The following is a 115,343-nucleotide window of genomic DNA, read 5'->3' on the forward strand; positions in this document are numbered from 1 at the left end:
AATATGGAATATCTTCTTTTGTTTATAATCGAAGAAAACCATTTCATCCAGAAAGATTTATGAAATGGCTTGAAGCTTGGCCTGTTGATGTTGTCCGGGCAAAAGGTTTCTTTTGGTTAGCTTCCAGGAATGAAACAACAGGTCTTCTATCACAAGCAGGTCCATCTATTATTATTCAAGCTGCAGGTGAATGGGTGGCAACTTATCCACAACAAGAGCAAAAACAAATTTTACAAGAGGAACCAGAGTTACTTGAAAAGTGGGATTCTATATACGGTGATCGGATGACTGAGCTTGTGATGATTGGTATTGATATGAACAGAAGTGCTATAGAGGAATCACTAGATCATTGCTTATTAACTGAGGAAGAAATGGAACATGATTGGTCAAGATTCACTGATCCGTTGCCACTATTTACAGTAGCAGGATAAATTTATTTTAAAAATGGAGGAATCATAAATGAGAGTAAACATTACATTAGCATGCACAGAAACTGGAGATCGCAACTATATAACAACCAAAAATAAACGCAATAACCCAGATCGAATTGAATTAAAGAAATATTGTCCAAGATTAAAGAAGCACACATTGCACAGAGAAACAAAATAATGTTTAGTAAAATTCATTAACAGAGTTTTTGTGTTAATGAATTTTTTTAGTTGCGACAAATATTGACACTCTTCAAGACCTAGACTATGATTAAGTAATTGAATTGAATAACTAAAAAATAGGTTGATAGATGTATAATCTATCATGAAAAGGGAAGATCGGTGCAAATCCGACGCGGTCCCGCCACTGTAAATGGGAGCTTTTTTACGATGAACCACTGTCGCAAGATGGGAAGGTGTAAAAGGTGATGATCATGAGCCAGGAGACCTGCCTATTTTGTTTATACCTTATTACTACGCGGATAGAAGGGTGTTATTATAGATGAAATATGTCTAATTAAGCCATATGTAATTCTAAACAACACTTATCTCCTTCGTAGGGGATTTTTTTATGCCCAATTTTATCAAATAGATGGGGAGAGATTTTCGTATGTTAAACAAATTAAGATTGTCTTTATTATCATTTCTGTTAGTATTTACTGTGTTTTTTGGGACTTTGCAGCCATCTGCTCAAGCAGAGGAAGTTGTAAAAGATGAAACAATTAGTGTAGTTGGTAATAGTGAAACATTACTAGAAGAGACAACGTTTAGTTATGAAGAAAATATGACAGCATTAGATGTGCTTATAGATGCTGTTGGTGAAGAGAATATCGAATTCGAAGATACAGATTTTGGAAAAATGATAATTGGTATTAATGGAGTAAAGCCTGCTGAAGATGAAAGTTTTTATTGGGCGATTTTTATTAATGGAATTGCATCGCCAGTTGGTGCTGAATCGTATATTGTTCAACCAGGAGATTCGATTAGTTATAGATATATAGATTATATGGAAGCAGCTGATTCGGCAACATTAAATGTGATCAATGGAGATGATATACAGGAATTTTATCCATCCACGTTTATTGATAACCCAACAGCATTAGATCTTTTAAACCTATTAGTAGGAAAAGACAATGTAGGTGTTACTTACTATGGAGAAGATGCTTTTGTTAACAGTATTAATGGTGTAGCAACAGAAGGTAATAGTTATTGGGCTTTTTATATCAATGATGAAATGGCAAGTACAGGATTAAATGGACACACTCTAAAAAATGGTGATAAGATCACGTTAAACTACGAAACATGGGAAGAAGAATCACCTGAAAATCCAGAAGAGCAACCGGAAACAGAGGAACCAACAAAGGCCTTTGATTCAGTTGAATTTAACAAAGCTGTTAACTCTGCAAGTCAATATATTCTTTCTAATAAAGTAGAAGATTGGCAAGCTGTTGCACTTAATAAAGCAGGAAAATCACTACCAGCTTCCTATTCATCAAACTTAAAATCACTAATTCTTGAGAAAGATGGCATGTTCTCAAAAATCACAGATTATGAGCGCTTAACATTAGGGATATTAGCTGCTGGTAAAGATCCAAGAAATTTTGAAGGGCATAATTTAGTAGAGTCAATATATAATGGAAACGTAACGAAGCAAGGACTAAATGGTGTTGCTTACGCACTGATTGCGTTAGATAGTGCGAACTTCCAAGTTCCTAAAACGGCAAAATGGACAAGAGAGAAGCTAATAGCTGAGTTACTCAAGAATCAACACGATGATGGTGGTTGGTCATGGTCTCTAAATCCACCAAGTGATAGTGATACAACAGCTATGGTATTAACTGCTCTAGCACCTTATAAAAATCAAGCAGATGTGAGCTTGGCAATTGAAAAAGCAGTAAATTATTTGAAAGAACAATATCAAGGATCTACGGTGGATAATAGTTCAACAGCAGCAACAATTGTTATTGCATTATCAGCTCTAGGAATTGATTCACACAGTGAAGAATTTACAAAAAATGAGAATAGTTTAATAGAGTTTTTACTTACTTTCCAAAATAAAGACGGTGGATTTGATTGGCAAGGTGGAGAAGAAAGTGACTCATTTTCTTCAGATCAAGGATATCGTGGGATTGTAGCGTATCAGTTATTTTTAGCAGATAAAGGCTCTTTATATACATTGCCTTTGAATACTAATAAGGTTGAAGATGGTAATCTATTGGTTAAGGATCACTCTGATCTTGTAATTAAAGCTAGCAATGTTTATAAAGTGAAAAAAGATGCTAAAACATTTACACTTACAAATGAACTGTTAAAAGGTCTACCACAGAATTCTTCGATTGAAGTATCAAATGGAAAAGTGAATGCTACTGTTCCCGTTGCATTACTTTTAACGAATTCAGATGTTATTTTCAGCTTTGGTGAGGTTTCTGAAGCAGTAAAAAATACTAGTGATCTAGTAAGTGATTTATACGATTTTACAATTACTTCAGAAGGAAAGACAATAAGTGATTTTGGAAATCATGTTGTCAATTTAGGATTTGATCTTACTAACTTTAATGGTGATTGGGATCAGCTTCGTATTTATCATGTTGATGAAAATGGAAATAAACTTGAAGAAATGAAAACTACTTATGATGCAAAAACAAACCAAGTATTTGCAAGTGTAGGTCATTTCAGCATTTACGGAGTATTCGAGCTACAAAAAAATTCTATAAAAGAACCTGTTGTGAAAGAAGATAACTCTTCTGAACAGAAAGGCGAGGTTCAGCAAGATCAAGTTCAACAAAAAGAAAAAACTTCATCAAATGGCAACCGCCTGCCAAACACAGCAACACCATTATTTAACTTAATTGCACTAGGTGGAGCACTAATGTTAATTGGAGCTGGTGGTACAATTTATTCAAGAAGACGTCAAACAAATAAAATTTAATGATAATGAGGGTAACTCAATAGAGTACTAGTTTATTTCCTGTTTAGGAGATCGGTAGGAAAATGAGTTTCCCTCGTTTTCTGTATCTAGTTTATACTATATAAAGAGCTTTCCTAGGATAGACAGGGGGTATTGAATTGAAAAGACTTAACAAAGTGTTATTAGCATTTATTATGATCATGATGTTTTTAATAGGCTGTGAAAAAGATGAGGTAGTTCCTATAACAGAAAAAGCAAGTGTTGAGGAAACTACTGAAGCATCTTCAGAAGATAAAGAAGTAGCAACACATAATGGTCATGAAGAAAGTCAGGATCCTACTGAAGAAAGTAATAAAGAAGAATCAAGCCAAGACACTACTGAAAAGAATGAAAAAGCAAGTGATGTGGCTTCAGAAGATAAACAAGAAACATCATCAACAAATACTTCTAAGGAGAAAGAAACCTCAAGTAACAAAACTGAGAAATCAACAGAACAGCAAAAGTCTAAATCAGCGGCAACTCCAGAAGTTGATGAAAAAAAGAAATCTTCAACAGCAACACAAACTGCTAAAACAACTTCTGAAGTAAATACGACACCAAAAGAAGAAGCAAAAAAAGAGAAAGTAACCGCTCCACCGGTCGTTAAAAAAGAGGAACCGAAACAAACAGTTACTATAACAATTGCTGGTGATCAAGAAAAAGGAACAGTTCTTTCTTCAACAAAGGTAGAAATGAGTGAAGGCAATACAGTACTTGATATTACAACGAAAATTCTTAAGCAAAAGAAGATACCAATTAGTGTGACTGGTAGTGGTTCAGGTGCTTATGTGGAAGGTATTGCAAATTTGTTTGAATTTGATCGAGGTCCTTTAAGTGGTTGGACGGTGAAAAAAAATGGTACGACTTTAGATCGAAGTGCTGGCATTGTTAAAGTGAAAAGTGGTGATAGCATTCAGTGGATTTATACAACAAATTATGAAGAGGATGGAAACTGATGAGAGGAGTTCATGCTTTTCATCCTTTTGTCCTTTTTCTATATTATGTTGGAGCAGCAACACTGGTCATGCTATATAAGCATCCGGTGTTTTTGTTTGTAGCGATCATTTTGTTCATTATCTTTAATCTTCAATTAGATGGGGGAAAAGCATTAAGAGGATGGTTCTTTATGCTGTTTTATTTATCATTCTTTTTCTTATTAATTAATCCGCTGGTGAATCGAAAGGGAAATCATATTTTATTTTATTTTAATAACAATCCAGTGATGCTTGAGGCTGTTATTCATGGGATCATTGCTGCTCTATCAATCTTTGCACTGCTTGTTTTATTTCTTTCCTATAATATCGTTATTACTGCTGACCGGTTTTTATATTTATTTTCAAAATGGTTACCACAGTGGGCTCTTCTCACAATGCTTTCCATGAGATTTATCCCATTGTTAAAAAGAAGATTAAGAGAGATTGAAACGGTTCAACAAAGCAAAGGATTGTCAGTAAAAGGTGGAAAACTAAAAGATCGTGCGAAAAATGGAATATTGCTTGTGCAAATTCTTTTAACTTGGTCATTAGAGGAAGCGATTCAAACAGCTGATTCGATGGCAGCACGTGGTTATGGACTTAAAAAGAGAAGCAAATATACACCATACAGAATGCGAAAGATGGATTGGATCGCTCTCGTTTATATTGTATTATTCACGATTGTTGCATTGTTTGGATGGTGGTTAGGTGATGGCGTGTTAAGCATTGAGCCAGTGTTAGAAACAATGGTAATTGAGGGACGTGAATGGTTTTATTTATTGATGTTTTCACTGTATATTGGTGCACCACTAATGATTGAAGGAAGGGAGGCGCTCCTATGGCATTTTTGGAGACAAAAAACCTAAGCTTTGCATATCCAGAAGAGAAAATAAAGGTGCTTAATGATGTTTCATTTTGCGTAGAACAAGGTGATTTTGTTGTTTTATGTGGACCATCTGGAAGTGGTAAGTCGACTCTTCTGCGACTATTAAAGCAGGAGCTTGCTCCACATGGTGAAAAAGAGGGAGACATTTTCCTCGAAAATAAACCTCTACTAGATATTTCGCCTGCACAGGTTGTAAAAGACATTGGCATGGTTTTTCAAGATCCAGAAAATCAAATTGTTATGGATCGTGTTCTCGAAGAACTAATTTTTGGGATGGAGAATTTCGGAACATCAACAGAAGAGATGCGAAAAAAAGTGGCTGAAATTGTTCATTTTTTTGGTATAGAAGGACTGCTCAATCGTAAGACCCATGAGCTTTCTGGAGGCCAAAAGCAACTAGTCAATTTAGCTTCTGTTTTATTATTAGAGCCGAAGCTATTATTGCTAGATGAACCAACGTCACAATTAGATCCTGTTGCTTCAAGAGAATTTATTGGCATGCTTCATACAATGAATGAGGAATTTGGGATAACAGTGATTATCGCAGAGCATCGGCTAGAAGAGCTTTTTGCTATTGCTGATAAAGCTCTTGTGTTAGACAAGGGAGGTATTTTATCATATGATACGCCACGACATGTTATTGATTTTTTAAGCGAATATAAAGATCATGCAATGTATCATTATTTACCAAGTCCGGCCCGTCTATATTTAGAATATTCCCCATCAAAAGTGAATGGTGATATCCCACTGTCAGTTAAGGAAGGGAAGAATTGGTTAAAGAATGTAGCTATTACACCGAGAGAGGGTATTTTGAGGGGAAATCATCATACACCTAAGAAAGAAATAATGAACATAAAAGAAATTGATTTTCAGTATTCAAAGGACTCAAGTAAGATTCTTAATGATTTGTCATTAAGTATTTTTGAAGGTGAATGGCTTTCAATTGTTGGGGCAAATGGAACGGGAAAGTCAACATTACTAAAAGTCATTGCTGGACTCGAGAAACCACAACGAGGATCAATATTTTACAAAGCGAAGAAATTTAAAAAACAACTTCCAAAAGAAATCGGCTATCTCCCACAAAATCCTAAGTTGTTCTTCATCCACGACACGATTGGTGCTGAGTTAAGATATCTTGAACAATTACATCAAATCGGTGATGGTGAAACTAGGATTGAGGAGTTGCTAGAAATTTTCAACTTAAAAGAACTAGTTCATCGTCATCCTTATGATGTTAGTGGAGGAGAGATGCAAAAGGCTGCATTAGCGGGAGTGCTTCTTCCTAACCCAAACTTGTTATTAATAGACGAACCGACAAAGGGACTTGATCCAGAAGCTAAGCTTAAGCTTGGTAAGCTACTACAAACATTACAACAAAAGGGCTTAACAATCGTTATGGTCACACATGATATTGAATTTGCTGCACAATATTCAACAAGGTGCGCAATGATGTTTCAAGGAACGATTACAACAAATTCTCCAACGAAAAGCTTTTTTCAGGGAAATGCATTCTACACGACAGTTCTAAATCGAATCACTAGAGGAAGTGAAGTTCCAGATGTATTAACGTTAGAGGAGGCTCGCAAGACTTGGCGCGTTCAAGAATAATTGTCATAGCAATGTTTTTATTGATTAGTATCACTATTTTGACAACACCTCTTTTAGCTGATAAGTACTTTCTTCCATTTAGCATAATCATCATGTTGCTGAGCTTTGTTCCTTTTATTATTCGGTTTGAACGAAGAAAGGTTGCTGGAAGAGAGCTTGTTTTATTAGCTGTATTAGCAGCGATTGCAGCTGTTAGTAGAGTACCCTTTGCTTCCATCCCAAGTGTTCAACCAACAACCTTTGTTATTATTGTCGCAGCACTTGCTTTTGGTGCAGAAAGTGGGTTTGTTGTTGGTGCACTTGCTGCATTAGTATCTAATTTATTTTTAGGGCAGGGACCTTGGACACCTTGGCAAATGTATGCTTGGGGGATGATTGGATTAAGTGCAGGTTTATTAAGAAATACATGGATGATGAAACATAAAGTCGGAAAAGTTATTTTTGGATTTATAACAGGTATCTTATTTGGATGGGTCATGAATTTATGGTATTTTGTTAGCTTAGATGAAAGTATAACAATTACTGCGATAATAGCTAGATATAGTGCCAGCTTATATTTTGATTTAGCACATGCATTTTCTAATGTTTTTTTCTTGATTATTTTTGCAGACAGCTGGTTAAAGATTTTACAGCGTTTTCGGAAAAAATATGGTTTGCTAGACAAGTAGTGTTAATCCTGATCATGAGGGATTAACACTTTTTTATGGAGTGACCTGTCCATTGAAACTAAAACAAATAAATTCGCGAAATAAGAAGGTTTTTCATACTTTTTGTCTAAAGAGTATAGATATCATCTAAATAATGAAAAAAGAGGTGAACTATTTGAACCACGATTCTTCGGTCATTATCTCACTAGAAGAAAAGCTAACTCTGTATCTAGAAAAAACACAGGATGAAATATTGGAAGTATGGCAAGAGAGTATTATTATTCATGAGCATGACATGTATAAGGGAAGTATTAAGGATAATGGATTTCAAATGTTTCTATTAGTAAAAAGATCATTATTAGGCGAAATCTGTGAACGAGACATCCAAGAGCTTGCTTATAAGGTAGCACATGAACGTGTTATTACGGATGTTAATATAGGAGAGTATGTTTATAACGTAAATGTTGGCAGAAGTACTGTTATTAAATTCATTAACAAATCCGGTGTTTCAATTGCAGATTTACATCCAATTATCGATCGGATCAATCAAGACTTTGATCGATTTTGCTTTCATACAGTTACTCGTTATACTGAATTAAAAGATAATGAGTTAAAGGAAAAAGTTCTATTCATCAACCAATCACACAAAGATCGTTTATCACTTCTAGGTCAAATGTCCTCAAGCTTTGTTCATGAATTTAGAAATCCTCTAACAGCTGTAATAGGTTTTATGAAGCTTTTAAAAGATGAACATCCTTCTCTTAAATATATGGACACAATCGAGCATGAACTCGATCAATTAAAATTTAGAATTACCCAATTTCTACATGCTGCGAGATTGGAAATTGTTGATAAACCTAAAGAAATGATACTGTTGTCTGAATTATTTACTGAAATTACTTCCTTTTTATACTCAAGTATAGTAGATGGTGATGTTGACCTGCAAACCTCCGTGAATCATGATTGTGTAATTTATGCAAAAAAAGAGGAGTTAAAGCAGGTACTCGTTAATATTATTTTAAATTCAATTGATGCAGTGAAAGAGAATGATCACAATGACCGAAAATTAACGATTCTATGTGAATGTAATAATGAGGATATCACATTTACGATAACAAATAACGGACCACAAATTCCCCACGAAATGCAGAGTACAATTTTTGAACCATTTTATACAACAAAAAGCTTAGGAACTGGAATCGGATTGTATGTATGTAAAACCATAATTGAAAAACATAATGGCTCAATAGAATGTCAATCAGATCCCCAATATACTTCATTCATCATTAGGCTTCCATATGAACAAAAAAATCGATCAGGTGAGTACTGATCGATTTTTTTGTAACTAGGTAATTTAAAAGCTAATGTAACAATCAAGTTAAGATAAGGGAATAGACAGATCTTTTGAAAGGGTTTACATTAAATGTTACAAAAAATCTCATAATAATATAAATTCTGCCATGTACCAATGTTCATCACGTTTTGTCTTCAAGTGTAGAAAATATCTAAAAATTTAATGATTATATCTATTTATCTTTCTATTGTTTTCATGTTATACTCTTCATGTAACAAATGTTCAATATAGTATGAACAAAATTTCTTAAAAGAGGGGTAACGTAAATGAAAATAGGTGTGGTTCATTTTGGTTGTGCTTTAGAAGGTACAGCTCAAATCGTTCGTACCCTTATTGAAGATCTTTCAAGTGAGGAAACAACTGTATATGCTATTGAATGGAATCATACTTCAAAAGAACTACAACTAAGAGAATTAAATAAAATGAGTCAAAAAACACTAACAACTACCTATAGCTTATGTAATGCCTTTCCACGAAAAATATGGGATGAAAAATCCTTTTTACTAAGTGATGAATTACAAGAGCTAGATCAGGTTATTTTATTAGGGGTTAGTAACACTCAAGAACAAGAAACCTCGGTGAACGTTTTACAAGTTCCTGTTAGTATTTACAATACTGTAGAGAACTCACAGTTTACTTTAGGTTATGATACTGCATTAAATTCGATTGTTAACAGTGTTGAAAGTGTAAGAGATACGGCTAGTTCTTTATCTTATGGTAAAGTACGTTTATTCAATGTACAAATACCTGGTAATCAACAATCAAGACTGCTGTTTGATGCTGCTGGTGCAGTTGGAGCAGAGGTTGTCACAGGTGTAAGCCCCCAGGAGCTTGATCGATTACATAATCACATCAAACAAAAAGAAGATAATGAAGATGGATATACATTCTTTATGATGGATCATTCTATTGATCTTACATCTTTTGAACAATATTTCAGTAATTTTGATTTAGATTGGAAGATTGTTGTCATTGATGATTCCCAGTGTGGAGGACCATATCCAACTGCTCAGGATCGATTATTAGCTAATCAATTGAAAACAGCAGTTGTCAAATGGTGTAAAGCAAATAAACCTACTGGTCAATTGCTTATTCAAGATAATAAAGTCGTATTTAAGTAAGGTTTCTATGATCAAGTAGTAGGATTAGGTTATAATGTAAAGATGAATATATTTTGGAGGGATTAACAAATGAGTGAAATGACAAAAACAGACAAATTATCTATTGAGACAATTCGTACACTTTCTATCGATGCAATTGAAAAGGCTAATTCAGGACATCCTGGTATGCCAATGGGTGCTGCTCCAATGGCATATACGCTTTGGACGAAATATATGAATGTGAACCCATCAAACCCAAGCTGGTTTAACCGTGATCGTTTTGTTCTTTCAGCAGGACATGGATCAATGCTTCTTTATAGCTTACTTCACTTAACAGGCTATGACTTATCTATAGATGATTTAAAAGAGTTCAGACAATGGGGTAGCAAAACTCCTGGACACCCTGAATACGGTCATACTGCAGGTGTTGATGCAACAACAGGTCCACTTGGACAAGGTATTGGAATGGCAGTAGGTATGGCAATGGCAGAGCGTCACTTAGCAGAAACATACAATAAACCATCATACGATGTTGTTGACCACTTTACATATGCAATCTGTGGTGATGGAGACTTAATGGAAGGTATTTCATCAGAATCTGCATCTTTAGCAGCACACTTAAAATTAGGTCGTTTAGTTGTTCTTTATGATTCAAATGACATTTCATTAGATGGTGATTTAGATCGTTCATTCTCAGAAAATGTTGAGCAACGTTTCATTGCACAAGGTTGGCAAGTTATTCGTGTTGAAGATGGAAATGACTTGAACGAAATTTCAAATGCAATTGAACAAGCGAAATTAGACCTTGAGCGTCCAACATTAATTGAAGTGAAAACAACAATTGGATTTGGTTCACCTAATAAATCTGGTAAATCAGCTTCACATGGTTCTCCACTTGGTGAAACAGAAATTAAGTTAACGAAAGAAGCTTACAATTGGACATTTGAAGAAGATTTCCATGTACCTTCTGAAGTGTATGATCACTTTAATAAAACGGTAAAAGAAGCAGGAGCAAATAAAGAAAAAGAATGGAATGAATTAGTTGAAGCTTACGGAAAAGAATTCCCTGAGTTAGCAACACAATTCAAACATGCAGTAAGTGGAGAGTTTCCAGAAGGATGGGATAAAGATATTCCTGTTTACGAAGAAGGAAGTAGCCTTGCTTCACGTGCATCATCTGGTGAAGTATTAAACGGAATTGCGAAAAACCTACCTTCATTCTTTGGTGGTTCAGCTGACTTAGCAGGATCTAACAAAACAACAATTAGTGATGCAGGAGATTTCACTAGTGATAATTATGGTGGACGTAATATTTGGTTCGGCGTACGTGAATTTGCAATGGGTGCTGCATTAAACGGTATGGCATTACATGGTGGATTACATGCATTTGCTGGTACATTCTTTGTATTCTCAGATTACTTACGCCCAGCGATTCGTCTAGCGGCATTAATGAATCTTCCTGTAACATATGTATTCACACATGATAGTATTGCAGTTGGTGAAGATGGTCCTACTCATGAACCAATCGAACAATTACCATCATTACGTGCAATGCCTAACTTATCAGTTGTTCGTCCAGCAGATGGAAATGAAACAGCTGCAGCTTGGAAATCAGCAATTGAATCAACAGCAACACCAACAGCTCTTGTTTTAACACGTCAAAACTTAAAAACAATCAAAAACACGAAAGATACTGCTTATGAAGGTGTTAAAAAAGGCGCATATGTCATCTCGCCAGCATCAAAAGAAACAGCTGATGTTCTTTTATTAGCTTCTGGTTCTGAAGTTGGTTTAGCAGTTGAAGCTCAACAAGCATTATCTCAAGAAGGAATTGACGCAGCTGTTGTAAGTATGCCAGCGTGGAATCGCTTTGAAGCACAAAGTGAAGAATACAAGCGCTCTGTTTTACCTAAAGAAGTGAAGAAACGTTTAGCTATTGAAATGGCATCTCCACTTGGTTGGGATCGTTACACAGGAGACGAAGGAGACATCCTAGCTATCAATACATTCGGTGCTTCAGCTCCAGAACAACGTATTTTAGCTGAGTATGGTTTCACAGTTGAAAATGTTGTTGCACGTGTGAAAAAGCTTATCCAAGGATAAGTTAAGATATCTAATAAAAGAAAAATAATTTTATAACTTTCCTGATAATGAGGCTGACGTGATGTAAAATATGTCAGCCTCTCTCTTTTAATTGAGTGCTGTTTAAGGAGATAACTAAGGGAAAGCTACTTAACAAGCAATTAACTGTGTGTTAATACTAATAAAAATAGGTGCTGCGTAATGGAAAGAGAAAAATTAAATAAAATTATTGAAGCTGCTAAGCTTTATTATCAATTAGATTACAGTCAGCAGGAAATCGCAAAAAAACTAGATGTATCAAGACCAACTGTTTCAAGATTATTAAAAGTTGCAAAGGATTCGGGCATTGTTGAAATTACAATTCATAATCCAGTTGAAGCTGGAGAATTATTAACAGATAGATTAAGGAATAAATTTGATCTTAAAGAAGTGATCGTTACACCTGTTTCAGAGTATGACAATACATTAATAAAACGCCATCTTGGAGAAGTTGCGGCAAACTACATTAATAGAATTGTAAAAGATTCAGAAATCATTGCAACTTCATGGGGAACAACTGTTCATGAAATTGCGAAAAGACTACAACCAAAACCATTGAGTCAAACAACAATTGTGCAGCTTAATGGGGGAGTTAGTCATTCAGAATCAAAAACATATGCATCTGAAATTATCCACCTTTTTGGTGAAGCATTTAATACCCAAACATTTATGTTGCCACTGCCAGCCATTGTTGATCATATCGTTGTGAAGCAAGCGATTGAAGCAGACCGACATATTCATAAAATACTTGATTTAGGTAAAAAAGCGAATATTGCGATCTTTAGTGTGGGAACTCCTGTTGTTGATTCAGTTTTATTGCAAGCGGAATACCTCTCAAGTGAAGATCAACATCAAATTCAGTCAAAGGCCGTTGGAGAAATATGCTCGAGGTTTTTTGATAAAAATGGTGAAGTTTGTGTAGAGAGCTTGAATAGTCGCACAATCGGAATAGAGCTTCATGAATTAGCGAAAAAAGAAAAATCAATTCTAGTTGCAGGTGGCCCTAAAAAGTTTGATGCAATCTATGGAGCGTTAAAAGGTAAATATGCCAATGTGTTAATTACAGATCAGCATACAGCAAGATTATTAGTTGATTTAGAAGACTAATAAGCTGCATTAAATAAATTATAGTAGCATCGATGGTAAACGAATGAATATAGTTTCTTATATTTTGTGACTTACCTAATAGGTATATCATTTGTATTCTAAAGCAAGATTAGGTAAGGTGAATAATAAGATAAGGAGGCTGAAAGCATGAGATTATCTGGAAAAAAGGTATTAAGCTTTGTTCATGAGGATTTTGAGGATTTAGAGCTGTGGTATCCCATTCACAGATTGCGTGAAGAAGGTGCGATTGTTGATTTAGCTGGAGAAGACGCATCATTTACATATAAAGGGAAGTATGGAGTTCCTGCTACTTCGGACTTTGCTTTTCAGGATGTAAAAGCAAGTGATTATGATGCTTTATTAGTTCCAGGAGGATGGGCTCCAGACAAACTTCGTCGTTTTAAAGAAGTGATTGATATCGTTCAATATATGGAAGAAAACAAAAAGCCTATTGGACAAATATGTCATGCAGGCTGGGTACTGATTTCTGCCAAAATTCTAGAAGGTAAAACAGTGACAAGTACACCAGGTATTAAAGATGATATGGAAAATGCAGGAGCAACATGGTTAGATGAAGCTGTTGTTGTTGATGGTCATCTTATTTCAAGTAGACGTCCACCAGATCTACCTGATTATATGAGAGAGTTTATACGAGTACTTGAAGAAAATTAATTTCAGTCAGCACGATAGTAAATGATAAATTATCTTTACTAAAGTGCTGGCTTTTTTTATTATTAAAGTTATATAGAAAATATTAACAAATATATTTGAATAGGAGTTAAAACCATGATTACATACAAGGTAAATGATGAGCTAGATGCTGTAGAATTAGCTGAGGTTTTTAAATTATCTGGCATTACACGACCTGTTGAAGATTTACCAAGATTAGAAAAAATGATTGAGCATGCTGATATTATCATTACAGCTAGAGAAGAAGGTAAAGTAGTTGGCGTAGCTAGAGCTATTACTGATTACCACTATTGCTGTTATTTATCAGACTTAGCGATTAATAGAGAGTACCAAGGTAAAGGGATTGGTAAGAAGCTTGTGGCTTTATTAAAAGAAGAATTAGGTGAGAAAGTAGCATTAATCCTACTAGCATCAGAAGAAGCAATGGAATACTATCCGAAGATCGGCTTTGAATCAATCGATAATGGCTTTAAAATTGGTCGAAAATCTTAGGCATACTTTGTTTCTAAGTAATTAATCTTTTATGGGATAATGAAAACCTACCATTCCACTTGTTTATAGGACCATCTTTAGGTGGTTCTTTTTATATTGCTCGCAATGATATAACCGTTGTTTTATTTGATTTTTGGCAGGCTGAAATAAACATTTGCTCCAGACGGTATTTACCATTTCGCTTTACAGATGTACTCCCGCAATGAACACAACCTATTAACCACATAGCTGAACGCCTCCCAAAACCGTATTATATCAACATTCTATTAATATGGTCAGGATAGCAACAAACCTATAGGAAAACAGCCTTGAGAAAAGATCCAGCCTTAAAATAAAGAACAGATAAGCCATTTTAGAAGGAGGCTCGGACATAACAAAGCTAATGATAAACCAAAATTATTAGGTAATAGGTGATATTTTATCTATCGCCTGATAGTTCGGGTCTATATTTTCTATCTTCAATAGTTTTTTTGACTTCGGATACTTTTTAAAAGAACTTAGTGGAATGGAGCGGAAGACACTAGGGCACCTACGGGACGTAGAGGAAAGGATGAGACCCCACAGGCGCGCAGCTTACGAGGGAGGCTCAGCTTCCTCCCCGTGGAAAGCGAGTGTCTGCAGCGCAATGGAACGAACTTGTATTCCCAGCTTAACTGATTAATAGGAATAAGCATTTTAGATTTATCCGTTTTTATAGATGATTTCTTAATTATGTCACAGCCTCTGATTCTTTATCCAATTTTCTTATCTTCTTCCTCCCTCACCTATCTACTGTTTCCAAATAAATAAACTTGCAACTCTACACTATCCAAAATCCACCAAATACGTCTTAAGCCTTAGAGAAGTTTACACCTCAAGTCATTTAACGAGTGATCATTTAATGATTAAAATTATGACTGTAGTAACTAACCAAATATGACAACTTTTTCCTATGATAAGGGAGGAGTTACGGTTCATCAACTAAAACGAGAAATCGGAAGGAGAAAAGAAGATGTCGTGGATTACAAAATGGTCTTTTAAAAATAAGGCTGCAGTCATTTTAATGTCATTAATTATTTTAGTTATGGGGGTTTTGAGTTATTTCAGGTTACCAATGGAGTTTCTTCCATCTGCAGATCAACCGTTTATCTCTGTTGTCACAATGGGAGAGGGAATGGATGCAAAATCGATGGAGAAGCAAGTAACAACTCCTATTGAAAAAGCAGTTGATTCAATAAGTGGGATAACGAATGTATTCTCAACAACAGGTGATGGGTATTCATCAGTTGATATTCACTTTGAATCAGGTGTTGAAAAAAAAGAAGCAAAACGGGAAATTGAAGAAGCTCTAGGAAACGTACCTTTTCCAACAAATGTGATGAAACCGAATATTGTTCAGTTAAACACATCGATGATTCCTGTTTCATATGTTGCTCTTACATTTGATGAAGGAATTAATCCTAATACAATACAATATGCAGAAGACGAAATTGTTCCTTATTTTAAAAACATCGACGGAGTTTCTGATATACAAACAAATGGTGTTATTCCCTCATATGTTTCGGTTAAGTTAAATGAGGATAAAATGGCAGAAAAACAAACCTCTGTTGAACATATTATGTCATTGCTTCAAGGACAAACAAATGCCACTGCTGTTGGAGTAAAGGATATCGATGGCAAAGCCTCAAATATTAAAGTAGTTGGTGATATCACAACACTTGAGAAACTTAAAGAAACTGAAGTAATTCCAACAGTGGCGCTTAAAGATGTAGCAGAAACCAACATACAAAAACAAGAAAATAATTTAACTAGATTAAATGGTAAAGATGGACTGATCTTTGTGATCACAAAAGATAGCAGTTCAAATGCTGTCACAATTAGTAAAGATGTCAAAAAGGCTTCAAAAGAAATAAATAAGAAATATGATGATTTAGAAACAACAGTAATTTTAGCTACAGCAGATATGGTTGAATCATCTGTACACAGTATGATTAAGGAAGTTTTACTTGGTGCTTTATTTGCAACAATTGTTATTATGATCTTTCTACGAAATCTTCGCTCAACATTAATTACGATTATTTCAATACCATTATCACTAGGATTTACTTTATTTCTGCTTGCTCAATCAGGAGTAACCTTAAATGTTTTAACACTTGGTGGAGTTGCAGTTGCAGTGGGGAGACTTGTAGATGACAGTATTGTTGTGATTGAAAATATTTTCAGAAGAGCACAAACTGAGAAGTTTTCGATAAAAATGGTTATTGATGCAACAAAAGAGGTTGGTGTGGCGATTACATCCTCAACTTTAACAACTGTCGCTGTATTTTTGCCGATGGGCTTAATTCAAGGAAGCTTGCAAGATTTCCTTCTTCCTTTTGCCTTGACTATAACGTACTCCCTTTTAGCGTCATTAATTGTTGCGATTACCATCGTTCCAATTATGAGTGCGGGGTTACTGAAAAATGCCAAAATAAAAGAACACAAACCATCAAAAGGATTCGCAAATTTCCTAACTTGGTCTTTGAATCATAAGTGGGTTGTTCTTTTAACAGCCTTCTTCTTATTAGCTGGATCAATTGGAGCATATGTGGTTCTGCCAAAAGGATCTGTGGATAAAGCAAAAGCAGATTATGTACTTGTTTCATTAGAATATCCAAATGAAACACCTATTGAAAAGGTTAAGGAAGAATCTTTAAAATTAGAGGATTATATTCTTAAACAAAAAGAGCTTGATCATGTTTATGTACAGTTGGGGAATACAGAGGATGGAGCTAAATTTGGCTCTGTTGAAAGTCCTACGAAAACAATGATTATGGCTATTTTGAAAAAGGATGCTGAAATGGGAGGATTTGTTGATAAAATTCACTCGCAAAAAGCTGAATATAAAGATGCGACATTAGAAGCTACAGAAGCAACGATGATGAGTGGTGGTGGAACATCTATCACAATCGATGTTATCGGCGAGGATATTGAACAATTAATCAATGTATCTGAAACAATTACAGCTGAAATCAAAGATGTAGATGGAGTGGAAAAGGTTTCATCAAATCAAGAAGAAACAAAAACAGTTTATTCATTTGTTGTTGATCCAAGTATGGCTAAAGCAGATCAAATCGCCCAGCAAGCTTCAGTTATGCTCAATAAGACTCCATTGGGTTTAATAGAAATGAACGATCAACAAACAATGGTGATGCTTGAGCCGATTTATAACCCAGAAACGAAGCAAGAACTTTCAGAAGTTCCGATCATGACTGCTGATGGATTATCAACAATTTCAGATGTTGCAAAACTACAACAAATAGAAGAGCCTACTAGTACATTCCATAAAGACGGAGAGCAATATGTCAGAATTACAGCTAATGTTGAACCAGAAAACCTGTCTGCCATTTCAGCAGAAGTGAACAAGAAAATCTTTGGTGATCAAGAGGTTAAGGGAATAAAGGTTCCTGATAATATTGATGTTTTAGTTGGTGGAGCAAGTGCTGATCAACAAAGTGATTTTAATGACTTGTTTATGACTATGCTAGCATCAATTGGAATTGTCTTTCTAATTATGGTTATTACATTTAAAACAATCCGTGCACCTATTGCGATCTTATTTTCTTTACCACTAGCAGCAATTGGCGCTATTTTAGGAATACTGATAAGTGGTATTTCTGTTGACATTACAGCATTGCTTGGTGCTCTTATGTTAATCGGTATTGTTGTAACAAATGCAATAGTTCTTCTAGATCGAGTAAAACAAAACGAAAAAACAATGATTATTAGAGAGGCAGTAGTTGAAGCTGCATCAATAAGAATGCGTCCAATTATTATGACGGCCGTTGCCACAATTTCAGCAATGCTTCCATTGCTATTTAAAGAAGCGGAAACTGGTAATTTAGTATCTGCTAGTTTAGCAGTAGTTGTTATTGGTGGATTAAGTGTAGCCACAATGTTAACCTTAGTCGTGATACCTGTTGTATATGAATTACTGCATTTTAGAACAGCTAAAAAACAAAGACAACAAATAGAGAAGCAAGACGATACAATAGCAGTATAATACTTCAGATGAAAATGACCATTGATCCTTAAAAATCAATGGTCATTTTTTTATATTAAAGTAATAGTTTCAAAAGACAGTATCTTTTTATAGGTAAATATATCTATGTGCGATTTATATTTTTAAAAAAATTGGAGAATAAATAGTCTGATTATAGTATAATGTAAACGAATACACTACTAAATTAATACAATATTACTTATTTTTGAAACAAATGTACTGTCTTTAAGAGTGTTAAAAGAGTATTTTCAAAGAATTATGGATCGTTGATTACATATGTGGGGGGATGAGTTATGAAGATCAAATCTAAATTCATAAAAAGAGAAAAAGTTATAAGGAAGCCTAAACAACCAAAAGATAAAAAGATGATGTTGAAACTTCCTCCTAGCATTAAAGGCATGACATTAAGATCAAGAATCATTATATTCCTGCTATTATTCACAATTATTCCCAGTGTAATTATTGGTAATGTTGTATATTTTGTTTCTAAGAATACGATTGAGAGTAAAGTTTCAACAATGAACGATGAAATTGGAACTCAGGTTACACAAAATGTTAATTATAAATTAGCTGAAATTGACAATTTATCTCTTGTCCCTTTTACTAATATAGATTTAATCGAACAATTAAAAAGTGATGATGGTTTATCAGAATATGAAGCTTTCAATATACAACGAACAGCCACAGAGTATTTGTCTGGTATTTCTTTCACAAATGAGCATGTAAAAGCTCTATTTTTTGTAAATAAAGAGAATAAGATTTTTGGAGAAAAAAGCTATGTGAAATCACTCGAAATAGATAGCTTTATATCCGATGTTCTTGCTAAAAAAGGTGATGGAGTTACAAGATCTGCGCAATGGGTTACTGGTTTCAATGATAACAATGAACTCCTATATTTATACCGAGATATTGAGAAAAATGGAACATTAATACTTGTTGCTGATCGGGCAATTTTTGAGAAGGTTTTTAGTGAAGGTAAAGATAATTCTGGTAGAGAAATATCGGTTATAAACGAAGATGGAACGATTGTTTCTAGTAATCAAGAAAAACTAATTGGAACAAAATATGACGCAGCTAAAGATAGTCAAGATCACCTTACTTCTATAAATGAAAGTGATAATGGTTGGCAAGTAGCTGTTTCTACATCAAAATCTTATCTTTTTAAAGAAATACAAAATGTTATTTATCTTGTTTACATCATTATTCTAGCATTTGTTGTCTTAGCACTTGTAGCAAGTATATTCCTAGCAAAAAGTATGATTAAACCTATACATGAGCTAGTTGGAGTTATGAAGCATGCTGAAGAAGGTGATTTAACTCATCGAGCAGAATATTTATATAAAAATGAAGTTGGACAGCTTGGAACTAGCTTTAATACAATGATCGATAATATTAGAGCAATGATCGATGAAAATAAACGAGTTTCAGCTTATGCTGTTAATCGAGCAAATGATTTGAAACGTATTGCTTCTGAATCAGCATCAGCTTCAGAGCAAATTGCATCTGCTATTGAAGACGTTGCAAAGGGTGCTGTGAGTCAGGTTGATTACTCAGAAAGAACAAATCGAGAAATGAAAGAGCTATCAAGTGAAATAAACGAAGTTTCCAATAATATGATGAAAGTTTCAGAGTTTACGGAAACAACGAAAAAAGTAAGTAGTCAATCGATTGAAACGATTAAAGAACTCACAGAGAAAAATAAAGAAATGGGTACGAATATTGGTCAAGTTGATACAACAATGGATGCGTTAAACAAAGAGATTTCACAAATAAAAGAAATTGTTGAAATGATTAAAAATGTAAGTGAAGAAACAAATTTACTCTCATTAAATGCAAGCATTGAAGCTGCAAGAGCTGGAGCAGCAGGACGAGGATTTGCTGTTGTTGCAGATGAAATTCGTAAATTAGCAGATCAAACTAAAACGTCTTCATTGAGAATTGAAACAGTTATCTCAAGCATTTTAAATCAAACAAAAAAATCTGTAGAGCTAGTTAAAACAACGATCACTCTCTTTAAAGAGCAAACATCTTCTATTAATAATACACAAGAAGCTTTTGAAAATATTCTAGAAGGTACTAACTCAATAATAGACGAAATTAATCATGTTGAAGTATCAATAAGCAAGATTAATCTTAATAAAGATAAAGTGGAAAGTGCGATAGGTGAAATGGTTGATGTTGCAGAGGATTCTTCAGCGACAACAGAGGAAGTAACGGCTACAACAGAAGAACAATCAGCAGCTGCAGACGAACTAGGCAATTTAGCATCAGCACTTTCAAGTACGGTTTCTGAATTAGAGCAAACAATCAATAAATTTAAAGTCTAAACATAAGGTTACGTCGTTGAATTTTATTGATATGAGTTACATTTCTCTTTGATCTATTGTCTCTCTATGAAGTAGTCTAATAAAAAGGATTAGGCAAACGTCTAGATCACTTTCTAGGTGAACTACATAAAGTATAAATGTAGATCATCTTGGAGGTGAAGAATTAATGAGTGGTGCAGTTGGTTATACAGGTGGATTCACATTACTTGTTGTACTATTTATCTTGTTAATCGTAGTTGGAGCTGGTGGATATACAGCTGGAGGATATGGAGTAGGTACACCAGGTTACGGCTATGGATATGGATATTAATAAATGATAAAGAGGCACTTAGTTGTGCCTCTTTTCTTATTAGATAAATTACTTTAGACCGGCTGCAATTTTCACCTTATCTTGATGAGAGGGATCAATTTGCCCGTCTTTGTGGCGTGTCGAATTTTTGAAATGAATATCAAAATGTCCGGTCATTCCGTTGTTACTAATATAATCAACATCATGTGGAGCAAAAGACATACTGGCCGCGATTTTTCGTCCATCAACTTCAACAATTACTGGGCGAGTAGACCAACTAAATCCACCCCAAATGCCTTTTGCAATCGTTGTATCAGCAGTTGTAACTGTTTCACAATCAGCATGGTTTGCCCCAATTGTTCGCTTAATTTTAAAGCTTTTTCCTGTTTGAAAATCAGTAATCGTGACAGTTTTACCAATAGGAAATACATATTGTGCTTCTGTCCACCAATCTAGATATTCCCCATGACGCTCACTAACCGTTTCTTGAACAGCAATTTGATGAACAGGAATGGTGAGCTTTTGACCGATTGAAAGCCTGCTTGATGTTGTTAATTTATTGGCTCTTAAAAGCTCGGCTTGTGGAATACCATATTTCACACTTAAATTCCATATATTATCCCCAGAAACAACAGTGTGGGTGCGATAAGAAACTGTATTTTCTTCTTTTTCTATAGCTTGATCACCAGTTTCAGGCTTTACTGTTCCTTTTATCAGTAAAGTTTGCCCAACAAAGATTAATTCTGACTTTAAAGAGTTCAAAGACATAATATCAGATGTAGTTACACCAAAGTTCTTAGCGATTTGTGAAAGTGAATCACCACTTTTTACTGTGTAGGTTTGTTGCGACTGCTGTTCCTTTAGTTGTAGCTTTTGACCAAGAAAAATATTATCCGTATGTAAATTAGTTATTTCCTTTAAATAACTTACAGTAAGTCCGTAGCGTTTCGCAATTCCAGAAAGAGTATCACCTGCTACAACAGTATAAGTAGTAGGAGTTGAAACATTATTGTTAACAGTGTTTGGCTCGTTAGTTGTCGGATTTGATATCTTTAAGGTTTGTCCCACAATAATCGTGGTGTTTGTTAATAAATTCAGGTTCATGAGTTCTTGAACAGTCGTGTTGAATTTTTTTGCAATAACAGATAAGCTATCACCACTTACAACTGTATATAGATCAGGTAAGGTGTCAGCTGCTTCCGTTTGCTTTTGAGATTCTACATGTTGTTGGCGAGGTATGTTAATTTTTTGACCAATAGTAATGAAATCTTTAGTCAAATTATTTTCTGATTTAATGGCAGCAACAGTTGTACCAAACCTTTTTGCCAAAACAGATAGGGAATCACCCGCTTGTATTGTATAGATTGTAGCATTAGTACCTGTATCTTCCAATGGTTTTGAAATGCTTGTAGGAACATATAATGTTTGTCCTGGAAAGATAACATCTGAATTCATATTATTTTGAGCTTTTAGTCTGTCAATAGAAACAGAATAAGCTTTAGCAATAACTGAGAGAGAGTCACCAGATTTTACAGTGTATTTTATTAATGGTAATTGCAACACTTGTCCAATTCTGATAGTGTTTGTTGTTAATTTATTGAAGGATGTTAACTCATTAGTGGTGATGTTATACCTTTTGGCTATAACACTTAAAGAGTCCCCACTTTTCACTGTATAAGTTAAAGCAGTATGAACTGTCATATCTGGTTCAGCTGCTTTTGCTGTTGTTTTTGAAGATATTCCGGAAAATGAAAACATACATACAATAATTCCACCGGCAACTACCTTTATCGTGTTAATTTTTAGATTAGGAAAACGACGTTGTGCATAAGAACTAATTTCTTCTTGACGAGTATTCGTTACTTCAGTACCTAATTCTGTTGCAAATTCTGTGTCAAAATCAGATACATATAAAATTAATGTGGCTCCGTCCTGATGATGTTCAACTTTATATTTATGCAAAAATTCCACAGCTACACCTCCACCTATAGTATGGAAAAAGATAAGGGAAATTATCCTAAGTGAGGGTGTTGTGAAATTGTCAAACTTAATTGTCATGATCTCTTTAAAAGCTTGTATAATGAAGAGAGAACGCTTTGAAAATTGGAGTTGAAAAGATGTTTCATTCATCAATTGGGTTATTGAGATTTACTGGTATTTTAGAAGGAGTTTCTTATCTTGTATTATTACTAATTGCGATGCCGTTAAAGTATTTTTTTGATTTTCCAATGGCTGTAACAATTGTTGGGGGCATGCATGGGTTCCTTTTTGTCATTTATGTGATTATGGTTGCATTTGTTAAATTTCAAAAACGCTGGTCTGTCTTATGGGGATTCTGGGCTGTATTATTAGCATTTATTCCTTTTGGTACATTTTATTTGGACAAGCAATTAAAAACAAAATAACTTCATGCTTTGTGTTTGCTAGAAGGGGTCTGATAAGTATAACTTTATCAGACTCCTTTTTCTTTGAAGGAAATCAATATATTTTGTGATGTATCTTTATTATGAATATATTCAATCATAAGCGGTTTATTTGTTTCAAATAATTCTAGCTGCTTTTTTTGTTTCTCACTAATTTGCAGAGCTAAAGGTTTATTTTCGATGATCACTTCGATAGAGTGGTTATCAATCAGACCTATATAAGTAGCTTCAACTGAGTTATTTTGTTGTTCAGTTGATTTTGCTGATGAAATAATTGTAGAGTCTGTAATTTGTCCGCAGCCTGCAAGTAAAGTAATGGATAATACGAAAATTGTACGTTTCATTGTTTCCTCCTCTTAAAACTTCTTTTCCTATAGATAATGTAAAAATGAAATATATATTCCTTTGAATAGTCCTAGGGGGTATATTAGAATAAAAGAAAGTGTTCATAGGAGGTATATTAGTGAATTCGGAGGAAAATAACCAAAGTTGCCATAATCATGAAGATAGTGAACATAGAAGTAGTCATCATTCAGAAAAAGTGAAAAAAAATCTTGTAACCAGATTAAACCGAATTGAAGGGCAAATCCGAGGTATTAAGTCATTGATAGAAAAAGATACGTATTGTGATGACGTGATTACACAAATTTCAGCAACACAGGCAGCGTTAAACAGTGTTGGTAAATTGCTACTTGAAGGTCATTTACGCTCTTGTGTAGTAGAACGAATTCAAGAGGGCGATGAAGAAATCGTTGATGAACTATTAGTTACCATACAAAGATTAATGAAAAAGTGAGGGTGAAATAAAATGGAAAATGTAACATTAAAAGTTGAAGGAATGTCTTGTCAGCATTGTGTGAGATCAATTGAGGGAAGTGTAAGCAAACTAAAAGGTGTAGCTTCTGTAAACGTGGTTTTAGAAAGTGGTACAGTAGCTATTCAGCATGAAGCTACAGTAACTCTAGAACAAATCAAGGAAGAAATTGAGGAACAGGGCTTTGATGTAGTTTAATTCTGATATGATGGGGAACATTGTAATAATATACAATTAGCAAACAGAATGCATGGGGTTATTCCTAATGCATTCTGTTTTTTTATATGACAATGTTCACAGCCTTTTAAATGACTATACTCTTTAAATTTTAGGCTCTGTTAAACTTTGTTGTTGATTTCCGTTACAGGCATTCGCTTTCCCGGGAAAAAAGTACCTTTTTTCCTAGGTCCGGGAGCCTCCTCGTAAGCTGCGCGCCTGTGGGGTCTCCCTTTGACACGCTTCTCTAAGCAGGAGTCTCATATATTCACCTCCAATCAACAATGTGCTAAAAATCAACATTAACCTTTAACATAGCCAAATTTTAAGATAAATCAAATGTTAAGGTCGTTTCAACTTGTGAAAAGATGAAGTGTGTGACGGTTGAAGCATAAGGATTAATGAAATTAATAAACTCTTCAGCTTGTGAAAAGCTTTCAAACTGCATTTTCAACATATAACAGGCCTGTCCAGCTATACGATAGCAAAACTCAACATGATGAAGATCTTCTATTACCTTTTTAAATGATTGATAATCACCATTTTTTACTGTTGCCTCAATGATACATTGAACAGGGTAACCCAATTTCTCGTAATCAACTTCTAAGGTGTATTTCTTGATTATACCAAAAGACTCCATTTGCCTTACCCTTTCCGTTACTGATGGAGAGGACAGATTAATTCTTCTTCCAAGCTCACTCATGGACAAGCGACTATTTTCGCGTAATTGATCGATTATTTTTCTATCTATTTCATCTATTTTCATATTTTATGAATTCATCCTTTTTTTGTTTGTTTAAGATTGAAATATTTGAAAATACATTTAAAAATTAATGTGAAACAAAAGATTAGTATTTTATCATTATTGTATATTGGAGGCGATAATGATGACAAGAATTAAAAACTCAGCCATAGGAAAAACACCTTTTCAAAAGCTATTAGGTCATAATCAAATGGTAATGGAAGCATGGTCAAATTTAGGAAACATATTAGAACAAGATGGTTACCTTTCATCAGGATTAAAAGAACAAGTTAGAAGGACTTTAGCACAACAAAATGGCTGTGAATACTGTAAAGCAAAAGGAAAGCCAGATCCAAAATCTTTTGATGAAAAAGCGTTGGTTGCGGTTGGTTTTGCAGAAGTTTTCTTAAAACAACAAGGTCATATTTCAGATTCTACATTTGAGATTTTAAGAGAGTGTTTTTCTGACAAAGAAATAAGCGAGTTAACGGCATTTATCACGTTTACAACAGCACAACAATATTTTGGGGCTATAATGGGTCTTGAAGGATAGTGTAATTATTTGAAGGTGCTCGAAATATTATCGAATTTTGTCGATAAAAGTCTAATCGAAGATAAATTCCTAAAATCGACGATAAATCCGCAGAATCGACGATAAATTTCCAGAATCGCTGATAAATCTGAAAAATCGCAGATAAAATTTTCTAGCGCTTATCACATGTAGTAGATTTTGTATCAAGTACGCAAATAAGTGTACATACCAACCAAATTAAGAGCAAAATTAGCCCGAAAACCTAGTGTTTCCTATGATAAGGTAATGAATCCTTCAACCTTTTCCACTTATAGTATAATAAATGGGAGAAAAACACTTGGAGGAACTACATATGGTAGAGTTACCGAATTGCCCTAAATGTCATTCACAATATACATACGAAGATGGAAGTCTTCTGATTTGTCCCGAATGTAGTCACGAATGGACGTTAGAGCTAGAAAACCAACAAAATGACGGGAAGATCATTAAAGATGCAAATGGAAATATATTAATTGATGGTGATTCTGTAACAGTCGTGAAAGATCTTAAAGTGAAGGGGACTTCATTGGTTGTGAAAATTGGAACGAAGGTAAAAAATATTCGTTTAGTAGATGGAGATCATGATATTGACTGCAAAATTGATGGGTTTGGTGAGATGAAGCTCAAATCTGAATTTGTTAAGAAAGCATAGTAACAAAGAAAATTCTGATATAAGAAAAAGACGTTCATTTCCCATTAATGAACGTCTTTTCTAAATTGCTCTACTTAGATTTAATTTCTCAATGTCTCACTTTTCACAGGCTGTTTCGTTGAAATAGCAGCAATGGCAGCTGCAACAGGTAAAATTAACGTTGCTAAAAGAATTTCCTCATATCCATGGAACATATCAAATGCTACTCCGAAAGGTAATGGTCCAAAAGCTGAACCAATGACCATCATTGTCATGGCAACACCCTTTATACTACCAATATGCTTTCTTCCGAAATAAGAAGGCCAAACAATCGCTAGTGTTATGCGTTCCAGTCCCCCTGTAATTCCCCAAACAACTCCAAATAAAATCGCCATAGGGATGCTATCTGTAAAAAAGATAATGATAATCATGAAAATCTCACCAATAAACACAATAGCTAATAATATATTTACTTTAACTCTTTCTAAAATAAATCCTGAAATAAACGTGATTGGGAAGCCTATAATTGCCATTAAGCTCAATATTAGTGCAGCTACAGCAGGTTTTATTCCACCTTCACCAAGAATAGATACTAAATGAAAGGTTAATCCTGTGTTCACTAAAGCAGGAATGGCTACGATAAAAAGAAGTAGCCAAAATGCAATTGTTTTCCTCGCTTCTTTTAGTGTCCAGTTTTCCTCTAAAATCGTTTCATCTTCCTGAACTTCCTGACCAGTTCTTTTCAACACAGTCGCATCATCTGGAAGTAATCCGATATCTTCTGGTTTGTTACGTGTAAATACATAAGCAACTGGAACAAAAATAACGAGCAGTAAAATTCCCCACACAGTCCAAGTTGTTTGCCAATCAAATGTTGTAATTAACCATGCGTTTATAATAGGGAAAGCTGCTGAGCTAATAAAGCCACCAATAGCCATAAAGCTAAAGGCACGCCCACGATATTTTATAAACCATTGTGGAACTAATGTGTTTGGTAGTAATGTCATGGAGCCTTGCCCAAATAATCGAATAAGGAAAAACCCAATAAACAACATAACCATATTTGAAACAAAGCTGTTCCAAAAGCAAGCAAGCGCAAGCATACTTCCAATAATAACAACCATTTTTCGTTGACCGTATTTATCAATTAATCGACCAACAAGAAATAACAAGATACCTGCTAGCAATGTTGCTGCTGAATAAATAGACGAAACAGTTGACCTGCTCCAGCCAAATTCTTTTATATATTGATCTATAAACAGTGAAATCGTATAGGTTTGACCAGGTCCTGAAAAAAATACCCCCATTGCTGATAGAGCAACAATGATCCAACCATAATAAAATTTTGTTTTTATTGGAGCCATATTGTGCTGTATCACTTGTTGAAAATAAGACATAATTTCTCCTCCCTTAGATGCACGTTTAAAATTATACCATTTTTACAGATTTGAAAAATAAAAGATTCATATATTTTAGTAGCTAGTATGCTTCAATACCTGATATGATTGAGAAAAAGCGCTTTAAAGGAGGCAATCCGTACATGAATGAACACTATATAGAAGCATTGGATATTGCTTACATTTCATCATTTTCAACAAAAATAAAAACAAGCTGGGGGTATTTGTTTTTAAATGAAAACCAGCCGGATTATTATGATGCCAATCATGCTCATATCTCTTCATATCTTGGAAATTACAATGAAATTGTTGATGAAGTTGTTTCCTTTTATCAAGCAAGAAACATTATTCCAAGATTTTATCTTTCACAATATGAAAATAATGAAGATTTCATTACAGTATTGAAACAAAGAGGCTTTGGCTTTGAAGAGTTTTCTAATCCAGTGCAGCTTTGGAATAAAAAAGTTGAGATTGAGAAAATTGGGAATGTCACGATTGAAGAAGTAACACTAGAGAATAAGCGAGAGGCAATTGATATTGAGTGCCAAATTCAAGAATTTGGTTGCTCTATTAGAGAAAAGGCCTTTGAAGAGGAATTTAGCAACCCAAATTATACCCATTATTTATTAAGATACGATGGAGTAGCTTGTTCAACGGCATGTGTTTTTTATCATAACAAAGATGCTCGGTTAGAAAGTGTTGCAACAATCGAAAGCTATCGTGGTAAAGGACTAGTTGGACAGCTTATCCACTATATCCAAAAAGAAGTTGAGCAAAAGCAGATCGAGCGATTTTGGGTTTTACCGATAAATGAAAGAGTGGAAAAGGTATACAAAAAATCTGGCTTTGAAACGATCTTAAATTTCAAAACAGGTCATGCGTTTCTAGGTGGAAAAAGTGTTGAAGAGATAAGAAATGGACTGTGATTTTTCCATACTCCGCTTTTCAACTATATTGACAATTAAAACGAGTATATGTTAATTTAAAAGTAACAAATTTTAGGAGATGTGTTTTGTGAGGGTTTCTGTTCTTAACTAATCGAAGTAAATACTTCAACTACATCATTCAACTTTAAAAATCTTTTGTTAGTAAAGGTTTATTTGAGTTTGTCTTATGTAGAAGGTTGAGAACAAAACGGTTATGTACAACACAATTGTGATCTCTTACATAGTGCTCGTATGAAAATCCGTACTTTGTTTAAGTGCGTTTTTTTATGTCAAAAACGCATACATGCAAAAAGTACGTTTTTCTATTTATGAAATTGGAGCAGTATGTCTAAATAAGAGATCTTAAAGGTGATGAACAGCCTATGTTCATCACCTTTTTGCGTTGAAGTAAATGTGTTTATTTGTGTGTAATGAAAAAAGTGAGTTTTTTAAAAATGGAGGATTAAAACATTGAACAATAAAGCAATTGAAAGTGTAGAGTTTAATAAAGTATTAAAGCAGCTTAGTGATTATGCGATGAGTGATGAAGCAAAACAAAGAGCACTGAATGTAACACCGTTAACAGATGAGGTAAAAATAAAAAGGAAGTTAAATGAAACAACAGAAGCATGTACAATTATTGAAAAGTCTGCAAGTATACCTGTTCATTCCTTAAAAGGTGTTTTGCAAATGATTACTTTAGTTGATAAAGGATACCTCCCATCTCCAGAACAATTTGAGTTTTTACGTGCATTTTTAGATAGTGTAAAGAAAATAAAACGATTTATGCTAAAGCAGGAATACAATGCTCCAACGATCAGTTCTTACGCATATTCTTTATATGAGCTAGATGAATTAACAGAAGAGATTTCACGTTGCATTCGAAACAATTCAATAGATGATTATGCAAGCAGATTTTTAACGAAAACGAGAAGCAAGATAGGAACAATTGAAGAAAAGGTGAAAACTAAGCTAACACAAATAATGAAATCTTCATCAAGCTATTTACAGGATGCAGTGATTACAGTGAGAAATGGAAGATACGCTGTTTCGGTAAAAAGTGAATTTAAACGAAAATTTCCAGGCACAATTGTTGATACATCATCAAGTGGTCAAACTGTATATATGGAGCCAAATGATCTTAACAAACTTCAAGATGAATTAGCTTATTTAAAAATTGAGGAAGAGCTTGAAATACAAAGAATTCTCGGCCACTTAACAGATTTAACAGCAACATATACAAAAGAGCTACAGATTAATGTTGAGGGAATGGTTTCTTATGATTTTATCTTTGCAAAAGCAAAGCTTAGTAAATTCATGAAAGCAAATGAAGTAATTGTGAACAAAAATGAAGGATTTGATATCAAGAATGCTAAACATCCTTTGTTAGGTCACAGTGCTGTTCCATTAACAATGACGTTAGGTATCGATTATCGTGCACTTGTGATTACAGGTCCTAATACAGGTGGAAAAACAGTTACAATCAAAACGGTAGGATTATTAGCGATGATGGTTCAATCAGGCTTACACATTCCTGCAAGTAGGGACAGTGTTTTTACTATAGTACACGATATTTTTGTAGATATAGGTGATCACCAAAGTATTGAGCATTCATTAAGTACATTTTCTTCACATATTCAAAATGTGGTGACGATTCTGAAGCAATCACGGAGAAATACACTTGTGATTCTTGATGAAATAGGCTCAGGAACAGATCCTAATGAGGGGATGGGTTTGGCAATTGCAATTTTAGAGGCTTTATATAATTCTGAAGCATTAATGATTGCAACGACACATTATAGTGAGATTAAAGAATATGCAGAAAGGGCACCTGGTTTTCAAAATGGCTCAATGGATTTTGATCTTGAAACATTACAGCCCCTTTATAAGCTTCTTATTGGGAAAGGTGGAGAAAGTCAAGCCTTCTCAATTGCTGAGAAATTAGGAATGCCAGAACAAATAATAAGCCGTGCGAAGAGAATTTCATATGGTAGTCCACGATCTAAACAAGGTATTGGTATTACACCTGAAATTACGGTAAAAGAAAAGACTCAACAGAAAAAAGAAAAGCAGAAGGAATCTACAGCAGTATCTTCATTCAAAGTTGGTGATGCGATATGGATACCACATCTACGATCAAAAGGAATTGTGGAAGCTGGTGCGAATTCAATAGGAGAGTTACAGCTCATTGTTAAAGGGGAGAAAATAAAGCTAAATCATAAAAGGGTAAAACCATTTATTGATCGTGAAGAGTTATATCCTGAGGAATATGATTTAGATCAGGTTTTTGATGCAAAGGATATTCGTAAAAAGAAGAAAATGATGAACAAGAAGCATGTTGATGGACTAACGATTGAATATGGTGAGGAAGAATAATATGAGGTGTGGTGTGTCGTATTTGTCGAAAATCTAATATATTTCTGATTTCAGCAAATAAATGAATCAAAACAGCAAATAAATATAGAAATTAGCAAATATAGCAGAAAAAAGAGCAAATAAATTACCGAAAACAGCAAATATGTTTTGTATATGCTAGGTGTAATCCCAATCAAAAGGGGATTACACCTTATCAAAAACACAATTTGTGAAAAACTTCACAAATAAGTATTGAAATTATCAAAAAGGTGGAATATAATAAAGTCATCAAGTGAATGTGAATATCTTCACAAACTTATGTGAAATAGTTCACAAACAAACTAAATTACGAAACAATTCTAGGAGGAAAAACAAATGAAAATTGCTGTTATTGGATGTACACATGCTGGGACTGCTGCAATCTCTAATATGGTGAAGCAGTACCCAGATGCACATATAAATGTTTATGAAAAGAATGATAATATTTCATTTTTATCTTGTGGAATTGCCTTACATGTAGGTGGCGTTGTGAAAGATCCAAATGGTTTATTTTATTGTACTCCTGAGGAATTAACCAATCTTGGTGTGAATATGTTTATGAAGCATGAAGTAGTTGATGTAAATATAGAAGCAAAAACAATTACTGCTAAAAACCTTGAAACAGAAAAACTAGTAGAGGATACATTTGATAAACTAGTTATTACAACAGGATCTTGGCCAGTAATTCCTAATATAGAGGGAATTACTATGGAAAATGTTTTATTGTGTAAAAACTTTCATCACGCGAACACAATTATTGAAAAAGCAAAAACTGCACAAAATATTGTTGTCGTAGGAGCGGGATATATAGGGATTGAATTAGTAGAAGCATTTGAAATGAGTGGCAAAAATGTTACGCTTATTGATGGTGAAGAAAGAATACTAAGCAAATATTTGGATGAGGATTTTACAAATATAGTAGAAGAGGATTTTCGAAATCGTGGAGTTCAATTAGCTTTAGGAAAATCTGTGACAAAATTTGTTGGAGAAGGAAATAAAGTGACAGCAGTTGAAACATCTAATGGAACATATCAAGCTGATCTTGTTATATTATGTATCGGTTTTAGACCTAACACTGGTTTATTCAAAGGACAGATTGATATGCTTGAAAATGGCGCAATTAAAGTTGATGAATATATGGTCACAAGTCATAAAGATGTACTTGCAGCTGGAGATAGCTGTGCAATTCATTATAATCCAACAGGTGAGCATGCATATATTCCACTTGCAACAAATGCAGTAAGAATGGGTACGTTAGTTGCGAAAAATTTGCTAAAACCAACAATCCGTTATATGGGTACTCAAGGAACATCAGGTATTAAGATTTACGATCAAAATATCGCTACAACTGGTTTGACAGAAGCGATGGCACTTCGTATGGGTATGAATGTGAAAAGCATCACAATCTTAGAGCATGATCGTCCCGAATTTATGCCATCATATGAGGATATAAGATTAAAGGTTGTATATGAAGAAACTACAAAGCGTATTGTTGGGGCACAGGTTATGTCTAAGGTGGATGTAACTCAATCTATAAATACATTATCTGTAGTAATTCAAAATAAAATGACAACAGATGAATTAGGCTTTGTTGATTTCTTTTTCCAGCCACATTATAACAAACCGTGGAATTTCTTAAATCAAGCTGGTTTACAAGTTATGTAAATAAAATATCTATTTTTCTATATATAAAACAAAAACCGCTAATTTTAAGCGGTTTTTGTTTTGGATAATAAGGTAAGCGTTATCATATTGTGTTATATTATAGTTAAAATTGTAGATATATATAAAGAAATTAGGTGATTGCGATGAATCAGGTAACTGAATTACTAAGCTTGATAGATAGTAAATATTACTTTTTGAATAATACGGGTATGATTCTAGCAATTATTTATATTTTCATTATATGTAGAAAAATTAAGCTCGGAAAAAAACCTGCTAGATTTTTGGATGCTGTTTTCATAGGCTTGTTAGTATGGACAGCTTTATTATTTATGCTTTTATCACTAAATATATCGATCTATGACGAAATTGTTCGTCTCAGTATTTCACTATTTATTTCAATCATTGCAATTTATTTTGTCCTTAAGGAAGCAAGAGGCTTTGAGCCTCTTACTATTAGGAGATTTTTTCTACTTGTCTTATCATTTACCTTTTTACTGCTGTTAGGTGAAGGGGTATTATATATTATCATTTTTAAAGATTTTATAGCTCTGCATTCTACTTTAATTATTATTACCTTCTTTCTAACTTTAGGAATTGTTTCAGCTGCATTAAGGTTGTTTTATCAAATTAATTCAGAGCTATTACATAAACGTGCCATGTTTCTTTCGATTATTGGGGGGATTTTTACTGGTCTAGGTGTTGCCGGTATCCCATATATGATTTTCATTGCACTTGTCAATTTTGAGAGTTTTTCAAGCAATCCATCATTAATAAGAGAGACGATCCTTATCCCATTTGCACTTGAGTTACTTTATTTGTTTATACTGGGCATTATTCCTAGTACATTTGGAGAAATGAAGCTTAGTGAAGAAAAGGAAAAGCTATCAATTAGCACACAACAATATGAATCATTATTTAAATTAAATCCGAGTGGAGTTATATTAGTTGATAAAAGTGGATACATAAAAAGTGCCAATCAAACAGCAATTAATCTACTAGGATATTCATCTGTAGAACTGATTGATCAGAAGTTTGATATCATTACAGGTGGAAATCATCATACTTTATATAACAATGTTTTAGAAGGGATTTATAGTGAGCAACATAAACGAATAGAAACCTCGCTTTATACAAGAAATAAACATGAAATCATTGTAGATTTAACAATTATCCCCATTATAGTGAAAAATGATGTTATTGGTGTTTATGGGATGTTTAAGGATATTACTTTAGAAAAAACAAATAAAGAACTAGTTCATTTTTTAGCTTATCATGATGATTTAACTCATTTGCCTAATAGGCGCTTTTTAATAGAAGAGGTAAGTTCTATTGTGGATGCTAAAACTTGCTTTACGATTTATTCACTGGATTTTGATCAATTTAAAATAGTGAACGACATATATGGTCATCATATTGGTGATTTGATCATTTGTGAAGTTGCCAATCGATTTGTCACAAATCTCCCTAAAAACTGTAGAATAGCGAGAATGGGGGGAGATGAATTTGCGATATTGCTCCCAGAAGTAACAAACTGTGAGCAAGTCGAGAGCTTGGCGAAGCAAATTTTATCTTTATTTGATAAACCCATTCATGTCTCAAATATCGAATGGAATTTAACGACAAGTATTGGAATTGCTACTTATCCTAAAGATGGTGACAAAACAGATGTTGTTTTCAAAAGTGCTGATATAGCTTTGTATCGATCAAAATCAAATGGTACAAATGGATATGAGTTTTATAGTGAAGAACTCAATCAGGAGATTATTGAATTTGCATTTTTAGAGCAAGAATTGAAAAAAGCTATAGAAAATGAAACCATTCAAATTTTCTTTCAACCAAAATACAATGCAAAAAGTGAAAGCTTTGTTGGGGTAGAATCTTTAGCGAGGTGGACATTAGAAGAAAGGGGAGTTATATCTCCATCAACCTTTATTCCGATAGCAGAAAAAAGTGGATTAATTGTACAGCTTGATCAATATATACTCAAAAAGGCTTGTATACAATTTAAGAGTTTAATTGAAGAAGGCTATGACCTCAAAGGGTTATCCGTAAATTTTTCTCAGCTTTTATTTTATCATGATCATATAGTTGATTTTGTTCTTGAAACGTTAAAAGCTGCAGAACTTAGCCCGGTGCAGCTAGAAATAGAAATTACTGAAACGATCGCTATGTACAACACTGCTTATACACTGAATATATTGAATGAACTAAAGTCTCATGGAATTAGAATAAGCTTAGATGATTTCGGAACAGGTTATAGCTCAATCAGCTATTTAAAGGTATTACCGATAGATTGCTTGAAAATTGATAAATCATTTATTAATGATTTGATTGTTGACAAACAAAGTGATGCATTAGTCATAACCTTGATTTCAATGGCAAACATTCTAGAAATCGATGTTATTGCTGAAGGAGTAGAAACAATAGAGCAAGCAGAATTCTTATTTAAACATCATTGCTATGATATTCAAGGCTATCTATATAGCCGTCCCCTTCCACTTGAAGAAATGAGAACTTTATTACAACAGGGAAGTAGTAGACATATCGTTTGATTCTAGATGCAGAGAAAATAACTAATGGAAGCAGACCAATCGTTTTAGATCTGGTCTGTTTTACTTTCTATTAAATGATTGGATACAGGCAATTTCCATGTGATGGATCCGAAGAAATTCTGAACCAATAAGCAATCTTACTTTAATAAATCCATAAAAACCCATACAATAGATATGTGGGTTCAATTTATTGGAGGTGTGTGTATGGATATTCGTATAGAAAAAGATACGATGGGTGAAATTCAAGTACCAGCTGATAAGTATTGGGGAGCACAAACACAACGAAGTAAACAGAATTTTGAAATCGGTAACGAGAAAATGCCAACAGAAGTTATTACAGGCTTTGCAATTTTAAAGAGAAGTGCTGCAATTGCTAATGAATTTTTAGGGAAATTACATAAAGATAAAGCACAAGCCATTGTAGCTGCTTGTGACGAAATAATAGATGGAAAACTTCTTGATCATTTTCCACTAGTTGTTTGGCAAACTGGAAGTGGAACTCAAAGTAATATGAATGTAAATGAAGTTGTTGCTAGAAGAGGAAATGAAATTCTTCGTGATAAAGAAATTGATCTGAACATTCATCCTAATGATGATGTGAATATGAGTCAAAGCTCAAATGATACGTTTCCAACTGCCATGCACATTGCTGCAGTGATCGCTGTTCAAACGAAGTTAATGCCAGCTATCGATAAGCTATCAGAAACATTAGATGATAAAGTCAAACAGTTTTCAGATATTGTAAAAATCGGACGTACACATCTACAGGATGCAACGCCTATTACATTAGGACAGGAAATTAGTGGTTGGGCTCATATGCTGCATCAAACAAAGGAAATGATTGGTCAGTCCCAAGCATATATGAAAAACCTAGCTATTGGTGGCACAGCAGTAGGAACAGGAATCAATGCACATCCTGAGTTTGGAGATCGTGTTGCTAAAGAAATTAGTCAGTATACAAAGCATAGCTTTTTGTCTTCAACTAATAAATTTCATTCATTAACAAGTCATGATGAAACGGTTTATGCACATGGTGCGTTAAAAGCATTGGCTGCCAATTTAATGAAGATTGCCAATGATGTGCGGTGGCTTGCGAGTGGACCAAGATGTGGTATCGGTGAAATAACAATACCAGAAAATGAACCAGGAAGCTCGATTATGCCTGGTAAAGTAAACCCTACCCAAAGTGAAGCACTCACAATGGTTGCTGTTCAAGTGATGGGAAATGATGCGGCAATTGGTTTTGCAGCTAGTCAGGGTAATTTTGAATTAAATGTCTTCAAGCCTGTTATCATTTATAATTTTTTGCAATCTGTTCAGCTACTTTCAGATGCGATAATTTCCTTTCATGATCATTGTGTAATCGGAATTGAAGCGAACTTACCAGTTATCGAACGTTATTTAAACGATTCTTTAATGTTAGTAACAGCATTAAATCCTTATATAGGCTATGAAAATGCAGCAAAGATTGCAAAATTAGCACATAAAGAAGGATTAACACTTAAAGAAGCGGCAGTTAGATTAGATCTTTTAACAGAGAAGCAGTTTGATGAATATGTTAAACCTGAGGAAATGACATATCCGAAGGGGTAAGTAAAGAGGCTGGGACATAATTAAAGAAGTCATACACAAAGACGAATAAATCGAAATTCAGTTAAGTTGAAAGAAACAAGTTCGTTCCATTGCGCTGCAGACATAAGATTCGCCGGGGAGGAAGCTAAGCCTCCTCGTAAGCTGCGCGCCTGTGGGGTCTCAGCCTTTCCTCTGCACCCGCAGGAGTCAAATGTCTTCCGCTCCATTCCACTAGTTCTTAAAATTGTATGCAAAATCAAAGAGTTTATTGAAGGCAGCAAATAAAAACCCGAAATATTAGGAGAATAATTAATTGAAATATCTCCTAATATTTCGGGTTTATCATTAGCTTAACTACTTATGTTTCAGCCACTTTTGGAATTTTTATATAAAAAGCAGCACCCTCATCCTCATTTACTGCCCACACCTCTGTGTCATGTAAATCTGCGATTCGTTTGACAATACTTAAGCCAATTCCGAACTCTCCTTTATGACCCTTTTGAAAGGGCTCAAAAAGCTGATCTATTAGATTGCGATCAATTTCTGGTCCATCATTCCATAATTTAAAGATAACTGTTTCATCAACAGCTGTAAGTGATAGTTTAATTGTAGTATCTGCATAACGTAAAGAATTTTCTAGCAAGTTTTCAATTAGCTTTTCCCACTGATCAGGATCACCTAAAGTTGTTGTTTCTTGTAAATATAACTGCCAATTTAAATCAGGCTTTGCCCATTTGATTCTTTCAACTTCATCCTTTATTAGTTGATCAAGGTTAAATATTGTTTTAACAGGCTTACGAGTTGATAAAAAATCGAGCTTTGTTAGATATAATAAATCTTTAATTTTTTTCTCAAGTTTTTCTGATTCCTCTTCAATAACATCCATTGTACTCGTTAAATCACCTTTAGGAAAAATCCCATCATTTACTGACTTTGCATAGCCTCTGATTACCATCACAGGTGTTTTTAAGTCATGAGAGATATTTTGTAAAAGTGTTTGCTGTGTTTCGTCTTTACGCACAAGATGCTGCCTCATTTTTTCGATCGAGTGACCGAGTTTGCCTATTTCATCATTTCGCTCTACTTCAACTGGTTCATGCCAATTTAAATCAGAAAAGCTTGTTACATGTTTTTCAAGCTTTACCAATGGCTTTGTTAAATATCTTGCAAGCCAAATGGAAGGAATCCAGCTTAAGAGGAAAACAATCAGCATAATAATCATAAGCTGACGAAATAAAGTAAAAACAAGGTCATTACGGTAGGAATCCCAGGAATATGAGAGCAAATAGCTGGGCTCACCATTAACAACAATTTTACGAATAACATAAAAAAGCGTTTGATCTTTTAAGTTCTTTTCATAGCGTTCTACTGAAGCTATCTGATTAGCTGCTAAAAGCTGAGTTTGCTTGATAAATTCTATTGGCAGCTCCTCGGAATACAAGAAATAGCGGCTTTGTATAGGTAAAATAAGGTGATCAACAGAACGATCCTTCTGTTTTTTCTCCGTAAATTCTGCTGCAGCATTACCGGGGTTTCCGTATTCTGTTAATACTAGCTGCTCATTTTCAATCGTTTTATAAATTTCCTGTGTAAAAAAACTACGCAAGGTTGTTGGAAATAAAATGATTAATAACAATGAAATAACTAATAAAATACCTGAAAATACAAGCCAAATTTGAAAAGCTAATGGTTTGTTTTTCATCCCTTTAACATCCTATATCCAAATCCATAAATCGTTTCCACCTTTAACTCAGGCATCTTTTTTCTTAAGCGTCTAACAAGATCATCAACAACACGATCTGTGCCAAAATAATCATCTCCCCACAAACTCGTTAAAATTTGTTCGCGAGAAAATGCTTGACCTTGATTGTGTAGAAAAAGCTGAAGTAAATCAAACTCCTTGGATGTTAGTGTAAGTTCCTTGTCATTTAAATAAACAAGTCTAACTTGTTCATCAATTTGATAGGGAGGCAAACTTGTAAGGGAGTTTTTCTCTTTTTCTGAATACGTTCTTGAAAGTAATTTCTGTACTCTTATCACAAGCTCTCTTGGTAAAAAAGGCTTTGAAATATAATCATCACTTCCAAGCTCCAAACCCAGCACCCGATCAATATCAGCATCTCTAGCTGAAATGAAAATTACAGGAATCTCAGGAGTTGCTGCTTTAATTTCTCTTATTAATTGATATCCATCTATGTCAGGTAACATAATATCTAAAATCCATAAATGTGGTGGCTGACTGATCAGCTTTCGTGCTTCTTCACCTGTTAAACAGGAGGAAACTGACCAGCCTTCGTTTTTTAAGTACATCGTAAGAAGCTCGTTTAAGTTTGTCTCATCTTCAACTAAATACACGTTATAACTCATCATTTCACTTCCTCTCAAAGCTATTATACATTGTACTATTTAATAGTGTGTTTTTTTCACAATTTCCCATAATTCTCTCATCATTCTCCCAAACTCTTTTTGTATTCTTAGCTTAAGCAAAAAGATGATTTAAAAAGGAGAATCATTATATGAGAGCTGTTATATTTACTGGCTTATCTTTATTACTAATTTTAATCGTTATTGGTGGATTTGTAAGTTCACAAGGAGCTTAAAAGGTATTTTATAGATAAAAACAAATACTGGAGGAATAGATAATGGGTTATTATGACGAAACAGATATTACACGGGAAAAAACAAAATCACGCAGAAGTGTAAAACCATTTTTTTCAACACTATTAAGTGGTGTAGTTGGTGGCGCACTAGTATTGGGTGTTACAACATACAATCATCAAAACGAGGAACAAGCTATATCAGCCAACAGTAAATCTGTTGTCGAATCTTCTCTTCAGGAGAAAAATACAAATACCTCATCACCTGTTACAGCGGAGGAATTATCGACTAATTCAGGCTCAATAGCTGATATTGTTGATAATCTTGGGCCGGCAATTGTTGGGATTACACAGATGCAGGAAGGTAATAATTTTTTCGGTAATGAACAAGGTCAAAGTGTAGAAAGTGGTACAGGTTCAGGTTTTATCTTCAAAAAAGAAGGTGATGTAGGTTATGTGTTAACAAACAATCATGTAATAGAAGGAGCTTCATCAATTGAAGTGACGTTATATGATGGTGAAAAGGTTTCAGCGCAGCTAGTCGGAACTGACGCATTGACGGATATCGCAGTATTGAAAATTGATGGTAAGCATGTGACAACTGTTGCAGAGCTTGGTGACTCTGAGGCACTAAGAACTGGAGAAGATGTTATTGCGATTGGTAATCCATTAGGTGAGGAGTTTTCCCGAACTGTAACACAAGGAATCATTAGTGGAATTGACCGAACTATTGATGTAACAACATCTGAAGGAGATTGGGCATTAAATGTATTACAAACTGATGCTGCAATTAATCCTGGTAATAGTGGTGGTCCACTAATTAATATGGATGGACAGGTTATTGGAATTAATAGTTTAAAAATAAGTCAAAATGGCATAGAAGGACTAGGCTTTGCAATTCCGAGTAACGAAGTTCTACCAATTGCTGAAGAACTAATGAGCAGCGGAAAAGTCCAAAGACCATTTATTGGAGTAGGCCTTGTGGAAATGAGTGAAATACCTGCTGCTTATTTACAAGAAAATATGAAACTGCCAAATGATGTGAAGGATGGAGTTGTTGTTGGTAATGTTTCACCAGGTTCACCTGCAGCAGAAGCAGGTCTTCAACAACAAGATGTGATTGTATCTATGGCAGGACAAGATATTACAAGTGGTAATGATTTAAGAAGAATTCTCTATACTGAAACAGAAATTGGTGAAAAAGTAGATGTTACGTTATACAGATCAGGCGAGAAAATAACAGTTAAAATCATGCTTTCAAATCGTGATGCTACAAATGCTTAAAGGTAGAAACTAAGTTACTCGTAATATAAAGAAAAGAAGGTCGTCTAATGAAATTATATCTATTTTTGAAGATGTAATTTCATATAGGCGGCTTTTTTAATTATTTTTGTGAATTTGCTGCTATCTTACTTTACGTAAAGAACTCAAATCAAATGTTACTTTTACTGTATAGTTTCAAAAATACTAGGGAAATATTATCACGATAAGGAGTGATACCATTGAAAAAGCAAAATGACCAAGTTCCAGAGGATAAAATTGCACCTGGTATGGATGATGATTTTGAATTAAACCAAAAAGCAACAGAAGAAGAAATTCAAAATGAAGAATCAACAAAAGTTGTGACATTGTCGTATGATGAAGTAGATCCATCATAATTTTTAAGTAGAAGAAAATAGCTAAAAGAGAAAAGGTTTGAAGGCTTATTTGAGCTTTCAAGCCTTTTTTATATGGTGATACGAACAGAGATAACAAGATTTTACTTATCTATTACTTTAATAATCCGAGCCTATTGACTATCTTTTAAGTGAAACTCAGAATATAGCATCATTATTAAATAATTAGCGCCTATTTTTCTATAAGTTATGACTGTAAGGTCTAAAAACAACAAGTTTACGGAAATATCCATAATAATAAGTAAATGTAAATTTACAAGATTGGTTTATTAACTTAAGATAAAGAGATAAATATCTATGTGATGAATGATCAATCCATGGAAGGGGAACATCATGAACGCCATAACGAAAAGTATACAGAAAGAAAAACTTGAAGCTTTTCTTGATCAAAGTGAATTCTTCAATCAACCATTATTTGAGGAACATCCTGAAGGGTATTTTGCATTAAATTTAGAAGGAAGATTTGTTAAGGTAAACAAGGTTTGTGAAGAGCTAACTGAACATACAAAAGAAGAACTGTATCAATTCACATATGAAGATCTTGTTTACGGTGAAATAGAAAATTTCCATTACATATTTAACAGGATTAAACAGGGCGATATTCAAAAATACGAATGTACTATAAAAACAAAAAGTCATAATAACCGAGACTTAGAAATAACAAAGTCTCCTATCATTGTAGATAACGAGATAATTGGTGTTTATGGCATTGCAAAAGACATTACACAATTTAATCAACAGAAAATGTTTCTTGAGGAAAGTGAAAGGTTGCATCGAAGCCTTGTAGAGCATTCACCAGATGGTATTATCATTACACAGGACGATGAATTAGTTTATGCGAACAAAGAAGCTAGCTTGTTACTTGGAGCAGTAAGTAAGGAAAACGTTATTGGTAAAAATATTTATGAGCTTTTCCCTAATAGCAAAGAGAAAATTATGGTGGAATTTATTGAGAATGCAGAAAAGGGAATGCCTTCATCACTGTACGAAGAAACATTAATTCAGTTTGATGGGTCAAAAATTGATATTGAAATGAAGATCATTCCTACTATATTTAGAGGTGCGAAAGCGATTTACTTTATTTTAAGAGATATAACAGAAAAGAAGTTGAATCATCAACTGATGATTAATTCAGAGAAATTATCTGTTGCTGGACAATTAGCAGCAGGAATAGCACACGAAATTCGAAATCCGATTACAGCCATCAAAGGATTTTTGCAATTAATGGAGGGAGGAAATGATTACAGAAAAGAATTCTTTCCAGTGATTACAGCAGAAATTAATCGAATTGAGTTAATTTTGAGTGAGCTACTGGCACTTGCTAAACCTCAATTAGATAATTATCAACTTGAAGAAATCATTCAGATTTTACAGCATATCGTTGCATTAACAAAATCTCAAGCCATTTTACATAATATAAGCATTGAAACACAATTTAACAGTAAACAAGCACATGTGTTTTGTGATGAAAATAAACTCAAACAAGTTTTTATTAATTATATTAAAAATGCCATTGAAGCAATGAAAGACGGAGGCACTATTACCATAACGGCTAAAGAGGAAAAGAATTATATTGTGGTTCAAGTTAAAGATGAGGGACCAGGAATACCAAAAGAAATAAGAGATAAAATCGGCACGCCTTTTTTTACAACAAAAGAAAATGGAACGGGATTAGGACTTATGGTCAGCAATGAAATTATCAAGCACCATAAGGGAGAGGTGAAGGTTGATAGCTCTTCAACAGGTACAACCATTACAGTCAATCTTCCAATCTCAAAGACAATAGGAGTTTCCTAATAGAAAGAGGTTTACTTATGGAAATGCTAACGAAACGATTAAAATTAATTCCTTGTAGTGAAGAACTAGTAAGAAACGATGAAGTAACGGGCGAACATATTTCACACTATCTACAGAGTGTTTCCATTGATCCATCAATGGAAGGTTGGGGTGTTTGGCTGGTTTATTTACAACCAGAGGGTAGATTTATAGGTGATATTGGCTTTAAAGGTAAGCCACATAAAGGTGTTGTAGAAGTAGGCTATGGAATACGTAAAGAAGCCCAAAATCACGGATACGCAACAGAAGCAGTCGATGCTCTTATCAATTGGGCGTTTCAAACGGGGCTAGTTAAGAAGGTAAAAGCGGAATGCCTAAAAGATAATGAAGCCTCAATCAAGGTATTAAAAAAGGTCATGATGAATATAACAGATGAAGATGAGCAAATGATGTATTGGGAAAGAAAATTAGAAAAGTAATTTAAAAAATATCCAGGTCTCTTTTTCAAAAAGAGATCTGGATATTTTTTAACAATCAGAAGGTGGAGTATCATGATATTGTGGTGGTGCAGGACGTGGCACTGGTTTTGGTGCATGTGGTTGAGGGTATTGTACATATTCAAATACACCTTTGCCATCCATACTAGGACCACTCGCCCATCTACCTTGAGCACTTTCTTCTCCTCTAGATAAATTCATAAATTTATATGAAAATTGCTGTGCCTCTAAATTCATTGGGAATGTGCTTGGAACTGTTTTACCTTCCTTAGCCTCTAACTCGGCAATTGCTGCCAACCATTGATTTTGATGCATGCGATCTCTAGCAATTAAGAATGAAAGCATATCTTTAACACCACGATCGTCTGTTGCTTCATATAATCGAACAGCTTGTAAGCGGCCTTGTGATTCAGCATTTAAGTTTGCTCGGAAATCAGCTAATAAGTTCCCACTGGCAATAATATAATTACCCATCCATGGAACACCTACACTGTTAACTGGTAATGCACCAAGTCCAGAAACAATCGCGTGTTGCGGATTCATTCCACCAAGAATAGCTTCAATAACAGGATTCTTTGCTGCTTCTTCTTGTTCTTTTAAAGGTGCATTATCTAATAATCTCCCAATCATTGTTGCTAGCATTTCAATATGTGCAAGCTCTTCTGTACCAATATCTAAAATCATATCTTTGTATTTTCCAGGACATCTTGTAGCCCAACCTTGAAATAAGTATTGCATGGCAACTGAGATTTCGCCAAATTGTCCGCCTAAAATTTCCTGAAGCTTTTTTGCATATACGGGATCTGGGCGATCGGGTTTCGCGTTGTACTGAAGTTCCTTGATGTGAAAAAACATGAAGAAACCCTCCTCAAAATTATTATTTTCGAACACAATATGTATATTTGACTAAACTAATTGTTATGACAATATTTGTAGAAGTTTACTAGGACAATTCATCACTGCATATTGTTTAGAGAATAAAGTTCGGGAGGGTAATGATGAAAATATATGAAGAAGCAGCCGCATTTGAACATCAATTTTGGCTACAAATTCTTGGAGATCATGCTCGTTTTATATTAAATTCATTAGCAGTTAAAGAAAAAGAAGCAATAGAACAAGCGATGAAGTATAAACAAGTATTTGATACATTATTAAAAAAGTCCAGAGAACAAGATGATTTATTAGCTTTAACATTGGAAGCAGAAGAATACACAAAGGAATTTCGTCAGTTTAAGCTATCTTTAATCGAAAGGCATTTAATAGGTAAAATTACGATTCATCTCTCACCATCATTCTTAAATCATATGGTAAATGAGCTCGAGGAATACTTATTAGTACTGAGCTATTTAAAAAGACAAGAAAAACCACCAATTTTCCATGAACTACATCATCATCTATTATGGCTGTTAGATGCTGCTGGCCACGCAGGAGCCATATCAGATACACTTGATCGTGCAGAAAAGCAGCTTAAACAAAAAAGTGATGTGTTCACGAAGGACTTTGAGGAATTTTATTTGAAGGCTGTTGAATTATCAGGATACTTACGAGCAAATGTAGATTCATTTCCAGCACTTACGAAAATGAATAATGATGTTGAACTTGAGATTGAATTGTTTAGAGGCTTTTTAGCTGAAATAGAAGAGATGGAGCTTTCGAATAAAAATTTGAGCACGTTTTCTGCGTTAATGGCAGATCATATGATGAGAGAAGAATGCTACTATTTAATGAAGGTTGCTGAAGCTGCTAACACTGAATTACCTTCTTGTGATCCAACAAAGCCGAGGCTTTCATTATAACAAGGCTGGGACATAAGTATTTGAGCAATTGATAAACCTGAATTATTAGGTAAAATTTCAATTAATGTTTAGCTTATTAATTCGGGTATTTAATTGCCTTCTTCAGTAGATTTTGGTTGTGCATACTAATTTTAAGAACTAGTGGAATGGAGCGGAAGACCTAGGGCACCTACTTAGAATAGAGGAAAGGCTGAGACCTAAGCAGGTTAGCAGAGGAGGCTCAGCTTTCTCCCCATGGAACGCGAGTGTCTTCAGCGCAATAGAACGAACTTGTTTTTCCAGTATAACTATTTTATAGAAAACTTCTTTTAATGTGGAATGAATTTAAGACCAATTGTTGAGCAAATAATCATTGATATAAATAATAGCCGTTTCCATTCAGTAGATTCTCCCAAAAATAAAATACCGATTATGGCGCTACCTACTGTGCCAATTCCTGTCCAAACAGCATATGCAGTTCCCATAGAGATAGTTTGCATAGCAAGTGAGAGGAATGAAAAACTAAGTATAAACCCAATTAGTATCATAAAGCCATTTCGTAATGATTTGCTTTTGTTAAACCTTGATATTGCTGCTACACCAAATATTTCACAGCATCCGGCTATTATGAGGAAAAGCCAATCCATGCTAAACACCTTCTCTCTTTGTTTGACCATCAGTTGTAACAAGCTTCAATCCGACTACTCCAGAAATGAGAATCGCACATAAACCTATTTTTAACCAATTTAATTCTGTTCCAAAAAATAGAATTTCTGAAATCACGGTACCTGCTGCACCTAAGCCAGTAAATACGGCATATGCTGTTGTTATTGGTAATTGACTTGTTGCTTTTATTAAAAGGTAAAAGCTTATCATGATCGCTAAAACTGTACCACCCCATGCAGTTAAAGTTGTAGAGTATTTTAGCCCTGATACCCAACACACTTCAAAAAATGCAGCAATGTATATGATTAACCAATTTTTATTCATAGTGTGTGTTCACCTCTTTCTCGTTTTCCATAGATGTTTCTAAGTTTTATTTCTTATAAGGTACATATCATTAACTGATCTTCTTAATTGAGATTAATCGATAACAAGTATAATTGATCTTCGCTTGAAGCACCAAGTAAAGGAATTTTGTCTAAAATTTAGATACTTAAACCTATTGTGTTAGAACATAGTATTGCTTTTTATATCATAGCCTTGATATGCTAATCAAGATGAGTGAAAAAGAACCATTTTTGAGGAGTAATACAATGATGAAAAAGATATTTATATGTGTATTTAGTGCTATCTTAGTATTAGGTTTATTTCCATTTAATAGTCAAGCTAATAACGAGAATATAGAGGTTATGGTTGAAAGCCATTCTGCCATTTTACTAGATGCTGAAACAGGGCAAATTCTATATGAGAAAAACAGCAAAGAAAAGCTCCCACCTGCTAGTATAACGAAGATTGCCACCGCTATCTATGCAATCGAAAAAGGAAATTTAGATGATATTGTTACAGTTAGTGAAAATGCGAGAAATGCAGATGGAACACGTGTGTATTTAGAAGTTGGTGAAAAAGTTCCTTTGAAGAAGCTAATTCAAGGACTTTTACTTAATTCAGGAAATGATGCAGGTGTTGCGATAGCTGAGCACATGAGTGGATCTGTATCTAGTTTTGCGGAGGAGTTTAACGAGTATTTAGCAACAGAGGTTGGTGTTGAACATACATATTTTATGAATCCACATGGGTTATTCCATCCAGAGCATGTAACAACTGCTGAGGATATGGCTAAAATCACAGCGTACGCTATGCAGAATGAAACGTTTAGAGAAATCTTTAACACAATTGAATTAAAATGGTCTGGAGAAGGCTGGGACACAACGATTATTAATCATCATATTATGGTGCGTGATCAATCATACGAGGGAATAACAGGTGGTAAAAACGGCTTTGTTGATGAATCAGGATTTACACTTGTCACAACTGCGAGTCGAGGGGATTTAAGTTTGATAGCTGTTACATTAAATGCAAAATCTAGTAATCTAGCATATAATGATGCGGCTGCATTATTTGATTATGGATTCAACCATTATGAAACGGATAGCATACAAAGCAATGAGAAATTCACCTCCAGTGATCAAACAGTTTTTATAACGACAGAGAAACTTAAATATGTGAAAAAAATAGGTGAAACAGTAACAAAGGATATTCTCTCAACAGGTGAACTTGTTGTAAAGGGGCAAGAAAATCAAACCATTCAATCCTTTAAGCTAGAAAAGGTAAAAAGCAAAGAAGAAAATAAGCAAATGAAAAGTGAGATTGTTTCATCACCAGAAATAAATGAAGAAAATACGAATGTTGGAAAAAATCATTTAACATATATTGTACCCTTTTCAATAGTAATCACTTCTATTATTTCTATTTTCTTTTATTTTCAAGTAAGAAGAGTGTGAAATTAGATTTTCCAACTTTTGCATTTAATAAATGTTTGCGATATAATTATCATCTAAGCTTCTATCATTCTATTAGAAAGAAGTGTTCATCATGAATCTAGGATTTAGTGAAATACTATTGATTTTATTTGTTGCTTTATTACTATTTGGACCAAGTAAATTGCCTGCATTAGGGAAAGCAGCCGGTAATACATTAAGAGAATTTAAAAACGCTACAAAGGGTCTTATGGACGACGAAGATTCCCCATCAACGAAGAAATAAAAGTAACTTATATTGAGGCGGGCAAAGTGCCAATGTCTCTTTTTTTATGGACAAAAGTTGAAGTGGAAAAATGTTTCATACCAAAACAGACAAACAAAATCGACAGTAGTAATTGTTAACTCTCATTAATTTAAAGTGCTCATTGCCGCTCTTTGAAGGGAATAAGGGGTATTTTTTTTTTAGGGACTTATACCGAAGTTGGTTGAGAGAGTCCATTAATAATTGGATAGTGAACAACAAAGCTTAGCAGTGTAAATGAAAAAATGATTAGGAGGAAAAAATATGAATTTACCAACTTTCAGTAGCACATGGGACTTAGAAACACTTTTTAAAGGTGGAAGTCAATCTGAGGAATTTCTCATTTATCTCAAAGATATCTCAATGAGTATCAATCAATTAAACCAAGCTACATTAAAATGGCCTAACACATTTACATGTGAAGATGTTTCAATACTTAAAGAAATTCTTGATAGCATGTCTAACAGTATCGTTAAACTAGAACAAGCAAATTCCTTTGTAGGATGTTTACAAGCACAAAATACAGCTGATACAGAAGCGAACATATTAAGAGCAAAAGTCACAGATCTTAATACGAATTTTTCTAAAGCAATTTTAAAAGTAGATCAGTTATTAGGTGATATTGATGAAGATACTTGGAAGCAAGTATTAAAGCGACCTGAACTAACAGATCTTACATACATACTAAATGAAATGAGAAATCAGTCTAAAGAAAAATTATCTGTTGAAAAAGAACAGTTAATTCAGCAATTATCTGTCGATGGTTACATTGGTTGGGAACAGCTATATGATCTCCTTGTTTCAAAGGTGCAAATTCCTTTTAACGAAAATGGAGTTGAGAAAAATTTATCCGTAGGTCAAGCATCTAATAAGTTCTCTGATTCAAACCGCAAAGTACGAAAAGAATTACTTGAGAAATGGGAATCTGGGTGGGGAAATCAAAAGGAATTATTTGCTGAAGCTTTGAACAGACTCTCAGGCTTTCGATTATCTGTTTATAAAGAAAGAGGTTGGGAAAATCCACTTAAAGAACCACTAGCTATAAATAGAATGAAAATGGAAACGCTTGATATGATGTGGCAGGTTATCTCAGAAAATAAACAGCCACTTGTTGATTATATGAATCAAAAGGCTAAGGTATTAGGAGTAGAAAAGCTAGGGTGGTATGATTTAGAGGCACCAATTGCAGAAGCTAACTCTGTTCTATCTTATCAAGAAGGTGCAGAATTTATAATAAAGCAATTCAGTAATTTTGGTCCGTTATTAACTAATTTTACAAAGAAAGCTTTTGAGAAGAATTGGATTGAAGCGGAAGATCGTCCTAATAAGGCACCAGGTGGTTTTTGTACAGGGCTACCTGATACGAATGAATCAAGAATTTTTATGACTTATTCTGGAACTCCATCAAATATTTCAACGCTTGCACATGAATTGGGTCATGCTTTCCATTCTTATGCAATGGAGGATATCCATCCTTTAAATAGTGATTATGCAATGAATGTTGCTGAAACAGCATCCACTTTTGCGGAAATGATTGTAGCTGACGCTGCATTAAAACACACGACTAATAAAGAAGAAAGACTAGCTTTACTAGATGATAAGTTGCAACGAAGTGTCGCAATGCTCATGAATATACATTCACGCTTTTTATTTGAAACAGCTTTTTATGAAGAAAGAAAACAGGGATATGTGTCAAGTGATCGATTATCCTTACTCATGCTTGATGCACAAAAAGAGGGATACTCAGATTCATTAGAAGAATACCATCCTCTGTTTTGGGCGTCAAAGCTTCATTTCTTTATAACTGATGTACCTTTTTATAATTTCCCTTATACATTTGGCTATTTATTCTCACTTGGAATATATGCAAATGCTCTTGAGGAAGGCCAAGAGTTCGAACAGAAGTATATTTCTCTCTTAAAGGACACAGGCTCTATGTCTGTTGAAGACCTCGCAATGAAACACTTATCTGTTGATTTAACAAAGAAAGACTTTTGGGAAAAAGCTGTGAAAATGGCAACAAGTGATGTAGAAGAATTTATTAAACTTACAAATTGTTAATTTTTATGAAAAAAGGGTTTCTAAATGAATAAAAAAAGGAAAAGAATAGAAAATTAAATAAGAAGAGGTGGTTAACTTTGAAGTTAGCAACAAAAATTATAATCGGGTTAATTTTAGGTGCAATTGTTGGGTTAATTCTAAATTTAGTATCACCTGATTTATTTGCAACAATGAACACATTTTTATTTACTCCACTAGGACAAATCTTTTTAAATTTAATTAAAATGCTAGTTGTTCCAATTGTTTTCTTCTCTATTACATTAGGTGTCGCTGGCCTAGGAGATCCTAAAAAGCTTGGAAGAATGGGTCTGAAAACTATTTCTTTCTTCTTAATCACAACAGCAATTGCTATTATTATTGGTCTATCTCTAGCTAGTATTATTCAACCAGGAACAATAGGAACCTTTAATACAGAAGGTGTTGAATTTGAAGCAAAAGAAGCTCCATCTACAGTGGAGACTTTACTCAATATCATCCCATCTAATCCTATTGGCGCATTTGTAGAAGGAAATATGCTACAGATTATTGCCTTTTCAATTTTCATTGGTATTGGTATTACGATGCTAGGTGAAAAAGCGAGCACTTTGCGTACGTTTGTTGAACAAGGAAATAACTTAATGATGTATCTAGTTAATTTAGTCATGAAATTTGCGCCATATGGTACGTTTGGTTTAATCGCAACAGCTGTTGGAAGTCAAGGCTATTCAGCAATTAAAGCGATGGGATTATATATGATAGTTGTTATTTTAGCTTTAGTTATTCATGCTATCGTTACTTACGGATCTGCAGTTTATTTCCTTGCTAAATATAATCCGTTAACATTTTTCAAAAAGTTTTCACCAGCAATGACTGTTGCGTTTAGTACATCAAGTAGTAATGCAACATTACCAATTTCAATGGAAACAGCACAAAAGGAATTAAAAGTGCCGGAGCCAATTAGTAGCTTTGTTCAACCACTTGGTGCAACAATAAATATGGATGGAACAGCGATTATGCAAGGTGTTGCAACTGTATTTATTGCTCAAGTATATGGTGAAGCTCTTACAACTATGGAGCTTGTAACAGTAGTGTTAACAGCTGTGTTAGCAAGTATCGGTACAGCTGGAGTTCCTGGTGTAGGGTTAATTCTACTCGCGATGGTACTAAGTTCTGTAGGATTACCAGTAGCAGGAATCGGTTTAATTATAGGAATTGATCGTTTACTAGACATGGCACGTACAGCAGTAAACATCACTGGTGACGCGGCTTGTGCATTGATTGTTTCTGAAACGGAAAAAAAACATATTGATGTAGCTGAGTCTAGATCATAAATGATGAAAATGTTAGCCTGTTTTGAATGGGCTAACATTTTTTCGATTGCTCAAATAGTAGTTTTTTTGGAGATAGGTGTGTCTCTTGTGCATGTGTCGGATTTTGTTGATTTATGTCTAATCGCTGATAAATCCCGATAATCGTCGATAAATCAGAATAATCGCTGATAAATTTCTAGAATCGCTGATAAATCTGAAAAATCGCCGATAATCCCAGAAATTGAAGATAAAGCGACCAAGCTGCCACACTAGTGCTTAAATATATTTAAACAAACGTTTGATTAATGCGTATATTAGTTAAGAAATATATAGATTGGTTGAGTAAATGATAAATGTAAGCGTATAAACGAAACTATTTGGACATATTTAGAGCTTTTAAAGGAAATTTACTCCTTTACTACATAAATAGTAGAGGAGTAAGATACATTCATAATCATTATTGCTCTTCAAGTTTAAAAGCTACACATAATTTCGATAAATTGTCTTGAAAAAGAGCTACCAAAAAGAATAGATTGTTCAAAATCGCTTAATCCTATTAATAGGAGCGGAGGACCCACTTTGAATTCAAAATATGGATTTATGGGGTGAATCAAACAATATGTTTGTAGGGCTACTCTCATTAGCCCGAATCCGACAGCTAACTTCGTAAGCGTTAGAGGGAATGAACTTGTGATCAATAGTCACAGGAGTACATTGGGACCTCTGTGTCTTTTTTTGTTATCAAAAGATTGATATTACTAGGAAAACGTTCAGTTTATGAATGGAAAGAAGGAAAATAGCGTGAAAAAGCAATTTGCTGTATTTGGCTTAGGTCGTTTTGGTGGAAGTTTAGTAAAAGAGTTTTATGAGTTGGGGATAGAAGTGCTAGCCATTGATGTGAGTGAGGAGAAAATCCAGCAATTTGCGGCATATGCTACACATGCTGTAAAAGCTAATGCTCTTGATGAGACAATATTAAAACAGCTTGGAGTCAGAAATGTTGATCATGCATTCGTCTCTTTTGGTGATAATATTGAAGCTAGTATCTTAACTTCTTTATTACTAATAGAACTGGGTGTGCCACAGGTTTGGGCAAAAGCACAAAATGATTATCACCAAAAAGTTTTGGAGAAGATTGGGGTTAATCGTGTAATACATCCAGAACGGGATATGGCAAAAAGAATTGCTCATCACATCATATCTGAAAAGATGATCGATTATATCGAACTTTCGAAGGAATATAGCATGGTTGAGGTTGTAGCAACGAAGAAATTAAACAATAAATCTTTATTTGATTTAGATATCAGATCACGATATGGCTGTAATATTGTCGGAATACAGCGTGGTGAAGAGATAAGTGTTTCTCCAGGTGCTGATGAAAAAATTTCCATAGGTGATGTTTTATTAATCATTGGGAAAAACAAAGATATCATACGTTTCGAAGAAAATGGAATGTAGGCTATGAAATCTAAAAGATTTATTAAACTAACTCCATCTCAGTTGCTTGTTTTAGTGTTCGTTGTTTCGATAACAATAGGTACAGCTTTACTGAAATTACCTTTTGCGACAACTGTACCAATCAAATGGGTTGATGCTTTATTTATTGCAACCTCTGCAATGACAGTTACTGGCTTAGCAACAGTAGATCCTGGAACAACATTCACTGTTTATGGACAACTCATTATTGCTATTTTAATTCAGGTCGGCGGCTTAGGAATTATGTCATTTGCTGTTTTAATTTTTCTTGTTATAGGGAAAAAAATTGGACTAAAAGAACGAATTTTAATACAGCATGCCTTAAATCAAACCTCTTTAGGTGGAATAATAAAGCTTGTAAAGTACTTATTTATATTTTCAATAACGATCGAAACGATAGCAATGATCTTTCTAGCTATACGATGGGTGCCTGAATTTGGATGGTCTCAAGGCTTATTTTACAGCTTTTTTCATGCCATCTCAGCTTTCAATAATGCTGGAATTGCCCTTTGGCCCGACAATTTAATTCGTTATGTAGGAGATCCGTTAATCAATATTGTAATGTCTTCATTATTTATTATTGGGGGAATCGGCTTTACTGTTCTTGTTGATATATGGCATAAAAGAAGCTTTCGAAGGTTATCTTTGCATACAAAGCTGATGTTGGTTGGAACATTGGTGATTAACGTGGTAGCTATGTTCTTTATCTTTGTCGTTGAATATAGTAACCCGAATACATTAGGAAGTTTACCACTTAGTGACAAGCTATGGGCTTCTTATTTTCAAGCAGTCTCACCAAGAACAGCTGGCTTTAATACGATTGACATAGGTAGCTTAGATGAAACAAGCATCTTTTTTATCGTAATATTAATGTTTATAGGAGCTGGTAGTGGATCAACAGGTGGTGGTATTAAACTGACAACTGCGATAGTTATTGGTTTGGCCACAATAACCTTTTTAAAAGGAAAGAGCGAGGTTGTAGTATCCCGTAGAACCATTCATTACACAACAATTGTCAAAGCACTTGCCATCTCAATGATTAGCGTTGTGTTTGTGATTATCTCCATTCTGTTACTAAATGTGACGGAAAAACAAGCGTCGTTTCTTGATATTATGTTCGAGGTTGTTTCAGCTTTTGGTACTGTAGGACTTTCAACTGGAATTACAGGAGACTTAACAACTATAGGGAAACAATTACTGATTTTTATTATGTTTGTAGGAAAATTAGGGCCTTTAACATTGATGTTTTCTCTAGCTAAACCATCTAAAGAGAAGATTCGATATCCACAGGAAGATATTTTAACTGGTTAAGTTATAGATCGATTTTTAAATTAGGCCGGCTAAACAGGTGTATAACTTGTAGCCGGCTTTTTTTTAAGGCCCTTTTCTGATAGATTGTTGATAAATGATCTTATTATCTTTTAGAAACAGTGTTTTATTGCATAAAAAATACGATTTCTAAGAAGAAAAGATGCCACTAGACTATATACAGTGCTGTTTTCTTCGAACTCCTAAAAGCAACAAAGTTTACAAAAATAGACTTTCTTAAAAGCACGAAATGGATGGATATTTTTACAGATGAGCTAACAATAAAGAACTTAACAATCCTAAAGATGCAATAAAGCCAACAATAGCGCCGCCTTCCTCAAATGCTTCAGGCATCATTGTTGATGCTACCATTGAAATGATTCCGCCTGCAGCAAACGCAGAAATAAAAGAGATGATAGCAACAGATGTTTTTTGTAAAAAAGTATATCCTAACAATGAACTTAGGGAAGCAAGAAAAACAACAATTAACCACATAATTAAGATGGTTCTTTTACTATAGCCATCTTTTTTTAATCCAACTGTACTTGATAGGCCTTCAGGAAAATTACTAATAAAAACCGCAACTACCATTAAATAACTAACTGACCCTTTATTAAGCAAGCTAACACCAATGATGATAGATTCCGGAATAGCGTCAATGATTGTACCAATAAAAATTGAAAGACCCGAAGAGCTCTCATTACTTTTTTTAGACCTTTTACGATCTTTACCACCTTTATTGGAAATGAATAGTTCAGATATCGTGAAAACTAATGCACCTGATAAAAATCCTATTGATGTAGAGATAAGACCACCTTCATCAACTGCCTCAGTTAATAATTCAAAAGAAGCTGCTCCAAGCAACACACCTGTACCAAATGACATTATAAGTCCCGTTACTTTCTTTGGTAAAGTTGTATACATTCCTAAAAGAGCACCTATTAAGATAGATGAACCAGCAAAAGCTCCCCAAAGTGCTGCTTGTACCAAAAAACTCATCTCCTAGAATTTTATTTATAATTAAGCTGTTTGTGGCGGTGCTTCTAGTAAAGAAAACAGGAGAAAGTAATGTCTTTAGTTTTGTGGTTTCTTTTTTCTTATCAATGAGATAAACCAAAACTTCCTTCGTCAACTAATATAGGTCCATTAGTAATTCCCCTTCAGAAAACACCTTTGATATAGATGCACTAATTTATTTTCCCCTTAAAGAAAAAGAAAAAACAAACAAAAAACAAACAAAAAAACCCGACAAGGTAGCCGGGTTTACATTAATTATTCAGATAGCTTTGTCTCAATATCATCTAAAAGAAGATTAGCTGCGATAACTCCGCCAGCTGTATTCCAAATAGAATCATCTACTTTATAAGCTTTTCCTTCTTTTACAACCTCTAGATTTTGCCAAAGAGGATCTTTTGTCCATTCTTCTTCAGTTTTAGTTGCTCCTTGATCTTCAGGAGTTGTATATGTGAAGTAGAACAAGAGATCTCCATCCATTTGTGGGATAACTTCTTTACCAACTTCTCGAGCAAATAAATTTTCTGGATCATCAGAGAATAGCTCTTCTAACGCGCTTGGACGGCTAAAGCCTAATTTTTCAAGAATGACACCTGAGAAAGAATCTTTATAATAGATTCTAGTTGTACCAGCCATAAAACGTACAACCTGTACATCTTGATTCACTTTATCACCAGCAGCTTCTTTTATTTCAGTAATACGATTCTCAAATTCATCAATGACTTTATTTCCTTCTTCTTCAAGGTTTAAAGCTTTTGCATAAACTTTAAAGTTTTCCTGCCATTCACCTTTTAACGTTTCTGTGAAAACAGTTGGTGCTATTTTATTTAGTTGCTCATATACTTTTTCTTGTCGTAATTTGTTCCCGATAATAAGATCTGGTTGAAGTTTAGCAATAGCCTCAATATTTACATCACTTTCTGTTCCTACAACTTGAACATCCTTCATATCTTCTTTAATATGCTCATACCAAGGATCTCCTGCCCAAGATTGAACAGCACCAACAGGAGTAACACCCATTGATAATAGTGCTTCGGTTCCTTCGTTTGTTAAAATAACTACTTTTTCAGGAGTTCCAGTAATTTCTGTAGATCCCATTGCATGATCTATTGTGTATGTTTCTTCAGCAGGAGCATCATCTGTCCCTTTAGTTGCTTCATCTTTACCTTCATCAGCAGTGTTACCACAAGCTGCAAGTATTATCATTGTAATACTCATTAATAATAATGTTAACCATGACTTTTTATTTGTTGTAGTCATCATGTTCTTACCCCCAAGATAGTATGATAATCGTTTTCATTTCCAAGCTAAATGATAATCGTTATCAAACTTGTTGTCAATCATTAATTGAAAATGATTTTCAAAGTCACTGTTTTTTGATAGAATGAACGAAGAAAATATGTTGATGCAGATATATGAGGAGAAGCAATATGTTATTTAATACAACTTTTCGAAAAATTTTTGGTCTAATTTTAGGAATCATATTACTTTTATTATTAATGTGCGCAAGTCTTATTTATGGTTATGCTGAAACAAACGTAGTTACGGTTGTTAAAGCGTTTACTAATTTTAATGGATCGAATGAGCATATCATTGTTTATAATGTAAGGTTGCCTCGAGCTTTGATTGCTGCAGTAGTAGGAGCAAGTTTGGCCATTGCAGGAGCAATCATGCAAGCTTTAACAAAAAATCCACTCGCATCACCAAGTATATTCGGGATAAATGCAGGTGCAGGATTCTTCGTGGTAGTTGCTGTATCAGTTTTTTATGTAAATTCCTATCAAACATATACATGGCTCGCTTTTGCGGGTGCAGCTTTTACAGCCTTTTTGGTCTATTTTGTTGGTTCTTTAGGAAGAGAAGGATTAACTCCAATGAAGCTAACATTAGCAGGTGCTGCGATGGCGGCTTTATTCTCATCTTTAACACAGGGTTTACTAGTTGTGAATGAGGCAGCATTAGATCAAGTTTTATTTTGGTTAGCTGGATCTATTCAAGGAAGAAAAATGGAAAGTCTTTATACCGTATTACCTTATATCTTACCAGCAATATTGATTAGTCTCTTTTTTGCTCAGAAAATAAATGTCCTGACGATGGGTGAAGATGTTGCCAAAGGATTAGGGCAGCGTACTGGGTTATTAAAAATAACAGGTGCTTTAATCGTGATCATATTAGGTGGTGGAGCAGTTGCTGTGGCGGGTCCGATCGCCTTTATAGGTATTGTGATTCCTCACTTTTCCAGGTTTTTAGTAGGAAATGATTATCGGTGGATTCTTCCTTACTGCATTGTTTTAGGTGGCTCACTTCTTGTGTTTGCCGATATTTTAGCAAGATTGGTTGTTATGCCTGAAGAGGTACCAGTTGGTGTTATGACTGCTATCATAGGAACTCCCTTTTTTGTTTACATTGCTAGAAGGGGGTTCGGTAACTAATGAAAAAATATTATACGTTAAGAATAGGTAAAGACAAGCTTTCCTTTCTGATTGATAAAAAGGCATTTTTCATATCAATGATTTTATTAGCAATCTTAGCGGTGATCTTTATAATTAGTACAGGAATTGGGGAAGTAATGATAAGTCCATTGAATGTATTTAAAACATTCCTTGGTTATGGAACTGACATGGATAACCTATTTATTTTCTCCTTCCGTCTACCAAGAATCATTATTGCATTATTAGTAGGAGTTAGCATAGCAGTAGCAGGAGCCATCTTACAGGGCTTGATTCGAAATCCATTAGCATCTCCTGATATTATTGGAATAACTGGAGGAGCATCTGTTGCAGTCGTTTTGTTTCTATTGCTTTTTAGCGATAAAAATAATTCGTTAATCATAAGTATAAAGTGGATGCCTGTTGCAGCATTTATAGGAGCAACGGTTATTGGGCTACTAGTTTATTTCCTTTCCTGGAAAAATAATGGTTCCTCATCAATAAGGCTTGTTCTAATTGGTATCGGACTAGCAATGCTTACACAATCATTAACAACCTTATTTATGGTTAAAGGACCAATCTACCAAGCAGCACAGGCTAATGTATGGATTACAGGTACAGTGTACGGTGCAACATGGGAACAAGTTCGAATTTTACTTCCTGTTGTCGTGATCTTGTTTAGTATTAGTATAATTTCTGTTCGAAATGTTAATATTCAAGAACTTGGAGATGAACTTGCAACAGGAGTTGGAAGTACCGTACAAAAAAATCAATTTCTACTTTTACTATTAAGTACAGCTTTAACAGGTAGTGCTGTAGCATTTGCTGGTGTAATTGGATTTGTAGGCTTGATGGCACCACATATAGGAAGAAGATTAGTGGGGTCGTCATTTGGAGCATTGTTACCAGTATCTGCATTAATAGGAGCAATATTAGTTATGTTTGCAGATTTGCTAGGAAGAACATTGTTTTCTCCTTTAGAAGTTCCTGCAGGTGTTTTTACTGCTGCGATAGGTGCACCATACTTTATTTATCTTCTATATAAAACAAGGAATTCTTGATATAAGTTAGCTAAATTAATAAAGGAGCGATTCAGAATGGAAGCAATTGAAACAAATGCGCTCACTCTTTCTTATGGAGAAACAATTATTATTAATGAATTAGACGTGAAAATCCCTAAAGGTGAAATTACTGTTTTTATTGGAAGTAATGGCTGTGGAAAATCTACTTTATTACGCTCATTAGCAAGACTATTGAAGCCAAAAGTAGGAAATATTTTATTAGAAGGTCAGTCAATCGCAAAGTTACCTACTAAGGAAGTAGCCAAACAGCTTGCGATTTTACCACAGGGTCCAGTTGCACCTGAGGGATTAACAGTTCTTCAACTTGTGAAGCAAGGAAGATATCCTTATCAAAATTGGCTTAAACAATGGTCTCAGGAAGATGAAGAAGCTGTTCAACATGCTTTAGAGGCAACTAGTATGGCAGATTTAGCTGAGCGCCCTGTTGATTCACTTTCAGGTGGCCAAAGACAACGGGCTTGGATTGCGATGACTTTAGCGCAGGAAACAGATATCATTTTACTAGATGAACCAACAACTTATTTAGATATGACACATCAAATTGAAATTTTAGATTTACTTTTTGAATTAAATGAACGGGAAAATCGAACAATTGTCATGGTTTTGCATGATCTTAATCTAGCTTGTCGTTATGCACATAACTTGATTGCGTTAAAAGATCAAAAAATATTTGCACAAGGCAGACCAGAAGAAGTGATTAGTTGTAGCTTAGTTCAAAATGTGTTTCAAATGAGCTGTGAGGTAACTGTTGATCCGTTGTTTGGTACTCCACTTTGTATACCACATGGACGTGGCAGATGTATTGTAAAAGAGGCAGTGACTCATGGCTAGGTTAACAACCGATGAGATGGAAATTTTAAAAAAATATCGATTAAGCTGTGAGAAAGCTACAACACAATCTAGTATAACAGGGCAAGCATTAGTAAAACCTGAGCAGCTCCAGAAACTTTTAGAAAGCAAAGAAATTCAATTAAAGTTAAACACATCGAATCATAAAGTAATTGGCTCAATGATTATGAAAAGATATGCCTTTTTAGCAGCTCTCGTACTATATGCAATGAGTGTATATAATAAAGGCATAAATAGTTCACTAGCAAATTTATCGTTACAGACAGATGAAAATGACCCAATATGGCTTCCAAGCTTTTATTTTGAAGACCTGGAAGTAACCACTCCAGAAAAAAGCAGAAATGAGTGGAGAGCCACTGTGGTTGAATCACTTTTCAAATCAAACATAACAAAAATCGTTTCAGCTATTTCTAGGGAAGCAAAAATCTCTAAAATGATTTTATGGGAAAATACCGCCATTTACTTATTCTGGATGTATGAATCGATTTTAGAAGAAGGCAAATATGAGGAAGAAACATTAGCTAGAATAAAAGAAGACTTTCAATTTATCGTAACAAAGGCACCATCTGATTTGTTTGGACGTAAAGGTACAAATCCATTATCAAAATTTTATCACCCAAAAAAGGATGATATTCGAAAGCGCTCCACTTGTTGTTTATTTTACTTAACTTCAAAGAACAGCGACCGGTGTAAAACGTGTCCTATTGAATGTAAGCAACCAGAAAATAACTAGGGAGGTACAGTGAAATTGGATACTAAATTAGTACAACAGTTTGATGGGCTGCTTGAGAAATATACAGAGCTTCTTTTAGGAGAAGCAACAGATGAATTAAAGGAAAAGGTGAAAATGTGGGCCCTTTATACACATATCTCTAAATCTATGCCACCATTAGCAAAGCACTGGAATGCTACATATCCAGATGCAAAAGATCATTTGAAAGATATAATAAATGAAATAAAGCACTTAAATCAAGAGCATCGTGAAGTCAAGAATAAAGAGTAAAGCTCATAAATAGACCTGAGCTTTACTCTTTTATTTTTACGTAATGATGAAATTGATGCACTTATTAAATCTTTATTGTTGCATATTTCCATATGGAGATTGCTGTTGGATCTCATTAGAGTGCTTCTGATATGCTTGTTGAAGCTTTTGATTATCTGCTGCTTCAAGAGAATACCAACCGTTTTTAAACATTAAATTGTATAAATCCCTTTGACTTTGCTGTGTTTCGTTAAAGATCGTTAAAATATCTTGATAAAGAGCCTGATGACTCGCCTCATTTAACGCAGTTGAATAAGAAGCTGTCATATATTTTTCAGTTGATAAAAAATCATTCACAAAATCTCGATCATTCATTATTGGTCCCTGCTGTACTTGAGTTTCTGCATTACTAATTTTTTGTTGGTTTTGATCGTTATTCATATTAGTCACACTCCTATTGAAGTTGAGATCCTACTGATGATGGCTGTTGTTGTTGCGTTTGAAGGTGAGTTAGAATTTTTTGATAATGATTGTGATGCATTTGCCCTACTTGTTCGAGTTGATTTTTTAACTCTTGATTCTGAACTTGTCCAGCAAAAAAATGTGCCTTTTTCATCGCCAAAAGATTCCATGATAACATGTCTGTTAAATAAAGCTGATCCTTTGATGTAATCACATTTGGTGGTTGTTGCATCATTGATTGCTGCTGCATATTTTGTTGTTGCATATATAATGTCCTCCTTATTTTGGTATCTGAGTTATCAGAATCCAGTTCAGTTTATCGTGCCACTTTGATACCTGCTTTATGCGAAAATTGTTCTTAACGGACTGAGGCTTAGCAACATATAGTAATCATATGAAGAATAAAGATGTAATAAAGAAGAAAGAAACAATGAAGGCGGTTACTTTTTGTCGAAATGAGAGGGTAAGGATATTACTTCACATTCAACTAAGGAAATCAACCAGTAATTATTATTAACCTTCATTCCCTCCATATTTAAATTAGCCAAAGGAATAGAAACGGTTTGGGAGGGTTTTTCATATGGAAAAATTACTACGAAACTCTTTTATGTTTTTATCCAGAAATAAAACATTAACAAAATTAGCAAAAAAATATGGCTTTCAGTTTGGTGCTGCAAGATTTGTTGCAGGAGATACGATAGGGCGGGCAACAAAAGTGATAAAAGAACTAAACAACCAAGGTCTTGTCGTTACGCTTGATCATTTAGGTGAATTTATTGATGATAAACAGGAAGCAGAGAAGAAGGCAGATCATTGTATTAAAACAATTCAAGCAATAGGAAAAGAAAATTTACATTCACAGATCTCGATAAAGCTAACATCAATGGGTTTAGATATTTCTGAAGATATTGTTATTGAGAATATGAAAAGAATTCTAAAAGAAGCACAAAAGTATAATATTTTTGTCACAATAGATATGGAAGATCATTCTAGATGTGAAAAAACTCTTACTATTTTTAAGCAGCTAAAAAAAGAATACGATAATATTGGCACAGTTGTTCAAGCTTATTTATATCGAACAGTTTATGATATGGATGAGTTAAATAAATATCAAGCAAATTTAAGACTTGTAAAGGGTGCATATAAAGAATCAGCCAAAGTGGCATTTCCAGAAAAAGCAGCTGTTGATGAAAATTTTAAACATATCATAAAGATGCATTTATTAAATGGAAATTTTACTGCTGTTGCAACACATGATGATGAGATTATCAACTATACGAAAAGCTTGGTTAAAGAATACAACATTCCTAAGAATCAATATGAATTTCAAATGCTTTATGGAATTAGATCCGAAAAGCAGCTTGAACTTGTAATAGAAGGCTACCAGGTTCGAGTTTATGTACCTTATGGTGATGATTGGTATGGCTATTTTATGAGAAGAATGGCAGAAAGGCCAGCTAATGTAGCATTTGTTGTAAAGGGGATTTTCCGGAAGTAGATGGAAAGCTGAAGCAAATGATTTTTGCATGGAGATAATATTTTATCTAAAAAGAGGCTGGAAATAATTAAAGATGACATATAAAAAGACGAATCAATCTAAATTCAGTTAAGTTGAAAGTAACAAGTTCGTTCCATTGCGCTACAGACACTCGCTTTCCACGGGGAGGAAGCTGAGCCTCCTCAGCTTCGCTTGCGGGGTCTCACCCTTTCCTCTAGTCCCGTAGGTGCCCTAGTGTCTTCCGCTCCATTCCACTAGTTCTTAAAAACAGTATTCAAAATAAAAAAACTATTAAAGACTGCAAATAATACCCCGAAATATTAGGCGAATAATTAATTAAATATCTCCTAATATTTCGGGGTTATCATTAGCTTAAATACTTATGTCCCAGCATCTTTAAAATTTCATGTTATCAATAATTTATAAATTGTCATTACCCATATTATGCTGCTTATATTGCTGATTTTGACTTGTGCGTTTGCCACCACCAGCTTTTTCAACAGTTGGGCCAGCATTTCCTTTAACACTTGCCGCACTTACACCAGCTTTTGATGGGGATTTTTTTAATCGTGCCATTTCAAATCACCTCCTAGAAATATAGCTTTTCCAAAGGTGATTGTGATTATTTAGTAAAAAATATAATAAAGTTATTGAGAAAATCTTCAATATATCTTATATTAGTAATAGAGGAACTCATTCGTAAGTGTTCATTTTTTTTGGGAGAAAAATGAATGAGTATTCATTCAAATTGAGGGGGAAGAAGTATGATCCAGCGGATTAAGAGAGCTGCTGTACTAGGTTCTGGGGTGATGGGCTCTGGAATTGCAGCACATTTAGCAAACATCGGTATTCCTGTATTACTTTTAGATATTGTGCCACGTGAATTGAATGAAGACGAAATTAAAAAAGGACTAACACTTGAAGATAAAGCTGTAAGAAATAGAATTGCAACTGTTTCTGCACAAAAATTACTAAAGCAGAAGCCTGCTCCATTAACAGATAAAAGTCATTTAGAGCGTATTGAAGTAGGGAATTTTGAAGATGATATGCATCGTCTTTCAGAAGTCGATTGGGTCATAGAGGTTGTTGTCGAGAACTTGGCAATTAAACAAAAGGTCTTTACAGAGGTTGATAAACATAGAAAATTAGGAAGTATTATAAGTTCAAATACATCAGGAATTTCAGTTGAAGCAATGGCTGAAGGTAGATCAGAAGACTTTAGAAAGCATTTTCTTGGAACACATTTCTTTAATCCACCAAGATACTTAAAGCTACTAGAAGTTATTCCTACTAAGGATACTGCTGCAGAAGTCTTAGCTTTTGTAAAAAAATATGGTGAAGATGTACTTGGTAAAGGTGTTGTTGAAGCTAAGGACACGCCAAACTTTATTGCTAATCGAATTGGAACTTATGGTTTATTAGTTACTGTTCAAGAAATGCTTAAAGGTGGATATAGTGTTGGTGAAGTTGATTCTATAACAGGACCGCTAATTGGCAGACCTAAAAGTGCAACATTTAGAACACTTGATGTTGTAGGGTTAGATACCTTTGCACATGTAGCTAAAAATGTATATGACCAGGTTGATGGGAAAGAAAAAGAAGTATTTGAAGTTCCAGCATTACTGAAAAAAATGCTTGATAATGGTTGGATAGGCAGTAAAAGTGGTCAAGGTTTTTATAAAAAAGAAGGTAAAACAATTCTTGAACTAAATCCAGAAACACTTGAATATGAAGAAAAGAAGAAACTTAAATCCGCATCAATTGAAATGGCTAAACAAGCAAAAGGACTACAAAATAAATTGAAAGCGCTTATATATTCGGATGATCGTGCAGGAGAATTGTTAAGAGGAATCACAATTCCAACACTTGTTTATTCTGCAGAATTACTCGGAGAGATAGCTGATGATATAGTAGCGATTGATCAAGCAATGAAGTGGGGCTTCGGCTGGGAAATAGGACCCTTTGAATTATGGGATGCAATAGGTATTGGAAAATCAGTTGAATTGATGGAGCAAAGTGGAATAGAAGTACCTGCATGGGTTAAAGAAATGCTCTCAAAAGGCAACGAAACATTTTATCGTAAAGAAAATGGTGTGTTGTTTTTCTATAACAACGGTGAGTATCGACAAGTTATACAAAATCCAAAAGTAATCAATCTTAAAACATATAAAGAAATTAATGGAGTAATTAAGAAAAATAGTGGTGCAAGTTTCATTGACTTAGGTGATGGTGTAGCTTTATTAGAATTTCATTCCCAAAGTAATGCAATTGGATTGGATATCATCCAAATGATTAATTTCGCTATTGATGAAGTTGAGCAAAACTATAAAGGGCTTGTGATTGGAAATCAAGGTAAAAACTTCTGTGTGGGAGCAAATCTTGGCATGATTTTAATGGAAGCCCAAGATGATAATATTTTCGAAATTGATATGGTTGTTCGTCATTTCCAGCAAGCTATGATGAAAATTAAATATAGTGAAAAACCAGTTGTTGCCGCACCATTTGGAATGACTTTAGGTGGAGGAGCTGAAATATGCTTGCCAGCGAGCAGTATACAAGCATCCAGTGAAACATATATGGGCTTAGTAGAAGTTGGCGTTGGTCTTATTCCTGGTGGAGGAGGCAACAAAGAGCTATATATTAAACAGCTTAATAATATGCCAAAAGGTTCAGATTTTGACCTTCAAGCTGTTGCAAATAAAGTGTTTGAGACGATCGCTATGGCTAAGGTATCAACTTCAGCAGCTGAAGCTAGAAAAAATCAATTTTTAAATAATGATGATCATATTAGTATGAACGGTGATCATTTATTGTACGACGCGAAGCAACGTGTAATATCGCTATATGACAACGGATACCAGCCACCGGTGAGAAAAAAGGTACCAGTAGTTGGTGAAACAGGTTATGCAACTTTATTACTTGGCGCACAATCAATGCATTTATCAGGCTATATTTCAGAGCATGATTTAAAGATTGCTAAAAAGCTAGCCTTTGTAATAGCAGGTGGAAAAGTTCCATTTGGAACAGAGGTTGATGAACAATACTTGTTAGACTTGGAAAAACAGGCATTCTTAAGTCTTGTTGCAGAAGCTAAATCACAACAACGGATGCAACACATGCTTATTAAAGGAAAACCGTTAAGAAATTAAGCATTTACAAACATAATTAATCTAACAATCAACTAAGGGTAGTGCAGACAACCAACTGTACTCCCTAAAAATAGAGCATAGAGGATATTTTAAGATAACAGTGAATTGAAGGGGAGGTTTGGTGAATGCGTGAAGCAGTCATTGTAACAGGTGCTAGAACACCTGTAGGTAGAGCTAAAAAAGGTACATTAGCAAATGTTCGTCCTGATGATCTCGGTGCATTAGTAGTAAAAGAAACGTTAAAGAGAGCAGGAAATTATGAGGGGAATATTGATGATCTAATTATCGGGTGTGCAATGCCTGAAGCTGAACAGGGTCTGAATATGGCTAGAAATATAGGTGCATTAGCAGGACTTCCACATACAATTCCAGCTATTACAATTAATCGTTACTGCTCTTCTGGTTTACAAAGTATTGCTTATGGAGCAGAAAAAATCATGCTAGGTAACACAGATACCGCAATAGCTGGTGGAGCAGAATCAATGAGCCTTGTCCCAATGATGGGGCATGTTGTTAGACCGAATGCTAAATTAGCAGAAGAAGCGCCAGAATACTATATGGGCATGGGACATACAGCTGAAGAGGTTGCACGAAAGTACGGAATTTCTCGTGAAGATCAAGATGCCTTTGCTGTAAGAAGTCACCAGCGGGCCGCTAATGCTATTCAAGCAGGCAAGTTTAGTGAAGAAATTGTTTCTGTTGATGTACCACTGCGAACTGTAGGAGCTGATCATAAGCTTCAAGAAAAAATGATTCAATTTAGTCAAGATGAAGGAGTTCGAGCAAATACAACATCAGAAATCCTTGCAAAATTAAAGCCAGCTTTTTCCGTTACTGGTTCAGTAACAGCAGGAAATTCTTCACAAACAAGTGATGGAGCAGCTGCAGTCATGATTATGGACCGTGAAAAAGCTCAGTCACTAGGTTATAAACCGATGGTGAAATTCCGTTCATTCGCTGTTGCCGGTGTACCACCTGAAATAATGGGGATCGGACCTGTTGCTGCTGTTCCGTTAGCATTAAAATATGCAGGACTTGAGTTATCAGATATCGGTTTATTTGAACTAAACGAAGCATTTGCATCACAATCTATTCAAGTTATTCGTGAGCTTGGACTAGATGAAGACAAAGTAAATGTGAACGGTGGTGCGATTGCACTTGGTCATCCACTTGGCTGTTCTGGTGCAAAATTAACACTTTCACTTATTCATGAAATGAAGCGTCGTAACGAACAATTTGGGGTTGTTACAATGTGTATTGGTGGCGGAATGGGTGCTGCTGGCGTATTTGAATTACTATAATTGTAGTTTCATAGTTTGAACCATATACCGCAACAACACTATTAACAAAAATGGGGGAATTATCATGTCAAAAACAACTGATTCAGTTATTAAAGGTGGTAGCTTTTTAATAGAAGATATTTCGTATGATCGAATTTTCACTCCTGAGGATTTCACAGATGAACATAAAATGATTGCAAAAACAACAGAGGATTTTGTTGTAAATGAAGTACTTCCACATCTTGAAGATATCGAAAATCACCAATTTGATAAATCGGTTAAACTTTTAAAGCAAGCAGGAGAGTTAGGTTTATTAGGAGCAGATGTCCCAGAGGAGTACGGCGGATTTGGTCTTGATAAAATCAGCTCAGCGTTAATTACAGAAAAAATCTCACGTGGAGGAAGTTTTTCTCTATCGTTTGGAGCGCATGTTGGAATTGGATCATTGCCAATCGTATTATTTGGTAATGAAGAGCAAAAACATAAATACCTACCTGGTTTAGCTTCCGGTGAACAGCTAGCAGCATATGCTTTAACTGAGCCAAACTCTGGTTCAGATGCCCTTGGTGCTAGAGCGACTGCAAAACTAAATGCAGAAGGCACGCATTATGTATTAAATGGCGAAAAGCAATGGATTACAAACTCTGGTTTTGCGGATGTTTTCGTTGTTTATGCAAAGGTTGACGGAGAGCACTTCTCTGCATTTATCGTTGAAAAAGAATACCCTGGTGTATCAACAGGACCAGAAGAAAAGAAAATGGGTATTAAAGGATCTTCTACTAGAACACTTATTTTAGAAGATGCTTTAGTACCAAAAGAAAATTTATTAGGTGAACTTGGTAAAGGCCATGTTATCGCATTTAATATTTTAAATATAGGACGCTATAAATTAGCTGTCGGAACTATTGGTGGCTCTAAACGAATTATTGATGTGTCAGTGCAATATGCAAATCAACGTCAGCAGTTCAAAACTCCAATCTCAAGCTTCTCTTTAATCCAAGAGAAACTAGCGAACATGGCAGCTAAAACATATGCAATGGAAAGCTCGGTTTATCGTACGGTTGGTCTTTTTGAAGATCGAATGAGTCGTTTATCAGATGAAGAAATTAAGGATGGAAAAGAAGTTGCAAATTCAATTGCTGAGTATGCAATTGAATGTTCGTTAAATAAAGTATTCGGCTCTGAAACTTTAGATTATGTTGTGGATGAAGGTGTGCAAATTCATGGAGGCTACGGCTTTATGGCAGAATATGAAGTTGAGCGTGTTTACCGTGATTCACGTATTAATCGTATATTTGAAGGAACAAATGAGATTAATCGTCTGTTAGTACCAGGAACATATCTACGAAAAGCAATGAAGGGTGAACTTCCATTATTCCAAAAGGCTCAAAGCTTACAAGAAGAATTAATGATGCTTATGCCAGAGGAAGTTGGAGATGGTACTTTAGAACAGGAAAAATACCTTCTTAAAAATGCAAAGAAAATCGGTGTTTTAATTGCTGGTCTTGCTGCACAAAAATATGGTAAAGAACTACAAAAAGAGCAAGAAGTTTTAGTGAATATAGCTGATATTGTAAGCAATGTATATGCGATGGAATCAGCAGTTCTTCGTACTGAAAAAGCAATTGCTAAATCAGGGGAAGAGAAAAACAAACAGAAGTTATTGTATACACAAGTGTACTGCCAAGAAGCATTCAATGAAATTGAAGCACATGCAAAAGAATCATTAATTGCAATTGAGTCAGGAGATTCTTTACGCATGATGATATCAGCTCTACGTAAGTTTACTAGACATACACCAATTAATGTGATTGGCAAGAAGAGAGAAATTGCTGCAGCAATTATCGATAAAAATGCATATTTAGCATAAGTGTTACAAGAGAGGCTGGGACAAAAGTATTTAAGCTAATGATAAACCCGAAATGTTAGGTGATGTTACAATTAATTATTCGCCTGATATTTCGGGTTTTTATTTGCTATTTTCAATAGATTTTTTGATTTTGCATACTATTTTTAAGAACTAGTGGAATGGAGCGTAAGACATTTGACTCCTGCGGGTGCAGAGGAAAGGCTGAGACCCCACAGGCGCGCAGCTTACGAGGAGGCTTAGCTTCCTCCCCGGCGAATCTTATGTCTGCAGCGCAATGGAACGAACTTGTTTCTTTCAACTTAACTGAATTTAGATTTATTCGTCTTTTTGTATGACTTCTTTAATTATGTCCCAACCTCCTTTAATATGTAAATTTCAGGTTAGGCTACGTTAAAGCTCAATGTAGATTTTTAATCCTTTTTTGATAGGGAAATTATGAGATCACGGAAAGAAAATGTCTGTAACGGAAAGCAGCAACAAAGTTAAACATAGCCAACAAATAAGTGCATTTCTAATTAGGATTCTATATGTGATTTATGATAAGATTAATTGAAAAGTCATTTATTGAATAGGTGGTGAAATGGGGATGTCATTAGATTTTTATTGGTACCCAAAATGTGGGTCATGTCGGAAAGCAAAAAAGTGGTTAGAAGATCAAAATATTGAGGTAAATGAAATACATATTGTTGAAAATCCACCTTCTAAGGAAGAATTAAGTTCTATTTATAGAAAAAGTGGATTAGAAATCAAAAAATTCTTTAATACAAGTGGTCAAAAATACCGTCAGCTTGGTTTAAAAGATAAACTGGCAACTATGACTGAAGATGAGATGCTCGAGCTTTTATCTTCGGATGGCATGCTTATTAAACGACCAATTACTGTCGGACAAGATTCTGTAACAGTAGGGTTTAAAGAAGATCAATTTGAAGGTACTTGGGCAAAATAAAGAAGTTCTTGCATATTTTGTTATAAACTGGTACAAAAGTATTGATTATCTCAAAAAGATCAGTTGATACTAGTCTTTATACATTTTTGATGATTAAATAATTGGAAAATCTTTTCTAACTAGGAGGTAATAGTATGAACACACCAAAAGAACTTCGTTATTCAGAAGAACATGAATGGGTAAAAGTAGAAGGAGAAAAGGTGCGTATTGGTATTACAGATTTTGCACAATCTGAATTAGGTGATATCGTATTTGTTGAGTTACCAGAGGTTGGGGATGAAATTAAAGCGGACGAGCCATTCGGAAGTGTAGAATCAGTTAAGACGGTTTCAGAGCTTTATGCACCAATTAGTGGGAAAGTTATTGAGATCAATGAAGATCTTGATGATAGTCCAGAATTTGTAAATGAATCTCCTTATGAAAAAGCATGGATGGTTGTTATTGAACCTTCGAATGCGGCTGATGTAGAAAACTTAATGACTGCTGAACAATATGCAGAAATGACAAAAGAAGACTAATGTAGCATTTTATATTGAAGTTTGGGCACCCTACTAGTAGATAAAGGAGGGTGTTCATATTGTCTATAGAAAAGAAACACTTAGATATTACTGACAGAGTTGTAGGTAAATTTGGTGATGGACAATTAAATCTTTATCTCGAAAAAGAGAAAATTGGTCAGATGGTAGCTGAGAATGACTATGACTTAAAACAAGGTTATCTATTCGATAACAGCCGATTTTATCAAATCGCAGACGTCCTTACAGGGCAGGATCAAAAGTATGTTGATTGCGATTATGAAAACGGCTGGTGCTAAAGCAGTGGGATCTTTTTCCACTGCTCTTTTTGCAACTATTTTAGAATTTATAAATGCTATAAAACCTTTTCATTCATTTTTAAATTGGCTATGTTAAAGCTTAATGTTGATTATTAGCACTTTGTTGAATGGAGTGAAAGGCATGAGACTCCTGCGGGAGGAGCGTATCAAAGGAGACCCCACAGGCGCGCAGCTTACGAGGAGGCTCCCGGACCTAGGAAGAATTGTCCTTTGAAAAAGCCGGCAGTTGGGATTTTTCATTATTCTTCCCTAGGAAAAAAAGTACTTTTTTCCCGGGAAAGCGAATGCCAGTAACGGAAATCAACAACAAAGTTTAACAGAGCCTTTAAATTAAATATTGTCGTATTAATATCTAATTTGTGGTCGTTTTCTTAATGTTTTTTACATTTAGGTTATGTTAAAGCTTTAGTTGAAATGCTTAGTATATCAAAGGATCCCAGACGCGGAAAGTTTATGAAGGATTTCCACAAGAAAGCGAATGTACCTGTTACGGATATCAACAGCAAAGTATAACAGAGCCTAATTTATGTAAGGACATTCTTCTGAAATTTTGTTGCCTGAATTTAGTGAAGCTAAACGCGCTTCTCAAGTATAAGTAAATCAATGGAAACAATTGTTTTAGATAATGTCTATAAAAAACATTAAAATAAAGGGAAACAACCTCGACAAATCGAATAGAGTATAGAAAGATTCTTTACTACTAAAACAGGTGATGCACATGTCGTTAGTTGAGGTTGAAAAAGTGTTAATTGTTGAAGGAAAATCAGATAAAAAGAAAGTGTTAAATGTACTTAATGAATCCATTGAAATAATTTGTACAAATGGCACAATCAGTTTATCAAAAATGGATGAATTAATTGATGAATTGTTATTAAAAGATGTTTATATTTTAGTCGATTCAGATGATGCTGGAGATCGACTGCGTAAGCAATTTAAAAGAGAATTTCCAGAGGCATCACACATCTATATAGATAGAACTTATAGAGAAGTTGCTACAGCTCCAGACCATCATGTTGCTTCGGTTCTATTAAGTGCAAATATTGATGTTGATGCGAAATTCCTTTAGAAAGGTGAATAATCTTAACTGCAATGATTGAATGGAATGAAAAACAACTTACTATAAGTGAAAATGGAATAGTGATTTTATATTTGTACACACCTATGTGTGGGACCTGTCAAATTGCACGAAAAATGTTAACCGTTGTAAATGAACTTGTACAATCTGACATTTTTGCAGTAAACCTTAATTATTTTCCTAATGAAGCGATAGAAATGGGAATTGAAAGTGTTCCGTGCTTACTTGTTTATAAAGATGGTATTCTTAAGGAAAAAGTATATGCTTTTCAATCCGTAGGATATCTTCATGATTTATTAAAGCAATATCAGAGTTAATCTGACATATTTCTTGGGAAATATTTATAGTAGAGCAGAAACTGTCGACTTATTTATAAAGGATTTCTTCAATATGTAATGAAGTTATTAAATATAGCTTTATTTATATTGGGGGAATCTTTTTGTCTATCTATACGTTCATCGAAAAAATAAACAGTAAAAAGTATGTGTTATCTACTTTATTAAAACAATCATTAATAATAGAATTAAAATCTACACAAAGTAGTACATGCTACTATATTGAGTTCACAAGTAATGCAGCAAATTTATTAAAAAATTATCCAGAAAATATTGATTTTTACATAGAAGGATCTGACACATATGTGGATGATGTATTAATGAATAAATATAGTTTAAAGCAAATGATTTCATTTGGGGAAATACAAATAAAAGGCTCCTACAGAAATTTTTTAAAGGTAGATGCTATGTTAAAGCTGAGTTAATTTGTTACTTGCTTTAACGAGTTAAATAGAATGTGCAATTCGGTTTTGATTTTTTCTCCCTGACACTTGCTTTCTTTCCACTTCACCCCTTGAGAGTCAAATGTCTGCCATTCTATTTCAATTAATGACTTCAATAGTAAACGATCTCTAATACAGACATATGAACAAATAGGTTTAATAGTAAGGTCTCAACTGATTTTTAACGATTGGCTGGCTACAAATAATTATTGAAAAGCCAAATTAGCTTGGACATGATGTGTAAAATCGTATAATATTATAGTTGTCTGAATAGACAGAATCTTACATAAGTCAACCTGACAGCAAAGCAGACATATTATTATCTTTATCAATGTGGGAGGAATTCATATGTCAGAAAAGCAATATCGTCCAGAAACTGTTACCATTCACGGTGGATTAAAGAAAGATTCTATGACAGGTGCAAGATCTGTACCTATTTATCAATCTAATGCATATTTATTTGATAATACTGAGCATGCAGCAAACTTATTTGGACTAAAAGAGCCTGGTTACATATATACAAGAATACATAATCCAACATCAACTGTGTTTGAGGAAAGAATTGCTCAACTAGAGGGTGGGATTGGGAGTTTAGCTGTTGCGAGTGGAATGGCAGCGATTACACTTTCGATATTAAATATCGCTGGAGCGGGTGACGAGATTGTTTCTGCTTCAACATTATATGGTGGTACTTATAATCTTTTTGCTAACACATTACCGAAGTATGGAATCAAAACAACTTTTGTAGATCCTAAAAACCCTGAAAATTTCCGATCTGCGATAACACCAAATACTAAAGCAATTTTTGCTGAAACAATCGGCAATCCTAGTTTAGATGTTTTAGATATTGAAGCAGTTGCTGCTATTGCCCATGAAGCTGGGATACCATTAATCGTTGATAATACATTTGCAACTCCTTACTTATGCAGGCCAATTGAACATGGTGCTGATATTGTAGTGCATTCTGCTACAAAATGGTTATTAGGTAATGGAACAACACTTGGAGGTATTATTGTAGATGGAGGGAAATTTGATTGGAATAGTCCGAAATTCCCTGGGTTTACAACACCTGATCCTAGTTACCATGATTTAGTTTACGCAGATGCCTTAGGGGAACAAGCCTATATTGTTAAAGCAAGAGTTCAATTGTTAAGAGACTTAGGCCCTGCTATTAGTCCATACAATTCCTTTCAATTTACTTTAGGTCTGGAAACCCTTCATGTACGTATGAAAGAACATGTTTCTAATGCTAGGAAAATGGTTGAATATTTAGAGAAGCATCCAGCTGTAGAATGGGTGCTGTATCCAGAAAATGAAAACCATCCAGCTAAGGAACTATCTGCAAAATATCTTCCTAACGGTGCAGGATCAGTTATCGTATTCGGTATTAAAGGTGGAAGAGAATCAGGAGCAAATGTAATAAATAATATTGAATTATGGTCACATGTTGCTAATGTGGGAGATGCAAAAAGCTTAATTATTCACCCAGCGAGTACAACTCATCAGCAATTAAATAAAGAGGATCTGATAAAATCAGGTGTTACAGAAGATCTAATTCGATTATCAGTTGGTATTGAACATATTCAAGATTTAATTGAAGATCTAGATCAAGCTATCTATAAAGCAACAGGGGTTAAGGGTCTGGAGCAAGTACATTCATAAGAGCACAAAAAAGATGACAATTATTTGTCATCTTTTTTAGTGTGTTCTTTAGAGGAACTAACTAAAGTAACTATCTCAATATAGTTATTAATTTGAATAATCAGTCTTTTTGAATGTGATTATTATTGATTGACAGTAGTAAAAATCACATGATACAATCACACTCGTATTTAAAAATATCTAAAAAAACTATCTGAATTTAATTATATATGTTTGTCTCTTATCAAGAGAGGTGGAGGGAAGTGCCCTATGAAACCCGGCAACCATCAACAATTGTTGAAATGGTGCCAATTCACACAAAGCTATTGCTTTGTAAGATGAGAGAAAGGTCTTTTATTATGCCTTTCTGCTCATGAGCAGAAAGGTTTTTTAATTACCTGAAAACGAGAAATAAGAAAGAAGGTGACATTATGATTTCATTAAAATCTCTAAATAAAACCTACGAAACAAAAACAGGTCATGTAACAGCAGTTAATAACGTTAACTTAGAGATAACTAAAGGTGAAATTTTCGGAATAATAGGCTATAGTGGTGCCGGAAAAAGTTCATTAATTCGTCTATTAAACGGTTTGGAAAAACCAACTAGTGGAGAAGTACATGTAGCCGGAAATCAAATTAATGCAATAAGTGGTGGGAAATTAAGAAAAGCTCGTCAAGAAATCAGCATGATTTTTCAACATTTTAATTTATTATGGTCTCGAACAGTTAGAGAAAATATCGCGTTTCCCCTAGAAATAGCTGGAGTGAAAAGTTATGCGCGAAGAAAACGTGTTGATGAACTAATTAAATTAGTGGGTCTTGAAGGACGAGAAGATGCATACCCTGCACAACTAAGCGGTGGTCAAAAGCAACGTGTTGGAATTGCTAGGGCATTAGCAAATAATCCTAAAGTTTTATTATGTGATGAAGCAACTTCAGCTCTTGATCCAGAAACAACTGATTCTATTTTAGATTTACTTGTAGATATTAATGAACGTCTAGGTTTAACGATTGTGCTGATTACACATGAAATGCATGTTATCCGTAAGATCTGCCATCGAGTTGCTGTAATGGAAAATGGTGAGGTTGTTGAACAAGGTAATGTACTTGATGTATTTAAACATCCTAAAGAAAACATTACAAAAAGGTTTGTAAAACAAATATCTGAACCAGATGAAACGAAAGATGCAATAAGTCACATACTGGAAAATTACCATTCAGGTAAAGTTCTTCAGCTTACTTTTGTAGGTAAAGGAACTGAACTGCCCTTAATAACAAACATTATTAGAGCCTTTGATATTGAAGTGAATATTCTTCAAGGGAAAATCTCACAAACGCAAAGTGGCTCGTATGGGACTTTGTTTTTACATGTTGATGGTGAAACAAATGAGGTTGAACGAGCAGTTACATTCATAAAAGAACATGAAGTAGAAGTGGAGGTGCTGGTGAATGCTTGATACAGTTCTCTCTAATGTTAAATGGGAAAAGGTTTGGGAAGCTACGTACGAAACAGTTTATATGACTGGAATTTCGGTAGGTATTACATTTATTCTTGGTATAATTTTAGGTCTTTTATTATTTTTAACCGCTAAGGGCAATATATGGGATAACCGTATATTGAATACGGTACTTTCAAGTGTAGTAAATATTTTCCGTTCAATTCCATTTATTATTTTGGTTATTCTACTATTACCATTTACTAAATTAGTAATGGGAACCATTTTAGGTGCAGATGCTGCACTACCTGCTCTGATTATTGGAGCTGCCCCTTTCTATGCTAGAATGGTAGAACTTGCTTTACGAGAAGTAGATAAAGGAGTTATTGAGGCTGCAAAATCTATGGGTGCTAAAACCTCTACAATTATGTGGAAGGTGCTTTTACCAGAGTCAATGCCTGCAATTGTTTCAGGTATAACTGTTACTGCTATTGCTTTAGTAGGTTATACGGCTATGGCTGGTGTTGTAGGAGCAGGTGGATTAGGTGATCTTGCTTACCGTGAAGGATTCCAACGTAATAACTTTGAAGTAACAATTATTGCAACAATCTTTATTTTAATCATCGTTTTTATCATCCAGATCATTGGAGATATTATAGTAAAAATGTTAGACAAACGTTAGGAGGAAAATTTGATGAAAAAATTAATTTTATCAATAGTATTAGCAAGTTTAGCTTTTGTTTTAGCTGCTTGTGGTGGAGAAAATGAAACAAATGAGGCTACAGAAGGTAATAACCAAGCAAAAACAATAAAAATTGGGGCGACAACTGTTCCTCATGCAGAAATTTTAGAAGAAGCAAAACCGTTATTAGCTGAAAAAGGAATTGAACTTGATATAGAAGAATTTTCTGATTACCCACTAATCAATCCTGCATTAGCAGAAGGTGATCTTGATGCGAATTACTTCCAACATGTACCTTATTTAGATAATGCCAACAAAGAAAACGATTTTGATCTACAAAATGTAGGTGCTATTCATATCGAGCCTTTCGGTGTTTATTCAAATGATTATAAATCAATCGAAGAGTTACCAGAAGGAGCAAAAATTATCATAAGTAATAACGTTGCAGAAATGGGACGTGTTTTATCTCTTTTAGAGGAAAAAGGATTAATCAAGTTAGATGAAAGTGTTGAAAAAATTAATGCAACAATAGATGATATTGTTGAAAATGAGAAAAATCTTGTAATTGAAGACAGTGTAGCACCTGAGATGTTAGCTAGTGCGTATGAAAATAACGAAGGTGATGCTGTTATTATCAATGGTAATTATGCTTTAGCAGCTGGTTTAAATCCAGCAGAAGATGCAATTGCATTAGAAGTCGGCGAAAATAACCCTTACGCTAATATTATTGTTGTTAAAAAAGGTGACGAAGATAAAGAAGAAATTAAAGCATTAGTTGAAGTTTTAAAATCACAAGACATCAAAGAATTTATTAACAGTAAATATCCAGGATCAGTTTTACCTGTTAATGAATAAAACGATATAAACAAATAGCAAAATGAAGGTGTTTTGGACACCTTCATTTTTTTATGTATAAATTAGCACCTTCGTATACTATCAGATGAAATATGCATACTAAAACTGATGAAAATTATGAAGAGGAGCTGCTTGATAAAATGGAACACTTTGAACCAAGAAATTCAACAGAAGCTGCTTTACACGAATATAAAAGTGGATTAGGCTTATTTACTCAAAAAATGCCTGAAATTGCGAGCCATTATAATGCTTTTACTGAAGCTTGTTTTATGGAAGGAACTCTTTCCAAAAAGGAAAAACATTTGATTGCTCTAGGGATTGCGATAAATGCTCAAGACGAATATTGTATGATTTATCATACAAAAGGCTGTTTAGATAATGGAGCTAATGAAGAGGAAATTCTGGAAACAATTGGTGTTACTGCAGCATTTGGTGGTGGTGCAGCCATGAGTCAGGCTGTAACTCTTGTGCAAGAATGTATTGTAGAACTAAATCAATTAAAACAGTAAGCCTGTATTCACGAGAATAAATTTGTTAAAACAGCCTAAAAAAAATGAAAATTAGAAGAATACATGAGGAAATTCGAGGAATTTTGCATATCTCTTATTTGAGCCCGGAAATTGCTCGAATATAACTCTTTATCGTTTGTCACATAATCTTACGAGCTTTGAGTAGTTTGAATATTCTTGATAAGCTTATTACCATAATAAATAATAAGCTGAAAGGATTGGTTCATTATTCAATCGAATCAAGAAATTCTAGATCTTAACTACACAACTGAAATGGAAAAGGCAATGCATCAACGCCATGGTGTAGGTTATGCTGAATATGCAATGAAGCATGATAAAAGAATGGAAATTGAGAAAAGTCGTGAGGAAGAATATCGTAAGAGTCAGTTAATTCATGCAGATATCGAAAGAAAAATGCATAGATAAATGTCGTATATATTCGCAAAAAACCAGTCAATTATATGGCTGGTTTTTTCTTTTAGATGGGCTATTTTAAAGCTTTAAAGTTGATTTTTAGCAACTATGTTGATTGGAGGTGAATATATGAGACTCCTGCTTAGACGAGCGTGGCAAAGTGAGAACCACAGGCGCGCAGCTTACAAAGGAGGCTCCCTAGGAAGAATTGACCTTATTCTTTCCCTAGGAAAAAAGGTACTTTTTTCCCGGGAAAGCGAATGCGTATAAGAAATCAACAACAAAGTTTAACAGAGCCTTTAGATTAAATAGGGATTTGTAAATTCTTTCTAAATAATTAAGTAGCATGATTTTCTATTAAAAGCAAAAAATAAACTAGGTTGAGAAAGTAGAATCGTTTAGCATTATGTTATATAGTAGAAAAAGCTAATTTCTCTATATACATATGATAGAAACATTATTTATGAAAAGATCATAACATAAAACAAGTGTCTCTCTTAGAAATGCTTGAAGTTTCAGGATCTTTTTAAGGTGTGTTTATTAGTAGACATTAATCGACATAATCCCAAAAGGTTGTGTTCACTTTTCATTTGTTATAATATTAGAATGAGAATAAAATGAGAATTAGTAAACTTTATATATTATGGAGGTATAGTCATGGCAGGTTCTACATTAATCATTAAGGATTTACACGTTGAAATTGACGGCAAGGAAATTTTAAAAGGTGTAAATCTTGAAATAAACGGCGGAGAGTTCCATGCAATTATGGGACCTAACGGAACAGGTAAATCAACTTTATCATCAGCAATAATGGGTCACCCGAAGTATGAAGTAACAAAAGGTAGTATCACACTTGATGGTGAAGATGTTCTTGAAATGGAAGTAGACGAGCGTGGACGCGCAGGTTTATTCTTAGCTATGCAGTACCCAAGTGAAATCAGTGGTGTAACAAATGCTGATTTCTTACGTTCTTCTATTAATGCTCGTCGAGAGGAAGGCGAAGAGATTTCACTAATGAAGTTTATTCGTAAAATGGATGCGAACATGGAAGAGCTAGATATGGATCCGGACATGGCACAACGTTATTTAAATGAAGGATTCTCTGGTGGAGAGAAAAAACGCAATGAAATTCTTCAATTAATGATGATTGAGCCAAAAATTGCAATTTTAGATGAAATTGATTCTGGTCTAGATATTGATGCGTTAAAAGTAGTTGCAAAAGGTATCAATAAAATGAGAAACGAAGAATTTGGTTGTTTAATGATCACTCACTATCAGCGTTTATTAAACTATATTACTCCTGATAAAGTTCACGTTATGATGCAAGGTCGTGTTGTGAAATCAGGTGGTCCTGAATTAGCACAACGTCTAGAAGCAGAAGGTTATGATTGGATTAAACAAGAACTAGGTATTGATGACGAAACTGTTGGGCAAGAAGCTTAAGCGTAAGGGGAGGTAAGACGTATGGAAACGAAAACTTTCAATCAGGATTATGTCACAAGCTATTCAAAGCAGCTTGGAGAACCGGATTGGCTTACAGATCTTCGCTTACAAGCTCTTGTTAAAGTTGAGGATCTTCCAATGCCAAGACCGGATAAAACGAAAATCGATAAATGGAATTTTACTCAATTTAACGAGCATGTGGTTAAAAGTGATAAATTAAATTCCTTAGATGAATTACATGATGATGTAAAAGCATTAGTTGATGTTGAGTCAACAAATAATAATTTATATGTACAAGTAAATAACACACCTGCATATACATCACTTTCAAGTGAATTAAAGGATAAGGGTGTTATTTTTACTGATATTCATACTGCTGCAAGTGAGCATTCGGATTTAGTAAAAAAATACTTTATGACAGATGGTGTAAAGGTTGATGAACATCGTTTAACAGCTTTACATGCAGCACTATTAAATGGTGGAGTATTCGTCTATGTACCCAAAAATGTTGAGGTTTCTGAACCTATTCAAACCATTTTTGTTCATGATAATCCAAATACGACATTATTCAATCACGTAATCGTTGTTGCAGATGATAATAGTTCATTAACATATGTAGAAAACTATATTTCTACTGTTACGGATGTTGAAGGAGTATTCAATATTATCACTGAAGTATTTGCAAATACAAATGCTCGTGTAACATATGGTGCTGTTGATACATTAGATAAAGGAATTACAACTTATGTTAACCGTCGCGGTGTAGCAGGACGTGATGCTAGAATTGAATGGGCACTTGGCTTAATGAATGATGGCGACACGATTTCTGAAAATGTGACGAATCTTATGGGCGATGGTTCTTACGGTGATACTAAATCTGTTGTTGTTGGTCGTGGAGAGCAAAAACAAAATTTCACAACTAAGGTAGTACATTTTGGTAAAAACTCTGAGGGCTATATTTTAAAGCATGGAGTTATGAAGGATAGTGCTTCATCTATCTTTAACGGTATTGGGAAAATTGAGCATGGTGCTTCTAAATCCAATGCAGTTCAAGAATCACGCGTTTTAATGTTAAGTGAAAAAGCTCGTGGAGATGCAAATCCAATTCTGTTAATTGATGAAGATGATGTAACAGCAGGACATGCTGCATCTGTTGGTCGTGTTGATCCATTACAGCTTTACTATTTGATGAGTCGTGGAATTACGAAAGTAGAAGCAGAGCGCCTTGTTATTCACGGTTTCTTGGCACCTGTTGTAAAAGTGCTTCCAATTGAAGGTGTGAAAAAGCAACTGGTTGAGGTTATCGAAAGGAAAGTTCAATAATGGATATCGTTGATATTCGGAAACACTTTCCTATCCTTGACCAACAGGTAAACGGTCGAGACTTAGTCTACCTAGATAGTGCTGCTACCTCTCAAAAGCCACTAGCCGTAATTGATGCATTATCTACTTATTATCGTGAATATAATTCTAATGTTCACAGAGGAGTGCATACATTAGGTACAAAAGCTACTGATGGTTATGAGGGTGCACGCGAAAAGGTAAGAAAATTCATTGGGGCAAAATCGACTCAAGAAATTATCTTTACTCGAGGTGCTACAACTGCATTAAATATAGTTGCCCAAAGTTATGGCTTAGCAAATGTGAAAAAAGGTGATGAAATTGTGATCACCTATATGGAACATCATGCAAATGTTATTCCTTGGCAACAAGTAGCGAAACTAACGGGAGCTACTTTAAAATATATCCCACTACAAGAAGACGGAACAATTGATTTAAAGGATGTTGAAGAAACAGTAACATCTCATACGAAAATTGTGTCTGTTATGCAGGTTTCAAATGTTCTTGGTACAATCAACCCAATTAAAGAAATTGCTGAAATTGCCCACAAGCATGGAGCTATTATGGCTGTGGATGGAGCGCAAAGTACGCCACATATGAAGATTGATGTTCAAGATTTAGATTGTGACTTCTTTGCATTTTCAGGTCATAAAATGGGTGGTCCTACAGGGATTGGTGCTTTATACGGTAAAAAGCAGCTTCTTGAGAAAATGGAGCCAGTAGAATTTGGTGGAGAAATGATTGATTTTGTAGGCTTACAAGAATCAACATGGAAAGAGCTTCCATGGAAGTTTGAAGCTGGAACACCTATTATTGCTGGTGCTATAGGACTTGGTGCAGCAATAGATTTTCTAGAGCAAGTTGGTTTAGAGAACATTGAAGCTCATGAGCATAAGCTTGCACAATATGCTATGGATAAAATGAGTCAAGTAGAAGGTTTAACAATTTATGGACCTAAGCATCGTGCAGGATTAGTAACCTTCAATATTGAGGATGTACACCCACATGATGTTGCAACGGTTTTAGATGCTGAAGGGATTGCTGTTCGTGCAGGTCATCATTGTGCACAGCCTTTAATGAAGTGGCTAAAGGTTTCTGCTACAGCTAGAGCTAGTTTTTATCTTTATAATACTGAAGAAGAAATTGATAAACTAGTTGCTGGTATCATTAAAACAAAGGAGTACTTCAGTAATGTCTAATCATGTTAATCTTGACACACTGTATCGTCAAGTCATTATGGATCATTATAAGAATCCTAGAAATAAAGGTATTCTTGATGATAGTTTAACAATTGATATGAATAACCCTACCTGTGGTGATCGCATTCGCCTTACACTAGATATAGAAGATGATATTGTAAAGGATGCGAAGTTTGAAGGAGAAGGTTGCTCGATATCAATGTCATCGGCTTCAATGATGACTCAAGCTATTAAGGGAAAATCACTTGAAAAAGCATTAAAGCTTTCTGAAATTTTCTCTAATATGATGCTTGGTAAAGAGTATGATGAAGATATTGATTTAGGTGATATAGAATCACTTCAAGGTGTTGCAAAGTTTCCAGCTCGAATTAAATGTGCCACATTAGCTTGGAAGGCTATGGAAAAGGGCGTTAATAATAGTAACGAATAAGGAGAAATCCTTAAATCCAAATGAATAGGAGTGAATGTAGATGGCAAAAAAAGCACCTGAAATCGGCGATTATAAATATGGGTTTGCTGACAAAGATGTTTCCATCTTCCGTTCAGCGCGAGGATTAACGAAAGAAATCGTTGAGGAAATTTCTCGCATGAAAAAGGAACCACAATGGATGCTAGATTTTCGTTTGAAATCTCTAGAGCATTTCTACAATATGCCAATGCCTCAATGGGGCGGTGATATGGCAGAACTTAATTTTGATGAAATTACGTATTATGTAAAGCCATCAGAAAAATCTGAGCGTTCATGGGATGAAGTACCAGAGGAGATCAAAAACACGTTTGATAAACTTGGTATTCCAGAAGCAGAACAAAAATACTTGGCTGGTGTATCAGCACAGTACGAATCAGAAGTTGTGTATCACAACATGAAAGAAGATCTTGAGGATCTTGGTATTGTTTTCAAAGATACAGATACTGCTCTAAAAGAAAATGAAGATATTTTCCGTGAGCACTTTGGTAAAATCATTCCACCCACTGATAATAAGTTTTCTGCACTAAATTCAGCTGTATGGTCTGGTGGTTCATTCATCTATGTACCTAAAGGTATTAAAGTTGATACGCCATTACAAGCTTATTTCCGTATTAACTCTGAAAACATGGGTCAGTTTGAACGTACACTTATTATTGTTGACGAAGGCGCTCATGTACATTATGTTGAAGGATGTACGGCACCAGTTTATACAACAAACTCTCTTCATAGTGCTGTTGTTGAAATCATCGTTAAGGATGGCGGCTATTGCCGTTATACGACAATTCAAAACTGGGCAAACAACGTGTTTAACTTAGTTACAAAGCGTGCTGTTTGTGAGTCAAATGCAACAATGGAATGGATCGATGGAAACATCGGATCTAAACTTACAATGAAATATCCTGCAGTTATCCTTAAAGGTGAAGGTGCACGTGGTATGACATTATCTATTGCAATCGCTGGTAAAGGTCAGCATCAGGATGCAGGTGCAAAAATGATTCACTTAGCGCCAAATACATCTTCTACTATCGTTTCTAAATCGATCTCTAAACAAGGTGGTAAAGTAACATATAGAGGAATCGTACACTTTGGTCGTAAAGCAGACGGAGCAAGATCAAATATCGAATGTGATACTCTTATTATGGATAACCAGTCTACATCAGACACAATTCCATATAATGAAATCATGAACGATAATATCTCTCTTGAGCACGAAGCTAAGGTTTCAAAAGTATCAGAAGAGCAATTATTCTATCTAATGAGTCGTGGTATCTCAGAAGAAGAAGCAACTGAAATGATCGTAATGGGCTTTATCGAGCCATTTACAAAAGAACTTCCAATGGAATATGCAGTTGAGATGAACCGTCTAATCAAGTTCGAGATGGAAGGTTCAATCGGTTAATATAAATATAATGAAAAAGGGACTGACAGAAAAATGTCAGTCCCTTTTTCTATTTTAATCCTATAAATCCTGTCATGTGTGATATCCTTTTTCAGTCATGTTATAGTAGATTTATTATACTCTATGTGAAGAAATCTTTTTCGAGTAAGAATACTGCTTTATTCACCTTAAATGAGGAAATAGCCTATTTTATAAAGGCTCTTTTCTGAAAGGTTGTTGCTAACTAACCAAAATATGCAGTAGAAACAGTGTTTTTTCGCATAAAGGCTCTTTTTTGTGAAGAAAAGATGCCACTAGACTTAATACAATGCTGTTTTCTGCGGGTATTTATAAGCAACAAAACAGCCTTTATGAAAAAAGACGATTGTTTCATACTAGTATAGAGGATGATTTTTTTGTCAACAATTCAAATCGGGTTAACTGGCTGGGGTGATCATGATTCTCTCTACTCAGCTACAACAAATACATCAAAAAAACTACAAGAATACGCTGCACATTTTCCTACTGTTGAAATTGATGCTAGCTTTTATGCGATTCAGCCAGAACGCAATATCAGAAAATGGCTAAAAGAAACTCCTGAAAATTTTCAATTTATACCAAAAGCATATCAAGGAATGACTGGGCATCTTCATGGAGAGCTTCCTTTTACTACTAAGGAGGAAATGTTCAGTGCATTTATTAAATCTGTAGAGCCTCTAAAAGCTCAGAATAAACTTGCAATGGTTCTATTTCAATTTCCACCATGGTATGACTGTACAAAGGAAAATGTTGAATATTTGAAATGGTGTCGAGATCAATTAGGAGACTTAGACGTAGCTCTTGAATTTCGTAACAGATCATGGTTTTCACCTGCCTATTACGAAAAAACATTACAGTTCATGGGATCAGAAAAATGGATACATAGTATTGTTGATGAGCCACAGGCTGGAATGAGGTCGATACCAACAGTCTTACAACCAACTGATCCTAACAAAACGCTTGTCCGGTTACATGGAAGAAATGTACATGGGTGGAATAAACCAGCTTCAGGTGAGGATTGGAGAGATGTTAGATATTTGTATCGCTATAATCAGGAGGAGTTAGAGACGTGGAAGGAGAATCTTGAAACTCTGCGAAACCATTCAAAAAATATCTATATGCTGTTTAATAATAATTCTGGTGGAGATGCTGCAGCAAATGCAAAAATGATGATCAATATTCTTGATATAACATATTCCGGTTTAGCAGAAAAACAATTAAGCTTGTTTCCTGATGAGGAGAGATAGAATACTGTGGAATGGATTATTTTATTAGTAGTTGGAATCGCTGCTGGTACACTTGGCAGTTTAGTTGGTTTAGGTGGCGGCATTATTGTTGTTCCAATGTTGCTCTCATTAGGAACATATTTTTCTGGATTTGCTGATGTTTCACCACAGGTTGCAGTTGGTACATCTCTACTTGTCGTTATTTTCACGGGTCTTTCCTCAACATTAACTTATATGAAGTATAAGAAAGTTGATTATAAAAGTGGGTTAATCTTCTTTATTGGAAGCGGTCCTGGTGGGATTTTAGGTGCTTATGTTAATAAATTTTTTAACACAACAACATTTTCAATTTGGTTCGGATTGTTTATGATTGTTGTATCAATTCTATTAATGATCAAAGAAAAATTACCTAAAATGAAGCAAAAAACCGGTAAAACAATCAGCCGTTCCTATATAAATCAAGAAGGAAAGGAACAATTTTATTCTTTTAAACCTGTTTCAGGAATCATAATAGCCTTTGTTGTTGGGTTTATTTCAGGTTTATTCGGAATAGGTGGAGGAGCTCTTATGGTACCTGCCATGATTTTATTGTTTATGTTTCCACCACATATAGCGGTTGCAACTTCCATGTTTATCATCTTTTTATCTGCTACAATTAGTTCAATTACACATATTACATTAGGTAATATCAATTGGTTATATGCCGCAATACTTATACCAGGTGCATGGTTTGGTGGAAGATTTGGAGCGATTATTAACTCAAAATTAAAAGGGAAAACAGTTGTAAATCTACTACGAGTTGTACTGGTTATTGCTGGCTTAAAGTTAATATATGAAGGTTTCTTAGGCTGATCTTTTAATCGGTAATATCAATCAAGATAGTCTAAGTCTAAGGAGAGAGACAAATGATAGAAACCATACACCTTTATCATACAAATGATTTACATAGTCATTTTGAAAATTGGCCTAAAATTGTTCGATTTTTACAAGATAGAAAGAAGCTTCATGAACTAGATAATGAGGAAATGTTACTTGTGGATATTGGTGATCATGCTGATCGATTCCATCCAATTACAGAGGCAACAAAAGGAAAAGCAAATGTTTCGTTGTTAAATCAACTTCATTATAATGCCGTTACCATTGGAAACAATGAAGGAATCACATTTGCTCACGAAGATTTAAACGAATTATACCGTGAAGCTGAATTTTCAGTAATCATTTCAAACTTTTATACCGAGCATGGAGAACGTCCTGAATGGGTTATACCCTATGAAATAAAGACACTCAAGAATGGGTATAGAGTAGCTTTTCTAGGAGTAACAGTCTTTTATGAAAAGTTCTATGAGCTTCTTGGCTGGAAGGTGAAGGATCCATTTGAAAGTTTACTAGAAGTGATCCAGGAAATAAAAGGGCAGGCAGATATGATTGTGTTACTCTCACATTTAGGAATAACGGATGATGAGCGTATTGCTGATGATTTTCCTGATATTGATATTATTATTGGGGGACATACACATCACGTTTTACAAAAAGGTAAAAAAATAAATTCAACACTAGTAGCAGGTGCAGGAAAATATGGGCAGTATATTGGCTATATTTCAATTGGAATTGATACTTCAAACAAGCAGTTACTAGAAAAAAAAGCAGAGCTTTTTTCGACTATAGAATTACATGCTATCTGCAAAGAAACAGCATTATTTCTCAATCATCTTTATGATGAAAGCGAACAAATACTTTCTGAAGAAATTGGAGTATTAGATCAAGAGCTTTCAGTAGATTGGTTTAACGATTCACCCTTTCCACACCTTTTAGTAACGGCAATAAGGGAGTGGTGTGATGGAGAAGTCGCAATGGTTAATTCAGGTATATTACTAGAATCCTTACAAAAGGGACCTGTAACAAGAAAGAATATTCACCATATTTGTCCTCATCCAATTAATCCTTGTAAAGTCTATTTAAAGGGAGACGTATTAAAAGAGGTTATTCTCCAATCAAGAGATGAAAAAATGGAGCAATTACAGTTAAAAGGATTAGGATTTCGTGGAAAAGTCATGGGGAGAATGGTTTTTGATGGGATTATAGTAAAAACTGAGTTATTAAGTGATGGAAAGAAGCATGTTACAGAAATTCTTATCAAGAACCAAACCATAGATCCAGACCGCTTATATGCAGTTGCTACGATCGATATGTTTACATTAGGTCCATTATATCCAGAGATTAGCCATGCTGAAAAGAAGATATTTTATATGCCTGAGTTGTTACGTGATGTTTTAGCATGGAAGCTAGGTAAATACCAAATAAAAAGTTAGACGAATAACTACACAAATTTGTTCATATGTCATAAAGATATATGAAGAAAGGAGTGTAGTTATTAAATGGTTACAATGACACCTGTTACGATTGAAGGAAAACAATTTACTGCGATTACGGTTGCTTTGCCTAAAACAAATTTTATGGCCATTACAACTGATAAAGGATATATCATGTGTGGTGCACTTGATGTTGGGCTTTTAAATGAAAAATTAAAAGATCGAGGAATTATCGCTGGTCGGGCAGTAGGTGTGAGAACAATTGAACAACTATTAGAAGCTCCACTTGAATCTGTTACCTATGAAGCTGAAAATCGTGGAATAACTGTGGGTACAAAAGGAAAAGATGCTTTACTTAAGATGTTGTAAGGGGGGACCGTTAGTGGTTGTCTCCTATACATGTTCAATAAATAAATCTAAATAATCTTAGAAAATGATGCGTACATCCCTCCTTACATGCATAAACATAGCTTGTAAAGGAGGGATTAATTTTGGCTAAATATTTCGGTCGTCGCCGCCCTCGTAGAGGACCTTTGCCTTTTCGATATGTGTTATTGCTAACATTGGTTATTTTTATTATTTTAACCGCAGGTAGTTTTTGGGTTGTAAATAAAGAAATCAAACCAACTTTGCTTAGAATCGCTAATCTTGAGGCCTCCTCTGTTGCAACAACGATTATTCAGGAGGCAGTAAAAGAAGAGGTCATAAATACGGGTCAAGCAGAGACGTTAGTTTTAACAGATAAGGATAAAAACGGAAAAATTAATATGATCACCTTTAATGCTAGTACTGTAAATAATATCCACAGGAAAGTGACAGATAATATCACATCAAAGCTTGAGGAAATAGAAAAGGAAAATTTCCATAGCACAAAAAAGGGAAGTCAAGAGATGGAATTAGATCATGGCATTGTTTATTCTATTCCATTAGGTCAAATAACTGATAATGCTATTTTAAGTACGTTAGGTCCTGATATTCCGATTCGGTTTTATTTAATTGGTGATGTACATACTGATGTAAAACAAACAACAAAGGAATATGGAATTAATAGTGCTAATCATCAAGTATCGATATTTGTTGAAGTAACTGTTCAGGTTGTTATACCATTCGCTACTGAAAAAATAACGATCACAAACACTGTTCCAGTTATAGATATTCTCGAGCCAGGTGATGTTCCACAGTACTATAATAATAGTGGCAAAGATACTCCGGCTATTGAATTACCAAAAGTTGAATAGTTGTCATGATGTACCTTATTTGATAAACTATAAAATGTTGAAAATCTAATATGACCAAACCACCTTATCTCAAGATGAGGTAGAGGAGCAATAAACATTAGTACAATATGTGAGGATGACAACGATGACCATATTGAAAAGGGTTTATTGCCGAAGTGAATGAGTACTTGTCTGGTATCATTTATTGGTATTACTTTAAATAAGAGTAATACTGTCATTATAGTTATTCTATAATGGAGGGCTACTGATCGGGATGGAGGATAACATGACATTATTCAAAAAGAGTAATGATAGTTATTTTCTATCGTTACTCTTTTTTATGTTCATTTTTTCGAAGTGAAATCCCAAAAAGGACATTTATATAATTAACAATATATAAAAACAACTTTACCATAGCATCAGGATGGCCCTTCTATATTTTTAGGGAGGCTTTATACATCATGTCAGGAACTATTTTATCTATTGTCCCACCTTTAATTGCTATTATAATGGTAATTTTAACGAGAAGGGTGTTACTTTCTTTAGGTGTTGGAATTGTATCAGCAGCGTTAATTTTAAAGGAATTTTCTATTGTAAAGTCTGGAATGGCAATACTTGACGCTATTAAAGCTATTTTTATTTCAGATGGTGAGTTAAATACATGGAATGTTTATATTATTCTATTTTTACTTATTTTGGGAATGATTACAGCACTTATTTCTATCTCTGGAGGAAGCCGAGCATTTGGTGAATGGGCACAAAAGCGTGTGAAAACTCGTGTAGGTGCACAATTTACAGCAGCTTTACTTGGAATTCTTATTTTTATTGATGATTATTTTAATGCACTTGCAGTAGGACAAGTTAGTCGTCCAATTACTGATCGTCAAAAGGTATCTCGTGCGAAGCTTGCCTATATTATTGATTCAACTTCTGCACCAGTTTGTGTTGTATCACCTATTTCTAGCTGGGGTGCTTACATCATTGCGATGATTGCAACAATTTTAACAACACATGGTGTAACTGAATACTCACCACTAGGTGCGTTTATGACCATGGTTCCGATGAACTATTATGTATTCGCAGCACTTGTACTTGTTTTTGCAGTAGCGTATTTCAATATTAATCTTGGTAGTATGAAGGTTCATGAAGAACGTGCAATGAAAACTGGACAAGTTGTGGATCCAGAAAAAGAAGTGTTAGGTGAAATGAAAGAGGATCTACCTTCTAGTGATAAAGGAACAATTAGTAATCTTGTTTGGCCAATTTTAGCGTTAATTATTGGGACTGTTTCATCGATGTTATATACAGGATATTCAGCGGTAGAAGATAAAGCTGAAGTAAATATTCTTGCTATTTTTGAAAATACGGATGTGTCTACATCACTTTTATATGGTGGTTTATTTGGTCTTGCTATTACGATTCTTTTATTCTTTTCTAAAGGAATCAAGGGAAGTTATTTTCCTTTAGCTATTAAAGAAGGAATAAAGTCCATGTTACCGGCCATTTATATCTTAATGTTTGCATGGGTTATTGTTGATCTAATAGGTCAATTAGAGACTGGTGAATATTTAGCGGGAATTGTTGAAAAATCTGATTTAAATCTCTCATATCTTCCAGTCGTTATGTTTGCATTAGGAGCATTTATGGCTTTTGCAACAGGAACATCATGGGGGACTTTTGGAATCATGCTACCTATTGCTGGAGAAATAACGGCTGCTACAGATATTAATATGCTATTGCCTGCAATGGCAGCGGTTCTTGCTGGTTCTGTTTTAGGAGATCATTGTTCACCAATTTCTGATACGACAATCTTGTCATCAACAGGGGCAGGAAGCCATCATATTGACCATGTACTAACACAACTTCCATATGCATTAATAGGTGGAGCTTTTGCTGCAGTTGGATATTTAGCTCTAGGAATTACAGGAAGTAGTTTAGTAGGATTTATTGTTGTTGCTGTTTTATTAGTCGGTTTTATTTTTATCTTTGCAAAAAAATCCAAAGTCGCATAAAAATTCAGGGTGCAACAAAGTAAATCACAATTTTAGGCGTGAATTCACATTCGAATTCACGCCTTTTATTATTGTTGATGAATTGAGTTTCTTTTTTTAATCTATTAGAATTAACTGATAGTTTCTTAGTTTTTCTAATGTTGAATTAGAAGATGTAAGAAACAAATAAAAAAGTTCAATGGTTGATGTATTTGAAATACCTCAAAAAATATTTTTTGGAAATTAAAAGTTTGATGAACTTAGTGGAATGGAGCGGCAGACACTTGACTCCTACGGGAGGTAGAGGAAAGGCTGAGACCCCGCAGCCGAAGGCGAGGAGACTCAGCTTCCTCCCCGTGGAAAGCAAGTGTCTGGAGCGAAATGAAGCGAACTAGGTTTTACTTTTAACCTATAAAATAAGCAAAAGTATCTAAATCAAAAATGACCAGCTGTATCAATGTTATTACTCATATGTAATTCCTTCGTGGTTTTTTAAAAAGTACAATAAGTTATTTGACTGTTTGCACCTTTAGTGGAACTGATTAGTTTACTCAACTACTATTTTATTATTATAGAAATAATAGTTTCGCTATCGGTTATCAAGAAATCCCTCGGAAATATTTATTTCGTTAATAGGTAAAAGCAGTAGTGAAGAGAGATATTTTGTTGAACTTTACAACAAAAAGGAAAAATAGAACAAATTTTTTTATAATTATTTCCTATAAATAGGAATATTCTGAAATATCATACTAAAATAGTATTTTTTCAAAATTTTATATAGACATAGGCAAAATGTCCATATATACTATGTATAGATTATAAAAAATAATCAGAATATTAGATTATTTCAAATTGTTCTATCATTTAAGATGATAAAGTAAAAGGAGGAAAAAACATGGAAAATCGTCCACAGTGGGGGACAAGGGCAGGCTTTATTTTAGCAGCCGTTGGTTCTGCAGTTGGTTTAGGTAATATTTGGAGATTCCCAGCAACAGCTTATGAAAATGGTGGAGGAGCATTCTTCATTCCATATTTATTTGCTTTATTAACAGCTGGTATTCCGTTACTAGTTATGGAGTTTACAATCGGTCATAAGTACCGTGGATCTGCTCCGATGTCATTAGGAAGATTAAGTAAAGGCTCAGAATGGATTGGTTGGTGGCAGGTTGCGGTAGCATTCGTTATTTCTACTTACTATGCCGTTATTATAGCTTGGGCAATGTCCTACTCAGTCTTTTCGTTTAACCTAAGTTGGGGAGAAGATACAGGCGGCTTCTTAATGGGAGATTACTTAAATCGTATTGACTTAGATGGCGGTGCAATTGGTGATTTCGGAAGTTTAGTTCCTGGAGTATTAATACCACTAGTAATTGTTTGGGCTGTTACATTAGGTGTTCTTTTTGCAGGTGTTAAAAAAGGTATCGAAGTTGCAAATAAAATCTTTATTCCAGCATTAGTTATTTTATTTACTATTATCGTAATTAGAGCGTTAACTTTAGAAGGAGCAGCAGCAGGTTTGGATGCATTCTTTAAGCCTGATTGGAGTAAGATTACTGATGGAAAGGTTTGGGTAGCAGCATACGGTCAGATTTTCTTTAGTTTATCTATTGCTTTTGCTATTATGATTACTTATTCAAGTTACCTACCAAAGAAATCAGATATTACAAACAATGCATTTATCACAGGTTTCAGTAACTCTGCATTTGAATTATTAGCAGGTATTGGAGTATTTAGTGCATTAGGATTTATGGCGGCACAACAAGGTGTTCCTGTAAGTGAAGTTGTTTCTGCAGGAGTAGGATTAGCATTTGTTGTTTTTCCACAAATTATTAATGAATTCCCAGCGTTTAATGAGCTGTTTGGTTTCTTATTCTTCGGATCATTAGTACTTGCAGGGCTATCATCACTTATTTCTATTGTTGAAACATTTGTTGCAGGTGTTCAAGAGAAATTCAAAATTTCTCGTGTGAAAGCAGTTGTAATTGGTGGAGGGGCTTCAGCGTTACTTTCATTAGTTTTTGCAACACAAGGTGGACTATTCTTCCTTGATGCAGCGGATTACTTTATCAATCAATTTGGTGTAGCTTTAGCTGGACTATTTGAGGTAATTGCAATTGCTTGGTTTGCGAAAGAATTGAAAAATCTTCAATCACATGCTAATTCAATGTCAGATATTCAACTTGGAACTTGGTGGAGAGTTTGTTTAGGATTAATTACACCAGTTGTATTAGGATATATGATGTTTGATAACTTACGTACGAACTTAACAACTGAGTATGAAGGATATCCACGTGAGTTCTTATTCAGTTGGGGTTGGACAGTTGCGATTGGCGCAATTTTAGTTGGAGTATTATTTACAATTAAGAAAAGAGCAAATTCAACGACAACATCATCATCTAAGGGGGTATCACAGTAATGAGTGGAAGCGCGATTGCAATGATGGTTATCGGTATGGTTATTATCTGGGGCGGAATGGCTGCAAGTATTACGAATGCTGTGATCAAAGCAAAACAAAAATAATTTTTAGGAAGAGGCGGAGAACATCTGCCTCTTCTTTTTATATTTTGGCTCTTTTTCAAAAGGAATTGTTGTTTTTTATAGTTCGTCTACGCACTAAACTATTTAGGGTTGATTGGAGTGAAATGTGCGAGACTCCAGCGGGAGCAGCGGGACAGGTGAGATCCCACAGGCGCCGTGCGCAGAGGAAGCTCACCGCCCGCCTCGCGGAAAGCGAGCATCCTGTAGCGGAAATCAACCTAACCTATAACCCTTTATATAGTTTATTAATACAGCCTAAATGTTTAATTTGCTTATTTCTTTTTTTGCCTTTCAGCTCGTTCCCATGATTTTAAATGTGGAAAAGGATCAAATGACCATTCAGTTCTTCCATTGTCTTTATAAAGTCCATAATGCAAATGTGGAGGAAACTTACCTGAAGTACCAGGAGGACCGTAACCTGAGCTTCCTACAGATCCAATAAGCTGTCCAGGTTCAACGATTTGTCCAGTTTGCAAACCATCAGCAAAACCATTTAGGTGAGCAAAGTAGTGGTAGGTATTATCAATATCACGAATTCCTACTCTCCAACCACCAAATCGGTTCCAGCCCTTCATTTCTATTACTCCATAGCAGGTGGATTTCACAGGAACACCATAGTTAGCAAAAATATCAGTTCCTTCATGAATTCTTCTTCCACCCCAGCCTCTTGCATCACCCCAAGTGTTTTTATAACTATAATTATGGTTTAAAGGAACAGGAAAGGAATGCTGAGCTAAATTTAAATGACCAAACTTTTTATATAACTTCATATGCCCTAATATAATTCCTACTGTTTTATCTCGTTGATAGTAATCCCATAAACCAATTTTTAAGTTTTCCATATCAGTTCCATAAGATCGTAGGTAATTAGCGAATGAATAAAGTACATCTTCGTCATTAGTTAGCTCAGCAAGGTCATCACCATCACCGTCTTCACCAATTCCGCCAAATAATCCGATGCTTCTTGGATTTTTATCTTCTTTATTTGGATTTAATGGACCTGCCCATACCTCAGGCTTAATGAAAATCTCGATTAATCCCTCAGCTTTCGGAATGTCTTTTCGTGAATGGCGCACATTTCTTTCATACTGATCCACAGCTGCTAACACATACCAAGGGATATTTGTTATAGCTTCAACCTTTGTATATAAGCTCATTAGCTTTTTTTCGTCTTCTTCCTGATTTGTTTCAGCACCATATGTTAAAGTTTGTGCTGATAAACTAATCACCATAAAGATGATGACACTGGTTATTGCTTTATGCACAGTAATGAGCTCCTTTCAAACAAAACTTTAGAATTTAGTAGTGCTGATCGATTTACTATTCTTTTTATAGTTTGGTTCTTGTTAGGAATTTAATTAATAGAAAATGTTAGAAATTACAAAGGACCCTTTCTCTTGTCCCACTTGAGTGCTTATGTTAAAGTGGTAACGTATATGGAAAATGTTCTGATTATCTCTTTTGGTATGGCTCTTTTCTGAAAGATTGCTGCTATTTGACCAAATAACTGACGAAAACAGTGTTTTTATTGTATCAAAGGTTCGATTCTAAAAAGAAAAGATGACACTAGACTTGATACAGGGTTGTTTCCTTTTGTTCTTATAGTAACAAAGTTTACGAAAACTGCCTTTGGGATAAATCTTAGATAATGTAATGGAGTTGAATCAGATGGCGAAAAAAGAAGAATATTTGCGTAAGCCAGAATGGTTGAAGATAAAGTTAAACACAAACGAGAACTATACAGATTTGAAAAAGCTAATGAGGGAAAAGAATCTTAATACTGTATGTGAAGAAGCAAAATGTCCTAATATTCATGAGTGCTGGGCTGTTCGTCGTACAGCTACATTTATGATCTTAGGAGCTGTTTGTACACGTGCTTGTCGCTTCTGCGCTGTTAAAACAGGATTACCAACAGAGCTTGACTTAGCTGAGCCAGAACGTGTAGCAGACTCTGTTGCACTTATGAATTTAAAACATGCTGTTGTTACAGCTGTAGCACGCGATGACTTAAAGGATGGTGGCGCACAGGTATTTGCTGAAACTGTCCGAGCAATCCGACGTAAAAGTCCATTTACAACAATTGAAGTATTGCCATCAGACATGGGTGGAGATTACGATAATTTAAAAATGTTAATGGATGCTAAGCCTGATATCTTGAATCATAATATTGAAACAGTTCGTGAACTAACACCAAGAGTTCGTGCACGTGCTAAATATGATCGATCATTAGAAGTACTTAAACGTGCAAAAGAAATGCAACCACAAATTCCAACAAAATCAAGCCTTATGATCGGACTTGGTGAAACAAAAGAACAAATCATTGAAACAATGGATGATTTAAGAGCTAATGATGTAGATATTATGACAATAGGTCAATATCTACAACCAACAAAAAAACATTTAAAAGTTCAAAAATACTATCATCCTGATGAATTTGCAGAATTACGTGAAATTGCTTTAAGCAAAGGGTTTAGCCATTGTGAGGCAGGTCCGTTAGTTCGTTCATCTTATCATGCAGATGAGCAAGTAAACGCAGCAGCAAAACAAAAACAAGCACATGCATAATATGTAGGAAAAAAGGAAGAGGAGTGCTCTTCCTTTTTTCTTTTTAGAAACTAAGCTCCAGTCTTGCGCTTTTTATTGCATTTGTTCTTTTTTATAGCGAGATTTTTCGTATTGATCTTTCATATCGTCATCGATTTCTTCGTTCATCTCTCCGTAGCCTTCACCATTGGCATTTTCTCCTGTATTAAGTGCACGACCTTGTGGAGATTCAAGCATTTTATTGATGGTTTTAGTGATAATTTCATCAATATCACGGCTTGTAGAATCGAGTGGACTATATGCCTCAATTTGCTGAATCATATTAGGATTATCTGAAACGTAAACGTGATAGTACCTTGGGATTGCAGATAAGGCAGTCTTTTTTACTTGATCTGCCGTTTCAAAGCGATCTTCTGAATCTGTATTATAGGCCACAAGTACTTCCTCATCTGTTACTAAAGTGGCAACATCCTCTACGTTAGGAAGTTGAACAGCTAAACTGCTTATTGTGTTTGCAACTTGTTCACGATCTAAACCTGGTGTTTTTGTATAGGTAACATCTTGAGGAATGCCACTTTTTTGATGTCTTACAAATCCGAAATTAGCATCATTATCGTTAGCATTTGGCATACCTTCTTCATTGTAAAGTTCCGGGCGATCATGTACATTTAATGTATTACCACTTTGATGAAAAAGAGAGTTTTCCTCTTCAGCTCCATACTGACAAGCAGTTAATAATGATAACCCAATTACACCTATTGCTAATTTTGTTTTTATCAATATTAGCACCTCCTCAACCTTATCATTACCAAAGATAAGATAAATTTTCTTAGTAATTGATGGTTGTGATTGATTAGATTATGATAAAGGTAATAGAATAAGGAATATGACGAGGTGAAAAAACATGATTGTTGTTCAAAATCAGAATTTTGAATTGATAAGAGAAGAAAAAGATGGTTTTAATGAAGAAGCCTTCAAAGAAAGATATAGCGATATCCTAAACAAGTATGATTTTATTGTAGGAGATTGGGGATATAGCCAATTAAGACTTAGAGGTTTTTTTGATGATCAAAATCAAAAAGCAACTTATGATACTAAAATTAGCACTTTGGATGAATATATTTATGAATACTGTAATTTTGGTTGTGCTTATTTTGTGTTAAAGAAGGTAAAAAAATAAGGATGTTTCTTTGTCGGATTTTGTAGGATCGCTGATAAATATCGAAAATCGCCGATAAATCCACAGAATCGCCGATCATCTTAAAAATCGAAGTAAAGTGAAATTGCGGTTTTGCAGTTGGTGTCTATAAATTTATAAGAAAAAAAGAGGATGGGACATAAGTATTTAAGCTAATGAAAAACCCGTATTATTAGGTGATATGTCAATTAAACATTCGCCTAATAATTCGGGTTTTTATTAGCAGTTTTTTGATTTAGCATACTATTTTTAAGAACTAGTGAAATGGAGCGGAAGACACTCGACTCCTACGGGAATTGAGGAAAGGCTGAGACCCCGCAGGCATGCCGTGGAGGCTCAGCTTCCTCCCCGTGGAAAGCGAGTGTCTGCAGCGCAATGGAACGAATTTATTTCTTTCAGCTTTACTCAATTTAGATTTATACGTCTTTTTGAATGATTTCTTTAATTATGTCCCAGCCTCATAACATCTTGAAACTAATTCAAATACACCTATTTAGAAGTATATGGTGGTTCTTCATTTTTATTAGGATCATCATGTGTAGGATGCGCTGGGGCATCTTGTCTTTCTAAATTTTGATGAAGAGATTTATTTTCATAGTTAAAAGCACTATAGTACCGTTGACCTTCCTGCCACGGTGTACTTTTATTGAAAACTGGTTCATTTTTTCCCCTGGGTGATCCGTAAGGACCTTCCGGAAGCTGCTCTGGAACTAAAAAGTTTCTCATTGTTTCTACATTTGAAAAATCGGTATATGTTTCTTGTTCTTTATCATCCATTACCTTCACCTACCTTAAACTTAGGTTTTACAGGAATGATGATTGAAATACATGTTAAACAATCTGATATAAAAAATCACGAAGTTCTTCAGCGTCTTCCTTATTAAGCTTGTATGCAAATTCTAAATATCCCGGTTCTTTCAAGTCATCTTCACCAATAATGGCAAAGCGATTTCCTTGAATGTCGAGAACGATTTGTTTACCGTAATATCGATCACTTTGAATAATTGCTAAATCAAAGCGTTGATTTTTCCCCATAAAACTAACAAATCTCGTCTTCGTTTCCACTGTGTCATCGTACAAAAAAAATCTTTCTGACATAATATCGCTCCTATAGATACTATTTTCTACCATTGATTAACCTAATCTCATTTTATCATAAGGAATAATAAAAAATCTTTTCGATGATTTTTAGACAAATTTCTCGGGAAAAATAAAATTTACCAAGAAATAAGTCGAATGATAAAATTTTGTGATAAAATATGAATACGTAAAGGTGAATGCCAGAAGGGTTGAGTACTTATGAATAGTGGATTTTGGAATAAGAATTATAGGAGAGTAAAAAAGTGGAGTAAGCTTTTTTATCCACAGCGTAAGTTAAGATATTATCCTCCTAAATTTGTACTTAGAGACCCCGTGTTTGAAGGAGTATATCATGCAATGAATAGTGGCCAACAGGTTGCTGTTATTGTTGTATCTATTTCTAATATCCGCGAATTTTCACAACAGTTCGAACCAAAACAACTTGAAGAATATAAAAACGAAATAAAAATAGGATTCCAACATATCTTTGAGGAATCATCATATAGTGAAGATCTTTTAGTAGTACATGACTATTATAATGAAGGATTAACAGTATTCTTAAAAATACATGATGAGAAACAAAGTGTAGTACATATTGAAAATATGCTTAGAATTCTAACCCCGAAACTTGAAAGATGGATGTATGCGAAGTATCCATATTTTAATCAGACATTTGAAATAGGCTATATGTTTGTTGAAAAAAATGACGGTTCAACACAAGACGCACTATATACAGCACAGCAGCAGGCTGTAGCTATGGCAGAAAAGCGTATACAATCACGCTATATAGAAACCCTATTAGAAATGCGAGATATCATTCAAAAACGAGAAATCACTTTATTAGCTCAACCAATTATTGATTTAGCTACAAAGCAGATTAAAGCTTGGGAATTTTTGACAAGAGGTCCGAAAAACACGTCACTTGAAAATCCTTTACAGCTCTTTTCTCTTGCTAGGCAATCAAACTTAATATACGACCTTGAATTATTGGTTTTAGAGAAGGCTTTTCAAATGATTGGTCGAGTAGGTTGTCGTGATGATGTGTTTTTGAATTTCACACCTATTACATTAGGAAATAAACGGTTTATTCCAGCGCTTGAAAAGCTTTTAAAGCGCTATGAAGATATTTTGCCAAATAAAATGATCTTTGAGGTGACAGAAAGAGATTCTATTGATGGTTTAACATTCTTCCATGATAATATAAAGGAATTACGCAAGATGGGCTTTAGGATCGCTGTAGATGATACTGGAGCAGGATATTCTAGCTTGCATACTATTAGTGAGATTCTTCCAGATATTATTAAAATTGATCGTTCGGTTATCCAAGATATTGATACAAATACCGTTAAAGAATCAATGCTAAAAGGACTTATCCTAATTGCAAAGGAAACAGGTTCTTTAGTTGTCGCTGAGGGAATTGAAAAGAAAGAAGAAGCTGACGTACTTATGAGGAATCAAGTTGATTTGGCACAGGGATATTTTTATGCTAAGCCTGGAACATTAGAAAAAGGAAGAGTAGCTTTATAATTAGGGATGGTGATTGAAAGTGTATTTTGTTGATCGGGAAGATATTGAGGCAAAATTGATTTATTTAGAAGATCAGATAAAATTATTTAGAAGTCAACCTTCTTGGGAAAGTTCTATAGAAAAAGCCGCGTTAGAAAGAATTTGTCACATGACAATTGAAACAATTATAGATGTGGGAAATTCGATGATTGATGGCTTCATTATGCGTGATCCTGGTAGCTATGAAGATATAATTGACATCTTATTAGACGAAAAAGTTGTAAATGACTCTGAATCAAATGGACTAAAAAAACTAATTGGCCTAAGAAAAATACTTGTTCAGGATTATCTTCAAATAAATTATGATGATTTATTAGCTGTTTACTCAGAACAAGAAGATCACTTAACTGAATTTCCTAAAAAAGTCCGTACATACATTGAAAATGAATTAGGTCCTGTATCTGCTTTCAAACCAGTAAATTAATAGTACATGTGGGATGGTCTTAATAAGGTCATCCTTTTTGTTTATTAAATTATAATAGAGATTTTTGCAGATTATTTGAGATGAGAAGAAGCATATAAAAAGATCATACAAAAGGAGTAACAACCATGAAAACATACAAAGGTTATTTAATTGATTTGGATGGGACAATGTATCGAGGTAGTGAGCAGATTGAAGCGGCTAGTGAATTTGTTACATATTTAGCAAAAAATAACCTACCTTATCTTTTTGTTACAAATAATTCCTCACAAACTCCTCAGCAGGTAGCTGAAAAGTTAAATCGTTTTCAGATTTCGGCAACAAAAGAAAGTGTTTTTACCACGAGTCAGGCAACAGCTAATTATATAAGCGAAGAGAAAGAGAATGCTACAATTTATGTAATTGGAGAAGAGGGCTTGAAACAAGCATTAATCAACAATGGACACCAACTAGTTGATGATCATCCTGATTATGTTGTTATAGGAATTGATCGGGAAATATCGTATGAAAAATTATCAAAAGCTTGTATTGCAGTACGTAATGGTGCAACATTTATTTCAACGAATGGAGATATTGCCATTCCAACAGAAAAAGGTTTATTACCTGGTAATGGTGCATTAACATCGGTGATCTCAGTTTCTACAAATACATCGCCAATTTTTATTGGTAAGCCTGAGCGTATTATCGTTGAACAAGCATTACAGCAACTAGGAGTTGCAAAGCAGGATACTGTCATGGTAGGAGATAACTATGCTACAGATATTATGGCTGGGATTAATTGTGGGTTAGATACATTGCTTGTTCACACAGGAGTAACAACTAGAGAGCATCTTGTACATTACCCAATACAACCAACTTATACAGTAGATTCTTTAACAGATTATCTTAAACAGCTGTAGAAAGTGAGTTAGGTAGCTTTTGAAGAGGCTCCTGTGCTTTCTAAGCTTATAAACAAAGGGGGAATAATAAGTTAATAGCCACTCAAGCTTTTAAGTATGTAGTCATACACATGGGCTCATAGTGGCTATTACTTTTAGTACTTATTCAACATCTCTTGCACGGTGAGCGAGCCTGCTTGACGCAGCAGCTGCAATCGCTCCAACAATATCATCTAGAAACGTATGACATTTACCACCTGATTTATCATTTAAATATTGCAGGATACCAGGCTTTAGTTTATCGATATAACCATAATTTGTGAAACCAATTGAACCATATATATTTACAATGGAGAAAGCAAGAATTTCATCTACTCCGTACAAGCTTTCATCTGTAGCAATGATCGATTGAAGTGGTTCCTCAAGTTGTCCTTTTTCAGCTAATATATCGAATTGAATTCCTGTTAAAACCGCATTCTGTACTTCTCTTTTAGTAAGAACACGATCTACATTCTCAAGACAATCCTCCATTTTTAGATCAGGATGATATTTTTCTTGTAAAAAATACACAAGGTCAGCTATATCTTCAAGTTTTACACCACGCTTGACCATCCAATCTCGTGCTGTTTTTTCGACGATATCCATTTTTTCTTCACTTTTCATTTAAAGTCACCTATCTCTCTTTTTTGCGTATTTATTCATTGTATGACAACTCTTCCACAACTATTCAAAACGAATACAAAATGAGCTAGCTTATTCATTTTATCTTTTTAGCATCAGGTAATGTAAAAGCTATTCACTGGCATCTCGAGTTGGTGTATAAATATTAGGGTCACATACTTCTAATTTTATACAAAAAAATGAGATTGTAATCAGCATGTGTCTCCACTTTTGACATATACCCTCTTTACTTCTTCTATAAAACTGTTAAACTCCCTGCTTTAATTCATCATAAATAGGTGATGATTTGATTACGATAGAATAAGAACCATTTCTCTGGAGGGGAAGACATTGAAAAAAACAATACATGATGTGTATGGGATAAAAGTTAAGGAACTTACAAAAGAAGGACAGTTTGAGACATTTCAATTACATCAATCACGTTTTTTAATCGTTCCAGCTTCACATATTGATGAAGATGAGCTTTATGAGTTATATCAACTAAGTCAATACATGATAGAAAAAAGAGAACCAAATATCGCAAGCATTGTTTTAACAAAAGAAAATCATCTTTTTTTTGAGAAAGATAAAATCAAATATGTCATATTAAAATGTTCTCCATACAATCAAGCAAGATTAACTCAATTAGGTCGTGACTTAGCGCGTTTTCACTTAAAAGGTAGAACATACCCTTATCAGGTATCTAAAACGCAAAGAATTGGGCAGTGGAAATTACTATGGGAAAAACGATTAGATCAATTGGAGAATTTTTGGAGAGGTAAAATACAAAGTCAGCCTTTAACTTCTTTTGAAAAAATGTTTGTAGAATCATTTCCTTATTATTTAGGATTAGCAGAAAATGCGATTCAATATTTAGTAGATACTGAATTGGATGAGGAACCACAACCAATTGATTCAGCAACAATTTGTCATCACCGTTTCCATTCAAACACATGGAATGATGTAATGTGTGTAAAATCTCCAATTGATTGGGTTTTTGATCATAGTAGTAGAGATATTGCAGAGTATATGAGATATCTTTATTTTGAAAAGCAAGAAGAGTTCAAATTAAGCGGATATAAATTTTTAGATGATTATGATCGTACATCACCACTATCGTCTTTCTCATGGAGACTCATTTATAGCAGATTATTATTTCCTATTCATTATTTTGAATGTGTAGAAAGTTATTATTTAGCAGGAGACGATATGAAGCTTGTATTAGAGGACAGGATGGAGGAAATTCTCAAATCTTCTGGTCATTATGAATCCTTTTTACGAAGCTACTCAAGTATGCTCTCTATGAGAACAAAGAGAATTCAATTACCAGCTGTAGATTGGTTAGTGAATATTGGGCATTAACTTTTGGTGGAGGCTGGAGATTCTAACGTTCAGCCTCTAACTTATCACAACTTGATTTCATAGCTTATGATAAAATAGACTATAAGTTTTTATTCTGACTGTTTACGTTAATCTAAGCTGTTAATAACAGTATCTTTGCTTTGAGAAAGTCTTATAAAGCATGATTACATACATAGTTACAAAGCAACCAAATCATAAAAGAAAATATCTTTAATACTGTGTAGGGGTGTGTATATTGACAAAGCCTTATATTTTTATAACTAGAAAATGTTCAGAACAGCAGTTAAAAGCATTATATGAAATCGCAGATGTTGAAATGTGGCCAGAAGAGGAAGCTCCTTGTCCTAGAGAAATATTAGTCGAAAAAGCAAAAATGGCAGATGGTCTTTTAACGATGCTCTCTGACTCGATTGATCAAGAATTATTAGATTGTGCTACGAACTTAAAAGTTGTCGCAAACTTAGCGGTTGGTTTTGATAATATTGACATTAAGTATGCAGAAGCAAAAGGAATTGTGGTTTGTAATACACCAGATATTTTAACAGACACTACAGCAGATTTAACATTTGGATTATTATTGTCTACAGCAAGGAGATTGATAGAAGCAGCAGATTATGTGAAAAATAATCAGTGGAAAAGTTGGGGGCCATTACTTTTAGCAGGTTATGATGTACATCATAAAACAATTGGTATTGTTGGTATGGGGAAAATTGGACAAGCCTTAGCAAAGCGTGCAACAGGATTTGAAATGGATATTCTTTATCATAACCGTTCTAGAAATACTGAAGCTGAAGAGATATTAGGTGCAAGATATTGTTCCTTAGATGAATTATTACAAACATCAGACTTTGTTGTATGCCTTACTCCACTAACGAATGACACTAAAGAGCTATTTAATAAGATATCATTTCAGAAAATGAAATCTACAGCAATTTTTATTAATGCAAGTCGTGGAGCTGTCGTTAATGAGCGAGATTTATACGAAGCTTTAATAGATAAAGAAATTGCTGGTGCAGGTTTGGATGTATTTACGAAAGAACCCATTTCAGCAGATCATCCCCTTGTAGGATTACCTAATGTCGTAGCATTACCACATATAGGAAGCGCTAGTATAGAAACTAGATTATCGATGGTCGAACTGTGTGCTGCAAATATGTATGCAGTCTTAACAGGAATGGAGCCAAAAACTAGGGTTAAAGTAAAATAATTGTTTAGTAGGAAATTATGTTCCTCAGTTAACGTTTTTGGCTTGTTATATATTTTTCCTAATAATCACAGTTAAGCTAGAGGAAAAAGTTCGTTCCATTGCACTGCGGATACTCGCGTTCCACGGGGAGGAAGCTGAACTCCTCGGCAACGCCTTGCGGGGTCTCAGCCTTTCCTCTAGTCTAGTACCCCAGGTGCCCTAGTGTCTTCATCTCCATTTTACTAGTTCTTAAAAACAGTAGACAAAATCAAAAAAACTTCTGAAGAGAAAGATCCGAACTATTAGAGATTAATTGAAATATCACCTTAATAATCATTAACTTAAATACTTATGTCCCAGCCACAATTAATTTTATAAAAAGAAATTATTAAATTTAATCCTTAATGCAACAACCATGTAAACGTTTTCTTTTAAAAAACTGAAAATTCACCCTTGTAAAACAGTTATAAGCATTTTATAATGACAAGTATATCATTAGTGTCTTTTAAGAGAGAACAATTGTACTCTATAGATGAACAAAAGGAGTGGGAAGAGTGAAAGCAATTCATGTAGGACTTTTAGGACTTGGAACGGTTGGAAGTGGTGTTGTTAAGATAATCGAAGATCACCAAGATAAATTAATGCATCAAGTTGGTTGTCCAGTGCAAGTAAAGAAGGTTCTTGTTAAAAATATAGAAAAAGATCGCCAAGTTCATATTAGTAAAGAAATGCTTACAACGAACGTTGAGGATGTTATAAACAATCCTGATATAGATGTGGTTATAGAAGTAATGGGTGGAGTAGAAGAAACTCGCCAGCATTTAGTTGATGCTCTAAAAGCTAAAAAACATGTAGTAACAGCAAATAAAGATTTAATGGCAGTGTACGGAACAGAATTACTTTCAATTGCTACTGAAAATGGCTGTGATTTATTTTATGAAGCAAGTGTAGCTGGTGGAATCCCAATTCTACGTAGTTTAGTTGATGGTTTAGCATCAGACAGAATTACAAAAATGATGGGAATTGTGAACGGAACAACGAACTTTATACTAACAAAGATGACTAAGCTTGGAAGTGCTTATGATGAAGTATTGAAGGAAGCACAAGATCTTGGTTATGCAGAATCTGATCCTACATCAGATGTAGAAGGATTAGATGCAGCTAGAAAAATGGCTATTCTTGCAAGACTAGGATTTTCTATGCATGTTGATTTAGAAGATGTAAGTGTTAAAGGGATTTCTAGTGTTACAGATGATGATATTAGCTATAGTAAACGTCTTGGATACACAATGAAGCTTATCGGTATTGCACAACGTGAGAATGGAAAGATTGAAGTCGCTGTTGAACCAACACTTTTACCAGAGACTCACCCTTTAGCTGCTGTAAATGATGAATTTAATGCAGTTTATGTTTATGGAGAAGCTGTAGGTGAAACAATGTTTTACGGACCAGGTGCAGGAAGTCTTCCTACTGCAACAGCTGTTGTTTCAGATCTAGTAGGAGTAATGAAAAATATGAGATTAGGTGTTAATGGCCGCAGTGCAGTAGCACCACAATTTGAAAAACAATTAAAGAGTCCAGAACATATTTACGCACAGCATTTCTTACGTATAAGCGCGAAAGATCAGGTTGGAGCATTTTCAAATATTACCTCTCTTTTCTCAGAACGAGGCGTAAGCTTTGAAAAAATCCTTCAGCTTCCTATTAAAAATAGTAATCTAGCAGAAATTGTTATTGTGACACATAAAGCAGCTCAAAGTGATTTTGAAGAAATTTTACAGCGTTTAAATGATTTACCTGTTGTTGAAGAAGTGAAAAGTACGTATAGAGTGGAAGGGAACGGTTCGATATGATGTGGAAGGGACTTATTCAAGAGTTCGAAGAATTTTTACCAGTAACTGAAAATACACCAAGATTAACTTTGCAAGAAGGAAATACACCACTTATTCATTTACCTAAGCTTTCTGAAAAGCTTGGAATTGAATTGTATGTTAAAACAGAAGGTACAAATCCTACAGGCTCTTTTAAAGATCGTGGAATGGTTATGGCAGTTGCTAAAGCTAAAGAAGCTGGCAGCGATACGGTAATTTGTGCGTCAACAGGTAATACTTCAGCAGCAGCAGCAGCGTATGCTGCAAGAGCAAATATGAAGTGTATCGTTTTGATTCCAGATGGTAAGATTGCCTTTGGTAAGCTAGCACAAGCTGTTATGTATGGTGCAGAAATTTATGCGATTCAAGGAAACTTTGACCATGCATTAACTATGGTCCGAAATATCAGTGAAAAGTTACCGATTACTTTAGTTAACTCTGTTAATCCATATCGTATTGAAGGTCAAAAAACGGCAGCTTTTGAAGTGTGTGAGCAGCTTGGAAGTGCACCAGATTATTTAGCTATTCCAGTTGGGAATGCAGGAAATATCACGGCTTACTGGAAAGGCTTTAAAGAATATAACGAGAAGAAGCAAACAGGTTTACCAATTATTCATGGCTTCCAGGCTGAAGGTGCAGCAGCAATTGTTAGAGGAGAGCCAATTGAGAACCCGGAAACAATTGCAACAGCGATTCGTATCGGAAATCCAGCTAGCTGGGAAACGGCTGTAAGAGCTAAAGAAGAGTCTAACGGTAAAATTGATTCTGTTACAGATGAAGAAATTATAGAAGCATATCAGTTAATTGCGCGTGAAGAGGGAGTATTCGCAGAGCCAGGATCATGTGCTTCAATTGCTGGGTTAATTAAACATCGTAAATTAGGTTTAATTAAAGAAGGAAGTAAAGTTGTAGCAGTACTAACAGGAAATGGCTTAAAAGATCCTAACACAGCAATTGACGTTTCTGAGATCAAGCCGCTTGTTTTACCTAATGATGAAGAAGTTTTTCTGCAACAATTGACTGGAGTCGCGGTTCGATGAAAGAAGGAGAGATGTTAAAGATTACAGTGCCAGGTAGTACGGCTAATTTAGGACCAGGTTTCGATTCGATTGGCCTTGCACTTGGTAAATATTTAACTCTTGAAGTCAAGACAGCTGAGCAAATACGTTTCATACCAATGACAGAAGATGTTAAGGATATCCCGACAAATGAGGATAACCTTATTGCTAAAGTTGCTTTAAAAGTAGCATCCATGCATACCAAACCTTTACCAACGTGTGAGGTAAAGGTTTGGAGCGAAATTCCGATGGCAAGAGGTATTGGAAGTAGTGCAGCAGCTATAATAGCAGGAATTGAATTAGCTAATCAGCTTTGTCAGCTACAATTAACAAACGATGATAAACTAAGAATCGCAAGCCTTGAAGAAGGTCATCCAGATAATGTGGGGGCATCTCTTTACGGTGGGTTGGTAATAGGTCTTCATGAACAGGAACAAACTGAAATAATTTGTGTGAAGAATATCGATGTTGATGCAGTAGTTGTTGTACCAAAATATGAGGTATTCACTAGTGATGCAAGAAATGTATTACCTCAAGTTTTAGAATATAAAACGGCTGTTGAAGCAAGTGCAATAGGTAATATGTTAGTGGCAGGCCTTATGACGAATAATTGGTCACTAGTAGGAAAGATGATGAACAAGGATTTACTTCATCAACCATATCGCTCATCCCTTATTCCTGAAATTTCGTTAGTTCAAGAAAAAATGGATGAACTTGGTGCATATGGTTCAGCATTAAGTGGAGCTGGTCCAACAGTGATCTGTTTTATTGAAAAAGGAAAAGGTAATACTTTAGCGAAAATGCTAGCTGCGGATTTCACTAATTGTGATGTAGAGCATTTAAGTATTGATCTAGAAGGTTGCAAAGTGGAGCTAATACAAGAAGTAAAAAATGTATAAAAATTAAAAGGACTGACAATTGTCAGTCCTTTTTCAGTGGTCTTCAAAGTAGAAAATCACTTAGTTTTAGGTGCCTGTAGATCTTATTAAAATACCTGTTCTACTTCAATAATACCTGGTACTTCTTCTAATAGTGCACGCTCTATACCAGCTTTTAAAGTGATTGTTGAGCTTGGGCAGCTTCCACAAGCACCTAAAAGGCGTAGCTTTACAATTCCATCCTCTACATCAACTAATTCACAATCTCCTCCATCGCGAAGTAAGAAGGGACGTAGTTTATCTAGAACTTCTTGAACCTGATCATTAATAGTTGCTTCCATTCAAATCAAACTCCTTTCTTTCCTTAATCATATTATATTTGAAATGTCGCAAAAAATCTAATCGAAAGATTAAAATATGTTTCCATTTTATTCCTGTGTATATAAAAGGATTATTCTAAATACGCAAACTAAAGAATCACCCTTTGGTACTATATTATCATAAATAACGCAGAAGGTAACGAAAATTGCTCCTTTTCGCTCCAGACACACGAATAGCGGGGAAGGAAGCTGTGGGGTCTTTGGCTTACCTCTATACCTGCAGGAGAAAAGTGTTATATTCTCTTCCACTATTAGCTCCAATCTTGAAACAGAGTGAAAAGTAGTTTGTTTAAAATGTCATTTTCCGCGATAAGAATGGTCATAATTTCATTATTCGAATACAATGGAGAAAAAGAAGTGTAGGTGTGATGGATGAAAACTGTGGAAATTTGCGTATATGGAGCCGAGATTCTTTGTCCAAGCTGTGTGAATTTGCCGTCAGCTAAAGAAACATATGAATGGTTAGAGGCAGCGCTTAAAAGGAAGTATAAAGAACAGCACTTTAAAATAGCTTATGTTGACATACATGAGCCCCCGAATGATCCAGAAAAAAAAGAGTTTGCTGAAAAAATTCTAGAAGATGAATATTTCTATCCTCTTGTTGTGATAGAAGGCAATGTAGTTGGTGAGGGAAATCCTCGGTTAAAAAGAATATATGAAGAATTTGATAAATATGGTTATGTGAGTACTACACCTTAATTTTTAAATAGTATTAATATCAGCCATCAAAAAAAGAGGATAATTATAAAGAGAAGCTTCAATTTTGATCATCTCTTTTATAATTATCCTCTTGTCTATTTAGTTTATCCGTTATGATATTTATACATCCAAAGTACACCAGATTTAAGTAGACGTGGCACACGCCCCATTAAAGGTCGATCATTTACAAGCCCGAAGCCTTGTTTTTTACCTAATGACCCTAGAACACCTTTTAATTTAAAAGGTGGGAATGATTCTGGTAATGGCTGGTTATTCCATTTTTTTAGTAAAACCTGAACAATTTGCTCAGCCTGGGCTTCCGCCAATTGTGCACTTGGTGCGTGGGGTAAGCTTGCACAATCACCTAGAACAAATGCATCTTCATAATTTGGAATAAAGTGCTGTGTTGTTAAAATAACTCGACCTTGGTTGTCTTTTTCAACAGGTAGATCACGGACAACCTGATTAGGCTGAATACCAGCAGTCCAAACAATTACATCACAATCAAATGGTTGATCATGATTATAGACAACATTCGGTTCAACTTTGGTAATGTTGGCCCCACTAATAATTTCAACACCATGCTCTGTAAACCATTTTTCAACATAACTACTTAATCTTTCAGGGAAGCTAGACAAAATATGTTTACTGCGATCAAATAATTTAATGTTTAGATCTTTGCGGCTTTCTCTAAGCTCACTTGCTAGCTCAACGCCACTTAAACCAGCACCAACGATTGCGACAGTAGCATCTGCAGATAAATTATTTAACTTTTGATACGTGCTACGAGATTGATCAATTGTTTGTATACTATAAGTGAATTCATCTGCACCTGGGACATTATGATATTTATCTTCACAACCTAATCCAATAATTAAGTCATCATAAGGAATAGTATCTTCGTTTTCTAAAACTACTTCCTTTTTCTCGAGATCAACAGAAACGACATTTCCGAATTTTGAATGCAGACGAGGGTGCTCTGGAAAAGAAACTCGAATATGATTGTCAGAAATTGTTCCTGCAGCCAATGCATAGTATTCGGTTTTAAGACAATGATAAGGATTTCTATCAATAAGTGTTATTTGAACATCATCAGGCAACTGGTTTGGTAAAAGCCTTAAAAGGACACGCATTCCGCCGTACCCGCCGCCAAGAATCACTAGGTTTTTCATATTTGATACCCCTTTTTCCCCACGTTTTTATAAAGTATGAGAGTAGTTATAGCATTAATTAAGTCTTAAGTGGTATGGTTAAGGTCGAGAATCAATTACACCTTAGGACTAACTGCAAACTTATAATAATTTAATTATAACGAAAATTTGTGGACATGTATCTTATAATTTAGTCATTTATTTATGAAATATGAAAAAAGAAAGTGGACTAGATAATAAAAAAATATAATCCTCTCTTATACAAAATACCATAAAAAAGTATATCGAATTTCATATAAAATCACAACATATTCTTAATAAAACGTTTTCTTTTATAGTAAAATTTCACTTATCTTAAATTAGTAGAACACATTTTACTTCTTATGTAGAACATATAGTTATGCTCTTATTATTATTAAGCTGAAAATAGTTAAGTATGATAGGCAATAATAAAGTTTGACGTAATTGCTGATACCTATTAGGATAGAAATTAAATAGAGAGGTGTGAAGAATGAAGCCGATAATTGAATTTTGTATTAGTAATTTGGCAAATGGATCTCAAGCTGCTTTAGAAATACTTGAGAAAGACCCAAATTTAGATATTATTGAATATGGTTGTCTTAGTTATTGTGGCAAATGCTACAGTTCATTATATGCGTTAGTAAATGGTGAAATTGTTACAGGAGAAAATCCAGAGGGTTTGGTCGAAAATATCTATACGTATTTAGAAGAAAACCCAATGTTTTAAATTCCTATAAAAAAAGCTGATACAGAAGTGATGATAAGATACTTCTGTATCAGCTTTTTATATTTGCCCCTTTTAGCCTGACTTTTGCTCGCGCATTTCTGACCAACGATCTTTTGCCATTTGGACAATTCCTTTTTCGACTGTATCTTTTTGTTTTTCAATAACTCTTGAGAAATATCTTGTTGCTTGTACGTGATTGTCGACACGACGGCTAAGCTCTCCGATAATATATAGTAGCTTAACCTCTGATAAATGAGTTTCAGAATAGTCACTATTCATATAAGATTTAAGATACTCTTCTAATGCAAGACGAATAAAACGTTGTTCTTCTGCTATGTTTATTTCTTCTGTTCGGTATAACCATGATAAGCGTAAATAAAGTCCAGCTAACGCAATATTCTTTTCTTTTTTTATAGTGGCGCAGTAAATGGCTAATTTATATGAGTTAATTGCAGTTTCTAAAGATCGCTCATCACAATAGAACTTGTTGTTCCAGTTTGTAGAAATTTTCTCTTGGATAGCTTCCATAGTCATAGGTGGAAAGTAATTACTAGATTCTTCTGTGGAAGAAAATCCACATGATGGACAAACATGGACATAATATAAAAGTGGATTTATCTTTGTAGTAACATAAAAAGAACAAAAGTCTGTATCATGATTATGAGCACGAATGTACCTAGAAAGTACCTTCTTAGTAGTGTATGAAGTTTTACAACTATAGCAATCGACTTTCCTGTCATATAAATAGTCAAGGTTCTTTTCCATATCGGATCACTTCCTTATACCTATAAAAGTTATAATCAATTATACCTATATGAAAAGTATACCAAATAAATGAGTAAAAGGAACTGTTTTTCAGGAAGAAAATTGGTCTGGGATCAAAAAATAAAAGCTCTCTGTTATAAACAGTGAGCTTTTACTTATATAAAACGGGGGATATTTATATTGTGTTCATATTTCCAACATTTTATACTAATAAAAACGATGAAATTTGGAGGCAGCAATGAAATCATTTAAATTCACTAAAATGCACGGATTAGGTAATAATTATATATATGTTAATACTTTTGAGGAAAATCTAGACGAAGAAAAATTACCGGATATTGCTGTACAAGTTTCAAATATTAATACAGGTATTGGATCTGATGGATTGATCTTAATATGTCCTTCTGATAAAGCTGATGTTAAAATGAGAATTTTCAATAATGATGGATCAGAAGGTAAGAACTGTGGAAATGGATTACGCTGTGTAGCTAAGTATGCCTATGAACATAAGTTAGTGACAGAAACAACATTTAAAATCGAAACTCTGTCAGGATTAGTTGAAGCTAGCTTGGAGATTGAAAACGAAGTGGTTAAACTAATTACAGTCGATATGGGTGAACCTAGACTGTTAAAATCACAAATTCCAATGCTGGGTCAAGCTAGTGACAAGGCAATTGATGAGGAAATGGTTTTTAGCGGACATACATTAAGAGGTACAACAGTATCTATGGGTAACCCGCATATTATTTTTTATGTAGACGATATTACACAAGCTCCTGTAACAACTTTAGGCCCAATTATTGAAAAAGATAGCTGTTTCCCTGAAGGAGTTAACGTTGAGTTCGTTGAGGTTGTTTCAAAGAACGAATTACACTTTAGGGTTTGGGAAAGAGGCTCAGGTGTCACTCAAGCTTGTGGAACAGGCGCATGTGCAGCAGTTGTATCATCAGTATTAAATCATCACACTGTACAAGGAGAACTAACAACAGTTCATTTAGCTGGTGGTGATCTTCATATTAATTGGACATCTGAAGGAAATGTACTTATGACAGGTCCAGCAGAAGTAATATGTACAGGAACGTTTTATCTTTAAAAGTCTAGTGGCTTGGTCGGTTCAATTATTTGAGTGATTGCATACCTTAGATTATAATAAATAGATAATCCTTTCACAAAAAGCAAGGAGGTATAAATATGACTGAGATTGTTAGTATATCTGAAGCAGCAGCTTTTCAAATAAAAGATATGATGAAAGAAAGTGAAGAAGAACAGGCTTATCTTCGCGTTGGAGTAAAAGGGGGAGGCTGTAGCGGTCTTTCTTATGGAATGGGCTTTGAACATGAAATAACGGATGAAGATGAAATTTTAAAGCAGCATGGTTTAACAATTCTTATAAAAAAAGAGGATGCACCTATTCTTAATGGCACACAAATTGATTATAAACAATCCATGATGGGTGGAGGATTTACAATCGAAAATCCTAATGCGATCGCAAATTGTGGTTGTGGATCTTCATTTAGAACAGCAGTTAATACTGGGACTCCAGAAGAATGTTAATATAAAAACGACTGACAATTTTGTCAGTCGTTTTTTAGTAAGCTCGTATTTTAATCTAGTTAAATAAACTTGTGCTGTGTAGTGGTTGAACTTTAGCTTTAGGATCCATATAAGCTTTGGCGTTATTAACAGCTGTTGGAGCTTCTCCAAAGCCACTCGCAATTAGCTTAACTTTTCCATCATATGTACAGATATCTCCTGCTGCATAGATGCCTTCGATATTTGTTTCCATTTTAGAATTAACAACAATTGAATTTTTCTCAATTTCTAATTCCCAATTTTTAATGGGTCCTAAAGACGAAACAAAGCCGTAATTGATGATGAGATCATCGATATCTAAAACTTCCTTACGATCTCCTTTAACTTCTTCTAAAACGAGCTGCTTAATAGATTCTTCCCCAATTAACTCTGTTGGAACAAAAGGTGTGACAACATTAACTTTGGAGTTCATTAATAATTCAACACTATGTTCATGTGCTCTAAATTTATCTCTCCGATGAATAAGAGCAACACTTTCTGCAATTGGTTCAAGCATTAATGCCCAATCTACTGCAGAATCTCCTCCACCGCAAAGAGCAACACGTTTTCCGGCAAACTTATTTAAATCATCTACAAAATAATGTAGATTTGCACCTTCATATTTAGTCGCATCCTCAATTTCCAGCTTTCGAGGTTTAAATGCACCATTTCCAGCTGTAATGATTATTGTTTTTGTATAATGAATTTCACTATTAGTTGTTAATTTAAAGACACCATCAGCTTGTTTTTCAACTTCTTCAACTGCTTGTTCTAGAGAAATAGTTGGCGAGAATTGATCCATCTGTTCCTTTAAATTATCCACAAGCTCCTGTGCCCTTACTTTAGGAAACCCAGCTACATCATAAATATACTTTTCTGGATATAGAGCAGAAAGCTGACCGCCCAGCTGTGGAAGACTTTCGATGATCTTAACACTTGCCTGCCTCATCCCACCATAAAAAGCAGTAAATAGTCCAACAGGTCCTCCACCAATAATGGTGATATCATAAACTTTAGTATCTTCTTTCATATGAGATCCTCCTTTTATCGTACGAATGCTTATTAGGGAAATCTTATCATAATACATCGTTACATTACATTTAGTGTGTTCAGAAATCTTAAATGTTTCTAGTTTTAAGTGTAAATTTTCATTGAGGATTTTTTGTGAAATCCTTACATTTTGTAGATGTAGTTATAAATTGTAAGTGTTTTATGGCTTTTTAGCAATAAAAGTGGTAGGTATTATACTTCTTTTTCATGAAAAAACAAACCATGTTGTTAGAAAAAATTACTTGAAAAATGTTCATTATATATATATGATTGGATATAGGTGCAATTATATATATTTATACGTTTTAATGAAACATTTATATTCGTATGCATAGGTAAGTGAATGATTTCACAAAGTTTTATTTCTTTAAATCAAAATAAAAAGTTGTATTTCAGTGGATTATAGATAATAGACATAATTCGAGCATTACAACAACTTTAGAGTAAAGGTGGATGTATCCGTTGAGAAAGCCAAGAATTGTCGTTTTAGGTGCAGGTTATGGTGGATTAATTACAGTTACACGATTACAAAAGCAAGTCGGTGTTGACGAAGCAGAAATTACATTAATAAATAAAAATGACTATCATTATGAAACTACATGGTTACATGAAGCTTCAGCAGGAACTTTACATCATGATAAAGCTCGTTATCAAATTAAGGATATTATTGATAATAGTCGTGTGAATTTTGTTCAAGACACTGTTGTTTCTATTGATAAAGAAGCAAAAAAAGTTGTCATGACAAATGGCGAAGTAGAATATGACTATCTAGTTATTTCTTTAGGTGCTCATCCAGAAACATTTGGTATCCAAGGCTTAAAAGAGTTTGCTTTCGGAATTACAAGCATTGATTCTGCTCGCCAACTACGTGAGCATATTGAATACCAATTCGCTACATATAACATGGAAGCGGAGAAGAAAGATGAGCGTCTAACAATTGTTGTTGGAGGCGCTGGCTTCACTGGAATTGAATTCCTTGGAGAATTAGGAAACAGAATTCCAGAGCTTTGTAAAGAGTATGATGTAGATTTTAATAAAGTTCGTATTATCTGTGTGGAAGCAGCACCAACAGCCTTACCAGGCTTTGATCCTGAATTAGTTGACTACGCAGTTAACCATTTACAGAAAAAAGGCGTAGAATTCATGATTGGTACAGCAATTAAGGAATGTATTGAAGAAGGTATCATCGTTGCTAAAGGTGAAGAGCTTGAGACAATTAAAGCTGGTACTGTTGTATGGGCAGCAGGTGTACGTGGTAATAGCGTTG

Annotated in this window: 109 protein-coding genes and 4 riboswitches (2 of these 113 only partly in view); of the genes, 86 read left to right on the plus strand and 23 right to left on the minus strand. The window is 34.6% G+C overall.

The genetic code is table 11. From position 1 onward, the window contains the following. From FS935_RS09460 to FS935_RS09535, 16 genes are all read left to right on the plus strand, one after another. Nucleotides 1-431: the final stretch of a GTP-binding protein gene (locus tag FS935_RS09460; RefSeq protein WP_146947888.1), read on the plus strand. 760 nt of this gene lie to the left of the window's left edge; only the last 431 of its 1,191 coding nucleotides appear in the window; its start codon lies off the left edge, out of view; the stop codon is at nucleotides 429-431. A 28-nt stretch (nucleotides 432-459) separates the two neighbouring features. Next, the gene (gene rpmG, locus FS935_RS09465; RefSeq protein ID WP_053348792.1) at nucleotides 460-609 is read left to right on the plus strand and encodes a 50S ribosomal protein L33; all 150 of its coding nucleotides are present in this window, start codon (nucleotides 460-462) and stop codon (nucleotides 607-609) included. A 103-nt stretch (nucleotides 610-712) separates the two neighbouring features. Beyond that, nucleotides 713-898: riboswitch (cobalamin riboswitch) on the plus strand. A gap of 140 nt (nucleotides 899-1,038) precedes the next feature. After that, a complete protein-coding gene (locus FS935_RS09470; protein ID WP_158638580.1) occupies nucleotides 1,039-3,357 on the plus strand; it encodes a DUF4430 domain-containing protein in 2,319 nt (772 codons plus the stop codon). A gap of 137 nt (nucleotides 3,358-3,494) precedes the next feature. Continuing rightward, nucleotides 3,495-4,331, plus strand: a complete 837-nt coding sequence (locus FS935_RS09475; RefSeq protein ID WP_146947892.1) for a DUF4430 domain-containing protein — start codon at nucleotides 3,495-3,497, stop codon at nucleotides 4,329-4,331. Beyond that, entirely contained in the window at nucleotides 4,331-5,215 is an 885-nt protein-coding gene (locus FS935_RS09480; protein WP_240050872.1) for an energy-coupling factor transporter transmembrane component T, read from the plus strand. The genes FS935_RS09475 and FS935_RS09480 overlap by 1 nt, the downstream gene beginning before the upstream one ends. Beyond that, nucleotides 5,188-6,843, plus strand: coding sequence for an ABC transporter ATP-binding protein (locus FS935_RS09485; RefSeq protein WP_146947896.1), 1,656 nt, complete (start codon nucleotides 5,188-5,190; stop codon nucleotides 6,841-6,843). The genes FS935_RS09480 and FS935_RS09485 overlap by 28 nt, the downstream gene beginning before the upstream one ends. Nucleotides 6,844-6,854: 11 nt before the next feature. Continuing rightward, nucleotides 6,855-7,511: an ECF transporter S component gene (locus FS935_RS09490; RefSeq protein WP_439116635.1), complete on the plus strand. Its 657-nt coding sequence runs from the start codon at nucleotides 6,855-6,857 to the stop codon at nucleotides 7,509-7,511. A gap of 154 nt (nucleotides 7,512-7,665) precedes the next feature. Beyond that, on the plus strand, nucleotides 7,666-8,820 hold the full coding sequence (locus tag FS935_RS09495) for a histidine kinase N-terminal domain-containing protein (protein ID WP_240050873.1): 1,155 nt from the start codon (nucleotides 7,666-7,668) through the stop codon (nucleotides 8,818-8,820). 290 nt (nucleotides 8,821-9,110) lie between these two features. Continuing rightward, the gene (locus FS935_RS09500) at nucleotides 9,111-9,965 is read left to right on the plus strand and encodes a 6-phosphofructokinase (RefSeq protein WP_146947902.1); all 855 of its coding nucleotides are present in this window, start codon (nucleotides 9,111-9,113) and stop codon (nucleotides 9,963-9,965) included. A gap of 78 nt (nucleotides 9,966-10,043) precedes the next feature. After that, on the plus strand, nucleotides 10,044-12,047 hold the full coding sequence (tkt, locus tag FS935_RS09505; RefSeq protein WP_146948433.1) for a transketolase: 2,004 nt from the start codon (nucleotides 10,044-10,046) through the stop codon (nucleotides 12,045-12,047). Nucleotides 12,048-12,227: 180 nt separating this feature from the next. Then, nucleotides 12,228-13,172: a DNA-binding transcriptional repressor DeoR gene (gene deoR, locus FS935_RS09510; RefSeq protein ID WP_146947904.1), complete on the plus strand. Its 945-nt coding sequence runs from the start codon at nucleotides 12,228-12,230 to the stop codon at nucleotides 13,170-13,172. Nucleotides 13,173-13,319: 147 nt separating this feature from the next. Next, entirely contained in the window at nucleotides 13,320-13,844 is a 525-nt protein-coding gene (locus FS935_RS09515; protein ID WP_146947906.1) for a type 1 glutamine amidotransferase domain-containing protein, read from the plus strand. A 114-nt stretch (nucleotides 13,845-13,958) separates the two neighbouring features. Next, nucleotides 13,959-14,354 (plus strand): GNAT family N-acetyltransferase, encoded by a 396-nt coding sequence (locus tag FS935_RS09520; protein ID WP_146947908.1) that lies wholly within the window; start codon nucleotides 13,959-13,961, stop codon nucleotides 14,352-14,354. Between the two features lie 991 nt (nucleotides 14,355-15,345). Beyond that, entirely contained in the window at nucleotides 15,346-18,375 is a 3,030-nt protein-coding gene (locus tag FS935_RS09525; protein WP_146947910.1) for an efflux RND transporter permease subunit, read from the plus strand. Between the two features lie 293 nt (nucleotides 18,376-18,668). Continuing rightward, nucleotides 18,669-20,702, plus strand: a complete 2,034-nt coding sequence (locus FS935_RS09530) for a methyl-accepting chemotaxis protein (protein ID WP_146947912.1) — start codon at nucleotides 18,669-18,671, stop codon at nucleotides 20,700-20,702. Between the two features lie 166 nt (nucleotides 20,703-20,868). Further along, a complete protein-coding gene (locus FS935_RS09535; RefSeq protein WP_146947914.1) occupies nucleotides 20,869-21,012 on the plus strand; it encodes a YjcZ family sporulation protein in 144 nt (47 codons plus the stop codon). A gap of 48 nt (nucleotides 21,013-21,060) precedes the next feature. Here FS935_RS09535 and FS935_RS09540 read toward each other — a convergent pair whose 3' ends face one another. Continuing rightward, nucleotides 21,061-22,962, minus strand: a complete 1,902-nt coding sequence (locus FS935_RS09540; RefSeq protein ID WP_158638581.1) for a LysM peptidoglycan-binding domain-containing protein — start codon at nucleotides 22,960-22,962, stop codon at nucleotides 21,061-21,063. 146 nt (nucleotides 22,963-23,108) lie between these two features. Between FS935_RS09540 and FS935_RS09545 the strand changes: the two genes are divergently transcribed. Next, nucleotides 23,109-23,396 (plus strand): DUF3817 domain-containing protein, encoded by a 288-nt coding sequence (locus FS935_RS09545; RefSeq protein WP_146947917.1) that lies wholly within the window; start codon nucleotides 23,109-23,111, stop codon nucleotides 23,394-23,396. Between the two features lie 47 nt (nucleotides 23,397-23,443). Here FS935_RS09545 and FS935_RS09550 read toward each other — a convergent pair whose 3' ends face one another. Then, the gene (locus FS935_RS09550; RefSeq protein ID WP_146947919.1) at nucleotides 23,444-23,758 is read right to left on the minus strand and encodes a LytA/YqiH family protein; all 315 of its coding nucleotides are present in this window, start codon (nucleotides 23,756-23,758) and stop codon (nucleotides 23,444-23,446) included. A 119-nt stretch (nucleotides 23,759-23,877) separates the two neighbouring features. Here FS935_RS09550 and FS935_RS09555 point away from each other — a divergent pair, with 119 nt between their 5' ends. Beyond that, nucleotides 23,878-24,210: a metal-sensitive transcriptional regulator gene (locus FS935_RS09555; RefSeq protein ID WP_193559358.1), complete on the plus strand. Its 333-nt coding sequence runs from the start codon at nucleotides 23,878-23,880 to the stop codon at nucleotides 24,208-24,210. Between the two features lie 12 nt (nucleotides 24,211-24,222). Then, the gene (gene copZ / locus FS935_RS09560; RefSeq protein ID WP_146947921.1) at nucleotides 24,223-24,426 is read left to right on the plus strand and encodes a copper chaperone CopZ; all 204 of its coding nucleotides are present in this window, start codon (nucleotides 24,223-24,225) and stop codon (nucleotides 24,424-24,426) included. A gap of 343 nt (nucleotides 24,427-24,769) precedes the next feature. Here copZ and FS935_RS09565 read toward each other — a convergent pair whose 3' ends face one another. After that, nucleotides 24,770-25,210: an Lrp/AsnC family transcriptional regulator gene (locus tag FS935_RS09565; protein WP_146947923.1), complete on the minus strand. Its 441-nt coding sequence runs from the start codon at nucleotides 25,208-25,210 to the stop codon at nucleotides 24,770-24,772. A 121-nt stretch (nucleotides 25,211-25,331) separates the two neighbouring features. On the opposite strand from FS935_RS09565, the gene FS935_RS09570 reads away from it, so the two are divergent. Together FS935_RS09570 and FS935_RS09575 are read left to right on the plus strand one after the other, a co-directional pair. Beyond that, nucleotides 25,332-25,739, plus strand: a complete 408-nt coding sequence (locus FS935_RS09570) for a carboxymuconolactone decarboxylase family protein (protein WP_146947925.1) — start codon at nucleotides 25,332-25,334, stop codon at nucleotides 25,737-25,739. A 331-nt stretch (nucleotides 25,740-26,070) separates the two neighbouring features. Beyond that, nucleotides 26,071-26,409 (plus strand): zinc ribbon domain-containing protein YjdM, encoded by a 339-nt coding sequence (locus FS935_RS09575; protein WP_146947927.1) that lies wholly within the window; start codon nucleotides 26,071-26,073, stop codon nucleotides 26,407-26,409. A gap of 80 nt (nucleotides 26,410-26,489) precedes the next feature. Here the strand turns inward: FS935_RS09575 and FS935_RS09580 are convergent, their stop codons facing one another. Next, nucleotides 26,490-27,785, minus strand: coding sequence for an MFS transporter (locus FS935_RS09580; protein WP_146947929.1), 1,296 nt, complete (start codon nucleotides 27,783-27,785; stop codon nucleotides 26,490-26,492). A gap of 143 nt (nucleotides 27,786-27,928) precedes the next feature. Here FS935_RS09580 and FS935_RS09585 point away from each other — a divergent pair, with 143 nt between their 5' ends. The 5 genes from FS935_RS09585 to fumC all read left to right on the plus strand — a co-directional run bounded on the left by FS935_RS09585 (nucleotide 27,929) and on the right by fumC (nucleotide 36,915). Next, the gene (locus tag FS935_RS09585) at nucleotides 27,929-28,711 is read left to right on the plus strand and encodes a GNAT family N-acetyltransferase (RefSeq protein WP_146947931.1); all 783 of its coding nucleotides are present in this window, start codon (nucleotides 27,929-27,931) and stop codon (nucleotides 28,709-28,711) included. Nucleotides 28,712-29,182: 471 nt separating this feature from the next. Then, nucleotides 29,183-31,087, plus strand: coding sequence for an endonuclease MutS2 (locus FS935_RS09590; RefSeq protein ID WP_146947933.1), 1,905 nt, complete (start codon nucleotides 29,183-29,185; stop codon nucleotides 31,085-31,087). A 354-nt stretch (nucleotides 31,088-31,441) separates the two neighbouring features. Beyond that, the gene (locus tag FS935_RS09595; protein ID WP_146947935.1) at nucleotides 31,442-32,770 is read left to right on the plus strand and encodes an FAD-dependent oxidoreductase; all 1,329 of its coding nucleotides are present in this window, start codon (nucleotides 31,442-31,444) and stop codon (nucleotides 32,768-32,770) included. A gap of 143 nt (nucleotides 32,771-32,913) precedes the next feature. Next, nucleotides 32,914-35,322, plus strand: a complete 2,409-nt coding sequence (locus tag FS935_RS09600; RefSeq protein ID WP_146947936.1) for a putative bifunctional diguanylate cyclase/phosphodiesterase — start codon at nucleotides 32,914-32,916, stop codon at nucleotides 35,320-35,322. A 204-nt stretch (nucleotides 35,323-35,526) separates the two neighbouring features. Then, nucleotides 35,527-36,915: a class II fumarate hydratase gene (fumC, locus tag FS935_RS09605; RefSeq protein WP_146947938.1), complete on the plus strand. Its 1,389-nt coding sequence runs from the start codon at nucleotides 35,527-35,529 to the stop codon at nucleotides 36,913-36,915. Between the two features lie 337 nt (nucleotides 36,916-37,252). Here fumC and FS935_RS09610 read toward each other — a convergent pair whose 3' ends face one another. Together FS935_RS09610 and FS935_RS09615 are read right to left on the minus strand one after the other, a co-directional pair. After that, the gene (locus FS935_RS09610; protein ID WP_146947940.1) at nucleotides 37,253-38,596 is read right to left on the minus strand and encodes a sensor histidine kinase; all 1,344 of its coding nucleotides are present in this window, start codon (nucleotides 38,594-38,596) and stop codon (nucleotides 37,253-37,255) included. Continuing rightward, on the minus strand, nucleotides 38,593-39,261 hold the full coding sequence (locus FS935_RS09615) for a response regulator transcription factor (RefSeq protein ID WP_146947942.1): 669 nt from the start codon (nucleotides 39,259-39,261) through the stop codon (nucleotides 38,593-38,595). The genes FS935_RS09610 and FS935_RS09615 overlap by 4 nt, the downstream gene beginning before the upstream one ends. A 275-nt stretch (nucleotides 39,262-39,536) precedes the next feature. Between FS935_RS09615 and FS935_RS09620 the strand changes: the two genes are divergently transcribed. The 4 genes from FS935_RS09620 (at nucleotide 39,537) to FS935_RS09630 (ending at nucleotide 43,422) form a co-directional block, all read left to right on the plus strand. Continuing rightward, the gene (locus FS935_RS09620) at nucleotides 39,537-40,775 is read left to right on the plus strand and encodes a S1C family serine protease (protein ID WP_146947944.1); all 1,239 of its coding nucleotides are present in this window, start codon (nucleotides 39,537-39,539) and stop codon (nucleotides 40,773-40,775) included. Between the two features lie 218 nt (nucleotides 40,776-40,993). Next, on the plus strand, nucleotides 40,994-41,149 hold the full coding sequence (locus FS935_RS23415; RefSeq protein ID WP_158638582.1) for a hypothetical protein: 156 nt from the start codon (nucleotides 40,994-40,996) through the stop codon (nucleotides 41,147-41,149). A 351-nt stretch (nucleotides 41,150-41,500) separates the two neighbouring features. Further along, nucleotides 41,501-42,964 (plus strand): PAS domain S-box protein, encoded by a 1,464-nt coding sequence (locus FS935_RS09625; RefSeq protein ID WP_158638583.1) that lies wholly within the window; start codon nucleotides 41,501-41,503, stop codon nucleotides 42,962-42,964. A 17-nt stretch (nucleotides 42,965-42,981) separates the two neighbouring features. Then, nucleotides 42,982-43,422, plus strand: a complete 441-nt coding sequence (locus FS935_RS09630; RefSeq protein ID WP_146947948.1) for a GNAT family N-acetyltransferase — start codon at nucleotides 42,982-42,984, stop codon at nucleotides 43,420-43,422. A gap of 48 nt (nucleotides 43,423-43,470) precedes the next feature. Here FS935_RS09630 and FS935_RS09635 read toward each other — a convergent pair whose 3' ends face one another. After that, complete coding sequence (locus FS935_RS09635) at nucleotides 43,471-44,295, minus strand: manganese catalase (RefSeq protein ID WP_146947950.1); 825 nt, start codon at nucleotides 44,293-44,295, stop codon at nucleotides 43,471-43,473. 143 nt (nucleotides 44,296-44,438) lie between these two features. Here FS935_RS09635 and FS935_RS09640 point away from each other — a divergent pair, with 143 nt between their 5' ends. Beyond that, on the plus strand, nucleotides 44,439-45,236 hold the full coding sequence (locus FS935_RS09640) for a DUF2935 domain-containing protein (protein WP_146947952.1): 798 nt from the start codon (nucleotides 44,439-44,441) through the stop codon (nucleotides 45,234-45,236). Nucleotides 45,237-45,544: 308 nt separating this feature from the next. Here FS935_RS09640 and FS935_RS09645 read toward each other — a convergent pair whose 3' ends face one another. Both FS935_RS09645 and FS935_RS09650 read right to left on the minus strand, forming a co-directional pair. Next, the gene (locus FS935_RS09645) at nucleotides 45,545-45,862 is read right to left on the minus strand and encodes a DMT family transporter (RefSeq protein WP_146947954.1); all 318 of its coding nucleotides are present in this window, start codon (nucleotides 45,860-45,862) and stop codon (nucleotides 45,545-45,547) included. A 1-nt stretch (nucleotide 45,863) separates the two neighbouring features. Beyond that, entirely contained in the window at nucleotides 45,864-46,205 is a 342-nt protein-coding gene (locus FS935_RS09650; RefSeq protein ID WP_146947956.1) for a DMT family transporter, read from the minus strand. 269 nt (nucleotides 46,206-46,474) lie between these two features. Between FS935_RS09650 and FS935_RS09655 the strand changes: the two genes are divergently transcribed. The 6 genes from FS935_RS09655 (at nucleotide 46,475) to FS935_RS09680 (ending at nucleotide 54,076) form a co-directional block, all read left to right on the plus strand. Further along, entirely contained in the window at nucleotides 46,475-47,659 is a 1,185-nt protein-coding gene (locus tag FS935_RS09655; protein ID WP_146947958.1) for a D-alanyl-D-alanine carboxypeptidase family protein, read from the plus strand. A 91-nt stretch (nucleotides 47,660-47,750) separates the two neighbouring features. Beyond that, a complete protein-coding gene (gene tatA / locus FS935_RS09660) occupies nucleotides 47,751-47,921 on the plus strand; it encodes a twin-arginine translocase TatA/TatE family subunit (protein WP_146947960.1) in 171 nt (56 codons plus the stop codon). Between the two features lie 282 nt (nucleotides 47,922-48,203). Further along, a complete protein-coding gene (locus FS935_RS09665; RefSeq protein ID WP_146947962.1) occupies nucleotides 48,204-50,000 on the plus strand; it encodes a M3 family oligoendopeptidase in 1,797 nt (598 codons plus the stop codon). 77 nt (nucleotides 50,001-50,077) lie between these two features. After that, nucleotides 50,078-51,310 carry a dicarboxylate/amino acid:cation symporter gene (locus FS935_RS09670; RefSeq protein WP_146947964.1) on the plus strand — a complete coding sequence of 411 codons (1,233 nt, stop codon included), beginning with the start codon at nucleotides 50,078-50,080 and terminating at the stop codon, nucleotides 51,308-51,310. Nucleotides 51,311-51,823: 513 nt separating this feature from the next. Further along, nucleotides 51,824-51,977, plus strand: a riboswitch (cyclic di-AMP (ydaO/yuaA leader). A gap of 113 nt (nucleotides 51,978-52,090) precedes the next feature. Further along, nucleotides 52,091-52,747, plus strand: a complete 657-nt coding sequence (locus tag FS935_RS09675; RefSeq protein ID WP_146947966.1) for a potassium channel family protein — start codon at nucleotides 52,091-52,093, stop codon at nucleotides 52,745-52,747. Nucleotides 52,748-52,750: 3 nt separating this feature from the next. Further along, nucleotides 52,751-54,076, plus strand: a complete 1,326-nt coding sequence (locus FS935_RS09680) for a TrkH family potassium uptake protein (RefSeq protein WP_146947968.1) — start codon at nucleotides 52,751-52,753, stop codon at nucleotides 54,074-54,076. A 261-nt stretch (nucleotides 54,077-54,337) separates the two neighbouring features. Here the strand turns inward: FS935_RS09680 and FS935_RS09685 are convergent, their stop codons facing one another. Further along, on the minus strand, nucleotides 54,338-55,063 hold the full coding sequence (locus tag FS935_RS09685; RefSeq protein ID WP_146948437.1) for a ZIP family metal transporter: 726 nt from the start codon (nucleotides 55,061-55,063) through the stop codon (nucleotides 54,338-54,340). Nucleotides 55,064-55,345: 282 nt separating this feature from the next. Then, nucleotides 55,346-56,347, minus strand: coding sequence for an ABC transporter substrate-binding protein (locus FS935_RS09690; RefSeq protein ID WP_439116636.1), 1,002 nt, complete (start codon nucleotides 56,345-56,347; stop codon nucleotides 55,346-55,348). 170 nt (nucleotides 56,348-56,517) lie between these two features. Between FS935_RS09690 and FS935_RS09695 the strand changes: the two genes are divergently transcribed. From FS935_RS09695 to FS935_RS09715, 5 genes are read left to right on the plus strand one after another with little or no spacing between them, the layout of a single operon-like run. Next, entirely contained in the window at nucleotides 56,518-57,519 is a 1,002-nt protein-coding gene (locus FS935_RS09695; RefSeq protein ID WP_146947972.1) for a FecCD family ABC transporter permease, read from the plus strand. After that, the gene (locus FS935_RS09700) at nucleotides 57,519-58,577 is read left to right on the plus strand and encodes a FecCD family ABC transporter permease (protein ID WP_146947974.1); all 1,059 of its coding nucleotides are present in this window, start codon (nucleotides 57,519-57,521) and stop codon (nucleotides 58,575-58,577) included. The genes FS935_RS09695 and FS935_RS09700 overlap by 1 nt, the downstream gene beginning before the upstream one ends. 36 nt (nucleotides 58,578-58,613) lie before the next feature. Continuing rightward, nucleotides 58,614-59,429 carry an ABC transporter ATP-binding protein gene (locus tag FS935_RS09705; protein ID WP_146947976.1) on the plus strand — a complete coding sequence of 272 codons (816 nt, stop codon included), beginning with the start codon at nucleotides 58,614-58,616 and terminating at the stop codon, nucleotides 59,427-59,429. Then, nucleotides 59,422-60,180, plus strand: coding sequence for an IucA/IucC family C-terminal-domain containing protein (locus FS935_RS09710; RefSeq protein ID WP_146947978.1), 759 nt, complete (start codon nucleotides 59,422-59,424; stop codon nucleotides 60,178-60,180). Before FS935_RS09705 ends, FS935_RS09710 begins: the two co-directional genes overlap by 8 nt. Before the next feature lie 15 nt (nucleotides 60,181-60,195). Then, nucleotides 60,196-60,450, plus strand: a complete 255-nt coding sequence (locus tag FS935_RS09715) for a YusU family protein (protein WP_146947980.1) — start codon at nucleotides 60,196-60,198, stop codon at nucleotides 60,448-60,450. A gap of 72 nt (nucleotides 60,451-60,522) precedes the next feature. Here the strand turns inward: FS935_RS09715 and FS935_RS09720 are convergent, their stop codons facing one another. Both FS935_RS09720 and FS935_RS09725 read right to left on the minus strand, forming a co-directional pair. Then, nucleotides 60,523-60,870, minus strand: a complete 348-nt coding sequence (locus FS935_RS09720; RefSeq protein WP_146947981.1) for a spore coat protein — start codon at nucleotides 60,868-60,870, stop codon at nucleotides 60,523-60,525. Between the two features lie 13 nt (nucleotides 60,871-60,883). Next, nucleotides 60,884-61,156 (minus strand): hypothetical protein, encoded by a 273-nt coding sequence (locus FS935_RS09725; protein ID WP_146947983.1) that lies wholly within the window; start codon nucleotides 61,154-61,156, stop codon nucleotides 60,884-60,886. A gap of 315 nt (nucleotides 61,157-61,471) precedes the next feature. On the opposite strand from FS935_RS09725, the gene FS935_RS09730 reads away from it, so the two are divergent. Further along, nucleotides 61,472-62,389 (plus strand): proline dehydrogenase family protein, encoded by a 918-nt coding sequence (locus FS935_RS09730; protein WP_146947985.1) that lies wholly within the window; start codon nucleotides 61,472-61,474, stop codon nucleotides 62,387-62,389. Between the two features lie 420 nt (nucleotides 62,390-62,809). Here the strand turns inward: FS935_RS09730 and FS935_RS09735 are convergent, their stop codons facing one another. Next, nucleotides 62,810-62,965 (minus strand): YuzL family protein, encoded by a 156-nt coding sequence (locus FS935_RS09735; protein ID WP_146947987.1) that lies wholly within the window; start codon nucleotides 62,963-62,965, stop codon nucleotides 62,810-62,812. 188 nt (nucleotides 62,966-63,153) lie between these two features. Here FS935_RS09735 and FS935_RS09740 point away from each other — a divergent pair, with 188 nt between their 5' ends. The 28 genes from FS935_RS09740 (at nucleotide 63,154) to FS935_RS09870 (ending at nucleotide 92,991) form a co-directional block, all read left to right on the plus strand. Next, nucleotides 63,154-65,538 (plus strand): 3-hydroxyacyl-CoA dehydrogenase/enoyl-CoA hydratase family protein, encoded by a 2,385-nt coding sequence (locus FS935_RS09740; RefSeq protein ID WP_146947989.1) that lies wholly within the window; start codon nucleotides 63,154-63,156, stop codon nucleotides 65,536-65,538. A 125-nt stretch (nucleotides 65,539-65,663) separates the two neighbouring features. Beyond that, complete coding sequence (locus FS935_RS09745; RefSeq protein WP_146947991.1) at nucleotides 65,664-66,839, plus strand: acetyl-CoA C-acetyltransferase; 1,176 nt, start codon at nucleotides 65,664-65,666, stop codon at nucleotides 66,837-66,839. A gap of 64 nt (nucleotides 66,840-66,903) precedes the next feature. Further along, nucleotides 66,904-68,688 carry an acyl-CoA dehydrogenase FadE gene (locus FS935_RS09750; protein WP_146947993.1) on the plus strand — a complete coding sequence of 595 codons (1,785 nt, stop codon included), beginning with the start codon at nucleotides 66,904-66,906 and terminating at the stop codon, nucleotides 68,686-68,688. Between the two features lie 586 nt (nucleotides 68,689-69,274). After that, entirely contained in the window at nucleotides 69,275-69,634 is a 360-nt protein-coding gene (locus FS935_RS09755) for an arsenate reductase family protein (protein ID WP_146947995.1), read from the plus strand. Between the two features lie 134 nt (nucleotides 69,635-69,768). Next, complete coding sequence (gcvH, locus tag FS935_RS09760) at nucleotides 69,769-70,152, plus strand: glycine cleavage system protein GcvH (protein ID WP_146947997.1); 384 nt, start codon at nucleotides 69,769-69,771, stop codon at nucleotides 70,150-70,152. Between the two features lie 59 nt (nucleotides 70,153-70,211). Then, nucleotides 70,212-70,448, plus strand: coding sequence for a YusG family protein (locus tag FS935_RS09765; RefSeq protein ID WP_146947999.1), 237 nt, complete (start codon nucleotides 70,212-70,214; stop codon nucleotides 70,446-70,448). A gap of 739 nt (nucleotides 70,449-71,187) precedes the next feature. Then, nucleotides 71,188-71,535 (plus strand): toprim domain-containing protein, encoded by a 348-nt coding sequence (locus FS935_RS09770; protein WP_146948001.1) that lies wholly within the window; start codon nucleotides 71,188-71,190, stop codon nucleotides 71,533-71,535. A 23-nt stretch (nucleotides 71,536-71,558) separates the two neighbouring features. After that, entirely contained in the window at nucleotides 71,559-71,861 is a 303-nt protein-coding gene (locus FS935_RS09775) for a thioredoxin family protein (RefSeq protein WP_146948003.1), read from the plus strand. Nucleotides 71,862-71,983: 122 nt separating this feature from the next. Then, nucleotides 71,984-72,304, plus strand: coding sequence for an SCP2 sterol-binding domain-containing protein (locus tag FS935_RS09780; RefSeq protein ID WP_146948005.1), 321 nt, complete (start codon nucleotides 71,984-71,986; stop codon nucleotides 72,302-72,304). Between the two features lie 366 nt (nucleotides 72,305-72,670). Continuing rightward, a complete protein-coding gene (locus FS935_RS09785; RefSeq protein WP_146948007.1) occupies nucleotides 72,671-73,984 on the plus strand; it encodes an O-acetylhomoserine aminocarboxypropyltransferase/cysteine synthase family protein in 1,314 nt (437 codons plus the stop codon). A gap of 217 nt (nucleotides 73,985-74,201) precedes the next feature. Next, nucleotides 74,202-74,308: riboswitch (SAM riboswitch) on the plus strand. Between the two features lie 86 nt (nucleotides 74,309-74,394). Further along, complete coding sequence (locus FS935_RS09790) at nucleotides 74,395-75,420, plus strand: methionine ABC transporter ATP-binding protein (RefSeq protein ID WP_146948009.1); 1,026 nt, start codon at nucleotides 74,395-74,397, stop codon at nucleotides 75,418-75,420. Beyond that, nucleotides 75,413-76,081: a methionine ABC transporter permease gene (locus FS935_RS09795; RefSeq protein ID WP_146948011.1), complete on the plus strand. Its 669-nt coding sequence runs from the start codon at nucleotides 75,413-75,415 to the stop codon at nucleotides 76,079-76,081. Before FS935_RS09790 ends, FS935_RS09795 begins: the two co-directional genes overlap by 8 nt. Before the next feature lie 12 nt (nucleotides 76,082-76,093). Beyond that, on the plus strand, nucleotides 76,094-76,936 hold the full coding sequence (locus tag FS935_RS09800; protein ID WP_146948013.1) for a MetQ/NlpA family ABC transporter substrate-binding protein: 843 nt from the start codon (nucleotides 76,094-76,096) through the stop codon (nucleotides 76,934-76,936). A 140-nt stretch (nucleotides 76,937-77,076) separates the two neighbouring features. Continuing rightward, nucleotides 77,077-77,445 (plus strand): carboxymuconolactone decarboxylase family protein, encoded by a 369-nt coding sequence (locus tag FS935_RS09805; protein ID WP_146948439.1) that lies wholly within the window; start codon nucleotides 77,077-77,079, stop codon nucleotides 77,443-77,445. Nucleotides 77,446-77,730: 285 nt separating this feature from the next. Then, nucleotides 77,731-77,871 carry a YuzK family famiily protein gene (locus tag FS935_RS23635; RefSeq protein WP_168714476.1) on the plus strand — a complete coding sequence of 47 codons (141 nt, stop codon included), beginning with the start codon at nucleotides 77,731-77,733 and terminating at the stop codon, nucleotides 77,869-77,871. A 645-nt stretch (nucleotides 77,872-78,516) separates the two neighbouring features. Continuing rightward, nucleotides 78,517-79,302, plus strand: a complete 786-nt coding sequence (gene sufC / locus FS935_RS09810) for a Fe-S cluster assembly ATPase SufC (protein ID WP_146948015.1) — start codon at nucleotides 78,517-78,519, stop codon at nucleotides 79,300-79,302. Nucleotides 79,303-79,323: 21 nt separating this feature from the next. Next, the gene (gene sufD / locus FS935_RS09815) at nucleotides 79,324-80,625 is read left to right on the plus strand and encodes a Fe-S cluster assembly protein SufD (protein ID WP_146948017.1); all 1,302 of its coding nucleotides are present in this window, start codon (nucleotides 79,324-79,326) and stop codon (nucleotides 80,623-80,625) included. Further along, complete coding sequence (locus FS935_RS09820) at nucleotides 80,625-81,842, plus strand: cysteine desulfurase (RefSeq protein WP_146948019.1); 1,218 nt, start codon at nucleotides 80,625-80,627, stop codon at nucleotides 81,840-81,842. Before sufD ends, FS935_RS09820 begins: the two co-directional genes overlap by 1 nt. Beyond that, nucleotides 81,835-82,272, plus strand: a complete 438-nt coding sequence (sufU, locus tag FS935_RS09825; RefSeq protein WP_146948021.1) for a Fe-S cluster assembly sulfur transfer protein SufU — start codon at nucleotides 81,835-81,837, stop codon at nucleotides 82,270-82,272. Before FS935_RS09820 ends, sufU begins: the two co-directional genes overlap by 8 nt. Before the next feature lie 40 nt (nucleotides 82,273-82,312). After that, nucleotides 82,313-83,710 carry a Fe-S cluster assembly protein SufB gene (gene sufB, locus FS935_RS09830; protein WP_146948023.1) on the plus strand — a complete coding sequence of 466 codons (1,398 nt, stop codon included), beginning with the start codon at nucleotides 82,313-82,315 and terminating at the stop codon, nucleotides 83,708-83,710. A gap of 395 nt (nucleotides 83,711-84,105) precedes the next feature. Continuing rightward, entirely contained in the window at nucleotides 84,106-84,975 is an 870-nt protein-coding gene (locus FS935_RS09835; protein WP_240050874.1) for a DUF72 domain-containing protein, read from the plus strand. A gap of 6 nt (nucleotides 84,976-84,981) precedes the next feature. Then, entirely contained in the window at nucleotides 84,982-85,806 is an 825-nt protein-coding gene (locus FS935_RS09840; protein WP_146948027.1) for a sulfite exporter TauE/SafE family protein, read from the plus strand. Between the two features lie 53 nt (nucleotides 85,807-85,859). After that, nucleotides 85,860-87,263, plus strand: coding sequence for a bifunctional metallophosphatase/5'-nucleotidase (locus FS935_RS09845; RefSeq protein WP_146948029.1), 1,404 nt, complete (start codon nucleotides 85,860-85,862; stop codon nucleotides 87,261-87,263). A gap of 66 nt (nucleotides 87,264-87,329) precedes the next feature. Beyond that, nucleotides 87,330-87,632: a YunC family protein gene (locus tag FS935_RS09850; protein ID WP_146948031.1), complete on the plus strand. Its 303-nt coding sequence runs from the start codon at nucleotides 87,330-87,332 to the stop codon at nucleotides 87,630-87,632. Between the two features lie 122 nt (nucleotides 87,633-87,754). Continuing rightward, nucleotides 87,755-88,501: a sporulation protein YunB gene (gene yunB, locus FS935_RS09855; protein ID WP_158638584.1), complete on the plus strand. Its 747-nt coding sequence runs from the start codon at nucleotides 87,755-87,757 to the stop codon at nucleotides 88,499-88,501. A 72-nt stretch (nucleotides 88,502-88,573) separates the two neighbouring features. Continuing rightward, nucleotides 88,574-88,753: riboswitch (Lysine riboswitch) on the plus strand. A 188-nt stretch (nucleotides 88,754-88,941) separates the two neighbouring features. Next, the gene (locus FS935_RS09860) at nucleotides 88,942-90,492 is read left to right on the plus strand and encodes a Na+/H+ antiporter NhaC family protein (RefSeq protein ID WP_146948035.1); all 1,551 of its coding nucleotides are present in this window, start codon (nucleotides 88,942-88,944) and stop codon (nucleotides 90,490-90,492) included. A gap of 874 nt (nucleotides 90,493-91,366) precedes the next feature. Further along, nucleotides 91,367-92,887 (plus strand): sodium-dependent transporter, encoded by a 1,521-nt coding sequence (locus tag FS935_RS09865; RefSeq protein WP_146948036.1) that lies wholly within the window; start codon nucleotides 91,367-91,369, stop codon nucleotides 92,885-92,887. Then, nucleotides 92,887-92,991 carry a methionine/alanine import family NSS transporter small subunit gene (locus FS935_RS09870; RefSeq protein WP_146948038.1) on the plus strand — a complete coding sequence of 35 codons (105 nt, stop codon included), beginning with the start codon at nucleotides 92,887-92,889 and terminating at the stop codon, nucleotides 92,989-92,991. Before FS935_RS09865 ends, FS935_RS09870 begins: the two co-directional genes overlap by 1 nt. A gap of 290 nt (nucleotides 92,992-93,281) precedes the next feature. Here the strand turns inward: FS935_RS09870 and FS935_RS09875 are convergent, their stop codons facing one another. Beyond that, nucleotides 93,282-94,241: a M23 family metallopeptidase gene (locus FS935_RS09875; RefSeq protein ID WP_146948441.1), complete on the minus strand. Its 960-nt coding sequence runs from the start codon at nucleotides 94,239-94,241 to the stop codon at nucleotides 93,282-93,284. Between the two features lie 421 nt (nucleotides 94,242-94,662). Here FS935_RS09875 and lipA point away from each other — a divergent pair, with 421 nt between their 5' ends. After that, nucleotides 94,663-95,574, plus strand: a complete 912-nt coding sequence (gene lipA, locus FS935_RS09880) for a lipoyl synthase (RefSeq protein WP_275580339.1) — start codon at nucleotides 94,663-94,665, stop codon at nucleotides 95,572-95,574. Nucleotides 95,575-95,646: 72 nt separating this feature from the next. Here the strand turns inward: lipA and FS935_RS09885 are convergent, their stop codons facing one another. Next, nucleotides 95,647-96,333 carry a YhcN/YlaJ family sporulation lipoprotein gene (locus tag FS935_RS09885; protein WP_146948042.1) on the minus strand — a complete coding sequence of 229 codons (687 nt, stop codon included), beginning with the start codon at nucleotides 96,331-96,333 and terminating at the stop codon, nucleotides 95,647-95,649. A gap of 124 nt (nucleotides 96,334-96,457) precedes the next feature. On the opposite strand from FS935_RS09885, the gene FS935_RS09890 reads away from it, so the two are divergent. After that, complete coding sequence (locus FS935_RS09890; RefSeq protein WP_146948044.1) at nucleotides 96,458-96,733, plus strand: YutD family protein; 276 nt, start codon at nucleotides 96,458-96,460, stop codon at nucleotides 96,731-96,733. 507 nt (nucleotides 96,734-97,240) lie between these two features. On the opposite strand, the gene FS935_RS09895 is transcribed toward FS935_RS09890, so the two are convergent. Together FS935_RS09895 and FS935_RS09900 are read right to left on the minus strand one after the other, a co-directional pair. Continuing rightward, a complete protein-coding gene (locus FS935_RS09895) occupies nucleotides 97,241-97,528 on the minus strand; it encodes a cytosolic protein (RefSeq protein ID WP_146948046.1) in 288 nt (95 codons plus the stop codon). Nucleotides 97,529-97,582: 54 nt separating this feature from the next. Next, nucleotides 97,583-97,849 carry a DUF3055 domain-containing protein gene (locus FS935_RS09900; RefSeq protein WP_146948048.1) on the minus strand — a complete coding sequence of 89 codons (267 nt, stop codon included), beginning with the start codon at nucleotides 97,847-97,849 and terminating at the stop codon, nucleotides 97,583-97,585. A gap of 339 nt (nucleotides 97,850-98,188) precedes the next feature. Between FS935_RS09900 and FS935_RS09905 the strand changes: the two genes are divergently transcribed. The 3 genes from FS935_RS09905 (at nucleotide 98,189) to nucF (ending at nucleotide 100,717) form a co-directional block, all read left to right on the plus strand. Continuing rightward, nucleotides 98,189-99,358: an EAL domain-containing protein gene (locus FS935_RS09905; protein ID WP_240050875.1), complete on the plus strand. Its 1,170-nt coding sequence runs from the start codon at nucleotides 98,189-98,191 to the stop codon at nucleotides 99,356-99,358. 19 nt (nucleotides 99,359-99,377) lie between these two features. Continuing rightward, entirely contained in the window at nucleotides 99,378-99,821 is a 444-nt protein-coding gene (locus tag FS935_RS09910; RefSeq protein WP_146948443.1) for a DUF86 domain-containing protein, read from the plus strand. 125 nt (nucleotides 99,822-99,946) lie between these two features. Then, complete coding sequence (gene nucF / locus FS935_RS09915) at nucleotides 99,947-100,717, plus strand: 5' nucleotidase NucF (protein WP_146948052.1); 771 nt, start codon at nucleotides 99,947-99,949, stop codon at nucleotides 100,715-100,717. Nucleotides 100,718-100,858: 141 nt separating this feature from the next. Here nucF and FS935_RS09920 read toward each other — a convergent pair whose 3' ends face one another. Then, nucleotides 100,859-101,359 (minus strand): phosphatidylglycerophosphatase A family protein, encoded by a 501-nt coding sequence (locus FS935_RS09920; protein ID WP_146948054.1) that lies wholly within the window; start codon nucleotides 101,357-101,359, stop codon nucleotides 100,859-100,861. Nucleotides 101,360-101,707: 348 nt separating this feature from the next. Between FS935_RS09920 and yutH the strand changes: the two genes are divergently transcribed. The 5 genes from yutH (at nucleotide 101,708) to thrB (ending at nucleotide 107,732) form a co-directional block, all read left to right on the plus strand. Then, nucleotides 101,708-102,718 carry a spore coat putative kinase YutH gene (gene yutH, locus FS935_RS09925; protein WP_158638585.1) on the plus strand — a complete coding sequence of 337 codons (1,011 nt, stop codon included), beginning with the start codon at nucleotides 101,708-101,710 and terminating at the stop codon, nucleotides 102,716-102,718. Nucleotides 102,719-102,953: 235 nt separating this feature from the next. Beyond that, the gene (locus FS935_RS09930) at nucleotides 102,954-103,925 is read left to right on the plus strand and encodes a 2-hydroxyacid dehydrogenase (RefSeq protein ID WP_146948058.1); all 972 of its coding nucleotides are present in this window, start codon (nucleotides 102,954-102,956) and stop codon (nucleotides 103,923-103,925) included. Nucleotides 103,926-104,458: 533 nt separating this feature from the next. Next, on the plus strand, nucleotides 104,459-105,757 hold the full coding sequence (locus FS935_RS09935; protein WP_146948060.1) for a homoserine dehydrogenase: 1,299 nt from the start codon (nucleotides 104,459-104,461) through the stop codon (nucleotides 105,755-105,757). Beyond that, nucleotides 105,757-106,815, plus strand: coding sequence for a threonine synthase (gene thrC, locus FS935_RS09940; RefSeq protein ID WP_146948062.1), 1,059 nt, complete (start codon nucleotides 105,757-105,759; stop codon nucleotides 106,813-106,815). The genes FS935_RS09935 and thrC overlap by 1 nt, the downstream gene beginning before the upstream one ends. Beyond that, the gene (gene thrB / locus FS935_RS09945) at nucleotides 106,812-107,732 is read left to right on the plus strand and encodes a homoserine kinase (RefSeq protein ID WP_146948064.1); all 921 of its coding nucleotides are present in this window, start codon (nucleotides 106,812-106,814) and stop codon (nucleotides 107,730-107,732) included. The genes thrC and thrB overlap by 4 nt, the downstream gene beginning before the upstream one ends. An 86-nt stretch (nucleotides 107,733-107,818) precedes the next feature. Here thrB and FS935_RS09950 read toward each other — a convergent pair whose 3' ends face one another. After that, a complete protein-coding gene (locus tag FS935_RS09950; protein WP_146948066.1) occupies nucleotides 107,819-108,052 on the minus strand; it encodes a NifU family protein in 234 nt (77 codons plus the stop codon). Nucleotides 108,053-108,463: 411 nt separating this feature from the next. Between FS935_RS09950 and FS935_RS09955 the strand changes: the two genes are divergently transcribed. Further along, the gene (locus FS935_RS09955) at nucleotides 108,464-108,790 is read left to right on the plus strand and encodes a YuzD family protein (protein ID WP_146948068.1); all 327 of its coding nucleotides are present in this window, start codon (nucleotides 108,464-108,466) and stop codon (nucleotides 108,788-108,790) included. A 104-nt stretch (nucleotides 108,791-108,894) separates the two neighbouring features. On the opposite strand, the gene FS935_RS09960 is transcribed toward FS935_RS09955, so the two are convergent. Beyond that, nucleotides 108,895-109,962: an NAD(P)/FAD-dependent oxidoreductase gene (locus tag FS935_RS09960; RefSeq protein ID WP_146948070.1), complete on the minus strand. Its 1,068-nt coding sequence runs from the start codon at nucleotides 109,960-109,962 to the stop codon at nucleotides 108,895-108,897. A 490-nt stretch (nucleotides 109,963-110,452) separates the two neighbouring features. Between FS935_RS09960 and FS935_RS09965 the strand changes: the two genes are divergently transcribed. Beyond that, nucleotides 110,453-110,689, plus strand: coding sequence for a YuzB family protein (locus FS935_RS09965; RefSeq protein WP_146948072.1), 237 nt, complete (start codon nucleotides 110,453-110,455; stop codon nucleotides 110,687-110,689). Between the two features lie 72 nt (nucleotides 110,690-110,761). Here FS935_RS09965 and FS935_RS09970 read toward each other — a convergent pair whose 3' ends face one another. Next, entirely contained in the window at nucleotides 110,762-111,454 is a 693-nt protein-coding gene (locus tag FS935_RS09970; RefSeq protein ID WP_146948074.1) for a DUF2225 domain-containing protein, read from the minus strand. Nucleotides 111,455-111,692: 238 nt separating this feature from the next. On the opposite strand from FS935_RS09970, the gene dapF reads away from it, so the two are divergent. Together dapF and FS935_RS09980 are read left to right on the plus strand one after the other, a co-directional pair. After that, nucleotides 111,693-112,547, plus strand: a complete 855-nt coding sequence (dapF, locus tag FS935_RS09975) for a diaminopimelate epimerase (protein ID WP_146948076.1) — start codon at nucleotides 111,693-111,695, stop codon at nucleotides 112,545-112,547. Nucleotides 112,548-112,645: 98 nt separating this feature from the next. After that, the gene (locus FS935_RS09980) at nucleotides 112,646-113,008 is read left to right on the plus strand and encodes a HesB/IscA family protein (RefSeq protein WP_146948078.1); all 363 of its coding nucleotides are present in this window, start codon (nucleotides 112,646-112,648) and stop codon (nucleotides 113,006-113,008) included. Between the two features lie 55 nt (nucleotides 113,009-113,063). Here FS935_RS09980 and yumC read toward each other — a convergent pair whose 3' ends face one another. Beyond that, complete coding sequence (yumC, locus tag FS935_RS09985) at nucleotides 113,064-114,056, minus strand: ferredoxin--NADP reductase 2 (protein ID WP_146948080.1); 993 nt, start codon at nucleotides 114,054-114,056, stop codon at nucleotides 113,064-113,066. Nucleotides 114,057-114,538: 482 nt separating this feature from the next. On the opposite strand from yumC, the gene FS935_RS09990 reads away from it, so the two are divergent. Then, on the plus strand, nucleotides 114,539-115,343 hold the 5' portion of the coding sequence (locus FS935_RS09990; RefSeq protein ID WP_146948082.1) for an NAD(P)/FAD-dependent oxidoreductase. Its footprint extends 410 nt past the window's final position; 805 of the gene's 1,215 nt are visible here — the first part of the coding sequence; its start codon is at nucleotides 114,539-114,541; its stop codon lies off the right edge, out of view.

The organism is Metabacillus litoralis, from assembly GCF_007994985.1.
Taxonomy (GTDB): domain Bacteria; phylum Bacillota; class Bacilli; order Bacillales; family Bacillaceae; genus Metabacillus; species Metabacillus litoralis.

Coding starts and splice junctions, on each gene's coding strand:
- FS935_RS09650 (WP_146947956.1), bottom strand. CDS start 46,205: ATGAATAAAAATTGGTTAATCATATACATTGCTGCATTTTTTGAAGTG.
- dapF (WP_146948076.1), top strand. CDS start 111,693: ATGAAATCATTTAAATTCACTAAAATGCACGGATTAGGTAATAATTAT.
- FS935_RS09720 (WP_146947981.1), bottom strand. CDS start 60,870: ATGAATAACGATCAAAACCAACAAAAAATTAGTAATGCAGAAACTCAA.
- FS935_RS09490 (WP_439116635.1), top strand. CDS start 6,855: ATGTTTTTATTGATTAGTATCACTATTTTGACAACACCTCTTTTAGCT.
- FS935_RS09820 (WP_146948019.1), top strand. CDS start 80,625: ATGGATATCGTTGATATTCGGAAACACTTTCCTATCCTTGACCAACAG.
- FS935_RS09580 (WP_146947929.1), bottom strand. CDS start 27,785: ATGTCTTATTTTCAACAAGTGATACAGCACAATATGGCTCCAATAAAA.
- FS935_RS09640 (WP_146947952.1), top strand. CDS start 44,439: ATGAAAATATATGAAGAAGCAGCCGCATTTGAACATCAATTTTGGCTA.
- FS935_RS09725 (WP_146947983.1), bottom strand. CDS start 61,156: ATGCAACAACAAAATATGCAGCAGCAATCAATGATGCAACAACCACCA.
- FS935_RS09905 (WP_240050875.1), top strand. CDS start 98,189: ATGAATAGTGGCCAACAGGTTGCTGTTATTGTTGTATCTATTTCTAAT.
- FS935_RS09645 (WP_146947954.1), bottom strand. CDS start 45,862: ATGGATTGGCTTTTCCTCATAATAGCCGGATGCTGTGAAATATTTGGT.
- FS935_RS09850 (WP_146948031.1), top strand. CDS start 87,330: ATGGTTACAATGACACCTGTTACGATTGAAGGAAAACAATTTACTGCG.
- FS935_RS09920 (WP_146948054.1), bottom strand. CDS start 101,359: ATGAAAAGTGAAGAAAAAATGGATATCGTCGAAAAAACAGCACGAGAT.
- FS935_RS09610 (WP_146947940.1), bottom strand. CDS start 38,596: ATGAAAAACAAACCATTAGCTTTTCAAATTTGGCTTGTATTTTCAGGT.
- FS935_RS09500 (WP_146947902.1), top strand. CDS start 9,111: ATGAAAATAGGTGTGGTTCATTTTGGTTGTGCTTTAGAAGGTACAGCT.
- sufB (WP_146948023.1), top strand. CDS start 82,313: ATGGCAAAAAAAGCACCTGAAATCGGCGATTATAAATATGGGTTTGCT.
- FS935_RS09950 (WP_146948066.1), bottom strand. CDS start 108,052: ATGGAAGCAACTATTAATGATCAGGTTCAAGAAGTTCTAGATAAACTA.
- FS935_RS09630 (WP_146947948.1), top strand. CDS start 42,982: ATGGAAATGCTAACGAAACGATTAAAATTAATTCCTTGTAGTGAAGAA.
- FS935_RS09805 (WP_146948439.1), top strand. CDS start 77,077: ATGGAACACTTTGAACCAAGAAATTCAACAGAAGCTGCTTTACACGAA.
- FS935_RS09470 (WP_158638580.1), top strand. CDS start 1,039: ATGTTAAACAAATTAAGATTGTCTTTATTATCATTTCTGTTAGTATTT.
- FS935_RS09585 (WP_146947931.1), top strand. CDS start 27,929: ATGAATGAACACTATATAGAAGCATTGGATATTGCTTACATTTCATCA.
- FS935_RS09960 (WP_146948070.1), bottom strand. CDS start 109,962: ATGAAAAACCTAGTGATTCTTGGCGGCGGGTACGGCGGAATGCGTGTC.
- FS935_RS09535 (WP_146947914.1), top strand. CDS start 20,869: ATGAGTGGTGCAGTTGGTTATACAGGTGGATTCACATTACTTGTTGTA.
- FS935_RS09755 (WP_146947995.1), top strand. CDS start 69,275: ATGTCATTAGATTTTTATTGGTACCCAAAATGTGGGTCATGTCGGAAA.
- FS935_RS09615 (WP_146947942.1), bottom strand. CDS start 39,261: ATGAGTTATAACGTGTATTTAGTTGAAGATGAGACAAACTTAAACGAG.
- FS935_RS09485 (WP_146947896.1), top strand. CDS start 5,188: ATGGCATTTTTGGAGACAAAAAACCTAAGCTTTGCATATCCAGAAGAG.
- FS935_RS09570 (WP_146947925.1), top strand. CDS start 25,332: ATGACAAGAATTAAAAACTCAGCCATAGGAAAAACACCTTTTCAAAAG.
- FS935_RS09695 (WP_146947972.1), top strand. CDS start 56,518: ATGTTATTTAATACAACTTTTCGAAAAATTTTTGGTCTAATTTTAGGA.
- FS935_RS09745 (WP_146947991.1), top strand. CDS start 65,664: ATGCGTGAAGCAGTCATTGTAACAGGTGCTAGAACACCTGTAGGTAGA.
- FS935_RS09710 (WP_146947978.1), top strand. CDS start 59,422: ATGGCTAGGTTAACAACCGATGAGATGGAAATTTTAAAAAAATATCGA.
- FS935_RS09965 (WP_146948072.1), top strand. CDS start 110,453: ATGAAGCCGATAATTGAATTTTGTATTAGTAATTTGGCAAATGGATCT.
- sufU (WP_146948021.1), top strand. CDS start 81,835: ATGTCTAATCATGTTAATCTTGACACACTGTATCGTCAAGTCATTATG.
- FS935_RS09955 (WP_146948068.1), top strand. CDS start 108,464: ATGAAAACTGTGGAAATTTGCGTATATGGAGCCGAGATTCTTTGTCCA.
- FS935_RS09520 (WP_146947908.1), top strand. CDS start 13,959: ATGATTACATACAAGGTAAATGATGAGCTAGATGCTGTAGAATTAGCT.
- FS935_RS09800 (WP_146948013.1), top strand. CDS start 76,094: ATGAAAAAATTAATTTTATCAATAGTATTAGCAAGTTTAGCTTTTGTT.
- FS935_RS09970 (WP_146948074.1), bottom strand. CDS start 111,454: ATGGAAAAGAACCTTGACTATTTATATGACAGGAAAGTCGATTGCTAT.
- FS935_RS09515 (WP_146947906.1), top strand. CDS start 13,320: ATGAGATTATCTGGAAAAAAGGTATTAAGCTTTGTTCATGAGGATTTT.
- FS935_RS09545 (WP_146947917.1), top strand. CDS start 23,109: ATGTTTCATTCATCAATTGGGTTATTGAGATTTACTGGTATTTTAGAA.
- FS935_RS23635 (WP_168714476.1), top strand. CDS start 77,731: ATGCATCAACGCCATGGTGTAGGTTATGCTGAATATGCAATGAAGCAT.
- FS935_RS09595 (WP_146947935.1), top strand. CDS start 31,442: ATGAAAATTGCTGTTATTGGATGTACACATGCTGGGACTGCTGCAATC.
- copZ (WP_146947921.1), top strand. CDS start 24,223: ATGGAAAATGTAACATTAAAAGTTGAAGGAATGTCTTGTCAGCATTGT.
- FS935_RS09705 (WP_146947976.1), top strand. CDS start 58,614: ATGGAAGCAATTGAAACAAATGCGCTCACTCTTTCTTATGGAGAAACA.
- thrC (WP_146948062.1), top strand. CDS start 105,757: ATGTGGAAGGGACTTATTCAAGAGTTCGAAGAATTTTTACCAGTAACT.
- FS935_RS09845 (WP_146948029.1), top strand. CDS start 85,860: ATGATAGAAACCATACACCTTTATCATACAAATGATTTACATAGTCAT.
- tatA (WP_146947960.1), top strand. CDS start 47,751: ATGAATCTAGGATTTAGTGAAATACTATTGATTTTATTTGTTGCTTTA.
- FS935_RS09895 (WP_146948046.1), bottom strand. CDS start 97,528: ATGGATGATAAAGAACAAGAAACATATACCGATTTTTCAAATGTAGAA.
- lipA (WP_275580339.1), top strand. CDS start 94,663: ATGGAGTTGAATCAGATGGCGAAAAAAGAAGAATATTTGCGTAAGCCA.
- FS935_RS09565 (WP_146947923.1), bottom strand. CDS start 25,210: ATGAAAATAGATGAAATAGATAGAAAAATAATCGATCAATTACGCGAA.
- FS935_RS09620 (WP_146947944.1), top strand. CDS start 39,537: ATGGGTTATTATGACGAAACAGATATTACACGGGAAAAAACAAAATCA.
- FS935_RS09550 (WP_146947919.1), bottom strand. CDS start 23,758: ATGAAACGTACAATTTTCGTATTATCCATTACTTTACTTGCAGGCTGC.
- FS935_RS09690 (WP_439116636.1), bottom strand. CDS start 56,347: ATGACTACAACAAATAAAAAGTCATGGTTAACATTATTATTAATGAGT.
- FS935_RS09480 (WP_240050872.1), top strand. CDS start 4,331: ATGAGAGGAGTTCATGCTTTTCATCCTTTTGTCCTTTTTCTATATTAT.
- FS935_RS09530 (WP_146947912.1), top strand. CDS start 18,669: ATGAAGATCAAATCTAAATTCATAAAAAGAGAAAAAGTTATAAGGAAG.
- FS935_RS09900 (WP_146948048.1), bottom strand. CDS start 97,849: ATGTCAGAAAGATTTTTTTTGTACGATGACACAGTGGAAACGAAGACG.
- FS935_RS09770 (WP_146948001.1), top strand. CDS start 71,188: ATGTCGTTAGTTGAGGTTGAAAAAGTGTTAATTGTTGAAGGAAAATCA.
- FS935_RS09665 (WP_146947962.1), top strand. CDS start 48,204: ATGAATTTACCAACTTTCAGTAGCACATGGGACTTAGAAACACTTTTT.
- deoR (WP_146947904.1), top strand. CDS start 12,228: ATGGAAAGAGAAAAATTAAATAAAATTATTGAAGCTGCTAAGCTTTAT.
- FS935_RS09790 (WP_146948009.1), top strand. CDS start 74,395: ATGATTTCATTAAAATCTCTAAATAAAACCTACGAAACAAAAACAGGT.
- FS935_RS09700 (WP_146947974.1), top strand. CDS start 57,519: ATGAAAAAATATTATACGTTAAGAATAGGTAAAGACAAGCTTTCCTTT.
- FS935_RS09750 (WP_146947993.1), top strand. CDS start 66,904: ATGTCAAAAACAACTGATTCAGTTATTAAAGGTGGTAGCTTTTTAATA.
- sufC (WP_146948015.1), top strand. CDS start 78,517: ATGGCAGGTTCTACATTAATCATTAAGGATTTACACGTTGAAATTGAC.
- FS935_RS09865 (WP_146948036.1), top strand. CDS start 91,367: ATGGAAAATCGTCCACAGTGGGGGACAAGGGCAGGCTTTATTTTAGCA.
- FS935_RS09980 (WP_146948078.1), top strand. CDS start 112,646: ATGACTGAGATTGTTAGTATATCTGAAGCAGCAGCTTTTCAAATAAAA.
- FS935_RS09740 (WP_146947989.1), top strand. CDS start 63,154: ATGATCCAGCGGATTAAGAGAGCTGCTGTACTAGGTTCTGGGGTGATG.
- FS935_RS09635 (WP_146947950.1), bottom strand. CDS start 44,295: ATGTTTTTTCACATCAAGGAACTTCAGTACAACGCGAAACCCGATCGC.
- FS935_RS09525 (WP_146947910.1), top strand. CDS start 15,346: ATGTCGTGGATTACAAAATGGTCTTTTAAAAATAAGGCTGCAGTCATT.
- FS935_RS09730 (WP_146947985.1), top strand. CDS start 61,472: ATGGAAAAATTACTACGAAACTCTTTTATGTTTTTATCCAGAAATAAA.
- FS935_RS09875 (WP_146948441.1), bottom strand. CDS start 94,241: ATGGTGATTAGTTTATCAGCACAAACTTTAACATATGGTGCTGAAACA.
- FS935_RS09600 (WP_146947936.1), top strand. CDS start 32,914: ATGAATCAGGTAACTGAATTACTAAGCTTGATAGATAGTAAATATTAC.
- gcvH (WP_146947997.1), top strand. CDS start 69,769: ATGAACACACCAAAAGAACTTCGTTATTCAGAAGAACATGAATGGGTA.
- FS935_RS09775 (WP_146948003.1), top strand. CDS start 71,559: ATGATTGAATGGAATGAAAAACAACTTACTATAAGTGAAAATGGAATA.
- nucF (WP_146948052.1), top strand. CDS start 99,947: ATGAAAACATACAAAGGTTATTTAATTGATTTGGATGGGACAATGTAT.
- FS935_RS09870 (WP_146948038.1), top strand. CDS start 92,887: ATGAGTGGAAGCGCGATTGCAATGATGGTTATCGGTATGGTTATTATC.
- sufD (WP_146948017.1), top strand. CDS start 79,324: ATGGAAACGAAAACTTTCAATCAGGATTATGTCACAAGCTATTCAAAG.
- FS935_RS09890 (WP_146948044.1), top strand. CDS start 96,458: ATGATTGTTGTTCAAAATCAGAATTTTGAATTGATAAGAGAAGAAAAA.
- tkt (WP_146948433.1), top strand. CDS start 10,044: ATGACAAAAACAGACAAATTATCTATTGAGACAATTCGTACACTTTCT.
- FS935_RS09860 (WP_146948035.1), top strand. CDS start 88,942: ATGTCAGGAACTATTTTATCTATTGTCCCACCTTTAATTGCTATTATA.
- FS935_RS09655 (WP_146947958.1), top strand. CDS start 46,475: ATGAAAAAGATATTTATATGTGTATTTAGTGCTATCTTAGTATTAGGT.
- thrB (WP_146948064.1), top strand. CDS start 106,812: ATGAAAGAAGGAGAGATGTTAAAGATTACAGTGCCAGGTAGTACGGCT.
- rpmG (WP_053348792.1), top strand. CDS start 460: ATGAGAGTAAACATTACATTAGCATGCACAGAAACTGGAGATCGCAAC.
- yumC (WP_146948080.1), bottom strand. CDS start 114,056: ATGAAAGAAGATACTAAAGTTTATGATATCACCATTATTGGTGGAGGA.
- FS935_RS09735 (WP_146947987.1), bottom strand. CDS start 62,965: ATGGCACGATTAAAAAAATCCCCATCAAAAGCTGGTGTAAGTGCGGCA.
- fumC (WP_146947938.1), top strand. CDS start 35,527: ATGGATATTCGTATAGAAAAAGATACGATGGGTGAAATTCAAGTACCA.
- FS935_RS09625 (WP_158638583.1), top strand. CDS start 41,501: ATGAACGCCATAACGAAAAGTATACAGAAAGAAAAACTTGAAGCTTTT.
- FS935_RS09785 (WP_146948007.1), top strand. CDS start 72,671: ATGTCAGAAAAGCAATATCGTCCAGAAACTGTTACCATTCACGGTGGA.
- FS935_RS09795 (WP_146948011.1), top strand. CDS start 75,413: ATGCTTGATACAGTTCTCTCTAATGTTAAATGGGAAAAGGTTTGGGAA.
- FS935_RS09680 (WP_146947968.1), top strand. CDS start 52,751: ATGAAATCTAAAAGATTTATTAAACTAACTCCATCTCAGTTGCTTGTT.
- FS935_RS09575 (WP_146947927.1), top strand. CDS start 26,071: ATGGTAGAGTTACCGAATTGCCCTAAATGTCATTCACAATATACATAC.